Source organism: Stenotrophomonas sp. Ker107b (assembly GCF_053847245.1).
In genome coordinates this window covers 958,959-1,074,301 of record NZ_JBSPHX010000001.1, presented here as the reverse complement: position 1 = coordinate 1,074,301, position 115,343 = coordinate 958,959, and the positions used below count along the sequence as shown (strand labels likewise).

Here is a 115,343-nt window from a genome sequence, read left to right as displayed (position 1 = left end):
GACGGTGTGCCGCTGGATGGCAAGGGCCCGATCCGCGCTGAAGGCACCGTCGGCATGGCCGGCGTGTCGATCAATCCGCTGGCCCGTGAGCCGATCACCCAGCCGCTGGACGTGGGCGTGCGCGCGATCAACGCGCTGCTGCCGATCGGCCGTGGCCAGCGTGTCGGCCTGTTTGCCGGTTCCGGTGTCGGTAAATCGACCCTGCTGGGCATGATGACCCGCTACACCGCTGCCGACGTGATCGTGGTCGGCCTGATCGGCGAACGTGGCCGCGAAGTCCGCGACTTCGTGGAAAGCACGCTGGGCGAAGAAGGCCTGCGCCGCGCGGTGGTGGTTGCCAGCCCGGCCGACCGACCGCCGCTGGCGCGCCTGCACGGCGCCTACCGTGCGACCGCGATCGCCGAATGGTTCCGCGACCAGGGCTTGAATGTCCTGCTGCTGATGGACTCGCTGACCCGCTTCGCACAGGCCCAGCGCGAGATCGGCCTGTCCGTCGGTGAGCCGCCGACCACGCGCGGCTATCCGCCGTCCGTGTTCGCCAAGCTGCCGGCCCTGGTCGAGCGCGCCGGCAATGGGGCCAAGGGCCGCGGTTCGATCACCGCGTTCTACACCGTGCTGACCGAAGGCGATGATCCGCAGGATCCGATCGCCGATGCCGCCCGCGCGATTCTCGACGGCCACATCCTGCTCTCGCGGCGCGTCGCCGACAGCGGCCTGTACCCGGCGATCGACGTGGAATCGTCGGTCAGCCGCGTGGTCACGGAAATCGCCGACGAGCCGTGGCGCCTGCGCATCCGCAAGCTCAAGCGGCTGGTCTCGGCGTACTCGGCCAACCGCGATCTGATCGCGATCGGCGCCTATCAGCGCGGCAATGACCCGGCGACCGACGAGGCGCTGGAGCGCTGGTCGGACATCGTTGAATTCCTCGGCCAGGACGTCGGCAAAGCCGCCGACCTGCCGCACAGTCAGGCCGCCCTCAAGCGGCTGGTGGAACCAGAGAGTTAAGCCATGATGCAATCCAAGCGATTCGACCCATTGCTGAAGCGCGCCCAGGACCACGAGGACGAGGTCGCCCGCGACCTCGCCGAGCGCCAGCGCTCCCTCGACACGCATGTGTCGCGGCTGGATGAGCTGCGCCGCTATGCCGACGAATATGCTGGCGCGCAGATGGCCGCGACCAGTCCGGCGCAGCTGATGAACCGGCGCGCGTTCCTGGATCGCCTGGACAGCGCGGTGGCCCAGCAGCGCCAGACCGTGGACAACAACCGCGAGAAGGTCGAGGCCGAACGCGCGCGCCTGATCCTGGCCAGCCGTGACAAGCAGGTCCTTGAACAGTTGGCGGCCAGTTACCGCGCGCAGGAGAAGGTGGTCACCGATCGCCGCGACCAACGCGAGATGGACGATCTCGGCGCACGCCGGTCGCGCCAGGCGCAACGCGAAGACAGCGAAAACGGAGGCACGCCATGACGCCCTCGGCCCTGCTCGGCGGCACCGCGCCGGCACCGTCCAGCACTGCCGGCGCCTCCGGCAGCCGTCCCGATACCTCCAGCGGCAGCGACCGTCGGGAGTTTGACGCGATGCTCAAGCCCGGCCGCGATGCGGCTCGCCCGGAGGCATCAAGCAAACCCGCCGGCCGCCGCGAGGCGCCTGCGGGCAAGGACGCCGCCACGCCGGATACCGGCAAGGACACCGCACCACGCCCCGGCAGCGCCAGCAGCAAAGACACCGCCGAGACGCCTGCCACGACCGATACCAGCACCGCGCCGCCTGCCACCGCCGACAAGCCGGTGTCCGAGGCGGCGGACGACGATGCAGCGTGGCCGCCGTTCGGCCTGGCCGGCCTGGCGTTGAACGGGCTGCCGGTTGCGGTGCCCGTGCCGGTCGCGCCCGCGCCCGTGGGCACGGCCACCGGTGCTGCGCCCACGACGGCGGCCCTGCCGACGCTGGCCACCGCCACTGCGGACACCACCGCGCCGGCAGCGGGCCCGCTGGCGCCGGCCGCACCTGCGGCGAGCGGCATCGCCCTGCCCGCCCTGGCGGCCGACGCCGCCCCAGCCGACGCCGTGCCGCTGTTGAAGACCTTCACCGAGGCGCTGAGCGCTGCCGCCAGCGATGGCCCGGACGCACCGGCCACGCCGGTGCTGCACGCCCTGCAGAGCATCGTCGACGCCAAACCGGCAGCGGCCACGCCCTTCACCGGCTCGCCGACCGCCACGCCGCAGCTGGGCGCTGGCGATTTCGATGATGCCGTCGGCGCCCGCGTCAGTTGGTTGGCGGACCAGAAGATCGGCCACGCCCATATCAAGATCACCCCGAACGACCTGGGCCCGATCGACGTGCGACTGCATCTGGACGGTGACAAGGTCCATGCGACCTTCACCAGCGCCCATGCCGACGTGCGCCATGCACTGGAAAGCAGCCTGCCGCGCCTGCGCGACATGCTCGGCGAACAGGGCTTCCAGCTCGGCCAGGCCGATGTCGGCCAGCAGCACACCGCGCAGGATGGCGGCCGTGGCGAGGGTACCCGGACCGGCATGGGCGATGACGGCGAGCCGTTGATGGCCGAGACCACGCTGTCGCCCTCGCAGTTGATCCGTCAGCGCGGGTTGGTCGACGCCTACGCGTGATCCCCGGGTGCGACGCCGCTTCGGCGGCGCCGCCAGAAATCCGACGCCCGCCCTCTTCGGCATTCAGGCACAGCCTTTGCATGTAGTCAGGAAGCAATCCTCTGGAGCTTCCTCGTGGCCGCAGCCGCCGACAAAACCAAGAAATCCGCCGACAAGGACGCCACGGCCAAGCCGCGTCGTCCGATCCTGATCACCGCCCTGGTCGCGGTGCTCGCCGCCGGTGCCGCCGGTGGCGGCGTCTGGTATTTCACCCAGTCCCAGCACGACGACAAGGCTGCCAAGCCGGCCGCCAAGGCCGCGGTGCCTGCACCGGCCCAGTACTTCGGTCTGGAGCCGCCGTTCGTGGTCAACCTCAACAGCAGCTTCGACGGCCCGCGCTACCTGCAGGTCGAAGTGCAGCTGATGAGCCGCGATCCGGCCGCCATGGAAGCGATCAAGCTCCATGCCCCGGCGATCCGCGCCAAGCTGCTCATGCTGTTCTCGCAGGTCGAGCCGACCGACATCGCTGACCGCGCGGGCAAGGAACGCCTGCAGGCCACCTCGCTGGCCGAAGTGCAGAAGCTGCTCAAGGCCGAGACCGGCAAGCCGGGTGCCGACGAATTGCTGTTCACCAGTTTCGTCACCCAGTAAGGGCCGACCATGAATGACCTGCTTTCCCAGGATGAGATCGATGCGCTGTTACACGGCGTGGACTCCGGCGCGGTCGAGACCGACGTCGATGCTGCCACGCCCGGCGAGGCGCGCTCGTATGACTTTGCCAGTCAGGACCGCATCATCCGCGGCCGCATGCCGACCCTGGAAATGGTCAACGAGCGCTTCGCGCGCCTGTGGCGCATCGGTCTGTTCAACCTGATCCGGCGCTCGGCCGAACTGTCCGTGCGCGGCATCGAACTGATCAAGTTCAATGACTACATGCACTCGCTGTACGTGCCGACCAACCTCAACCTGATCCGCTTCAAGCCGCTGCGCGGGACCGGGCTGATCGTGTTCGAGCCGACGCTGGTGTTCGCGATCGTGGACAACTTCTTCGGCGGCGACGGCCGCTACCCGACCCGCATCGAAGGCCGCGAGTTCACCGCGACGGAAATGCGCGTCATCCACCTGCTGCTCAAGCAGACCTTCGCCGATCTGCAGGAAGCCTGGGCGCCGGTGATGGATGTGGAGCTGGAGTACATCAACTCCGAAATCAATCCGCACTTCGCCAACATCGTGACGCCGCGCGAGTACGTGGTTGTCTGCCGCCTGCATGTCGAACTCGACGGCGGTGGCGGCGACATCCACGTCACCCTGCCCTACTCGATGCTCGAGCCGATCCGCGAGCTGCTCGACGCCGGCATCCAGAGCGACCGCAACGACCGCGATGCCAGCTGGGGCGTGATGCTGCGCGAACAGCTCAACATCGCCGAAGTCACGCTGTCCAGCGTGTTGGCCAGCAAGCGCATGACCCTGCGTGAACTGACCGGCCTGAAGGTCGGCGACATCCTCCCGATCGACATGCCGGCGCAGGTGCCGTTGTGCGTGGAGAACATCCCGGTGTTCACCGGCGAGTTCGGCATCGCCAACGGTTGCAACGCCGTCAAGATCACCGCCACCCATCCCCCGGGCACCCGCCCACGCGTTCCCGTACTCCAGGAAGTCTCGAAATGAACGATATCGAATCCAACGAACCGCTGTCCCCGGCGGAACCGGCACCGGCGCAGTTCACCACGCTGCAGTCCGATGAGAACCTCGGTCCCGAGCTGAACCTGGATGTGATCCTGGATGTGCCGGTGACCCTGTCGCTGGAAGTGGGCCGTGCACGCCTGCCGATCCGCAACCTGCTGCAGCTCAACCAGGGCTCGGTGGTGGAACTGGAACGCGGCGCCGGCGAATCGCTGGACGTGTTCGTCAACGGCACCCTGATCGCCCATGGCGAGGTGGTGGTGATCAACGACCGCTTCGGCGTGCGCTTGACCGATGTGGTCAGCCCGAGCGAACGGATCCGGAGACTGCGTTGAGCACCGGGCTGCTGATCGCAGCCGGCGCGTCGACCGTCAAGGTCGGCCAGCATGCCGCCGCCGCACCGGGCATGTTCGGTGCGGTACTGGCATTGCTGGGCGTGCTGGCGTTGATCGTCGGCCTGGGCTGGCTGCTCAAGCGCATGCCCGGCAGCGGCTTCCGCCCGGCCGAAGGCCTGCGGGTGGTTGCCAGCCTGACCGTCGGCGCGAAAGAGCGCGTGGTGGTGGTCGAGGTCAATGGCACCCAGCTGCTGCTGGGGGTCACCGCCGGTGGCATCAACACCCTGCATCAGCTGCCCGAACCGCTGCCGACCCCGTCGCCGGCGCGCCTTCCCGATTTCAAACACCTGCCGAATTTCGCCCAGCTGCTGCAACAGCGGCTGCGCAAGGAATCCTGAACATGCGTGGCCCCCGTACCTCCTGGACCCGTTACCTGCCGCTGTTGTTGACTGCCCTGCTGTGTGCGCTGCCGGCCCTGGCCTGGGCCGCGCCCGGCGTGCCGGGTGTGCCTGCGCTGCCGGACGTGAATGTCGGCAAGATCGGCGGCCAGCCGGTCAGCCTGCCACTGCAGACGCTGCTGCTGATGACGGCGATCACCCTGATCCCCTCGATGCTGCTGGTGCTGACCGCCTTCACCCGCATCATCATCGTGCTGGGCCTGCTGCGCCAGGCGCTGGGTACCGGCCAGACGCCGTCCAACCAGGTACTGCTCGGTCTGGCCCTGTTCCTCACTGCGATGGTGATGCTGCCGGTGTGGCAGAAGGCGTGGGGCAGCGGCATGGCGCCGTACCTCAACGGCGAGATCGATTTCCAGACCGCCTGGACGCTGACCACCCAGCCGCTGCGTGCCTTCATGCTGGCGCAGATCCGCGAGACGGATCTGATGACCTTCGCCGGCATGGCCGGTCACGGTACCTACGACAGCCCGGATGCCATCCCGTTCCCGATCCTGGTCGCCTCGTTCGTCACCAGCGAGCTGAAGACCGCCTTCGAGATCGGCTTCCTGATCTTCATCCCGTTCGTGATCATCGATCTGGTCGTGGCCAGCGTACTGATGTCGATGGGCATGATGATGCTCTCGCCGATGCTGGTCTCCGCGCCCTTCAAGATTCTCTTGTTCGTGCTGGTGGATGGCTGGGTTCTGGTGGTGGGCACCTTGGCTGCCAGTTTCAATGCGGTCTGACCGCCCCGCCCTGTTGATCGATACGGACCCGAGACTGACATGACGCCCGAACTTGCCCTGACCGAACTGCGTGGTGGCCTGATCACCGTGTTGTGGGTCGCCGGCCCGCTGCTGCTCACCGTGCTGATCGTCGGCGTGGTGGTCGGCGTGGTCCAGGCCGCGACCCAGCTCAATGAGCCCACCATCGCCTTCGTCGCCAAGGCCGCGGCCTTGACGGTAGTGTTGTTCGCGCTCGGCAGCCTGCTGATCGGCCATCTGGTCGAATACACCACGCTGCTGTTCCAGCGCATTCCCCACCTGATCGGCTGAGGCAGCCGCCGTGGATTCCGCGACCCAGATGGCCGCCGATGGCCTGCAGGCCTTCGGCATGATCGGCACGATCCTGTGGACCATGCTGCGCATCGGCGCCATGATCATGGCGATGCCACTGATCGGCACCCGCGCGGTGCCTTCGCGCGTGCGCGTGATGCTTGCCGGTGCACTGGCGATCGCGCTCTCGCCGATGCTGCCGCCGGTACCGGAATGGACCGGCTTCGATGCAGCCACCGTGCTGACCATCGCCCGCGAGCTGGCCATCGGCATCTCGATCGGCTTCCTGCTGCGGCTGGTGTTCGAAGCCGGCGCCATGGCTGGCGAACTGGTCGCACAAGGCACCGGCCTGGCCTTCGCGCAGATGAGTGATCCGATGCGCGGAGGCAGCTCCGGCGTGATCGGGCAGTGGTTCTATCTGCTGTTCGGCCTGTTGTTCTTCGCCTCCAACGGACACCTGGCGCTGATTTCATTGTTGATGGACAGCTACAAGGCATTGCCGATCGGCACCGCCCTGCCCGATCCGCATGCGTTTTTCGCCATCGCCCCCACGTTCCTGCTACAGGTGTTCCGTGGCGCGCTCACGCTGGCGCTGCCGCTCACCGTCGCGATGCTGGCCATCAATCTGGCCTTCGGCGTGCTGGCCCGCGCGGCACCTGCGCTCAACCCGATCCAGCTGGGCCTGCCGGTGGCCCTGCTGCTGGGCCTGTTCCTGCTGACCGTGCTGGCCGGCGAGATGGGGCCACCGGTGCAACGCCTGTTCGATGCCGCCTTCGACGCGGCCGACAGCGTCAGCCGCTGACCCGGGACACACCCGGGACAGCGCGGAAGTTGGCCGACAGCGGGCCATTCGTCACTTGCGGCGCCCCCCGGTCGGGTTGTTAGTCTGGGCCCTGCGTTCCGCTGCGCCGTCGCACGGCGATGACGAAACCTTCACCCGCTGTCTGCGGTGATGGCGTGGCGTTCTGTCGTATCGCTCAGGTGTTGACCAGGGAGAGAGTCATCCATGCTGATCGGCAGCTACACCCCGTGGTTGGTCGTTGTGTCGTTTCTGGTGGCCGTGCTGGCCTCCTTCACTGCGCTGGACATGGCCAGCCGGGTCACCACCGCGGCCACACGCCGCTCCACCTGGTTGTGGCTGATCGGGGGCGGAGGGGCGATGGGGCTGGGCATCTGGTCGATGCACTTCATCGGCATGCTCGCGTTCCAGCTCCCGATCCCGCTCGGCTATGCGCTGGGCCTGACCACCGTCTCGCTGTTGGCCGCCGTGGCCTCCTCCATCTTCGCGCTGTGGCTGGTCTCACGCCCGACCCTGCCGCACGGCCGCCTCGTGCTCGGCGCGGTATTGATGGGCAGCGGCATCGCATCGATGCACTACCTGGGCATGGCCGCGCTGTACATGCAGCCCGGGATCGACTATCACGCCGGCGGGGTGGCGCTGTCGCTGCTCATCGCAGTGGCTGCCTCCTGGGCCGCGCTGTACATCGCCTTCCGTCTGCGCAGCAGCCACCGGCGTCTTCGTGATCGCATCGCCCCTGCACTGGTGCTCGGCGCGGCCATCGTGGGCATGCATTACACCGGCATGGCCGCGGCACGTTTCCCCGCCGGCAGCCTCTGCGGTGCCGCCGCGGGTGACGGCCTGCAGGCACAGTGGCTGGCGCTGGTGGTACTGGTGCTCACCATCGCGATCCTGGCCATCGTGCTGATCGTTTCCTGGCTGGACCAGCGCATGGAGTCGCAGCTGCTGCGTCTGCGCAATACGGACCTGACCAGCTCACTGGATGATGCGCAGGCCGAGTTGACCCAGGCAGCCCTGCACGACCCCCTGACCCGTCTGCCCAATCGCCGGCTGCTGCAGCAGCGCATCGAACAGGCGCTGGCGGAGGCCGAGCAGCGCGGCAGCCGGTTCGCGGTGATGTTCATGGATCTGGACGGCTTCAAACAGGTCAATGATGCCTACGGACACCAGACCGGCGATGCGTTGCTGGTCGCCGTCGCCGACCGCACCCGCAAACTGCTGCGGCCGGCAGACATGCTCGCGCGCCTGGGCGGCGACGAATTCGTGCTGGTGGTGCCGATCGAGAACGATGAGGATGTCGCCACGCTGGCCAGCCGCATCATCCAGACCGTGGGCCGCGAACCATTGCTGCCGCACCAGGACCTGCAGGTGACCGCCAGCATCGGCATCGCCATCTGCCCCGACCATGCCGCCAGCGAGCGTCAGCTCATGGCCTTCGCCGATGCAGCGATGTACCAGGCCAAGGAAGCCGGCCGCAACGCCTATGTGCGCTTCGCCGACTGGATGAACGACAGCGCCGAGCAGCAGTTCCAGCTTCTCGCCGACCTGCGCCGGGCGATCGGTACCGAGCAGCTGTTCCTGCACTACCAGCCCAAGACCCGCGTGGCCGGCCAATCGGTGAGCGGGGCCGAAGCGCTGATCCGCTGGCGTCACCCGCAGCAGGGCCTGATCCCGCCGGACCGCTTCATCCGCCTGGCCGAGCGCAGCGGCGTGATCAATGACATCGGCCGCTGGGCACTCAACGAAGCCTGCCGCCAGCTGCGTGTGTGGCACGACGCCGGTCATGACGGCTGGACGGTCTCGGTGAACCTCTCGCCGATCCAGTTCGCCTCGCCCACGCTGCTGCACGAAGTGCGCGAGGCGCTCAAGACCCACCATCTCCAGCCGCGCCGGCTGATCCTGGAAATCACGGAAAGCGCCGTGATGCGTGACACCGAGGCCAGCCTGACCCTGTTGCAGGCCATGGCCGCGCTGGGCGTGGGCATTTCCATCGATGATTTCGGCACCGGGTATTCCAGCCTGCTGTACCTCAAGCGGCTGCCGGCCACCGAGATCAAGATCGACCATGCGTTCGTGCGCGATCTGGAAAACAGCTCTGAGGACGTGGTGATCGTCTCGGCCATCGTGGCGTTGGGGCATGCGCTGGATATGGACATCGTCGCCGAAGGCGTCGAGACCGCCGGCCAACGCGCTTACCTGGAGCGGTTGGGCTGCGACTACCTGCAGGGGTATCTGCTCGGCCGGCCGATGGACCCGGAGCGCTTCATGCAGCTGCATGACCTGCCCCGCCCGCGGGTGGAGGTGGCGGCAGGATGGAAGGCCCACGCGCGGCCAGGGGCCTCGGCGGGGTGATGCAGGCCCGGTGAGGTAGTGCCGGCCGCCAGCGGCCGGCACTACCTTCTTGTAGCCCGCGGAACGGTTCTTGCACGGACACCGGTATCTCCTCCCGTGTCGTGCCCTGATGTCCGAGAACGAACAAGCCGGCGAAAAGACCGAATTACCCACCGAAAAGCGCCTGCGCGATGCCCGGGAACAGGGCAACATTCCGCGCTCGCGTGAGCTGGCCACGGCGGCCGTGTTCGGTGCCGGTGTTCTGGCGCTGATGGCGTTTTCCGGCACCATCGCCCGCAACACCAAGACCTGGATGCAGTTCGCGCTGAGCCCCGAGCCGGCCCTGTGGCTGCACCCCAAGGCGTTGTTCGGGCACTTCGGCGAGCTGCTGCTGCGCCTGATGCTGGCGATGTGGCCCCTGATCGTGATCTGCCTGCTGGCCAGTTTCCTGTCACCGGTGGTGATGGGCGGGCTGCGCTGGTCGAACAAATCGATGATGCCCGACTTCAAGCGCATGAGCCCGATGGCCGGCATGAAGCGCCTGTACGGCCCGGAAGCGATCGCCGAGTTCACCAAATCCCTGCTGCGCATCGCCTTCGTCGGCACCGCGGCCGGGCTGGTGGTCTGGCACGGCATCCGGCCCCTGCGCGATCTGCTCAACCAGCCGCTGGAAACCGCGATGGTCCACGGCCTGGGCTTCACCCTGAAGCTGATGCTGGCCACCGGCGGCGCGATGATGCTGCTGGCCTTCATCGATGCCCCGTACCAGCGCTGGAACTGGATGCGCAAGCTGAAGATGACCCGTGAAGAGCTGCGCCGGGAAATGAAGGAAAGCGAGGGCAGCCCGGAGGTCAAGGGCCGCATCCGCCAGCTCCAGCAGCAGCTGGCCAACCGCCGGATGATGGAAGCGGTGCCCACCGCCGACGTGGTGGTGGTCAACCCGACCCACTACGCGGTCGCCCTGAAATACGAGGGCGGAAAGATGGGCGCCCCCACCGTGGTGGCCCTGGGCGTGGATGAAACCGCCCTGCGTATCCGTGAAGTGGCCGACGGCAACAAGGTCGCCATCGTCTCCGCCCCGCCTTTGGCACGCGCCTTGTATCGGGAAGGTCAACTTGGAAAGGAAATTCCCGTGAGACTGTATTCGGCCGTGGCCCAGGTCCTCTCCTACGTCTACCAGCTGCGCAGCTGGCACACCGGCCCGATGCCGGCCAGCCCCAGCATCGACATCGATGAATTCGGCAAGGGAGCCCGCTCATGAGCGCACAGCCCGCTGCAGGCGGCATGAACGTCCGCCGCGCCTTGGACATGATCCGCAACGGCCTCGGCGCCCCGCTGATCGTGCTGGCGCTGCTGGCCATGGTGGTCGTCCCGCTGGCCCCGCCGGTGCTCGATGCCCTGTTCACCTTCAACATCGCCATCTCGCTGATGGTGCTGCTGGCGGTGGTGTACGTGAAGCGCCCGTTGGACTTCACCATCTTCCCGATCGTGCTGCTGATCACCACCATGCTGCGGCTGGCGTTGAACGTGGCCTCCACCCGCGTGATCCTGCTGCATGGCCAGAACGGCCACGAGGCCGCGGGCAAGGTGATCGCCGCGTTCGGTGAATTCGTCATCGGCGGCAACTACGCGGTCGGCATCGTGGTCTTCGCGATCCTGACCATCATCAACTTCGTGGTGATCACCAAGGGTGCCGGCCGCGTGTCCGAAGTGACCGCGCGCTTCATCCTGGACGCCATGCCCGGCAAGCAGATGGCCATCGATGCCGACCTCAACGCCGGTTTGCTGACGCGTGAAGAGGCCAAGGCCCGCCGCGAAGAAGTCCGCGAGGAAGCCGACTTCTACGGCGCGATGGATGGCGCGAGCAAGTTCATCCGCGGTGATGCGATCGCCGGCATCCTGATCCTGTTCATCAACTTGATCGGCGGCCTGGCCGTCGGCGTGCTCCAGCACGGCATGCCGTTCGGCGATGCCGCGGCCACCTACACCCTGCTCTCCATCGGTGACGGCCTGGTGGCGCAGCTGCCGGCGCTGCTGGTGTCCTCGGCGGTGGCCATGCTGGTCACCCGCGCCTCGCGCTCGCAGGACATGGCCCAGGCCATGATGGGCCAGGTGTTCGGCCAGTACCGCGCACTCACCATCGCCGCGGCGATCATGGGCGTGGTCGGCCTGGTGCCGGGCATGCCCAACGTCGCCTTCTTGACGCTGGCGGCAATCCTCGGCTTCGTTGCCTGGAAAGCCTGGAAGAAGAGCGTCGCCGCTGCGCGCGCCGCAGAATCTCCCGCTGCCAGCCGTCCCGAAGCGCTGGGCCTGCCCGGCGCCACCCCCTCGCCCACCGCCGAACTGACCTGGGACGAACTGCGCCCGGTCGATCCGCTCGGCCTGGAAGTCGGCTATCGGCTGATCCCGCTGGTCGACAAGAACCAGGGCGGCGAGTTGATGGCGCGGATCAAGGGCGTGCGCCGCAAGCTCACCCACGACATCGGCTTCCTGATTCCCTCGGTCCACATCCGCGACAACCTCGAACTGCCCGCCACCGCCTACCGCCTGCTGATCCACGGCGTCCCGGTAGCCACGGCCGAGATCCACCCGGACCGCGAACTCGCGCTGGACCCGGGCAGCGCGCTGGGCACGCTGGAGGGCATCGCCGGCAAGGATCCCGCCTTCGGCCTGGACGCCACCTGGATCCAACCGCACCAGCGCGCCAACGCCGAAACGATGGGCTACACCGTGGTCGATCCGGCCACGGTGGTCGCCACGCATCTGTCGCACCTGATCCGCGAGCACGCCCCGGAACTGCTCGGCCATGAAGAAGTGCAGCAGCTGCTGGCCAACCTGGCCAAGAGCGCACCGAAGCTGGTCGAGGATCTGACGCCCAAGTCGTTGCCGCTCTCGGCCGTGGTGCGCGTGCTGCAGAACCTGCTGATCGAACGCATTCCGATCCGCCAGCTGCGCAAGATCGTCGAGTCGCTGGTGGAAAGCGCCCCGACCAGCCAGGACCCGGCGGTGCTGACCGCTGCCGTGCGCAACGCGCTGGGCCGTTTCATCGTGCAGGAGATCGCCGGAATGTCGGCGGAGCTGCCGGTGTTCACCCTCAACCCGCAACTGGAACGCGTCTTGCAGGAGTCCACTCAGGGCAACGGCGCCGCGCTGGAACCCGGACTCGCTGAGCGACTGCATCAAAGCCTGGCCGAATGTGTCGGCAAGCAGGAAGCGAAGAACGAGCCGGCGGTCGTGCTGGTGCCTGGCCCGGTACGTGCCGCGCTGGCACGGCTGGTACGCCACAGCGTCCCCTCGCTGTCCGTACTCGCCTACAGCGAGGTGCCCGAGGACAAACGGTTGAAGCTGGTCGGCACGATCAGTTGAGCCAGGCGCCCGACGGCACCGCGACAGAAAACAGACACCCCACTCGAATTCACCGCAGCAGGAAATAAAGGGAATCCCTGACCGTGCAGACCACCGACAACCAGCGTTTCCCTTCCACCACTCCGCCGCCCCAGTCCCGGTACCACAGCATGAAAATCAAACGCTTCGTCGCCTCCGATATGCGCTCGGCCATGAACCTGGTGCGCAAGGAACACGGTCCTGACGCAGTGATCCTGTCCAACCGCCGGATCGCCGAAGGTGTCGAGATCGTGGCGGCGGCGAACTACGACGAGGGCGCAGTGCAGCGCGCCCTGGAAGCGGCCCGCAAGGATGTCGCTCCGCCGCCGGCCCCGCGCCCGCGCAGCGCCGCCGATGCCGTGATCGCCGCCGTGACCCGTCGCAAGACCCCGGTGGCCACGCCCGAGCCGGTGGCCGCCACCACCTCGGCCGTTGCCGCCCTGGCCCGCGCCGCTGTCGGCGCGACCGGTCGCACCCTCGATACCGCCAACGAAAGCGTGCCCCAGCGCGGCAGCGATGGCTTTGCCGCTACCCTGGCCCGCGCCAGCGTCGGCCCCGCCGTCAACGAACCGTCGCTGCCGGAGCAGATCTTCGCGCCGTTCAATGTCGAGCAGGCTGCCGCAGCCTCGCCCGCCGCACCGGTGGAGGCTGTCGCGGCCCCGGCCCCGATCAACCGCGCCCGCTTCGTGATCGATCCGCCGCTGGACGACGCCGACGAACCCGCACTGTCGGCCGCCGCGGTGCTCGCCCCGGCCGCCATCGTCGCCGCTGCGGTACCGCCGGCGCTGCCGCTGCCGGTGACCACCGCGGCCGCCGCCAACGAACCGGCACCGGTCGTGGCCAGCGCGCCGGAGCTGAGCCTGATCCCGCGCGACGACGAAGAAATCCGCCAGCTGCGTCACGAAGTGGCCGGCATGCGCCACGTCATCGAGCGCGAGATGCACCGCTTCACCGACGAACGCCTGCGCGGCTCGCCGGTCCGTGCGGCTGCCTTGGACCTGATGGACGAATACGGCTTCGATGCCGGGATCAGCCGCGACGTGGCCATGCAGATCCCGCTGGACACCGACGCCCACCGCGGCCGTGGCCTGATGCTCGGCCTGCTCTCCAGGAAGTTGCCGATCGCCCCGGTCGATCCGCTGGAAGCCGGCGGTGTGATCGCCCTGGTCGGCCCGACCGGCGCCGGCAAGACCACCACCATCGCCAAGCTGGCCTCGCGGTTCGCCGAAGCCCACGCCGCCCGCGATGTCGCCCTGGTCACCACCGATACCGGCCGCATCGGCGCCCGCGAGCAGTTGTACGGCTTCGGCCGCCAGCTTGGCATCGCAGTTCACGAAGCCAGCAGCGGCAGCGACCTCAACCAGCTGCTGGAGCGCCTGAAGGACTACAAGCTGGTCCTGATCGACACCGCCGGCCTGGGCCCGCGCGACCGTGCCCTGGCCGCCCAGCTGCAGTGGCTGCGGGCCGCCGAGCAGATCCGCACCCTGCTGGTGCTGCCGGCCAACACCAGTTTCGGCGACATGGACGAGGTGGTCCGCCGCTTCAGCGCCGCCAACCCGCAGGGCGTGGTGCTGAGCAAGCTGGATGAGACCGGCCGCTTCGGTACCGCCCTGTCGGTGGCCGTCGACCACCGCCTGCCGATCACCTGGATCACCGATGGCCAGGACGTTCCTGAAGACCTGCACCGTGCCAGCGCGGCCAATCTTGTACTTCGCCTTGAAGATTTGCGCCGCGCGGCCGATATGCCCTGCAACCCGGAGTTGAACCATGCCGTCGCGTGAGTACGCCAAGCTGACCCAGACCTTCCCGTTGTCGGCTACCCGAAGCCAGCCGCTGGGCCCGGTCCGCACCATCGCCGTCACCGGCGGCAAGGGCGGCGTGGGCAAAACGAACGTTTCGGCCAATCTGGCCGTGGCGCTTGCCAGCATGGGCAAACGTACCCTGCTGCTGGATGCCGACCTGGCCCTGGCCAACGTCGATGTGATCCTGGGCCTGAAGCCGACCGTGACCCTGGCCGACCTGGTCGCCGGGCGCTGCACGCTGGAGGAGGTCATCATCGAAGGCCCCGGCGGCGTGCTGGTGGTGCCGGCGGCCTCGGGCCGCCGCAACATGGCCGAGCTGCAGCAGGCCGAGCACATCGGCCTGGTCAACGTGTTCTCCGAGCTGGAGCGCGAACTGGACATCATGGTGGTGGACACGGCCGCGGGCATCACCGACGGCGTGCTGACCTTCTGCCAGGCCGCCCAGGACACCGTGGTGGTGGTCTGCGACGAGCCGGCCTCGATCACCGATGCCTACGCCCTGATCAAAGTCCTCTCGCGCGAACGCGGCGTGGACCGGATCCAGGTGGTCGCCAACATGGTGCGCGACCCGAATGAAGGCCGGGTGCTGTACGAAAAGCTGACCCGCGTCTGCGAGAAGTTCCTGGCCGATGTGTCGCTCAACTACCTCGGCTGTGTGCCGCAGGACGACTGGCTGCGCCTGTCGGTCCAGCGCCAGCAGCCGGTGGTGAAGGCCTACCCGTCCAGCCCGTCGGCGCTGGCCTTGACCGAGATCGCACGCCGTACCGCACGCTGGCAGGCCCCGACCGAGCCGCGTGGTGGCGTCGAGTTCTTCCTGGAACGCATCCTCAAGCAACGCGGGGTGACCGCATGAAAGGCGCCGCACAATACAAAGAGGTCCAGCGGGTCGCCGCGAACGAGTGCATTGCCCAGCACTCGGACCTGGTCCGCCGCATCGCCCACCATCTGGCGGCACGTCTGCCCGCCAGCGTGGAGGTCGACGACCTGATCCAGGCCGGCATGATGGGCCTGATCGAAGCGTCGCGCAGCTATGACGCCGACCAGGGCGCCTCGTTCGAGACCTATGCCTCGATCCGCATCCGCGGCTCGATGATCGATGAGATCCGCCGTGGTGACTGGGTACCGCGCTCGGTCCATCGCCGGGCCCGCGACGCCGCCGCCACCATCCGCCGGCTCGAACAGAGCACCGGACGCGCCGCCAGCGCCACCGAAGTGGCGGCCGCGATGGACATGCCGCTGCCGGACTACCTGCGCCTGATGGAAGATGCCTCGCGCGGCCAGGTGCTGAGCCTGGAATCACGGATCGAAGACCAGGGCGAGCTGGACACCGTCGCCCAGGGCGGCCCGACCCCGCAGCAGGTGTTGGAGCGTGGCGAGTTCGGGCGCGAGCTGGGCAACGCGATCGGGCTGCTGCCCGAGCGCGAACAGCTGGTCCTGTCGCTGTATTACGAGCAGGAACTGAACCTGAAAGAGATCGGCGCCGTGTTGGGCGTCAGCGAATCGCGCGTGTGCCAGATCCATGGCCAGGCCGTGCTGCGCCTGCGTGGCCGACTGAAAATCTTCGAGGCGGCCGACGCCGGCCTCGAGAACCATTAAGACCGAGGAAAGAGCTTTGGACAAGAACATGCGTATCCTGATCGTCGACGATTTTTCGACCATGCGTCGTATCGTCAAGAACCTGCTGGGCGATCTGGGCTTCACCAACACGGCCGAAGCCGAGGACGGGCATGCCGCGCTGATGCTGTTGCAGAGCCAGCCGTTCGATTTCGTGGTCACCGACTGGAACATGCCGGTGATGACGGGCATCGACCTGCTCAAGGCCATCCGCGCCGACGCCAAGCTCAAGACGCTGCCGGTGTTGATGGTGACTGCTGAAGCCAAGCGCGAGCAGATCATCGAAGCGGCCCAGAACGGCGTCAACGGCTACATCATCAAGCCGTTCACCGCCCAGACCCTGGAAGAAAAGCTCGGCAAGATCTTCGAGCGTCTGGCGGCGAGCGCCTGATGGAAACCCTGAGCGACAAATCAGCGCTGGTGCAGCGCCTGCAGGATGCACTGGCCGCGCTGGAATCGGGTGACGAAGCCGCGTGGCGTCAGGAAATCGACGCACTCGCCGCGCTGCGCACCCAGCCGATGATGGCCGGGTTGAACCGGCTCGCCCGCGAGCTGGGCCAGGCACTGGGCGAGCTGCCCAGCCTGCCCAGCGAAGCCGGCGAACTGGACGATGCCTGCGCGCGCCTGGATCACGTGGTGGCGATGACCGAACAGGCCACCCACCGCACCCTGGACCTGGCCGAAGAATGCCGCACGCTCACCGAGCAGCTGCGCGCCAATGGCTTGACGGCCGACCAGGACCAGCAGCTGGACCGCATCCGCCACAACCTGACCGAGATCGCGCTCACCCAGAGCTACCAGGATCTCACCGGGCAGATCATCCGCCGCGTGGTGGGCATCGTGCGTCGCGTGCATGAGGGCTTCGGTGCACTCGGGCTGCCGCCGCAGGACGACACCGCGCACAAGCGTGACAACGGCCTGGCCGGCCCGGCCGTAACCGGTCTGGACCGCCACCAGGTTTCACAGGTCGACGCTGACGACCTGCTCTCCGATTTGGGACTTTAACGATCATGAGTGCTGTTCCAGACGATATCGCTGCCGACTTCATCCTCGAGGCCCAGGAGATCCTGGATCGCCTCGGCGAACAGCTGGTGTCGCTGGAGCAGGCGCCCCAGGACAGTGACCAGCTCAACGCCGTGTTCCGCGGGTTCCACACGCTCAAGGGCGGCGCGGGCTTCCTCGGCATCCAGGCGATGGTGGAGCTGTGCCACGCCGCCGAGGAAACCCTGGGCATGGCACGCTCGGGCCAGGCCACGCTGCAGGCCCATCACTTCGACGCGGCCCAGCAGTCGCTGGACTACCTGCAGTCGATGCTGGATTCGGTCTCGGCCGGCACCGAGCCGGGCTATGCCCCGCCGGAGCTGATCGCACAGTTCGACGTGAACGGCCCGGCCACCCCGGCGGCTGCCCCCAGCGCCGCGGCCGGCCCCAGCAGCGGTGAGCTGATCACCGACGATGAATTCGAAGCGCTGCTCGACCAGTTGCATGGCGGTGCCGCACCGACCGCCGTCGCCGCCAGGAAAGACGACGGCATGATCAGCGAAGACGAGTTCGAATCGCTGCTCGACCAGCTGCACGGCGGCGCGGCACCCGGTGCCAAGTCCGTGACGGCCGCACCCGCCCCGGCGCCTCGCGCGGTGGCTGCGCCCGCCGCGCCTGCCGCCAACAAGCCCGCGCCCAACAAGCCGGTCGCCGAGGCTGAGCACACCGTGCGCGTGGACACCAAGCGCCTGGATGCGATCGTCAACCTGATCGGCGAGCTGGTGCTCTCGCGCAACCGGCTCAAGACGCTGCGTGCGCGCCTGCACGATGAAGAGCTCGACCGGGCCGTCTCCACCCTGGACATCGCCACCGCCCGCCTGCAGTCCGCCGTCATGCGCACCCGCATGCAGCCGGTCGGCAAGGTGTTCTCGCGCTTCCCCAAGGTGGCGCGCGATGTCGCACGCTCGCTGAAGAAGGAAGTGGAGCTGGAACTGATCGGCGCGGAAACCGAGCTGGACCGCAACCTGGTCGAAGCGCTGGCCGATCCGCTGGTCCATCTGGTCCGCAACGCGATCGACCACGGCGTGGAAATGCCGGAGCTGCGTGAAGCACAGGGCAAGCCCCGCAGCGGCCACGTGCGCCTGTCCGCGCAGCAGGAAGGCGACTACGTCAGCATCGAAGTGCAGGACGACGGCGCGGGTATCGACCCGGAACGCCTGCGCCAGAAGGCGCGCGAGAAGGGGCTGATCGATCCGGAAGCCGCCGCCCGCCTGAGCAGCGAGGAATGCCTGCACCTGGTGTTCCTGCCGGGTTTCTCGACCAAGCAGCAGGTGACCGACATCTCCGGCCGCGGCGTGGGCATGGACGTGGTCCAGTCGCGCATCCGCGAGCTGAGTGGTCAGATCCAGATCCAGTCCGAGCTGGGCCGTGGCAGCCGCTTCATGATCCGCGTGCCGCTCACCCTGGCGATCCTGCCGACCCTGCTGGTGCAGGCCGGCGAGGACGTCTACGCCCTGCCCCTGGCCCGCGTGATGGAGGTGCTGCATGCCCCCAACACCTCCCTGGGCTGGTTCGACGGCCGTGCCGTGCTGGACCGGAAATCGCACACGCTGGCCCTGGTGGATCTGCGTCACTGGCTGGATGTGGAGCCGATGCCGTCCTCGCTGCTGACCATCGTGGTGCTGCAGGCCGGTGAAGCCCGCTTCGGCCTGGTGGTCGACCAGGTCCGCGGCCGCGAGGAAGTGGTGATCAAGCCGCTGCCCAAGGCCCTGCGCGGACTGCGTGGCTATGCCGGCGCCACCCTCATCGGTGATGGCCGCATGGCGCTGATCCTGGACGTGGACGGGCTGCGCACCAACCACGATTGACCGCGTGAAAGTGTGACCGCCGCATCACTGGATTCCTTCGGCGTCTCAAGTCCCATTCACACAAGCCGATAACGGACCCATGGACAGACTCAGCCTCATTGGACTTTTCCTCGCGCTGGCCTCACTGGTCGGCGGCAGCATCCTCAAGGGGGCCGGTCTGGCGTCGCTGTGGTCGCCGGCCGCCTTCGTGATCGTCATCGTCGGCACCATCGCCTCGATCCTGCTGCACACCTCGCCGGCCGTGTTCAAGCACGCCTTCAAGATCGTCAAGTGGGTGATTTTGCCGCCGAGCAGCGACCGCCGCCACCTGATCCAGCAGATCGTGGAGTGGAGCAACATCGCCCGCCGCCAGGGCCTGCTCGGCCTGGAAGCCCAGGTCGATGCCCAGGACGATCCGTTCCTGCGCAAGGGCCTGCAGCTGCTGGTGGACGGCGTGGAGCCGGAGACCATCCGGCACATGATGGAAATCGAGCTGAGCAGCCAGGAGAGCCAGGATCTGGCCGCCTCCAAGGTGTTCGAGGGCATGGGCATCTATGCGCCGACGCTGGGCATCATCGGCGCCGTGCTCGGCCTGATCGCGGTGATGAAGAACCTCGCCGACCCGAGCAAGCTCGGCCACGGCATCGCGGCGGCGTTCACCGCCACCATCTACGGCATCGCCTCGGCCAACCTGCTGTTCCTGCCGGTGTCGGCCAAGCTCAAGAGTGTGATCCACCACAACAGCCGCGACCGCGAGATGATCATCGAAGGGCTGATCTCCATCGCCCAGGGTGAAAACCCGCGCAACATCGAAACCAACCTGTCCGGGTTCCTGCACTGACATGGCCCGCCGCAAGCACCACGAAGAACATGCCAACCATGAGGCCTGGGCGATTCCCTACGCCGACCTCATGACGCTGCTGCTCGCCTTCTTCGTGGTGATGTACGCCATCTCCTCGCTCAACGAGGGCAAGTACCGGATCATGGCCGATGCGTTGACCACCGCCTTCGGTGGCGCGCCGCGCACCATCAACCCGGTGCAGGTCGGCAACCAGCAGGTCCAGGGCGGCGGCTGGGACAGCCCCTCGGTGATCAAGGCCGGCACCAAGGTCGGCCCGTCCGCGCCGGCGCCGAGCAACGACCCCACCCTGCTGCCGGCGATGGCCTCACAGATGCGCATGCCCGTCTCCATGCGCAACCAGGAACAGCTGCAGCGCGCCGAGCGCCAGCTCAACGGCATCGCCGACAAGCTCACTGCCACCCTGGCCCCGCTGATCGAGCGCGGCATGATCACCGTGCGCCGTACCGAGCTGTGGATCGAGGTGGAGATCAACAGCGACATCCTGTTCCCGACCGCCTCGGCGACGCTGGACGTGCACGCACGCGACACCCTCTCCACCCTCGCCCAGGTGCTGCGCGATGCGCCCAACGGCGTACGCGTGGAAGGCCACACCGACAACATTCCGATCGCCACCTCGCTGTTCCCCTCCAACTGGGAACTCTCCGCCGCGCGTGCGGCCAGCGTGGTGCATCTGTTCGCCGACCAGGGCCTGCAGCCGGCGCGGCTGGCGATGGTCGGGTACGGCCAGTTCCGCCCGCGCGAAAGCAATGCCAGCGCCGAAGGCCGCAACCGCAATCGGCGGGTGATGGTGATCATCCTCGCCGACACCGCCCCCAGCGTCGATCCGATCACCGACCGGCTCAGTGCCGATGCCGAGGCGGTCGACACCGCCGCAGCACCCAGCGCCACCCGTACCCCCCCTGTTACCCCCATCGCACCGGTGCAGTTGCCACCGGTGCCGGCCGGCAGCCGTGTTGGCGCCGCCGTTCCGTCTGCAATGAAGGAGTGAACCGCATGCGTATCTGGGCTGTTGCCAATCAGAAAGGCGGCGTGGGCAAGACCACCACGACGCTCGCGCTCGGCCGTGGTCTGGCCACGCAGGGCCACCGCGTGCTGTTGATCGATCTGGATCCGCATTCGTCGCTCACCCGGGCCTTCGGCGTGCCGCTGGATCCACCACCGCAGGGCGTACTGGAGCTGTTCGGCGCGCCGCCGGCCGAGCTGATCACCCTGGCCTATCACAGCAGCATTCCCGGCCTGGACTACGTCTGCGCGCAGGCGGCACTGGCCACGCTGGAGCGGCGCAGTGCGAACCAGCCCGGCCTCGGCCTGGCGCTGCAGAACGCGCTCGCCCGCCACCAGGGCCAGCACGACTACATCCTGCTCGACTGCGCCCCCACCCTGGGCCTGCTGATGATCAACGCGCTGGCCGCGGCCGACCGCCTGATCATCCCGACCCAGGCCGAGCCGCTGGCGCTGCACGGGCTGGACGGCATGGTCCGCACCGGTGAGATGGTCGAGCGCTCGCGCCGCCGTCCGCTGCCGATGTCGATCCTGCCGACCCTGTTCGACCGCCGCACCCGCGCCGGCAACGAGACCGTCAAGCTGATGCAGGACAAGCACGGCCAGCGTGTCTGGGAAGATGCGATCCCGGTCGACACCCGCATCTGCAATGCCGCCAGCCTGACCGTGCCGCCGCAGTCCGAGGATTACCCGGGTCGCGGCCTGGCCGCCTATCGGCGTGCGCTGGAATGGATCCTGGCCGACGACGCGCAGCAGATGGAGCGCGCGGCATGAACACTGCCGGCGTATTGGATGATTACCTGGAGCAACTGCTCGGCGACGCCGTTCCGGCACCGGCAGATGCACCAGCCCCGGTGGCGACACGCGATGCAGGCACGACGCCGGGCGCCGACGCCGACGCCGTTGTCACCGACGCGATGCCCGCTGCCGTCCTCGACGGTCTGCTCGACGAGGTCCGCAACGACCCGTCGCTCAGTGGCGCGATGACCCTGCCCGACACCGCCACCCCGGCACCGGGCTTCGACGACCTGCTCGACGAGGTACGCAATGACCCCTCACTGAGCGGCGCGATGACGCTGGCAGCGGATGAGCAACGCCCCAGTTGGGACGACCTGCCAGCGGAAGTCGTGTACGAGACCGCCCCGGTGGTCGCACCCGCCGCAATGCCCGCCCCGGGCTTCGAGGACCTGCTGGACGAAGTCCGCAACGACCCGTCGTTGAGCGGCCTGATGACCGCCGGTGAGGACGTGGTGCCGTCCGCGCCCGTGCCGCCGCCGGCTCCCGCACCCGCGCCAGCGCCCGCCCCTGCCTCCCCACCGGCTCCGACCGCCCGCGCCACGCCCGCCATGCCCGCCATGCCACTCGCCCCCAGCATCCGCGCCAAGACACCTACGTTGGCCCAGAGCCGCCCTGGCAGCTGGGAGGAGCTGCAACGGCAGGCCCGCGATCCAGCCTCCAGCCCACGCGAGAACCGGCGTGCCAGCGAGCGCACCTCGCGCTGGCTGCGCCTGCGCTGTGGCGCCCAGGCCTATGCACTGGAACTGCTGAAGGTCCAGGAAGTGGTGCTGCCGGTGCCGCTGCTGCCCTTGCGCGGGACAGCCCCGGAGATGCTCGGCATCATGAATCTGCGTGGCCAGGTCGTCCCGGTGATGGACCTGGGCATCCACCTGGGCAGCAGCGCGATCATCAACGATGCCAACACCCGCATCGTGGTGCTCGAAGAGAACGGTGAAACCATGGGCCTGCGGGTCTCGGCCGTGGAAGACGTCGCCAACCTCACCGACTCCCAGATCGAGCCGCCCGATACCGCGCGCATCTGCCAGATTTCCAACGACCTGTTCCGCGGCGTGGCACGCGTCACCGCCCAGCCGATGATCCTGCTGGATGCGACGCAGCTGTTGAACTGAGCGGCAACCGGCACCGCCCCTAAAGCTTTGTTGGTTTAGGCCGTTATAGACCTCGGAACCGTTTGTCCGGAGCAAAGATGAGCACTGTCGCACTGGGTGATGATCTCGGTATCGAGACCAGCACCGAGCTCAAAACACGTTTGGCCCCCCTGGTGGATCAGGAAGGCGATCTGACGCTGGATGCCAGCCAGGTTGGCCGTATCCATACCGCCTCGGTGCAGGTGCTGTGCGCATTCGTCGAGGCCCGCCGCAAGGCCGGGCATCCCACCGGATTCCACGGTTGCACCGCAACCTTCCGTGATGCCGCGCGTCTGCTCGGCGTCACCCAGGCCCTCGGCCTGGACGCACCCCATGACAACCTGAAATCTGTGGAGAACGCTGCATGAGCGCACGTATCTTGGTGGTGGACGATTCGGCGTCGATGCGCCAGATGGTCTCTTTCGCCCTCACCTCGGCCGGCTATTCCGTCGAGGAAGCCGAAGACGGCGCGGTCGCCCTCGGGCGTGCCAAGGGCCAACGCTTCAACGCGGTGGTCACCGACGTCAACATGCCGAACATGGACGGTATCTCGCTGATCCGTGAGCTGCGCCAGCTGGCCGAATACAAGTTCACGCCGATGCTGATGCTGACCACCGAATCGGCTGCGGACAAGAAGTCCGAAGGCAAGGCCGCCGGCGCAACGGGTTGGCTGGTGAAGCCGTTCAACCCGGAACAGCTGGTCGCCACCGTCCAGAAAGTCCTGGGCTGAGCCTCGCTCCACCCTTCCCTCCCCTCGCAACCGGACACCCCGCATCATGAGCATGGATCTGCAACGTTTCCACGCCACTTTCTTCGAAGAGAGCCGCGAGGGGCTGGACGCGATGGAAGCTGGCCTGCTGGCGCTCGAATCGGGCCAGCAGGACCCGGAAATCATCAACTCGGTGTTCCGCGCCGCGCACTCGATCAAGGGCGGCGCGGGTACCTTCGGCTTCGACGCGATCGCCTCGCTGACGCATGTGCTGGAGACGCTGCTCGACGAGCTGCGCGCCGGCAAGCGCGCACTGGAGCCGGCCGCGATCGATGCGATGCTGGCCTCGGTGGACGTGCTGCGCGCGTTGCTGCGTGAAGCCGAACACGGCCAGCCGGCGGACCCGCAGTCCGTGGCCGATATCAAGGCGCGCCTGGAAGCGGTGCTGACCGGCCAGGCCGCCACGGCCGCACCGGTGGCCGCGGCCAAGGTCGATGACACGCCGGAAGCGTGGCAGATCGGTTTCGTGCCGGCGCCGTCGCTGTTCATGAGCGGCAACGATCCGCTGCGCATCATCCGCGAGCTGGAGCACCTGGGCTCGCTGCAGGTCGCCGCCCGCATGGAGCGCCTGCCCGGCTTCGACCAGCTCGATCCGCTCGAGGCCCACCTGGCGTGGGACCTGGGCCTGGTCGGCAAAGTGCCGCGCAGCAAGATTGAAGATACCTTCGCCTGGGTCGTGGACGACTGCGAACTGGACATCCGTCCGGCCGCACCGCCGAGCCTGGCCACCAGCGCACCGGTCGAGGCCAAGCCTGCTGCTCCCGCAGCCCAGGCGGCCGGCGCCGCCGCGCCGGCCACCGCCCATGAAGCGGAAACCTCGATCCGCGTCAGCGTGGACAAGGTCGATGCACTGATCAATCTGGTCGGCGAACTGGTCATCACCCAGGCGATGCTCAAGCAGGTCTCGCATGCACTGGATCCGGCCCAGGCCGAGCAGTTGCTGACCGGCCTGGACCTGCTGGAGCGCAACACGCGCGATCTGCAGGAAGCGGTCATCGGCGTGCGCATGCTGCCGGTGGATGCGGTGTTCCGCCGTTTCCCGCGCCTGGTCCGCGATCTGTCCTCGCGCCTGGGCAAGCATGTCCGCCTGCGCACCATCGGCGAAGGCACCGAGCTGGACAAGGGCCTGATCGAGAAGATCGCCGATCCGCTCGTGCATCTGGTCCGCAACTCGATCGATCACGGCCTGGAAATGCCGGACGTGCGTCGTGAAGCCGGCAAGGACGAAACCGGTACGATCACGCTGGCGGCCTCGCACCAGGGCGGCCACATCGTCATCGAAGTCAGCGACGACGGCCGCGGCCTGAACCGCGACAAGATCCTGTCCAAGGCACTCGAACGCGGCCTGAGCGTGCCGGACAACCCCACCGATTCGCAGGTGTGGGACCTGATCTTCCAGCCGGGCTTCTCCACCGCCGATGCCGTCACGGATCTGTCCGGGCGTGGCGTCGGCATGGACGTGGTCCGCCGCAACATCCAGGCCCTGGGTGGCGAAGTCCAGCTGGAAAGCCAGGCCGGCAACGGCACCCGCGTGCTGATCCGCCTGCCGCTGACCTTGGCCATCCTGGACGGCATGACGGTGTCGGTCGCCGGTGAAACCCTGATCCTGCCCCTGGCCTATGTGCTGGAGGCCCTGCAGCCGCAGGGCGACGACATCCGCACCATGGCCGGCGAAGGCCGCGTGCTGCGGGTCCGTGGCGAGTATCTGCCGATCCTCTCGCTCAGCGATTACTACGGCTACGGCGGTCATTCCCAGGAAGAACCCCTGGTGGTGGTGGTCGAAGGCGATGGCCAGAAGATCGCGCTGGAAGTGGACGAGCTGGTCGGCCAGCAGCAGGTGGTGGTCAAGAACATCGAGAACAACTACCGCCGCATCAGCGGGGTCTCGGGCGCCACCATCCTCGGCGATGGCCGCGTCGCATTGATCGTCGACATCGGCGGACTGGTGCGCTCGCTCAAGGTGCCACAGGCGGCCTGACCGCCCCTGCCCTGCACTGCATCCACACGCCGCCGCTCCCCCGGAGTGGCGGCGTTTTTGCGCGCGCGTGCGATCGCCCGCATAGCCCAGGGAAACTGTGATCGTGGTCAGGCAGCAACCACCTCACCACCCCTTGCGCGACCGCTTCAAGCAGCCACGACCGCCAAGGCGCGCGCTTTCGATAGCGTTCACCGAAAAAATGTGAACTCAGTGTGACGAGCACTATCAAGTTGTAGCCATGCACCGCCGTTATCGGCAATAGCGACACCGATAGTTGTCGCGCAGCAGTCGCCTCACCTCGTTCCCCCCACGCCATCTCGCCCAGTTCCCCACGGCTGCGCGCCTACGCCCTGCCCGGAGTTCCCATCATGAAGTGGTTCCACGATCTACCCATCGCCCGAAAGCTCACCGTGGGGTTCGCCCTCACCACGCTGATGACCTTGGCGCTGGGCATTTTTGCCCTGGTGCGCCTGGGCGAGGCCAATGAACAGCTGCGTGCGATGAGTACCAACGACATTCCGTCGGTGCAGCACCTGGGTGAAATCCGCGCCCAGCTCGGTGAATTCCGCACCTATGAAATGGCACAGTTGACCGTGCTCGACAAGCCGGAATCGGTTGCCGACTACAACAAGCGGATGGAAACCACGGGCAAAGTGGTCCAGGACGAGATGGCCGCCTATGCCGCCCTGCCGGCCGAGCCCAAGGAACGTGAACTCTACGAGGTCGTCGCCGCACGCAATGCGGACTACTTCAAGGCGAACGCCGCGATCAAGCAGGCCATCGCCGCCGGCGACTACGCAGGCGCGCAGCAGATCTCCGATGAGCAGTCCCGCCCCGGCCGCCGTGCACTGTTCGCCGCCATGAAGGAACTGGGCGAGTACAGCAACGGCGTCATCGCACGCCGCGTGGAAAGTGCCAACGTCATCCACAAGAACAGTGTCTACGCGATCATCGCCTGCATGGTGCTGCTGGCACTGCTGGCTGCCGCCATGGGCGTGGTCATCGCGCGCGCCATCACCCGCCCGCTGGCCCAGGCCGTGCATGCGATCCAGTCGGTCTCGCGTGGCGACCTGTCGGTCAACATCCAGTCCACCAGCAAGGACGAAGCCGGCCAGATGCTGGCTGCGACCCGCGACATGACCGTGATGCTGCGCCGCTTCTCGGTGGAAACCCAGCGCATGGCCGAGATGCATGCCGGCCCGGACATGAGCCACCGCATTCCGCAGGACTTCCCGGGGGTGTACGGTGAACTGGCCGTGGGCATCAACACGATGATCTTCGAGCATCTGGACGCGATCACCGATGCCATCGCGGTGCTCAACCAGTACGCCAGCGGTGATCTCTCGCAGAACGCCCGTCGTCTGCCGGGCAGCCGCGCGATCCTGCATGAATCGATGGATGCCGCCAAGGCCAGCCTGCTGGCGATCAACACGCAGATCCAGTCGCTGGCCCAGGCCGCCGCTGCCGGTGACTTCACCCAGCGCGGTGATTCGATGCGCTTCGACCACGACTTCCGGGTCATGATCGAGCACCTGAACACCATGATGGAAGTGGCCGACGGCAACCTGACCCAGCTCTCGCACCTGCTGCAGTCCATTGCCAATGGCGATCTCACAGCACGCATGCAGGGCCAGTTCCACGGTGTGTTCGCGACCATGCGCGATGATGCCAACACCACGGTCGCGCAGCTGACCGGCATCGTCGGCAGAATCCAGCAGGCCTCCTCCAGCATCAGCACCGCGGCCGGCGAGATCGCCTCGGGCAACAACGACCTGTCGCGCCGTACCGAGCAGCAGGCCGCCAACCTGGAAGAGACCGCCGCCTCGATGGAGGAACTGACCTCCACCGTGCGCCAGAACGCCGAGCATGCCCGTCAGGCCAACCAGCTGGCCATCGGTGCGCATTCGGTGGCCTCGCAGGGCGGTGATGTGGTTGGTCGCGTGGTCAGTACCATGCACGAGATCGACGCCTCCTCGCGCCGCATCGCCGACATCATCACCGTGATCGACGGCATCGCTTTCCAGACCAACATCCTGGCACTGAACGCGGCGGTCGAAGCCGCCCGCGCCGGTGAACAGGGCCGCGGTTTCGCGGTCGTCGCCTCGGAAGTGCGCACCCTGGCCCAGCGTTCGGCCGGTGCCGCCAAGGAGATCAAGGGCCTGATCGATGAGTCCGTCGGCAAGGTCGCCGAAGGCTCGCAGCTGGTCAACCAGGCCGGTGCCACCATGGGCGAGATCGTCGCCTCGGTGCAGCGCGTGACCGACATCATGGCCGAGATCTCCGCCGCCTCGCAGGAGCAGTCCGCCGGCATCGAGCAGGTCAACCAGACCGTGGTGCAGATGGACGAAACCACCCAGCAGAACGCGGCGCTGGTGGAAGAAGCCACCGCCGCTGCCCGCGCCATGGAAGAACAGGCCGGTCATCTGACCGATGCGGTCTCTTTGTTCAAGCTCGACAGTCGCACTCCCGCGGCACCGGTCGCTGCCCGCGCACCGGTCGCACCGGCAGCACCGCGCGGTGCCACGCCGACCAAGCCGAGCGCTGCCGCACCGCGTCGGCCGATGACCCGCGAACCGGCCATGGTCAACGACGCCGAGTGGCAGGAATTCTGATCCTGCCTCACGGTCGCCATCGTTGACACGACGACACCCCGCTCCGGCGGGGTGTCGTCGTTCGAGGGTCCGGCGATCCGTGCAAAGGGCCGCCCGCGTCACATTTCTTACCGAATTCAGCACAGTGATGAGGCACAGCCATCAAGTTATCGGCGGCTCGCGCCGCTATCGGGTCTATCGAGTTGCGCAGGGACGCCAGCAGCATGACCACGGCAATGGCATCGGTTCGGCAGCACCGGCAGATCACGACGCGCCGCGCCGTGGCAGGCCTGCTCATGCTGTCACTCTGGCTCGGCTGGATACTGCCTGCGCTGATGCGTACGCTGGCCGAGACGCCACCGGCGATGACCGCCGATCAGATCCTGGCCGGCCTGGGTGGACCGTTGCCCGCCGTCGGTGCTCCAGTGCTGCTACTGGCAGCCGGCCACTGCCCGTGCGCGGCCCCGGCAACCGCAGCCCGGCCCTCGCTGCACGTCATCGACCGCCGCGACGTCGCCGCCGCAGTGCCCTATGCCTGGGTCGTGCTGGATGCCTCACGTCGCCTGGTCTACGCAGGACCCGCGCTGCTCGAGCGCGGTTGCGGCGGACTCGCATCCTCGGCCGCGCCCCTGATCCAGCAGTTGCTTGCCCATCCGCAGCCCCCGCTCATTGTTCCCTCCCCCTGCTCATGCCCACAGGAGTGACCCGCATGTCCGCCCACGCAACCACCCCCCTTTCGCTGGTGGGTCACGAGAAGGTGCCGTACCTGCAGGTCATGGCGGCCGAGGCCGATCGCCTGTTCCTGATGATGACGGCCCTGCTGTCGGTCGCCTCGCTGGTCCTGGCCGTCCACAACGCCCAGTGGACCCCCTTCCTGGCGATCACCCTGCCCAGCCTGGTGCTGGTCGCGCTGCAGACCCGCTGGCTGCCGGGCACGCGCCTCTCGCGCTGCACGGTCGCCCTGGTCTGGATGGTGCTGGCCGCCACCTTGATCCACCAGACCCACGGCATGCTGGAAACGCACTTCACGGTGATCGTATTGATCGCCTTGCTGCTGTATTACCGCGACTGGCTGCCGATCGTGGTCGCTGCCGGCGCCATCGCCGTGCATCACCTGCTGTTCTTCTATCTGCAGTCACGGGGCACACCGACGCCCGTGTTCGCTGCCGGCAGCGGCTTCGGCGTGGTCGTGCTGCACGCCACCTACGTCATCGTGGAGACCGCCCTGCTCAGCGCCATGGCGGTGCAGATGCGGCGTCAGCTGCTGCTGATCGGCCACGACCCGCGCGCGCTGGCCGCCATGGCACGCGGTGTGGTCAATGACCAACCGCTGCCGACCGGGGTACACCCCGATGACTTCCCCGTCGACTCACTGGCGCACACCCTGGTCCAGACCAGCCAGCAACTGCTGGATCGCCGCCAACGCGAACAGGCCAGCCTTGCCGACACCCTGCGTATCCGCACCGCGCTGGATGACGTCACCACCCACGTCATGATCGCCGACCGCGACCGCAACATCGTCTTCGTCAATCGCCCACTGCAACACATGCTCAGCGGTGTCGAGCAGGATCTGCGCCGCGACCTGCCGCAGTTCAACGCCCGCGATCTGATCGGGCGCAACATCGATATCTTCCACCGCCACCCCGCCCACCAGGCCAAGCTGCTCGATACGTTGGAGGGCACCTACCGCGCCCAGATCCGGATCGGCGGCCGCGTGATGCGCCTGATCGTCAACCCGATCATCGGCAGCGACGGCCAACGCCAGGGCTTCGTGGTGGAATGGGCCGACCGCACCACCGAACTGCAGGTGGAAGAGGAGCTGGGCCGCATCGTGCACGCCGCCGCCAACGGTGACTTCGCCGGCCGCGTCGAGACCGCCGGCAAGGAGGGTTTCTTCCTGCAGCTGGCCGAGCACCTCAACGGCCTGCTGGATGCCAACGCGAGCAGCATCGAACAGATCTCACAGCTCCTCTCCGCGCTGTCGCGGGGCGATCTCACCACACGCATGGAAGGCGACTTCCACGGTGTGTTCGCGCGCATCCAGGACGATGCCAATGCCACGATCGACCAGCTGACCGGCATCGTGTCCAGCATCCAATCGGCATCCAGCAGCCTCAGCGCGGCGGCGAGCGGCATGTCCGAAGGCAACGGCCGTCTCTCCAGCCGGACCGAGCAGCAGGCCGCCAGCCTGGAAGAAACCGCCGCCACGATGGAAGAACTCACCGCCACCGTGCGCCAGAATGCCGAGCATGCCCGCCAGGCGAATCGACTGGCCAGTGGTGCATCGGAGGTCGCCTCGCAGGGCGGTGAGGTGGTCGGCGAAGTCATCCGTACCATGAGCGGCATCCAGGCCTCCTCCCGCCGCATCGCCGACATCATCTCGGTGATCGACGGCATCGCGTTCCAGACCAACATCCTGGCCCTCAACGCCGCAGTGGAGGCCGCCCGCGCCGGTGAGCAGGGCCGTGGCTTCGCTGTCGTGGCCACCGAAGTGCGCACCCTGGCCCAGCGCTCGGCCGCCGCCGCCAAGGAGATCAAGACGCTGATCGACGACTCGGTCGGCAAGGTGGCCCATGGCAGCCAGCTGGTCGATCGTGCCGGGGCCACCATGGGCGACATCGTCACTGCCGTGCGCCAGGTCAACGACATCATGGGCGAGATCTCCGCCGCCTCGCAGGAGCAGTCGGTGGGCATCGAACAGGTCAACCAGAGCATCGCGCAGATGGACGTCAACACCCGCCAGAACGCTGCACTGGTGGAAGAATCCATGACGGCCACGCATGGCATGGAGCATCAGGCCGGCCTGCTGGCCGAAGGAGTGGCGCGCTTCCACCTGGACGACGGCCAGACCTCGGTACTGCAACGTATCCGCCAGATTGCCAGCGCCAATTGAGGGCCCAGGACGCACCGGCCACATGCCGGTGCGTTGGTCTCCCTGCCATCTGACCCTACATAATTGTGACCGGCTGCCGATAAACGGACTGAGCCCTGGCATCTGCGGATGTCGTCACCCGCCCAACTCAGCAGATTCCATGTCCGAAGGCAGCCTCGACGCACACGACCCCTCCCATGCCGCGCACGACGACGGCACGGACGACCGGTATCTGGTCCGCAACCCTCGCCAGATCCGGCAGTTGCTGCAGGCGCTGATCGACCAGCGTTCGTTGATCAACGCCCATCTGGGGGGGCGCGACCAGTCCTTCCCGACGGCCGTCCTGGAACTGGACGAAGACGACGATTGGCTGCTGCTCGACGGCAGCCCGTCCGAGCCCTCCAATCGCGCGGCCGAAGAAGCCGGCCACCTGCTCTGCTTCGCCCAGCTGGACCGGGTGATGGTCCGCTTCCGGCTCGATGGGCTGGAGCGTACCCAGAACGACGGCCACGTGGCCTTCCGCGTGCCGTTCCCCGACGAGCTGGTCCACCTGCAGCGCCGCGAGCTGTACCGTCTCGAGACGCCGATCACCGATTCGCCGCACCTGAAATTCCCGATCAACGAAGACCGCAGCGAGGTCCTCCACCTGCGGGTGGTGGACATCAGCGGCGGGGGTCTGGCGGTCACGGTACCGGTGGACTGCAACGTCTTCTCGCTGCAGAAGCGGTATGCCGCCCAGCTGGACATGCCGGACAGCAGCCCACTGCACATCTCGCTGGTCGTGTGCAATCAACTGGCCGTGAAGCTGCCCAATGGCGTGGAGATGAAGCGCATCGGCATGCGTTTCGATGATCTCCCGCGCGGCGGCGACAGCGCGATCCAGCGCTATATCTTCCGCATCGACCGACAGCGTAGTGCCCGGAAAAACGGGGAGATCTGACGGCCACTGAGCTCCTGTTGCTGTTGCTTCTGCCGTCGCCCCAGCCGTTGAGCCACTCAACGTAGCCTGGAGACAGATGCGCCCCCCTAAAGTCGCCCCCAACGAGGCCGATATCCAGCGTGAAGCCGGTTTTTTCGACCGCCACGCCCGACCCAGGACCCCTCGATGAACGACAAGAACTCCACCGCTGCCAGCGACGGCGGCGAATACCTCAGCTTCACCCTCGGCGCCGAGCACTACGGCGTGGACATCCTCAAAGTCCAGGAAATCCGCGGCTACGACTCCGTCACCCGCGTCCCCGATGCGCCCGACTACATCAAGGGCGTCATCAACCTGCGCGGCACCATCGTTCCCGTCATCGACCTGCGCCTGAAACTGCGCCTGGAAAACGCGACCTACGACGCCTTCACCGTCATGATCGTGCTCAACGTCGAAGACCGCGTCGTCGGCATCGTGGTGGACAGCGTCTCCGACGTCATCCCGCTGGCCGCCGACCAGATCCGCCCGACCCCCGAATTCGGCGCCGCCGTCGACACCCGCTTCATCTCGGGCATCGGCACCCAGGACGACCGTATGCTCATCCTGCTCGACATCGAAACCCTGCTCGACAGCGCCGACATGGGCCAGACCCATCTGGTCGTTGACGACGTCGCCGCCTGAGACGTCTGTCACAGAAAAGAGCGTTCCTACCCGCGTTTGCAAACGCAACGCGGGTCACGGAAAAAAAGTGCTTCAGTTCCGCGATAGCCGGCCGATAGCTGGATTCAGGACCCGGCTGCACTGGATTGCCCACGGCCGGGCCACTTGCCCATATCCCCGGAGAATTTCCCGATGAAGTCCCTGCTTGCCCTGTTCTCGGTCGCCGTGATCGCCACCTCCGCGTCCTCCGCGTTTGCCCAGTCCAACGAGATGATCCCGCCGGAAATGGCCCCGCGCTCGGTCGGCAAGGACGGCATGGTCTGTGGCAAGGTCGAAAAGGCCCGCTACGCCGAAGGCTCCGAAGGCCAGCCGACCTTCCTGTACATGGGCGGTGCGTTCCCGCGCCACACCTTCTCGGCCCGCATCGCCGGCGCCAACCGCGACAAGTTCAGCTTCCCGCTGGAGTCGTTGGAAGGCAAGACCGTCTGCGTGATCGGCAAGATCGCCCGCGATGCCTCGCGCGCTGAAATCGAAGTCAGCTCGCCGTCCAGCCTGAAGCTGGCCAACATCAAGTAATCCCCCGTACGCCCTGCCACGCCGGCACCGGCCGGCGTGGTCGCTGCAACCGGCCACCTCGGCCGGACGCGTTTGCCACTGGAGACTGCACCTGCCATGCCGTGGATCAACAACCTCAAACTGATGCCCAAGTTGATGCTGACTTTCGGCGTCCTCCTGCTGGTGATGCTGCTGCAGGGCATCGTGGCCTATCGCGGCCTCCACTCACTCAACAACGTCACCACCGAGCTGGCCGGACATCGGATGGACAGCATCCGCATGGCCGGTGAAATGCGCGGCATGGTCGGTGAGTATCGCAACTCCGCCTACCAGGGCCTCATCCGCGCCAGCGATGACGTCAAAGCCGAAGCCAAGAGCCGTGCTGCGGACCTGCGCACCCAGATCGACGCCTCGATCAAAAAATACCCCGAGCTGATCGACAATCCCCAGCAGAAGAAGCTGTTCGACACCTTCGCCAAGGATTGGGCCGATTCGCTGGCGTCCTACGACGCCGTCACCGAAATGCTCGAGCTGGACCTGCCCGACGATGCCGTGGACACCTTTGTCGGTGAAACCCGCGCCAAGCACCGCAAGGCGTCCTCCGCGCTCGAAGCGCTGATCGCCGAAGACAACCGCCTCTCGCGCGCCTCGCGCGAAGAAGCCGAATCCACCTATGCCGCCTCGGCCATGCTGACCGTCATCACCCTGCTCGGCGGCGCCGCCCTGGGCCTGGTGCTGGTGTATCTGTTCGCCCGTTCACTGGTGGGCAGCATGCGCGGCGCCGTGTCGGTCGCCAACGATGTCGCCAGCGGCAAGCTGGATGGTCACATCGATGTCAGCCGCAAGGACGAAGTCGGTGACCTGCTGCAGGCCATGCAGCGCATGCAGCGCGATCTGCGCGAGCGCACCGAGACCGACCAGGCCATCGCCCGCGAGAACCTGCGCATCCGTACCGCGCTGGACTACAGCTCGACCGGCGTGTGCCTGACCGATACCGATCTGAAGATCGTCTACACCAACCGTGCCCTGCAGCAGACGCTCACCCAGCACGCCGAGGAGCTTCAGAAGGATCTGCCGGAGCTCGACACGTCCGCCACCTTGGTCGGCAAGTCCGTGATGATCCTGGAGAAGAACCACCGGATCGACGATCGCTTCATGGGCCAGCTGGGCCAGCACGGCGTCGCACATCGCCAGTTGCAGTTCGGTGAGGCGCAGTTCGCGCAGTCGGTCACCACCATCCTCAACGAACAGGGCGAGACCGTCGGCCACGTGGCCGAATGGCGCGACCGCACCCCCGAGGCGCTGGTGGAAGCCGAAGTGGCGCGCGTCATCGCCCAGGCTGCTGCCGGTGATCTCTCCGGTCGCATCGACAGCGAAGGAAAGGACGGCTTCTTCCTGCAGCTGGCCCAGCAGATCAACGGTCTGCTGGATGCCAACTCGGCCAGCATCGAACAGGTCTCCAACCTGCTGACCGCACTGTCCAAGGGTGACCTGAGCGTGCGCATGCACGGCGACTTCCAGGGCGTGTTCGCCCGGATGCGCGACGACGCCAACGCCACTGCCGAGCAGCTCAGCGGCATCGTCACCCGGATCAAGGATTCCAGCCAGGCCATCAGTTCGGCTGCCAGCGAGATCGCCACCGGCAACAGCGACCTGTCGCGCCGGACCGAGCAGCAGGCCGCCAACCTGGAGGAGACCGCCGCTTCGATGGAGGAACTGACCTCCACCGTGCGCCAGAACGCCGAACACGCCCGCCAGGCCAACCAGCTCGCCATCGGCGCGCATACGGTCGCCAGCCAGGGCGGTGACGTGGTCGGCCAGGTCGTGACGACCATGAGCGCGATCCAGATCTCGTCCAAGAAGATCGCCGAGATCATCTCGGTCATCGACGGCATCGCCTTCCAGACCAACATCCTGGCGCTCAACGCCGCGGTCGAAGCCGCCCGTGCCGGCGAGCAGGGCCGCGGTTTCGCGGTCGTCGCCTCCGAAGTGCGCACCCTGGCCCAGCGTTCGGCCGGTGCGGCCAAGGAGATCAAGGGCCTGATCGACGATTCCGTCAGCAAGGTCAACGACGGTTCGGCACTGGTGCAGAAAGCTGGCGCCACCATGGGCGAAATCGTCGCCTCGGTGCAGCGCGTGACCGACATCATGGCCGAGATCTCCGCCGCCTCGCAGGAGCAGTCGGCCGGTATCGAACAGGTCAACCAGACCGTGGTTCAGATGGACGAAACCACCCAGCAGAACGCGGCGCTGGTGGAAGAAGCCACCGCCGCTGCCCGCGCGATGGAAGAACAGGCCGGCCACCTCACCGATGCCGTGTCCATCTTCAAGCTGGACGAGCATGCGCTGGCGCCTGCACCGGTCGTGGCGGCCGCAGCACCGCGCACCGCCCGCGCACCGGTCGCCGCCGCCCCGGCCCGTCGCCCGGCAGCGCGCCCGGTCGCTACCGAACTGGCCGACGGCGACTGGCAGGAGTTCTGATTTCCTGACGCATTGCCGTGTCACATGAAGGCCCCGGTGCTTCGGCATCGGGGCCTTTTTCATGCACAACTGCCTGCCTGAATGGCGAACGGCTAAATACTCGCCGGAATCGGCCGATAACAGCATTGCCAGACACTTCGTCGCGGCCGGCCAGGTGGGTGAACGTCACCGCGATTTCCCTGGCATCGCCACGTGCTTCCCTGCCGATCAGATGCCCTGCCCATGACTCTATTCCGCCGCTGGAACCAGTACTTCGCCAACCTCTCCGTCCGGCGCAAGCTGAACCTGCTGACGCTGCTCATCGCCCTGGGCGTGATCGCGCTGTCGGTGGTCGCGGCGCGCATGCAGTACGTGGACCTGACCGAAACGCGCAAGACCAGCCTCAAGACCCAGGTCGAGCTGACCTACGGCATCCTCGATCACTACCACGGCCTGGCGCAGAGCGGCGAGCTCAGCGAGCAGGAGGCCAAGCAGAGTGCGCTGGAAGCCTTGGCCCGCATGCGTGCGGACAACAATGCCTTCTACTACAGCGTCTACGACACCCAGTACCGCGTGATCATGCATCCGTTCCGCAAGGATCTGATCGGCCAGGACATGAAGGACTTCCGCTCCGAGGACGGCGTCCGCCTGTTCTACGACCTGGTCGGCATGGCCCGGATCGGCGGCGGCGTGGTCACTTACAAGTGGGAAAAGGCCGGCGAAAAGGGCCTGTTCGTGAAATCGGCCTACGCGGGCATGTACCAGCCGTGGCAGTGGGTCGTCAGCAGCGGCGTCTATATGGAGGACGTGCAGCAGCAGGCGCTGGTGTTCACCGGCATCATGACCGCCACCGGTGGCGGCGTGGTGCTGATCGTGCTGGCGCTGAGCTGGTTGATCGGCAACCGCATCACCCTGCCCCTGCGCCAGGCCACCAACGTGGCTGAGAGCATCGCCCGCGGCAAGCTGGACAGCCGCATTGGCGAGCAGGCCCATGACGAGCCTGGCCGCCTGCTGGAAAGCATGGCGCGCATGCAGGAACAGCTGCACGCGGTGATCAGCGGCCAGCGCGAGATGGCAACCCATCACGACGCCGGCAACACCAGCTACCGCATGGATGAGGGCGCCTTCCCGGGCGAATACGGCCTGATGGTGCATGAGACCAACACCCTGGTCGGCGCGCACGTGCAGACCATGAGCGAAGTGCTGTCCGTCGTGCAGCGCTACGCCCAGGGTGATCTGAGTGCGGATCTCACCCGCTACCCCGGCGAGAAGGCGCAGATCACCGCCACCGTCGATGCGGTCAAGCAGAACCTGGGCAACATCAACGGCGAGATCCAGCGCCTGGCATCGGCCGCCGCGGCTGGCGACTTCAGCCAGCGCGGCGATACCGCCCGCTTCAATCACGATTTCCGCCTGATGATCGCCAACCTCAACGCGATGATGCAGGTCAGCGACGAGAACCTGGGCAAGCTCTCCCAGCTGCTGTCGGCCATCGCCGAAGGCGACCTGACCGCACGCATGGACGGCGATTTCAAGGGCGTGTTCGCCACCATGCGCGACGACGCCAATGCCACCGTCGCGCAGCTGACCCAGATCGTCGGCCAGATCCAGACCGCCGCAGGCAGCATCAACCTGTCCGCGGGCGAAATCGCCACCGGCAACAGTGACCTGTCGCGCCGCACCGAGCAGCAGGCCGCCAACCTGGAAGAAACCGCCGCCTCGATGGAGGAACTGACCTCCACCGTGCGCCAGAACGCCGAACATGCCCGCCAGGCCAATCAGCTGGCCATCGGTGCGCACTCCGTTGCGTCCCAGGGCGGCAGCGTGGTGGGTGAAGTGGTCACCACCATGGCCGCGATCCAGACCTCGTCCAAGAAGATCGCCGAGATCATCTCGGTCATCGACGGCATCGCCTTCCAGACCAACATCCTGGCACTGAACGCGGCGGTCGAAGCCGCCCGCGCCGGTGAACAGGGCCGTGGCTTTGCAGTCGTCGCCTCCGAGGTGCGCACCCTGGCCCAGCGTTCGGCAGGTGCCGCCAAGGAGATCAAGGGCCTGATCGATGATTCGGTCGGCAAGGTCGCCGAGGGCTCGCAGCTGGTCAACCAGGCCGGCGCCACCATGGGCGAAATCGTCGCCTCGGTGCAGCGCGTGACCGACATCATGGCCGAGATCTCCGCCGCATCGCAGGAGCAGTCCGCCGGCATCGACCAGGTCAACCAGACCGTGGTGCAGATGGATGAAACCACCCAGCAGAACGCCGCCCTGGTGGAAGAAGCCACGGCAGCCGCCCGCTCCATGGAGGAGCAGGCCACACAGCTGGCCGATGCCGTCGCCATCTTCCGCCTGGACAACCAGGTCGCCGCGGCCGTCAGCGCGGTCACCGCGCGAGCCGGTGCGGCGTTGCCGCCAGTGCGCAGCGCCCCGCGCCCGGCGCCCGCCGCCCCCCGCCCGGTCGCAGCCGCCAAGCCCTCGCGCGCCCTGCCCGCCGATGACGGCAACTGGCAAGAGTTCTGAGTTTGCGCGGCGGTCGCACGACCGCCGCACCCCCCTTTTACTGCGAGCCTGCCCGTGTCCACGCCTCCTGCCACCGCCGCATCCTCCAATGGCCGCGAATTCGAGTTCGCCGACCGTGATTTCCGCCGTGTCTGCGAGCTGATCTACCAGCGGGTCGGCATCTCGCTGGCGCCCGCAAAGCGCGACATGGTCTATGGCCGCCTGTCGCGCCGGCTGCGTGCGCTCGGCATGCGCAGTTTCAGCGACTACCTGGACCAGCTGGAAGCCCACGGCGGCGAGGAATGGCAGGCGTTCACCAACGCGCTGACCACCAACCTCACCGCGTTTTTCCGCGAGCCGCATCACTTCGAGAAGCTCACCGACGAACTGCGCCTGCGCGGCAACGGTGGCGGCACCCTGCAGCTGTGGTCGTGCGCGGCCTCCACTGGCGAAGAGCCCTACTCGATGGCGATCACCGCCTGCGAGACCTTCGGCACGCTCAAGCCGCCGGTGCGCATCCTGGCTACCGACGTGGACACTCAGGTCTTGGCCACCGCCAGCCGTGGCGTCTATGCGATCGACCGGGTCTCCGGTCTGGATCCGGCGATCCGCAAGCGCTACTTCCAGCGCGGCACCGGCCCCAACGAAGGCCACTGCCGCGTGCACCCGGCCCTGCGCGATCTGATCGACTATCGCCCGCTCAACCTGCTCGCCAACCGCTACGACGTCGGTGGCCCGTTCGATGCGCTGTTCTGCCGCAACGTGATGATCTATTTCGACAAGCCGACCCAGCGCGGCATCCTCTCGCGCCTGATCCAGCACATGGGCGACGACGGCCTGCTCTATACCGGCCACTCCGAGAACTACCTGCACGCCGCCGATCTGATCCAGCCGTGCGGGCGCACCCTGTACAAGCGCGCGCCCGGAGCGCCGGTATGAGTCTGCCGATCCGCAACGATGAGGTGATGCGCTACTACGACAGCCGCTTCCAGGTCACCGCTGCCAAGCTGTTGCCGACCCAGTATCTGGCGGTGGACGACAACACCGCGCTGACCACCACGCTGGGCTCCTGCGTGGCCGCCTGCCTGCGCGACCCGGTGCTGAAGATCGGCGGCATGAACCACTTCCTGCTGCCCGAGGGCAACGTCGGTGATGGTGCGCCCGCGCGCTACGGCAGCTACGCCATGGAGCTGCTGATCAACGACCTGCTCAAGCGCGGCGCGCACCGCAAGCGCCTTGAGGCCAAGGTGTTCGGTGGCGCCAACGTGCTCAAGGGCTTCACCAGCAACCCGGTCGGCACCCGCAACGCCGAGTTCGTGCGCCAGTACCTGCAGGCCGAGCACATCCCGATCATTGCCGAAGACCTGTGTGGCATCCACCCGCGCAAGGTGTGGTTCTTCGCCGACACCGGCCGCGTCGTCGTGCAGCGGCTGCCGCACGCGCATGAAGCCGAAGTCGCCGCGACCGAATCGGCCGTGCGCGCCCGTCTGTCCAAAGCCCCGGTCACCGGTGGCGTGGAGCTGTTCGAATGACCCATGGTGCACCCTGCAAAGTCCTGATTGTCGACGACTCGGCGGTCGTGCGTCAGATGCTGAGCGAAATCCTCGACAGCGATCCCGGTATCGAAGTGGTCGGCACCGCCGCCGACCCGCTGCTGGCGCGCGAGAAGATCAAGCGCCTGGCCCCGGACGTGATCACGCTGGACGTGGAAATGCCGCGCATGGACGGCCTGGCCTTCCTTGAAAACCTGATGCGCCTGCATCCGCTGCCGGTCGTGATGATCTCTTCGTTGACCGAGCGTGGCGCTGACACCACGCTGCAGGCATTGGCGCTGGGCGCGGTGGACTTCGTCTCCAAGCCCAAGCTGGATGTCGCGCGTGGCCTGCAGGGCTACGCCGACGAGATCATCGCCAAGGTCAAGATGGCCGCACGCTCGCGCGTGCGTCCGTTGGCCCGCCCGAATCCGCCGCGTATCACCCTCGGCGCCGTGGCTCCCGTCGCGCCGCGCTCCATCCAGTTCCGCACCACCGACCGTCTGATCGCCATCGGCGCCTCGGCCGGCGGCACCGAAGCCCTGCGCGTGGTACTGGAAGGCATGCCCGCCGATGCACCGGCCGTGGTGATGACCCAGCACCTGCCGGCCACCTTCAGCACGCCGTTCGCCGAACGCCTGGACCGCCACTCGGCGATGTCCGTGCGCGAAGCCACCGACGGCGAAGCCGTGCTGCCCGGCCATGCGTATCTCCCCCCGGGCGGCAAGCACCTGCGGATCATCCGTGACGGTGCGCGCTGGCGCTGCCGGATCGACGATGGCCCGCCGGTCAACCGGCACAAGCCGGCCGTGGACGTGCTGTTCCGCTCGGTCGCTGAAAGCGCCGGCGCCAATGCCATTGGCGCGATCCTCACCGGCATGGGCGACGATGGCGCCCGTGGCCTGCTGGATCTGAAGAACGCGGGCGCGCCCACCTTGGTGCAGGACGAAGCGACCAGTGTGGTCTGGGGCATGCCCGGTGCGGCGTTCAAGCTGGGCGCAGCGGAGGAGATGGTGCCGCTGGAGCGGATTGCGGAGCGGTTGATGGCGTTGGCGCGGGGTTGACGCGGCTGGCCCGCGAGACCCTGCTGCCGCAGATGCTGGCGCGCTTCACCCATGTGCAGCCGGCTGAGTCGGTTAACGACATCCAGGCGACTGTACGAAGTCGCTGGGCGACCTGCAACTTCTATCCTACGTCACCGTTCCTGTCGCAGCGGCTCCTTCGGCGCTTCGTTTGAAGAACAGGGGTCGGGAAAAGGTGTCGCCGCCGGCATGCTCTCCATGGTAATCGTACCCAACGTCGAGAAGTTTCCGGACGGCGCATCGTCGTAGGTGCCTAGAACGGTTACTGGACAAGGGGATTCGTACTGCCAATCCCCCCGCCCTTTCATCCGATCCATCCTTGATCGAGCGGCGGCGAAAGCGTGGCGATCAGTCTGCACGCCAATGCCGCCTGACGCATTCTGGTAAAGAAAATAGTCCTTGCCTGGATACAGCAACAACTGCCCGAAGCCACTGACAAGGTATCCACTGATCTGCACGGTGCGACCTGCGTACTGCTGGTGGGAACCCCAAAGATCACCGAAGGAGAGCAAACAAATTTCATCGCGACCTTCTCCCACGCATTGCCGCGGCGCCGCTTCCGCCGCACCGATGCTGAGCATCAAGGCAAGCCCGCTAAGAAGTTGAGTGCTTACCCCCATTGATATCTCCGCCGTTCTTCAAGTACGACCAACCTTACATCCTGCCATCGGTCAAACCAACAAACGCCTCAATGTCCAATGGCGTCGTTCTTGATCGATTCGGCCTCCGGTACATGTCCCGCCCGGCCTTGAGGTCTGCGCTGCTGAACAAATCAGTCCCAGGTGCGTATGCGCATACCCGATGGCAGCATCCCCAAGCACTGAGGCGGAGCTGCAGAGCGTCGACACGCTTATCTGGAACTAAAAACCGTCGCTTACCGAGTACCCCAGAACCGCGCCCTTGTTCATCCCCTGAAAGATCCTGACGCCTATTTCAGATTCATACCTGATGCCCACCGGCATTACAGTGTCGAACCATGCTCTGGCGGCAGCACCAGCGGCCTTGAATTCTCTATTGCGGAGCCCGGAAGTACGCGACGTCGCGCATATTCCGCCGGCATGGCCATGAACCGCCGCGTCTGCGCATGGAATACGGCTCGGTGCAGCAACGACGCCGACAACGCTAAGGAAATCAACACGGCAGACCGCGGCGCCTGCGCGTTACGGCGACTCAGATGGAGGGTAAACGAAAACAAGCGCGAACTCGGTTGCAGCTTCGTTCGAAGGAACTTCGAATCTGTACTTCTTCAAGGTTTCCCGGGCTGCAACATCCATCGACCTGTTTTCGGAGCTTCCATCAATTCTGACATCTATGGGACGCCCGTTCACATCGATCTGGAATCCAATCCTGACACAGGCGCCGGGGTACTTTGAGCCTAGAGGATCCCTTGGGACCTTGAACGGCTGCTTGTAGACAACAAGCTCCTCTGTGTTCTCTACAACCTTATCCCAGCCCCCAGACCGGCAATCGCATCCAGATACCGCGGCAGCCGTCATCATGAAGTACGCAGTGATGCCGATCATCTTAATTCCCTCCCACCAAGGGGCCTGGCACCGGAAGTTCAGAGTAATGGGTTCTCAGTGGCATTCCCAAGCATTGCTTGTCGGGGTTCTCCAGGAATCGAACTGCGTTGAACTCGTCAGCATCAGCATTTGAGGTTGCCGCCCTGTAACCAAACGTGGCACAAGCCATAGGCGTATGACCAATCTCGTGGGTGCTGATCACCCGCGTCCTGCTGCTGGAAGACGACTGGCTCACCCTGATGTCGCGTGACCAGTTCGTGATCGAACGCCGCGCCGGCCTGCTAATCGAGATCGGCAGCGCCGGCGATGACCTCTTCCTGCATGCGAAGGCACTGGAACAGTTCGCCATGCCTAGCTGGATGAAAGTCATTTGTCCAAGCCTTGCGGTAGCTTGGGCTGCAGGTCAGCGCAGGAGCCAACAAATGGAAGCATCCTTGGGCCGCTTGCAACCATCACAGTTCCCAACGTCGCAAAGTCTCCAAACGGCTTGTCGGTATAAATGCCCTGTACGGTGATTGGACAGAGGGCCTCGTCCTGCCAGTCTCCCCCCCCAGGGATAGGACGCATCTCGGCAAGTGCGGCCTCCAACATTGCCTGGTCCATTTGCACCGCGATGCCGCCGACTGCCTTCTGGTACAGAAAATAGTCTTTTCCTGAATACAGAACCAGTTGGCCAAAACCGCGGACAAGGTATCCACTGATTTCGATCCGGCGTCCCGCGTACTGCTCGCGCGAACCCCAAAGATCACCAAAAGAAAGTGCGCAGGTCTGGTCCTTGCCCTCCCCGTAGCATTGCCGCGGCGCTGCAGCTGCTGCACCGAATGCAGACGCAAGAATGAGCCCGCCAAGGAGTGGAATACCTAACATTCGCATCAGTTTTGCCACCATTCTGCAGGGATGCCCATTCACACATCTTACCGTTCGTCAGTCCAACAAACGCTTCGAAATCCAGAGGGACGGATCAACCAGAATTCACCGCCCTATACATTGACTGGGCCATCTGGATGTCTTCACCACTGAAGAAATCCGTGCCGGGATGTGTATGAGCGTAGTCGATGGGGGCGGACTCGGATTACTGTCCGCATAGCGATACCTGCTGAACAGCTCCACGGGATTAGACGCCGCGGCCACTGGATCGACCGACAGATGGGAACCAACGTCGGAGTCGTAATAGCGCTGCTGCATGCAGGTCAGCCCAGTCGAAGGACCTGCCTCGTCGCTTTCGGCTACCGGAGAGCCTGACGCATGGCCGTTCCGTTATCCGGCGCGTGGCTGATGGCGCACGTGGGCACCTGGCGACTGCGCAACGAATCTGACCTCGGCTCTTGGCTTCACTTTGGTCCAGGCCAACCAAACCAACCCATCAGTCGTTCTCCAGGACCTTGGAAATTCTGGAGATGTACACATCCGAGAACGAGCCTACGCAAGCGCCATTCACCGCGCCCTCCTTGTACTTACCTTGAATCATCACAAAGTAAACACCGGCAGACAGGCCCGCGGCCGAATCTTCATAGGTAGCACCACGACGGTCAACGTCGACACATGCTATGAAATCGAAACGACGCAGCCCATCCGCCGCGGGTCCGATGACATCTCTGCGCCCGCCTTCATGGAGAAGATATCCAAAGGTTGCCACCGCCTTGCCATCGTAGGACTCCGGGTTCGCCAGCAAGGCGTGGATGGGTACTTGACAGTACTGCACACCCTTGTAAGCACCACTCATCGCCTGGCATCTGCCACCTTGACGCTCCGCCGCGCTGGTCGAGATGAAGCACGTCAGCCCCACAGCGGAAAGGATCGCAAGACTAAATGTCCTTTTCATACCATCCCACATAGATCACCTCATCTGGCTTTGCGTTCGAAGCTGTTTTTTTCCATGCTCGCAGGTCCAGCCATCTTGATGGGCCACTTGGCGGCACGACGTATACATCCACACTCTTCTGTAAAGCCTCCCGTTCTTACCCGACGCGCCTGCCCCTCCCGAGACCTGGTACCCCTTGATAGTCCGAGCTGTGGCGCTCTTCCATGTTGGCGGAAATTTCCCTTACTTCCCAGCCGCCTATTCCATCAATGTTGGCGTTGAAGCTGGCCGGAGTTCCTACCAGGCCACGCTCTACCCTGAATCTGTACTTGCACCTACGACATCTCCCTTTGACCTCATGTGCTCGCGCTGCCCTCAGCAAAACGACGCGTCCATGCACTTTTCGATTGCGCGAGCCTATCAATAAAAAAACCCCCGGCTTTCACCGGGGGTTTGTGTTTTCAGCCCATCGACCAACGGTCGATGGCTACCAAGGCCGGGCAGCGCCCGGCACCCGGATCAGGCAGCAACCGTACCGGCCACTTCCTGGTAGTCCTCGATCTGGTCGAAGTTCATGTAGCGGTAGATGTCCTTGCTGCTGGCATCCAACACGCCGATGTCGGCCATGTACTCTTCCTTGGTCGGGATGCGACCCAGACGCGAACAGATCGCGGCCAGTTCGGCCGAACCCAGGTACACGTTGGAGTTGCGGCCCAGACGGTTCGGGAAGTTGCGGGTCGAGGTCGAGAACACCGTCGCGCCCTCACGCACCTGCGCCTGGTTGCCCATGCACAGCGAGCAGCCCGGCATTTCCATGCGTGCGCCGGCGGTGCCGAAGGTGCCGTAATGGCCTTCCTTGGTCAGCTCCGAGGCATCCATCTTGGTCGGCGGTGCCACCCACAGCTTGGTCGGGATGTCGCGCTTGCCTTCCAGCAGCTTGGCGGCCGCGCGGAAATGACCGATGTTGGTCATGCACGAACCGATGAACACTTCGTCGATCGCCGCACCGGCCACGTCGGACAGCGTCTTGACGTCGTCCGGATCGTTCGGGCAGGCCACGATCGGCTCGTGGATGTCGGCCAGATCGATCTCGATGACGGCGGCGTACTCGGCGTCGGCATCCGGGGCCAGCAGCTCCGGGTTGGCCAGCCAGGCTTCCATCTTCTCGATGCGGCGCGCCAGCGAGCGGGCGTCCTGGTAACCCTCGGCGATCATCCACTTCAGCAGCGTGATGTTGCTGGTGAGGTACTCGATGATCGGCTCCTTGTTCAGGTGCACCGAGCAACCGGCGGCCGAACGTTCGGCCGAGGCATCGGACAGTTCGAACGCCTGCTCGACCTTCAGCTCCGGCAGACCTTCGATTTCCAGGATGCGGCCGGAGAAGATGTTCTTCTTGCCGGCCTTGGCCACGGTCAGCAGACCGGACTTGATCGCGTACAGCGGGATCGCGTTGACCAGGTCACGCAGGGTCACGCCCGGCTGCATCTTGCCCTTGAAGCGGACCAGCACCGATTCGGGCATGTCCAGCGGCATCACACCGGTGGCCGCCGCGAAGGCGACCAGGCCCGAGCCGGCCGGGAACGAAATGCCCACCGGGAAACGGGTGTGCGAGTCGCCACCGGTGCCGACGGTGTCGGGCAGCAGCATGCGGTTGAGCCAGCTGTGGATCACGCCATCGCCCGGGCGCAGCGAGATGCCGCCACGGGTGGAGATGAACTCCGGCAACGTGTGGTGGGTCTTGACGTCCACCGGCTTCGGGTACGCCGCGGTGTGGCAGAACGACTGCATCACCAGGTCGGCCGAGAAGCCCAGGCAGGCCAGATCCTTCAGCTCGTCACGGGTCATCGGGCCGGTGGTGTCCTGCGAGCCCACCGAGGTCATCTTCGGTTCGCAGTAGGTGCCCGGGCGCATGCCCTGGCCTTCCGGCAGGCCACAGGCGCGGCCGACCATCTTCTGCGCCAGCGAGAAGCCCTTGCCGGTATCCGGCGGGTCCATCGGCAGGCGGAACAGATCGGTCGGGGCCAGGCCCAGCGCTTCACGCGCCTTGGCGGTCAGACCACGGCCGATGATCAGCGGAATGCGGCCACCGGCGCGCACTTCGTCGAACAGCACGTCGGACTTGACCTTGAACTCGGCGATGACGGCGCCGTCCTTCAGGGCCTTGCCGTCGTACGGGCGCAGCTCGATCACATCGCCCATGTTCATCTGCGACACGTCGAGTTCGATCGGCAGCGCGCCGGCGTCTTCCATCGTGTTGTAGAAGATCGGCGCGATCTTCGAGCCCAGGCACACGCCGCCGAAGCGCTTGTTCGGGATGAAGGGAATATCTTCGCCGGTGAACCACAGCACCGAGTTGGTGGCCGACTTGCGGCTGGAACCGGTACCGACCACATCACCCACATAGGCAACCAGGTGGCCCTTGTCCTTCAGCGATTCCAGGAACTTGACCGGACCGCGCTTGCCGTCTTCTTCCGGCTCGATGCCATCACGCTTGTTCTTCAGCATCGCCAGGGCGTGCAGCGGGATGTCCGGGCGGGTGGTGGCATCCGGGGCCGGCGACAGGTCGTCGGTGTTGGTTTCGCCGGTCACCTTGAGCACGGTGATGGTCAGGCTCTCCGGCACCTGCGGACGGCTGGTGAACCATTCGGCATCGGCCCAGCTCTGCAGCACGCCCTGGGCGTTGGCATTGCCGGCCTTGGCCTTTTCCTGCACGTCGTGGAAGGCATCGAACACCAGCAGGGTGTTCTTCAGCGCATTGGCGGCGATGGCACCCACGGCGCTGTCGTCCAGCAGCTGGACCAGCGGCGCGACGTTGTAACCGCCGAGCATGGTGCCCAGCAGTTCGGTGGCGCGCTCGCGCGTGATCAGCGGATTGACTTCGCTGCCCAGGGCGATCGCGGCCAGGTACGAGGCCTTGACCTTGGCAGCGTCATCGACGCCGGCCGGCACGCGGTGGGTCAGCAGTTCCAGCAGGAACTCGGCTTCGCCGGCGGGCGGGTTCTTCAGCAGTTCGATGACGTCGGCCGTCTGCTGGGCGCTCAGCGGCAGCGGCGGGATGCCAAGCGCGGCGCGCTCGGCTACGTGGTGGCGGTAGGCTTCCAACATGACAACTCCCGGGTGATTCTTTGAAAGAATGCGGTTTAAAAGTATGGGCTCAGGCGTGCGGCACGATCAGCTTCAGGCCCTTGAAGTAGTCGCGGTAAAATTTGTCGTTCCAGGTGATCAGGCCGTCGCACTGCAGCAGTGCGTGCGAACCCACCATGAAGTCGTCCAGGCTGCGGCGGCCTTCGCCGCGCTGCCGGTGACGGCGCTGCATCTCGCCTGCACGCAGGGCCGATTTGGCTTCCAGCGCGTTGAAATGGACGCCCATTTCCTCCAGCGCCTCGAGCACTTCGGCACCGCCGCGCAGCGAGGCGCACAGTTCGGCCAGGGTCGCCCCGCAGACCACGACGCGGCCGCCGACCAGGTTCTGGCGCAGACAGGCCTCCACGGCGTCAGCCTGCGGGCCGTTGCTGAGCAGTTCGATCAGCACCGGCGAATCGACGGCGATCATCGCAGGCTCAGTCTTCGTCACGGACGGCCTTCACCGCGGCCTCGGACGACTCGAAGCCGTCCAGCGCGAATTTGCCGCGGGCGCGTGAGATCGCATCGTCCACACTCTTGCGCAGGATGATGCGGCCGCCTTCCAGCTCGACGGTGAGCTGGGTGCCCTTGGTCAGCCCCAACGCATCACGCACGGCCTTGGGCAGGGTGATCTGTCCGCGCTCTGCAACGGTGGCTTCCATGGGGTACGCCTCAAAAAGTATGTATGAATTGTACGTACTTTATCGTTCAGGGGCAAATCCAGGCGCTGCCTGCCTTGCGGGCGCCGTGGGCCGCGCAAGAAGGCTAGACTGGTCGGGCAGCCACCGCTGCCGCCCGGACGCGGACACTTCCCGTCACCCTGGCGACCCGCACACCCATCGATAGACAAGGACATCCCACGATGCGCGCCACCACCCTCGCCTTTGCCCTGCTGATTGCTGCCCCGCTGGCCCTCGCGGCCCCGCCGGCGCATGCCAACCCGTTTGGCGCCTACACCACCGGCACCGAGATCACCCAGCAGCAGCTGGATGCCGCCGAAGTGGGCAAGACCACCCAGGAGGATGTCCGCGGCGCCTTCGGTGCCCCCAGCCGCCGCGAACAGCTTGGCGACACGCAGGTCTGGTACTACGACTTCGTCAAGATCAAGTCGTTCGGCAAGAACGTCCAGGAAGCCACGGTGTTCGAGTTCGGCAAGACCGGCGTGTTGTCGGCCAAGTCCAAGACCAATGCCGTGGGCAAGACCGGCAATCCGCTGATCGACGCCGCCAACGGCAAGTAAGCGGCCGCCCACAAGCTACTTCCCGACGGGGCGCTCATGGCGCCCCGTCTGCATTCGGGCGCCGGGCAATGACATCGGCACTACACATGCCTGTGTAACCTTCCGTCCTGAGCCCAAGGGCTGGCACGCCCCTGCCGCTGTCGCATACTGCGACGCATCGGCGGGCGCAGCGAGCCCGACGGCAGCCGCAAGCAGGCGCGTTCCGGCGCAGCCCTTGCAAGCCATCCGCAAGAGGAGTTTCTGCAATGAGCGATTCGTTCTCCACCCGCAGCCAGCTGGACGTCGGCGGCACCACCTACGACTACTTCAGCCTGCCCAAGCTCGGACAGACGTTCGACATTTCCCACCTGCCCTACTCGATGAAGATCCTGCTGGAGAATCTGCTCCGGCACGAGGATGGCGGCGTGACCGTCGGCAAGGACCACATCCAGGCCGTGGCCCAGTGGGATCCCAAGGCCGAGCCGGACATCGAGATTGCCTTCATGCCCGCCCGCGTGGTGCTGCAGGATTTCACCGGCGTGCCGTGCGTGGTCGATCTGGCCGCGATGCGCGATGCGGTGGTCAAGCTCGGCGGACGCCCGGAGCAGATCAATCCGCAGATCCCCTCCGAGCTGGTGATCGATCACTCGGTGCAGGTTGATGTGTTCGGTACGCCCGATGCGCTGGACCTCAACGGCAAGATCGAATTCCAGCGTAATCAGGAACGCTATGGCTTCCTGCGCTGGGGCCAGAAGGCCTTCGACAACTTCAAGGTAGTGCCGCCCAACACCGGCATCGTCCACCAGGTGAATCTGGAAAACCTGGCCCGCGTCGTCATGACTGCCGGCTCTGAACAAACGCGCCAGGATGGCAAGGCGTTGGCGTACCCGGACACCGTGTTCGGGACCGACAGCCACACCACCATGATCAATGGCATCGGCGTGCTCGGCTGGGGCGTCGGCGGTATCGAAGCTGAAGCGGCCATGCTCGGCCAGCCGTCGTCGATGCTGATCCCGCAGGTGGTCGGCTTCAAGCTGACCGGCCGCATGCCCGAAGGCGCCACCGCCACCGATCTGGTGCTGACCGTCACCCAGATGCTGCGCAAGCACGGCGTGGTCGGCAAGTTCGTGGAGTTCTTCGGCGAAGGCCTGCAGCATCTGCCGCTGGCCGACCGTGCCACGATCGGCAACATGGCGCCGGAGTACGGCGCGACCTGCGGCATCTTCCCGATCGATGAGGAATCGCTGACCTACCTGCGCCTGTCCGGCCGCAGCGAGGAACAGATCGCGCTGGTGGAAGCCTATGCCAAGGCCCAGGGCCTGTGGCACGACGCCAACACCGCGCACGCCAGCTACAGCGCCACGCTGGAACTGGACATGGGCGAGGTCAAGCCGTCGCTGGCCGGCCCCAAGCGCCCGCAGGACCGCGTGCTGCTGGAAGACGTCAAGCAGAACTACCGCGAGAACCTGGTCGGCCTGACCACCAATCGCGACAAGCGCAACGATGACGTCTCCACCTTCGTCAACGAAGGTGGCGGCGCGGCGGTCGGCAACGAACAGCTGGCCAAGGGCTACAGCGATGTCGAGCTGGATGGCCGGAAATTCCGTCTGAAGGATGGCGCGGTGGTGATCGCCGCGATCACCTCGTGCACCAACACCTCCAATCCGGCGGTGATGATCGGTGCCGGCCTGCTCGCCCGCAACGCTGCAGCCAAGGGCCTGGACCGCAAGCCCTGGGTCAAGACCTCGCTCGGCCCGGGCTCGCGCGTGGTCACCGATTACCTGGAAAAAGCCGGTGTACTCACCGAGCTGGAGAAGGTCGGGTTCTATGTGGTCGGCTATGGCTGCACCACCTGCATCGGGAACTCCGGCCCCCTGCCCACCGAAGTCAGTGCCGGCATCGCCGCCGGTGACCTGGTGGTGGCCTCGGTGTTGTCGGGCAACCGCAACTTCGAAGGCCGCGTGCACCCGGAAGTGAAGATGAATTACCTGGCCAGCCCGCCGCTGGTCGTCGCCTATGCCATCGCCGGCACCACCGACATCGACCTGACCACCGAGCCGCTGGGCACGGGCAGCGATGGCCAACCGGTATACCTGCGCGATATCTGGCCGAGCAACAAGGAGATCGGCGACGTGATCGCCGCGACCATCGGGCCGGAGATGTTCAAGAAGAACTATGCCGACGTGTTCAAGGGCGACACCCGCTGGAACACCATCAAGTCGCCCGATGGCGATCTGTACGAGTGGGACGGCAGCTCGACCTACATCAAGAACCCGCCCTACTTCGAGGGCATGACGATGGACGTCGGCCACATCGACGACGTGCACGGCGCACGGGTGATGGGCCTGTTCGGCGACTCGATCACCACCGATCACATCTCCCCGGCCGGCAACATCAAGAAGGATTCCCCGGCAGGCCGCTTCCTGCAGGAGCGTGGCGTGCAACCGGCCGACTTCAACAGCTACGGCAGCCGCCGCGGCAATGATGACGTCATGGTGCGCGGCACCTTCGCCAACATCCGGATCAAGAACCTGATGTTCGGCGGCGAAGAAGGCGGCAACACGCTGTACTTCCCGAAGGATGGCGGCGAGCCGCAGAAGCTGGCGATCTATGATGCGGCCGTCAAGTACAAGGCCGAGGGCGTCCCGCTGGTGGTGTTCGCCGGCAAGGAGTACGGCACTGGCTCCTCGCGCGACTGGGCGGCCAAGGGCACCAACCTGCTGGGCGTGAAGGCGGTGATCGCCGAGAGCTTCGAGCGTATCCATCGCTCCAACCTGGTCGGCATGGGCGTGCTGCCGCTGCAGTTCAAGAACGGCGAGAACGCGCAGAGCCTGGGCCTGGACGGCTCGGAAGTGGTGGACATCACCGGCCTGGAGGATGGCGCCAGCAAGTCGGCCACCCTCACCGCCACCAAGGCCGATGGCACGAAGAAGACCTTCGAGGCGCATGTGATGCTGCTGACCCCGAAGGAAGTGGAGTACTTCAAGCACGGCGGCCTGTTGCAGTACGTGCTGCGCCAGCTGGCGGGGAAGAAGTAAGCCAGCCGCCGCGTTGCTGTGGCGTCGGGTCACGCCCCACCGGTCGTGGTCCACACGGTAGCCCACGACCGTTGGTCGTGGGCACCGACCGGGCATGTCGCAAACAACGCGTCCTGGTGACCCTCTTTGGCCTTTCTTCACGGGCCCTTCGCGTTTGCCATTCGGGACGGTATGCTGCCGAGGCATGAAACGACGGATACTCTCCGTCATCGCGTTACATCATCCACGTTTCCTGGAGGGGGAATATGAGTCTGGAACGACCCTGGCTGCAGAGTTATCCCAAAGGCGTACCCGCCGAGATCGACGTCAACGAGTTCCATTCGGTGTCGGCCGTCTTCGACACTTCGGTGGCCAAGTTCCGCGACCGCCCCGCCTACTCCAGTTTCGGCAAGGTCCTGACCTACGGGGAAACGGACGCACTGGTCGAACAGTTCGCCGCCTACCTGCTCGGTGAGCTGCAGCTCAAGAAGGGCGACCGCGTCGCCCTGATGATGCCCAACTGCCTGCAGTACCCGATCGCGACCTTTGGCGTGCTGCGTGCCGGCCTGACCGTAGTCAACGTCAACCCGCTGTACACCGCCCGCGAGCTAAAGCACCAGCTGGTGGATTCGGGCGCGGCCGTGCTGGTGGTGGTCGACAACTTCTGCGACACCGTGCAGCAGGTCATCGCCGATACCCCGATCAAGCAGGTGGTGACCACCGGCCTGGGCGACATGCTCGGCGCCAAGGGCATCGTGGTGAACTTCGTGCTGAAGTACATCAAGAAGATGGTGCCCAACTACAGCCTGCGCGGCGCGATCCGCTTCAACCAGGCACTCAAGCTGGGCAGCCGCCACACCCTGCCCAAGGTCGAGATCGATCACGACGATGTCGCCTTCCTGCAGTACACCGGCGGCACCACCGGCGTGGCCAAGGGCGCGATGCTGACCAACCGCAACCTGGTGGCCAACATGCAGCAGGCCTCGGCGTGGATTTCCGCCTCGGGGATCGAGATGGGCAAGGAGGTGATCATCACCGCCCTGCCGCTGTACCACATCTTCGCGTTGACGGCGAACGGCCTGGTCTTCATGAAGTTCGGTGGCTGCAACTACCTGATCACCAATCCGCGCGACATGAAGGGCTTCGTCAAGGAGCTCAAGGCGACCCGCTTCACCGCGATCACCGGCGTCAACACGCTGTTCAACGGCCTGCTCAACACCCCCGGCTTCGACGAGATCGACTTCTCCTCGCTGAAGGTCACCCTGGGTGGCGGCATGGCGGTGCAGCGCGCCGTCGCCGAGCGCTGGAAGAAGGTCACCGGCGTGACCCTGGTCGAGGCTTATGGCCTGACCGAGACCTCGCCAGCGGCCTGCATCAATCCGCTCAGCCTGGCCGAGTACAACGGCGCGATCGGCCTGCCGATTCCGTCCACCGACGCCTGCGTCAAGGATGACAACGGTCAGACCCTACCCGCCGGCGACGTCGGCGAGCTGTGCATCAAGGGCCCGCAGGTGATGAAGGGCTACTGGCAGCGCCCGGAAGACACCGCCGCGGCGGTCGATGCCGAAGGCTGGCTGCACACCGGCGACATGGCGCGGATGGATGAGCAGGGCTTCTTCTACATCGTGGACCGCAAGAAGGACATGATCCTGGTGTCCGGCTTCAACGTGTATCCCAACGAGGTTGAAGACGTCATCGCGATGATGCCCGGCGTGCTCGAAGTCGCTGCGGTCGGCGTGCCCGACGAGAAGTCCGGCGAAGTGGTCAAGGTGGTCATCGTCAAGAAGGACCCCAACCTCACCGCCGAGATGGTCAAGGAACACGCGCGTGCCAACCTGACCGGCTACAAGCACCCGCGCATCGTGGAGTTCCGCAAGGAGCTGCCGAAGACCAACGTCGGCAAGATCCTGCGCCGCGAACTGCGCGATACGCCCGCGCCGTAACAGTTCCCCAACGGCTGCATCTTCACAGGGCCCCTGCCGGCAACGGCGGGGGCCTTTTGCATTGCATGAGATGCCGGGGGTGTAGGATCGCGGCGTGTGGACCCGTCAGGCCCGCCGCCCACCGTCCTCCCAGCGGGCCAGCCTCCGAGGAAATCGCCATGAGCACCATTGAAAAGCTGCCCGTCAATCATCGCTACGCCACCATCCGCACCGCGACCACCGGCAACGACGATGCCCATTGGCTGTACATGCACGCCGATGCCGCCAGCGGCATCCGCCCGTGCTGCCGGAAGGACATGCTCGATGAGATGTGGAATTTCATGAGCGCCATCACCCGCACCCCGGCCGAACGCAACAGCGGCAAGCTGCGCCATTTCGTGCTGGCCTCCGATGCGAACGCCTACAACCTGGGCGGCGATCTGGACCTGTTCACCCGCCTGATCCGCGAGGGCAACCGCGACCGCCTGCTGACCTACGCGCAGCGCTGCGTGGAAGGCGTACACCACCTGCACACCGGCTTCGGTGGTGACGTGCGCTCGATCGCACTGATCCAGGGTGACGCGCTCGGCGGTGGCCTGGAAATGGCGCTGGCCTGCCATACCATCGTGGCCGAGGAAGGCTGCGGCATGGGCCTGCCGGAAGTGCTGTTCGGCCTGTTCCCGGGCATGGGCGCCTACTCGTTCCTGTGCAAGCGCGTCGCCCCGCAGCTGGCCGAGAAGATCATCCTGGACGGCCGCGTGTATTCCTCCGAAGAGATGTATGCGATGGGCGTGGTCGACGTGCTGGTGCCCAAGGGCCACGGCGTCAAGGCGGTCGAGGATCTGATCCGCCAGCATCAGCGCATTCCGCACTCGTACCTGGCGATGAATGCCGCGCGCAACCTGGCCCAAGCCGTGCGCTATGACGAGCTGCTGGAGATCACCAAGGTGTGGGTCGATTCCGCACTCGCCCTGGGCGACAAGTCGCTGCGCACCATGGACCGCCTGATCAAGGCCCAGACCCGCCGCGCCACCCTCGACGTCGCCTGAGTCCTCCCCTCCCCTGTGTTGTTCAAGCCCGGCTGCCGCCGGGCTTTTTTTCAGCGCATGTCGCCGCCGTCATCGGCCTGGCCCTGTGCCTTGCGCTGGGCACGTGCATCCAGTGCCTGGCGACCTTCCTTGATGCCGGTCTGGAGCAGGGTCATGCGCTGGCGCCACTCGCTCTTGAGCTGCCAGTCAGCCATGCGCATCAGATCGCCCGCGCGGTTCGCCACGCGGACCAGGCCCAGGTTGCTGGCCACGCCCTTGATCGCATGCGCCTGCTCGCGGAAGTGCACCCAGTCGCCGCGCTCGCCATCGGCCAGCGCCGCACCGATGCACTGTTCGGCGTCGGCCAGGCATTGGCGGATGAACTCGCGCTCGAAGCCATCGCCCATGCCCAGCGAGGCGAGCTCGTCCAGCACGCCCGGATCGAGCACGCCATCCAAGGCGGTGGCGGTACGGACGATCGGTGCGCTGGCTTTGAGCTGGCCGTTGGAAGCAATGTCGGCCAGCACGTCCAGCAGCCGCACCGCGACCACCGGCTTGGCCAGGAAGGTGTGCGCACCGGCCTGGGTGCAGCGCTGGATCGCTTCGGGCGTCACGTCGGCGCTGAGGACCAGCACCGGCGTGCGTGGCCCACCGCCAGCCTGCATCACCCGCAGCTCCTTGAGCATGTCCAGGCCGCTCATGCCGGGCATGTGCAGGTCGACAATGGCCGCATCGAAATCGCTCTCGGCCATCGCATCAAGCACCGCTTCGCCGCCATTGACGCACAACACCTTGTGGCCTGCCTTCTGCAGCAGCCGCTGCAGCACCATGCGGTTGGCCTCATGATCGTCGGCCACCAGAATGTGCATGCTGCGCACGCGCGCGCGGTGGCGCAGGAACGGATCGGCAAACGCGATCACATTACCGCTGCTGTCCGGCAGCCCATCACCGACCAGGGCCGGGGTGACGGTGCCCAGCGGCACGCGTGGCGGCGCGAACGGCACCTCGAACCAGAAATGGCTGCCCTGCGGTGGATGGTCCTCGTAGCCGATCTCTCCGCCCATCGCCTCGACCAGGCCCTTGGCGATGGTCGTGCCCAGGCCGGTGCCTTCGTGGCGACGGGCCATGCTGACATCGGCCTGCTCGAACGCCTCGAACAGACGTGGGCGCATTTCAGCGGCGACGCCGATGCCGGTGTCCAGGATATCGAAGCGCAGCCGCACGCCGCCGTTGGATTCGGCGTTGAGCACGCTCACCCGGATTTCGACCCGACCATGGTCGGTGAACTTGACCGCGTTGCCGGCCAGGTTGAGCAGGACCTGGCGCAGGTGCCCGACGTCACCGCGCAGCAGCGGCGGTACGGTCTCGGCCACCTTGACCCGGTAATCCAGCCGCTTGCCCTTCGCCTGTGGCAGCAGGATCAGGCCGATGGCCTGGATCACATCGGCCAGCGCGAAATCCTCGGCGTTGACGCGCAGCTTGCCCGCTTCAATGGCCGAGATGTCCAGCACCTCCTCCACCAGCGCCAACAGGCTGCGTGAGGAGGCCTGGATGGTGTTGACGCACTCGCGCTGCTCTTCATCCAGCTGGGTGGTGGCCAACACTTCGGTCATGCCGGACAGGCCGTTGAGCGGCGTGCGGAACTCGTGGCTCATGTTGGCCAGGAAGCGGCTCTTGGCTTCGTTGGCGCGGCGTGCCTCGGCCATGGTCCGGGTCAGCTGGCGCAGCAGCGTGGAGAAATACAGTGGCACCGCGGCCAGGCCCAGCCACAGACCGAACGCCAGGCGTGCGTTCTGCCCCCAGTACGGGGTCAGCAGCGCGGTACTGCCGAAACTCACCATGGCCATCGCCACGGCCACGTAGAGATAGTTGTTGCCGAACCGCATGCCGTTGCCGACGGTCACCCACATCACCACGATGTAGACCCAGGCCAGCGGCTCGCCCATCTGCACCATGCCGGCCGCGATCAAACCGTAGTCGGCGAGCATGCCGGCCACGCGCCGCGGGTCCGAGCGCCCCGGCCGCCACAGCAGCCAACCAAACAGGCCCAGCGACAGGGTCAGCCCGGTCAATACGATCGCCAGCACACCGTGGTACTGCGCCGGCGGCAGGTCATGGCGCGGGCCGGGCATGAGGACGTACAGCAGGATCACCGTGATCAGCGCGATCCGGACGATCGCCTGGCCATGTTCGGAATCCGGACGTTGCGCCAGACGTTGCTTCAGGCGCGGGTAAAGACGGCGCATATCACATCCCCGGGCGGGATGACGCGGTGGAGTGCTGTGCGCAGATGTCCTCAAGCTGGAGACGGCCGCGCATCAGGGCATCGACGCAGCGCGGATCGAACAACCGTCCACGCTGGGCGTACAGATAGGCCAGCGTGGCTTCCATGGTCCATGCTTCCTTGTACGGACGCGGTGAGATAAGGGCATCGAACACATCGGCCACGGCCACGATGCGCGCCTCCAGCGGAATGGCGTCACCGACCAGCCCGTCCGGGTAGCCGCTGCCGTCGTAGCGCTCGTGGTGGCGCAGCGCGATCAGCGCGCCGACCTGGATGAAACGGTTCTGGCTGCCACTCAACAGTTCATAGCCGATGCGCGGGTGCCGGCGCATGATCGCCTGCTCCTCATCGTTCAACTTGCCCTGCTTGAGCAGCACGGCGTCGGGAATGGCGATCTTGCCCATGTCGTGCAGCGGCGCGGCCATCTCGATCAGCTTGACCTCTTCCTCAGGCAACCCGAGCTGCTCGGCGATCAGGCCAGCCACGTGCGCCATGCGCTCCAGGTAGGCGCTGGTGCCGGCATCACGGAACTCGATCGCCCGCGCCAGCCGCGAGAGCGTCTCGCGCTCGCGCTCTTCCACCTCGTGCATGCTGGCCAGCAGGCGCTGCTCCAGCGACAGCGCGCGTTGCTTGACGTTCTCCGACTGCTGGCGCAGCTGCAACAGGTTGTAGCAGCGCGCGCGCAGTTCGCGCGGGCGGATCGGCTTGACCAGGAAGTCGATCACGCCGGCTTCCAGCGCGGCCTGGCGGATCGGCTCGTCGCCGACCACGGTGATCAGGATCACCGGGATGTCGCGGTGCTTGGGCAGGCGACGGAAACGGCGGGCGAACTCCAGCCCATCCATCTCCGGCATGCGGTAATCGAGCAACAGCAGATCCACGGCATGCGACTCGCACCAGGCGAGCGCCGTCAGTGGATCGCCGAAGTCGTGCACGGACAATTCCGGCGCGATGTCCTCGATGACATGGCGCAGCATGGTACGCGCGGACGTCTGATCGTCAACGATGACAATATTCAAGGCTGCTTCTGCCTTCTTCCTTGACCACACTGGAACATGCTGCGGAGAGGATACTCCGCCGCTCTGGACACTGGCACCTTGCATGGGTCCGCCTCCCGTCATGAACACCCCAGTTCATGATCGTCGTCACAGTGTGATGCCGGTGTAGGCACCTCCTGCAACCCGTCATGGTCCGTGGCCATCACGCCATAGCACCTAGCTAAGGCCACGCAGAAACCATACTCGCGCGGCCACGGGAGCGGAACCCCCATCCGGACGTGCCCCAAGCACGCCCGGACGTACGTCTCAGTTTTCGGGACGCATATACGGGAACAGCAACACGTCACGGATCGAGCTGCTGCCGGTGAGCAGCATCACCAGCCGGTCGATACCGATGCCCAGGCCGCCGGTCGGCGCCATGCCGTACTCCAGCGCGCGGATGTAATCGGCGTCGTAATGCATGGCCTCGTCATCACCGCCCTCCTTCGCCGTGACCTGGGCCTGGAAACGGGCCGCCTGGTCTTCCGGATCATTCAGCTCGGAGAAGCCGTTGGCCAGCTCCTTGCCGTTGATGAACAGCTCGAAGCGGTCGGTATAGCCCGGCTGGTCATCGTTGGCACGGGCCAGCGGCGAGACTTCCACCGGGTGGTCGGTAATGAAGGTCGGCTGGATCAAGGTGTGCTCGACCGTGGCTTCAAAGATCTCCAGCAGCAGCTTGCCCCAGCCATAGGAAGGCTTGATGCGGATCTTCAGGCGCTCGCAGTGGGCCACCAGCGCATCGCGATCGGTGCAGTCGGCCGCACTGATCTCCGGGTTGTGGTGACGCACCGCCTCGTCCATGCGCCAACGGCGGAAGGCCGGGGCCAGATCGATCGTGGCGCCATCCCACTCCACCGTGGTGGTGCCCAGCACCTTGCTGGCCACGTCACGGATCACGCCTTCGGTCAGGTCCATCACTTCGGTGTACGTGGCATAGGCCTCGTACAGCTCCATCATGGTGAATTCCGGGTTGTGGCGGGTGCTGACGCCTTCATTGCGGAAGTTGCGGTTGATCTCGTACACGCGCTCCAGCCCACCCACGACCAGGCGCTTGAGGTACAGCTCCGGGGCCACGCGCAGGTACAGGTCCAGGTCCAGCGCGTTGTGGTGGGTGGTGAACGGCTTGGCCGTGGCGCCGCCGGGGATGTAATGCATCATCGGCGTTTCGACTTCCAGGAAGTCGCGGTTGTCCAGCCAGGCGCGCATGGCGCGGATGATCCGCGAGCGCTTGATGAACACCTCGCGCGACTCCGGGGTCACGATCAGGTCGACATAGCGCTGGCGGTAGCGCTGCTCCACGTCGGCCAGGCCGTGCCACTTGTCCGGCAACGGGCGCAGCGACTTGGTCAGCAGGCGGATGCTGGTGGCCTTGACCGACAGCTCACCGGTCTTGGTCCGGGTCAGCCCACCCTCCACGGCGATGATGTCACCCACGTCCCAGCCCTTGAAGGCGGTGTAGGCGTCACCCAGGGTGCTGCCCTGCAGGAACAGCTGGATGCGGCCGGACTCGTCCTGGATCTGGGCGAAGCTGGCCTTGCCCATCACGCGCTTGGCCATCAGGCGGCCGGCCATCTTGACCTGGCGGTCACTGGCTTCCAGTGCTTCGGCGGTCCACTGGTCGGCGTCGGCGAACTCGGCCTGCAGGGTACCGGCGAAGTGCTCGCGGCGGAAATCGTTCGGGTAGGCAATGCCCTGCCCGCGCAGGGCGGTCAGTTTCGCGCGGCGCTCGGCGATGAGGCTGTTCTCGTCGACGGGGGGCTGCGGCGCGGCGGTCTGATCGTTCATGGCGTGGGTCTATGTATGTCGGGGGGAGGTACGGTCCCCGCCATCATGCCGATGGTCGGGGCGGAATGCGAAACCGGGCGTGGCCCGGGCACAACGGATCGGGGCCGCGCGTGGCGGCCCCGACGGTCAAGCGTCGGTGCGTTTGGCACCCACGGCCAGGCCAGACTTCAGGCTGGCTTCGACGAACTCGTCGAGGTCGCCATCCAGCACCTTCTGCGTATCGGAGCGTTCGATGCCGGTGCGCAGGTCCTTGATACGGCTCTGGTCGAGCACGTAGTTGCGGATCTGGCTGCCCCAGCCGATGTCGGACTTGGTGGCTTCCACCGCGTCGCGCTCGGCGTTGCGCTTCTGGATTTCCAGCTCGTAGAGCTTGGCGGCCAGCATCTTCATCGCGTTGTCGCGGTTCTGGTGCTGGCTGCGGCCGGTCTGGCAGGCCACGACCGTGTTGGTCGGGATGTGCGTGATACGCACCGCCGATTCGGTCTTGTTGACGTGCTGACCACCCGCGCCGGAGGAGCGGTACACGTCGGTACGCAGGTCGGCCGGGTTGATGTCGATTTCGATGTTGTCATCGACTTCCGGCGACACGAACACCGAGGTGAAGCTGGTGTGGCGGCGGTTGTCCGAATCGAACGGCGACTTGCGCACCAGGCGGTGCACGCCGGTTTCGGTCTTCAGCCAGCCATAGGCGTAATCGCCTTCCACGCGCAGCGTGGCCGACTTGATGCCTGCGACGTCGCCGCCGGAGACTTCCATCAGCTCGGTCTTCCAGCCACGCGATTCGCACCAGCGCAGGTACATGCGCAGCAGGATTTCGGCCCAGTCCTGGGCTTCGGTACCGCCGGCACCGGCCTGGATGTCGACGAAGGCCGCCGCGGTATCCATCTGCCCGGAGAACATGCGCTGGAATTCCAGCTGTTCGACGTGCTTCTGGTACTTGTCCAGGTCGCTGACCACGGCCAGGGCGGTTTCTTCGTCCTGTTCGCTTTCGGCCAGTTCCAGCAGTTCGCCCGACTCGGCCAGGCCGTCGAGGATCGTGGCGATGCCGCCGACGGTCTTCTCCAGATTGGCGCGTTCGCGGCCAAGGTTCTGGGCGTACTCGGCGTTGTTCCAGATATCCGGGTTTTCCAGTTCCCGGGTTACTTCTTCCAGACGCTCTTTCTTGGCGTCGTAGTCAAAGATACCCCCTGAGCGAGAGCACGCGATCGGTGAGATCGGTGATGCGCTGGCGGACAGGATTGAGCTCGATCATGTCGGCGATTAATGCGTGCGAAAAGACTGTCCATCATAGCCTATCCGGGGCTTGCCCGGCCAAGCCTGCGGGGTGCCGCCCCCCCCCCCCCGTGCACATTGATCTCACGCCGCCCCCTGCACGGCCAGCGCCTGCCGGAACGAGGGCAGCTGGCGGCGGCTGCACGGCACCCGGCCGCCATCGTCCATGTGCAGCAGGGCCTCGCCCCCGTCCAGCGGCTCGATCGAGACCAGGTGCCGCACGTTCACCAGCCAGCTGCGGTGGGCACGCACGAAGATCCCCGGATCCAGTCGCTCTTCCAGCGCCGCCATGGTGCTGCGCAGCGGGTAATCGTGCCCGCGCACCCGCAGATTGACGTAGTTGCCCGCGGCCTGGGCGTACTCGATATCACCGGTGGCGACCAGGAAGTCGCGGCCCAGCTTGCGCACCAGGAACCGCTCCGGACGCTCCACGGCGTCCACCGGCGGGGCATCGTCCGGCGCGGCCAGCAGATGCGCTTCGCCCAGCCGACGCCGCCCGAACCAGCTGAAGAAGTGCTCGATCGCCACGAAGGTGAAGAAGGCACGGACATCCTTGAGGTACTCGTACATCAAGCGTACCGGCCAGGTGGCATCGTCCTGGTAGTGGTAGCCGAGCGCGGCATAGGCGAGATGGCGCAGCCCCATCATCCCGGTGACATGCACCAGCGACCACGCCACGCTGGCCAGCAGATACAGCGGCAGCCGACGCTTCCAGGTATCGGCGTGCAAAGGCCAACGCTGGCAACCCCACCACAGGACAGGCAGCGTCAGCAGGATCATCGTGACGCTGCTCAGCTCCCAGATCATCGGTTGCCACAGGCCGAGATCGTCACCACGGCGAGCCGCGTCCATGACTTCGACCAGCGCATTGGCCATCGCACTGGTCAACAGGATCACCGACCACACCAGCATCCGCGCACCCGGCCGCCACCGCGCGGCACGTCCGTTCGCCATTGAATCATCCATTTGCAAAGGGTCGTCAGGGTGTCTCATCCCCGCATGGTAGTGCGCCCCACCCGTCCCTTGGCGACCGCCATTCGTCACTTGGCGCGGCGTCGCCTGGTAGCGCCCTCTTTTCGGACTGCGCCGGCAGACGCTATCGTTTCCGGTGACGCGGGCGGTGGCCCGGCACTGAGGAATACGGATGTTCCAGACCCATTGGCATGTGTGGCTGCAGTCGTTCTTCGATGCAGCATGGATGTTGCCGCTCATGCGCTTTGTCAGCACGCTGGGCTACGAGTGGGCGTACGTCCTGCTGATCGTGGTGTGCAGCTTCGGTGTGCGCCTGCGTGCCGGGCTGGGCGTGATGCTCGCGGTGCTGCTGATGTCGATGGCCACGCACGCGATCAAGCAGGGTGCTGCCCTGCCCCGCCCCAGCGATGTCGACATCCTCGTGCTGGACAAGGGCCGCCCTGGCCATGCGCTGGTGGCCGATGGCGCTGCCGGATCGTTCTGGTCGCTGCCGACCGATGAAGCAATTGCAGCGTTGCGTGCGCAGCCGGATCCGGACTACGGATTCATCAGTGGTCATGTGGGCGTGGCCACGGCGGCGATGACGGCGCTGGTGCTGTGCTTCGGCATCCGCAGCCGCGGCTGGCGGCTCGCGCTGCTGATCGGCTGGCCGCTGTTGATGGCGCTGTCACGCATGTACCTGGGCCGGCACTTCCTGTCCGATGTACTGGGCGGCTGGCTGGTCGGGATGGCCTTGGGCTGGTTTGCCTGGCAGTGCCTGCCCACCCCCGCGCATCACAATCGAACGCGTTACCTGCTCCTTGCCACGCTGGGCGTTGGGGTGACGGCAGCGGCGTTGACCGGCGGCCTCGCCCCGGCAGACAGAGCGGGGCGTTACCTGGGCCTGCTGCTGGTCTTCGGCTTTCTGCACTGGCGCGGCTGGCCGGTGGATCCGCACACACCGTGGCAGCGGATCGGGCGGGTGCTCGTCGTGGTCGGGCTTTATCTTGTCATCAGCCCTGTTCTGGAGGCAGTCGCCACTGTACTGGCACTGCCTGACACGGCGGTGGTGGAGGTAGTGTTCAACGCCATCGGCAACGCGGCGATCTTCATCGGCGGCATCGCCTTGGCGGGGTATTGGCCGCTCACTTCACCTCGAACTCCCCGACCAGCACCGTCTCCGCCCGGTCCTTCAACCGCAGCGTGACCTGCTGGTCGCGCTGGTCGCGGCTGCCCCACTTGGTGCTCAGGCGCAGCATCAACGTGGTGGCGCCGGTGACCAGCTGCTCCCGGCTGCCGAAGTAGTTCGCTTCGATCTTGTAGGTGCCGGGCTTGGCATCACGCAACGAGAACTGCTCCGGTCCATAGCCGCCGGTGAAGTCCTGCGACATCTGCCCGCCCTGGTAGGTCAGCCGGTTGCCGTAGTAGGCGCGCTCACCGTTGGGATCGGTGACCCACAGGTCCATGTCGCTGTTGTCGCTATCCCAGCTCAGCACCACGCGCAGGTCCAGCGGCATCGCACGGCGCAGACGCGGGTCGATGGCCGAGGCGTCGACGCGCTCACGTGCAATCAACCGGGTCAGTTCATCCAGCGCGATCAGCGAAATGCCGTCGAAGCGGCCATCCCACGGGCGCACCACCACTTCATACAGCGATGCCACCGCCGCCTGGTACTGCCCGGCCGCTTCGAGCGCCAGGCCGAGGTCACGGAAACTCTGCGGCTCCTCCTCGCCCATCACCAACACCTGGCGGAACACCGGCACGGCCAGCGCCGGCGCCTTGGCCTGCATCAGGCGGTAGCCGAGCACGCGCAGCACGTGGCGGTTTTCCAGCTGCATCTCAGCCAGGTTGGAGAGCACGCGCAGGGCCAGGTCGCGCTGTCCGCTGGCCAGCAGCAGATCGGCCACGTCCAGATAGAAGGCGCTGCTGCCAGCGTGCTGTTCGCGCTCCTGCAGATACAGCGGATACAGCTGCGCCGGCTTGGCATCGCGCAGGCGGTGTGCATAGGCCGAATCCGGTGCCCACGGTGCCAGGGTCAGGGTGATCTGCCCGCTGTTGGCCTTCGGTGCCGACTTGGCGCGACGTTCACTGGTGGCCTCTGCCTCATCGGCAACCGCCGAGGCGGTCAGCTCGACACGGTCCAGCGCCATCGGCGCCGCAGGTGCCGGCGGTGGCGCGGCCATCGCCATGGCGACTGGCGCGGCGACGGATCGGGATTCCTGCTTGGGCCGCGGTGGCGCATCCTTGGGCCAGCGGGTATTCCACCACTGCTCGCGCTCGGCGAACTGGCGGGCGATGCCATCCAGGCGGCGCTTCCGCTCGGTCGCCGCATCGGCCACCGTCAACGCATGGCGCTGGTCGTAGGCGGCGCGCAGCGGTGCCGGCGGACGGATACCGTAACGCAGGTAGTCCTCCAGCGTTTCAAGAACCAGCAGCGAGGTATCGGCGGTCACCACGCCGAACTGCTGCGACAACGCTTTGGACGCCTGCGCCCCGGCCGGGTCCGCCGCCAGTGCTGCCAACCGGGCATTCGCCCATGCGTGGACGACCAGGCCGCCTTCCACCCCACGTGCGTTCGCTACGCTGAGGGTGATCGGCTGCGGATCGCTGCCGCCACCGCGAAGAGACAGCAGCACCGTCGCATCGGGACGCAGCACGCGGCCGGTGACACGGATCCACCCCTGCGTGGCGCTGGCGGCATCCACGTTCACGTCCTCCACGCCACGTGCCACAACATCGGCCACGTCGACCGGCTGCTGTAGCAGCAGCGACATCACGCCCGGCACCTCTGCCTCACTGCTCACCTGCAGCAGCTGCCCGTGATGGGCGCCGGTCCAGGCGCGCAGGCGCGGGGTGTCGGTCTTCGCACCGGCGCTGCTCAGCGCATACAGGCGTTGATCGGGCGACAGGGTGGGCAAGGTCTGGCTGCCGTAGTTGGCCAGGCCATCGCTGACCAGCAGGTACTCGCCGATGGCGGGGTTCGGCGTCCAGTCACCCAGCGCACTGGCGCCATCGTTGGGCAGTGCCCGCAGGTACTCGCGCAGTGCTGACCAGTCGCCCTGGGTCACCGGGAACTGCTGCGGCGTTTCGCTGCGGTCACGCAGCACGGTCAACTGGACCTGACCGGTGCCGAGGGCGTTGAAGTAGCGATCCAGCACCGCCAGTTCGGCCGCGCGGTCGCGTGAACCTGACGAGCCCGACGCGTCCCAGAGCAGGCCGATGCGCCGAGGCAGGACACGCGGCGCGGTGGACGCACGCACCGGCACGCTGGCCAGCAGATAGCGCTGCCCCTCATGCAGACCGGTGACCACGTCCGTGCTGCGCGCGAGCGGAAGGCTCCACTGCAGCTGTGCAGGCAGATCCGCGCCCCGCCCCTGCCACTGCGCCGCGTAAGCGCCGGTCTTCACTGTGAATCCCAGTGGATTGGCGCCCACGGCGACCGGCTTGCCCGTCCCGCTCGCCTCGAGCTTCACCGTCACCTGCTCGGCCTGGCGTGCGAAGAACACGGGCAGTGACCACTGCAGGCCCTGCGAAACGGTCGGCAGGCTGTCGCGCAGCACCAGACGGACGCGACGCTCACCACGCGGCGGGATGGGATAGAGCCGCAGCCGGAACTGATTGCCTGCGGTCTGTTCCAGCAGCCCCGGATCCACCTGGCGGCGCTCGATCGCCTCGAACACCTGGCGGCCCTGCGCCTTGGCGACCGGCACCGCGTCGCGCAGCTCACCGTCGATATCCAGTGCGAACCCGGCCACCTGTTGGCCCGCGACCAGCGGGAACGCCAGCTGCCCTTCCAGCACCCGCGCGTTGGGATTGTGGAAGGTCAACTCGATCGTGGTCTCACCCAGCCCCGCCATGACGCGGCTGTCGATACGGGCCTCGGTCAGCCGCACCGGCACCTCGGCGCCGGCGACCTGCAGGATCGGCGGGCGTGGCGGCGGGAAACGCCGCGCCTGGGCGTGGGCGCTGGGCAGCTGCCAGCACAGCAGCGCGAGCAGACCGATACTGCGCAGTGCGAGTCCCATGTGACGCTCCTGATCCGATGACACCTCATTGAACGCACGGCGCACGAGAACGGGGTTGAGCGGCGGCAATCGCCTGTTCCGGTCATGGACGCCTCATCCGTGCTGGGCCAAGATCGCCCTCCACGGATTGATGTACCAAGGATGCCGCATGCGCCTGTTGTTGACCGCCCCGCTGTTGATGGGGCTCACCCTGCCCGGTCACGCCGCCGCCCCCATCGAGGGCGTGACGTTCACCCACCACGACTGGACGCTGGCCTGCGACAACACCCGTACCTGCCGCGCCGCCGGTTATCAGGCCGACGACAATGGCGGCGACCCGGTCTCGATCCTGCTCACCCGCGCGGGCGGGCCGGACCAGCCGGTGCAGGCTGAACTGATGCTCGGCCAATACGACGACAACACCGCCACCCAGCGGCTCAGCCTGCAGATCAACGGCACCTCGCTGGGCCCGATGCAGTTCGACGCCGCCGATGGCACCGCCACCTTTTCCGCAAAGCAGCTCGCTGTCCTGCTCGCTTCGTTGGCACGCAACAGCCGGATCGAGCTGATCGGCGACGATGGCGCGCGCTGGACGGTCTCTGATCAGGGCGCCTCGGCCGTGCTGTTGAAGATGGATGCGTTCCAAGGTCGCCTCGGCACACCCGGCGCGTTGATGCGCAAAGGCACCCTCGCCGAATCCTCGGTGCCGGCCGCACTGCCGGTGCCGGTCGTGCAGCTGGGCAAGCCGGTGGCCACCCGCCCGGCGGACACCGCGCTGGCCGCATCGCCGGCGCTGCGTGCCGCCCTCGCAGCCGTGACTTCCGCCGACGATTGCGAAGCGCTGGGACCCAGCGGCAGCCTGTCACCCGGCGAAGAACCCGAAGCGCTGACGGTGCAGCGGCTCAGCGCCGACAAGCTGCTGGTCTCGCTGAGCTGCTGGCGCGGCGCGTACAACACCGGTGACGGCTACTGGGTGATCAACGACCGCGCGCCGTACCAGCCGCGGCTGGTCACCACGGCAGCGGTCGGTGATGAGGTTCGCACCATCCAGGTGGCCCACAAGGGCCGTGGCCTCGGCGATTGCTGGTACTCCACCACCTGGGGCTGGACCGGCACGCAGTTCGTCAGAACCGCCGACAGCAGCACCGGCTTGTGCCGCCTGGTGTCCGCCGGTGGCGCCTGGGAAATGCCGACGCTGGTGACCAAGGTGCAGGAATAAACCACTCGATCGACGCGATCACCGTTGGCCCGGCGATGCTCAGTCGTCGCCGTCTTCCCAGCCGTCGAACGGGAACAGCGCGGGCAGGATCGTCTCCATGACCGCCATGCTCTGCATCACAGCGTGGTCGGCCGAGTACGGGCGCGAGAATACGGCGTGATGTGCGTGCACAGGCCTGTCCGGTGCGCTGGACAGGTGTTGGACGTAAGCGGCCAGCAGACGTTGCGCGGCCTGATGCCGATCCGCACCGTCCTGGGCCGCGCGCAGCGCTGCATGCACGGGACGCAACGAGGCGGGATCGGGCAGCTGGCAGGTATACGCCAGCGCCCCGGTCTGATCGTCGGCATCCCGGTAGTCGTCCGGGTCGTCCGAGGGCTGGTAGGCCGTGGCCACGCAGCGGGTCCTTCTCAGCCGCGCCATCACCGCGGCAACCGCGTCGGCTACTGTGATCGGACCGGTGGACGCGCCGTCTCCACCCTCGATCCGTGCGGCCAGTTCCTGCCGCAACAACCATGCCACGCTCTGGCGCGAGCCTTCCAGGTCCGGAAATTCGAAGCCTTCGCGGGCGGAGAGTTCGGCGCGGGCGGTCTCGTCACCCTGCAGCACGATGCGGCTCTGCAGATCGAAACGTTCGGTCGGCGACAGGCGCAGATCAGGCATCCGCGCAGTGCTCAACGATCAGCTGGATCGCGCCGCCTCCCCGATAGTCATCGCTGACCAGCCGGTAGGCGATATGCACCTGGTTGGCCGGCGCATTGCCGGTCCAGCCGCTGAAATGAATGGCGCTGACCGGTTCGGCACGGCCGGGCACGCGCAGACTCAGCTTCAGGTGCTTCTCTTTCAGCACCTGCCAGCGCGCGACCTGGAAGTGACCATCGAACAGCGGCTCGGGGAAGCCCTGCCCCCACGGCCCGGCCAGGCGCAGCGCCTCGGCGTGGGCGAAATCCAGTTCCTGCGGCAACAGCTCGCCATCGGTCAGCAGCAGCTGCTGCAGCGACAGCGGATCCAGCGTGCGCTCCACCACGTCCACGAAGGCCTGCTCGAACGCGGCCAACTGCGCATGAGGCAGGCTCAGGCCGGCAGCCATGGCGTGGCCACCGAACTTGTCGATCAGGCCCGGGTGCGCCGCGTTGACCAAGGCCAGCGCGTCACGGATATGGAAGCCGGGAATCGAGCGCGCCGAGCCACGCAGCGAATCGCCGCCGGGCTCTGAGGGCGCGAAGGCGATCACCGGACGATGCAGGCGGTCCTTCATCTTGGAGGCGACCAGCCCGACCACGCCCGGATGCCATTCGGCATCGAACAGGCAGGCCGCAACCGGGCGCACGCCCTCGGCACTGAGCACCGCACGGGACACTGCCAGCTCCGCGTCGTCGGTCATCAACTGCTGGACCGCACGGCGCTCGGTATTGATCGACTCCAGCGTCGTGGCGATCTCACGCGCGTGGGCGCGGTCTTCGGTGAGCAGCAGCTCGATGCCCAGCGCCATGTCTTCCAGCCGGCCAGCGGCGTTCAACCGTGGGGCGAGCGCGAAACCAATGTCACTGCCGGTGAGCCGCGAGGCGTCACGCCCACTGGCCTCGATCAGCGCCTGCAGGCCGACGCAGCCCTTGCCGCTGCGCAGCCGGCGCAGGCCGGCCGAGACCAGGGCGCGGTTGTTGTCATCCAGCGCGACCAGATCGGCAACGGTGCCCACTGCGACCAGATCCAGCAGGGTCAGCAGGTCCGGCTCTGGTACCGTGGCGTAGGCGCCCTGCTCGCGCAGGTGGCGGCGCAGCGCCATCAATACATAGAAGATCACCCCGACGCCGGCCAGTGCCTTGCTGGGGAACGCATCACCGCTGATGTTGGGGTCGACGATGGCATCGGCCGGCGGCAGATGCTCGCCCGGCAGATGGTGATCGGTGACCAGTACTTTCCAGCCCAGTGCCTTGGCCGCGTTGACGCCGGCATGGCAGGCGATGCCATGGTCGACCGTGACCAGCAGGCCGGGATTGAGCGGGGCCAGTTCGGCCACCAGCGATGGCGACAACCCATAGCCGTGCAGCATGCGGTTGGGCACCGCGTGCACCACGTCGTGTGCGCCGAGCATGCGCAGGCCGCGTACCCCGACCGCACAGGCGGTGGCGCCATCACAGTCGAAATCACCGACGATCAGGATGCGTTCGTTGGTGGCGATCGCATTGGCCAGCAGCGTTACCGCGGCCTGCATGCTGCCCAGCAGATCCGGCGCATGCAGCTGGGCCAGCTTCGGCTGGGCCTGCGCGGCATCGGTCACCCCGCGCGCGGCGTACAAGCGCTGCAGCAGCGGCAACATGGAGGACGGCCACTCGCTGACGGCGGCGGCAGGACGGCGCTGGATACGGGGTGCTTCAGACTGGGTCAAAACGGGCTCGATCAATGACGTGCGCGACCATGATACTGCCCGGTGAACGCATCCACGCATGGCGTGGATGGCGCAGCCTGCCCGCTGGAGCCAGCCACTGGCCGGCGGTCATTGCGACGCACTCAGAGGTCGTGCAGTTGCACCGGCTTCTTCCAGAACCGCCAGCGCTGGGTCTTGTCGATCTCCACGCGGGCCCCGTCCTCGAAATCCAGCACCAGCCGCTTCAATTCCCCGCGGGCGATCGCCGCCAGCAACGGGCGGATCGCCTCATTGCCCAGCTGTTCCAGCGAACGCAGCTGACGCAGGTCCACCAGGGCATCCACGGTCTGCTCGCCATCGGCCTGCAGACCCGCGGCCTTGGCCAGCGCCTGCAGCAGCGCATCGCGGCTGCGGACCTGGGCATGCGCGGTGGTCACACGCTCCGGCAGCTCGCCACCGCCCCAGAACCACAGCGAGTTGATCGCACGTTTGCCGTCGGCCACGCGCTGCTGGTTCCACTCGTGCTGGTGCAACACCACCTGCGCTTCGGTCAGCAGGGCGCGCCAACGGCGGCCCGCATCGCCTTCGGGCAGATGGGCAAACAGATCATCGCCGAGCACTTCATCAGGCTCGGCGAAGACGGGCAGCGTGGTGCCTGGCGGCAGGCGCAGGTACCAGCGCGACGGCACCGGCGCATCCAGCACGAAGCCGTAGCCGACAAACAACGGCTGCAACGCGGGCAGCAGATGCATCACATCGGCCAGATCGGGGCGCAGGGTATCCCCGTGCCCCATCAGGCGTGCGCCATGCATGTCCGGCACCACATTGGCCGGATCCGCCCGCAGCCACACGGATTGGTCGGCATCGCCGACATCCAGCTCACGGGTCAGGGCGGCCGCGGACCACGCGTCCGGCTGCGTCTGGAAATGCCGACGCAGCTGGGCGCGTTCGCCCGCCTCGGCGCTGCGGCGCTGCGCACGCCCCAGCGCCTTGGCGACGTCATCGGGCAACGGCGCCGCCGGAAACCGGCTGCGCGCCGGCAGCAACAACGTCGCCGTGGCCATCGCCGTCAGTCCAGGTACTGGACGCTGACGATTTCGTACTCGCGCTGGCCGGCCGGTGCGTCGATGGTGACCGCATCGCCTTCCAGCTTGCCGATCAAGGCACGGGCCAGCGGCGAGGAGATCGCGATCAGGCCCAGCTTGATGTCCGCTTCCAGGTCGCCAACGATCTGGTAGCGCTTCTCTTCATCATTCTCCACGTCCGACAGCTCGACCGTGGCGCCGAACACCACCTTGCTGCCGGCGTTGAGCTTGGTGATGTCGATGATCTCGGCATGCGACAGCTCACCTTCCAGCTGCTTGATGCGGCCTTCGATGAAGCCCTGCTCTTCGCGCGCGGCGTGGTACTCGGCGTTCTCCTTCAGATCGCCGTGTTCGCGTGCCTCGGCGATCGCCGCGATGACCTTCGGGCGCTTGACCGACTTCAGGTGGTCAAGCTCTTCGCGCAGACGCTGCGCGCCCTTCAGGGTGATCGGTGCTCTCATGCGTTCAACTCCTTGTGCAGTTCCTGCAGCGACCAGACGGGGCCGGTGCCGCGGAATTCCAGTGATTGCACCAGCGCCATGGCGCCGGCGATGGTGGTCGAATAGGTCACGCGATGCTGCAGCGCTTCGCGACGGATCGAGAACGAGTCATTGATCGCCGCACGACCTTCGGTCGTGTTGACGATATAGACAATCTCGCCGTTCTTGATCGAATCGACGATGTGCGGACGGCCTTCGACCACCTTGTTGACGATTTCGCAGGTCATGCCGTGCTCCTGCAGCCACGCGCCGGTGCCACGGGTAGCCACCAGGGTGTAGCCGCGCTCGACCAGTGCCTTGGCGACCGGCAGCACGCGCTTCTTGTCCGGGTCCCGGACCGACACGAACGCCTTGCCCAGCGGCGGCGCCTTGATGCCACCGGCTTCCTGCGCACGTGCGAAGGCGGCGCTGAAGCTGCGGCCCACGCCCATCACCTCACCGGTGGAGCGCATCTCCGGCCCGAGGATCGGATCGACGCCCTGGAACTTGGCGAACGGGAAGATCGCTTCCTTGACCGAGTAGTAGCCCGGCACGATTTCCTTGGTCGCGCCCTGCTCGGCCAGCGTCTTGCCGGCCATGCAGCGCGCGGCGATCTTGGCCAGCGGCATGCCGGTGGCCTTGGAGACGAACGGCACGGTGCGCGAGGCACGCGGGTTCACTTCCAGCAGGTAGACGATGTCTTCGCCGTTCTCACCGGCCTGGATCGCGAACTGGGTATTCATCAGGCCGACCACGTTCAGGGCCTTGGCCAGCTCGACCACCTGGCGACGCAGCTCGGCCTGGGTTTCAGCCGACAGCGAGTAAGGCGGCAGCGAGCAGGACGAATCGCCCGAATGCACGCCGGCTTCTTCGATGTGCTCCATCACGCCGCCGATCAGCACGTTGCCGTCCTTGTCGGCAATGATGTCCACGTCCACTTCCACGGCGTTGTCCAGGAAGCGGTCCAGCAGCACCGGCGAATCGTTGGAGACCTTCACCGCGTCGCGGACGTAGCGGGCCAGATCGGATTCACCGTAGACGATTTCCATCGCACGGCCGCCCAGCACGTAGCTCGGGCGCACCACCAGCGGGTAGCCGATCTCGCGGGCCAGCAGCAGCGCTTCCTGGTCGTTGCGGGCGATGCGGTTCGGCGGCTGCTTCAGGCCGAGCTTGTCGACCAGCTGCTGGAAGCGCTCGCGGTCTTCGGCCAGATCGATGGAGTCCGGCGAGGTGCCGATCACCGGCACGCCGTTGGCTTCCAGCGCGCGCGCCAGCTTCAGCGGGGTCTGGCCACCGTACTGCACGATCACGCCCTTCGGCTGTTCCAGCTCGACGATTTCCAGCACGTCTTCCAGCGTCAGCGGCTCGAAGTACAGGCGGTCGGAGGTGTCGTAATCGGTGGAGACGGTTTCCGGGTTGCAGTTGACCATGATGGTTTCAAAGCCATCATCGCGCAGCGCCAGCGCGGCGTGCACGCAGCAGTAGTCGAACTCGATGCCCTGGCCGATGCGGTTCGGACCGCCGCCCAGGATCATGATCTTGTCGCGGTTGCTCGGCGCCGCTTCGCACTCGTCCTCGTAGGTCGAGTACAGGTACGCGGTGCTGGTGGCGAACTCGGCGGCGCAGGAATCCACGCGCTTGTACACCGGGCGCACCTTGTGGGCACGACGCAGCGCGCGCACGGCCGCTTCGTTGGTGCCGGTCAGTTCGGCCAGGCGGGCGTCGGAGAAACCGGCGCGCTTGAGCTTGCGCAGGCGCACGGCGTCCAGCGCATCGATGCCGTCGGCGGCCACTTCGGCTTCGGCCTGGATGATTTCTTCGATCTGGTCCAGGAACCACGGGTCGATGTGCGACAGCGCGAAGACGTCTTCCACGCTGAAACCGGCGCGGAACGCATCACCCACGAAGAACAGGCGCTCCGGACCCGGGGCCTTGAGCTCGCGCTTGATGGTGGTGATGTCGTCTTCGTTGGACAGGTCCAGACCGGTCGGGTCCAGGCCGATCTTGCCGGTTTCCAGACCACGCAGCGCCTTCTGCAGCGATTCCTGGAAGGTGCGGCCCATCGCCATCACCTCGCCCACCGACTTCATCTGGGTGGTCAGGCGCGCATCGGCCGCCGGGAACTTCTCGAAGGCGAAGCGCGGGATCTTGGTGACCACGTAATCGATCGACGGCTCGAACGAGGCCGGGGTCAGGCCGCCGGTGATTTCGTTCTTCAATTCGTCCAGGGTGTAACCCACGGCCAGCTTGGCCGCGACCTTGGCGATCGGGAAGCCGGTGGCCTTGGAGGCCAGCGCCGAGGAACGCGACACGCGCGGGTTCATTTCGATCACAACCACACGGCCGGTGGTCGGGCTGATGCCGAACTGCACGTTCGAACCGCCGGTATCCACGCCGATCTTGCGCAGCACGGCGATGGAGGCATCGCGCAGGCGCTGGTATTCCTTGTCGGTCAGGGTCTGGGCCGGGGCGACGGTGATCGAGTCACCGGTGTGCACGCCCATCGGGTCCAGGTTCTCGATCGAGCAGACGATGATGCAGTTGTCGGCGGTGTCGCGCACCACCTCCATCTCGAATTCCTTCCAGCCCAACACCGACTCTTCCACCAGCACTTCGGTGGTCGGCGACAGTTCCAGGCCGCGGGTCACGATGTCGACCAGCTCTTCGCGGTTGTAGGCAATGCCACCACCGCTGCCGCCCAGAGTAAAGCTGGGGCGGATGATGGTCGGGTAGCCGACGCGGGTCTGGATGTCGATCGCTTCTTCCAGCGTGTGCGCCACCGCAGCAGACGGGCACTCCAGGCCGATCTCACCCATGGCCACGCGGAACAGCTCGCGGTCTTCAGCCATGCGGATCGCATCGCGCTTGGCGCCGATCAGTTCGACGTTGTACTTCTCCAGCACGCCGTTGTCGGCCAGGTCCAGCGCGCAGTTCAGCGCGGTCTGGCCACCCATGGTCGGCAGCAGCGCATCGGGCTTTTCCTTGGCGATGATCTTCTCGACCGTCTGCCAGTTGATCGGCTCGATGTAGACGGCGTCGGCCATCTCCGGGTCGGTCATGATGGTGGCCGGATTGCTGTTGACCAGCACCACGCGGTAACCCTCGTCGCGCAGTGCCTTGCAGGCCTGCGCGCCAGAGTAGTCGAACTCACAGGCCTGGCCGATGACGATCGGGCCAGCACCGATGATGAGGATGGTTTTAAGGTCAGTGCGCTTGGGCATTGTCTTCTCTAAGTCTGGACAGCGAGGCAGATGGGGGTGATCGCACGCTGTCGATCAGGAAATATCGTCGGGGTTCAGCGCGATCCGGCACTGGTCCTGCAGTCCTTTCGCCAGCTGCACGCCGATGTCGTCAGGCAGCTCCGACTCGATGTCGAGCGTGGCGATGAAGCGGGTGTAGGCCGGGCTGCCCAGGAACGCAGCCACCTCGGCGCGCTCCTTTTCGCTCAGGTCCACGTTGGCCTTTTCGGCGATGGTCGATGGATTCGCACCGGCGAAGGCCGAGGACAGACCCTTGCCCGCCGGGGTGGCCAGGAAGCGGGACCACTCGGCCATCACCTGGTCGCCCTCATTGCCGAGACCGGCGATCACCGAACGGCGGAACTGCGCGTCGAGCAGCGTCTGGATCGGGGCATGCGCACACTGGCGATCGGCCTCGGGCAGCGCATTGAGCGCCGGCACGTTATCGACCATCAGTTTGGCCATATCCGTGCCCAGCGTGCCCAGGCTCAGCTTCTGTACGACCGCCTGCACCTGCGCATCGGTCGCCGGCGCGGCCTGGGCCACGCCGGCAAGGCACAACAGCGAGAGCAGCAGCGCGGGGCTGCGCATCACGCCTTGGCCTCGGCCATCAGGGTCACGAAACGGTCGAACAGCGGACCGACATCGTGCGGGCCCGGCGAGGCTTCCGGGTGACCCTGGAACGAGAACGCCGGCACGTCGGTGCGGGCGATGCCCTGGTTGGTGCCATCGAACAGCGAACGGTGGGTCACGCGCAGGTTGGCCGGCAGCGAGGCCTCATCGACCGCAAAACCATGGTTCTGCGAGGTGATCATCACGCGGCCACCGTCCAGGTCCTGGACCGGGTGGTTGGCGCCGTGGTGGCCATGGCCCATCTTGACCGTCTTCGCACCGGAGGCCAGCGCCAGCAGCTGGTGGCCCAGGCAGATGCCGAAGACCGGCACCTTCTTCTCAAGGAAGGTCTTGATCGCGGCGATGGCGTAGTCGCACGGTTCCGGATCGCCCGGGCCGTTGGACAGGAACACGCCATCCGGGTTCATCGCCAGCACTTCGGCGGCCGGGGTCTGCGCCGGTACCACGGTCAGCTCGCAGCCGCGCTCGGCCAGCATGCGCAGGATGTTCAGCTTCGCGCCGAAGTCATAGGCCACCACCTTGAAGCGCGGTGCGGCGTTGACGAAGGCGTTGCTGTCCAGATCCAGCTGGCCCTCGCTCCAGGTGTAACGCTTGTCGGTGCTGACCACCTTGGCCAGATCCATGCCCTTCAGGCCCGGGAATTTGCGCGCCGCCTCCAGCGCCGTCTCCACGTTCAGCCCTTCACCGGCCATCAGCGCACCGTTCTGGGCACCGCGCTCGCGCAGGATGCGGGTCAGCTTGCGGGTATCGATGCCGGAGATGGCCACCACCCCGCGCTGGATCAGCCAATCCTGCAGCGACACCTGGCTGCGCCAGTTGCTCGGGCGGCGCGGCACATCGCGCACGATCAGGCCGGCCGACCACACCTTGGCCGCTTCATCGTCCTGGTCGGTCATGCCGGTGTTGCCGATATGCGGGTAGGTCAGCGTGACCATCTGCCGGGCGTAGGAAGGATCGGTCAACACTTCCTGATAGCCGGTCATGGCGGTGTTGAACACCACCTCACCGACGGACAGGCCGGGCGCGCCTACGGATTCGCCCTCGAATACGGTGCCGTCTTCGAGGACGAGGATTGCGGCTTGGGTCACGGAAATCTCACTTTGGCTACCGAGGGGTCACCGAAGTCACGCCTGCGCTTCACGAAAAAGCGGCTGCAAAAAAGCGCGGACTGCGGTTCTGGACCGGTCCGGCTGTCGTGATTCGGCGAGCGGGAATTGTAAAGGGAAGCCGGGTGCGACGCCAGTATCCGCGTGCAATTGCCCTGTTCAGCCTGACAGAAGGCGCAGCGCCGGTTCAGGCGCGCGCCTTCCTGCCCATTCAGACGGCGGGCGGCGGCGTAGCCCCGTCCAGCAGATCACGGACCCGGTAGCTGCCCGGCGCGCGGCCCGGCAGCTGGCTGGCGGCGAACAGGGCGCCACGGGCGAAGATGTCGCGGTTGGTGGCCCGGTGGGTCAGCTCGATGCGCTCCCCCAGCCCGGTGAACTGGACCAGGTGCTCGCCGACGATATCTCCGGCACGAAGACTGGCGTACTGCGGCTGCGTGCCCCCCTTCTCCGCCGCCGCGCCCAGGGTCAGAGCCGTGCCAGAGGGCGCGTCCTTCTTCTGGGTGTGGTGGGATTCGACGATGTCGCAGTCCCAGCCGGCCAGCGCCGCTGCCGCCCGTTCGACCAGCTCATCCAGCACCGCCACGCCCAGGCTGAAGTTCGAGGCCCAGACCAATGGAATCCGGCCGGCCGCCTGGATCAGTGCCTGGCGCTGCGCCTCGCTGATGCCGGTGGTACCGGACACGAAGCCCGCGCCCCGCTCCACGCACAGCGCCAGCACCGGGTCAAAGCCCTCGGGCAGGCTGAAATCGATGGCGACATCGAACTGGGGGGCACCGGCCAGCTCGCTGCTGGCGAAATGCGGCACGCCCTCGACCACGCGCTGGGCCGGTGAGCGGCGGTTCACTGCGGCGACAACCTGCAGAGCGGGGTTGTCGGCAGCAAGGCGGAGCAGTGCCTGGCCCATGCGGCCGGAGGCACCGTGGATGAGCAAACGTAGGGGAGTGGTAGTCATGCCCGCAGGCTAGCGGGTGGCGGCGAGGATGTACAAGGGGTTTTTGGCGCGGCTCAGTGCTGCTTCGGCGGCGTCGGCCCGCAGCTGTCACAACCATCGCACGCGCCACCGCTACCGGTCGCCGGTGGCGCGATCTTACGGCCCAGCGCCTGCAGCCAGGCGGCGCGCTGCGGCTTGACCAGCCCAAGCGCGATCGCCCCGCGTGCCTTGCGCACGGTGCCCGGGAACTGCTTCTTCATCACCACCCACGCGCTGACCACCACGGCCAGCGCGATCACGACGTACTGCAGCAGCAGCCCGGCCTCCATCAACCGCCACCCAGTGCCACGGTCACCTGGTAGGTGATCAGCGAGGCGATGTAGGCGGCAGCGAACAGGTAGAACGTGGCAAAGCCCATCTGCCTCCACGAGTTGGTCTCACGCTTGATCGTGGCCAACGTGGAAATGCACATCGGGGCATAGATGTACCAGACCAGCAGCGACAGCGCGGTGGCCAGCGACCAGCCATCGCTGATCAGCGGGGTCAGCGCCTGGCTGGCAGCGTCATCATCGGCAGCCGACAGCGCGTACACCGTGGCCAGCGAGGCCACCGCCACTTCACGCGCGGCCAGGCCAGGGATCAGCGCGATGCAGATCTGCCAGTTGAAGCCCAGCGGCGCGAAGAACACCGCCATCGCATGGCCGATCTGCCCGGCGAAGCTGTAGTCGATCGCCGGCATGGTCGCGTTCTCCGGCGCGCCCGGGAACGACAGCAGTACCCACAGCAGGATGGTCAGCGCCAGGATGATGCCGCCCACGCGCTTGAGGAAGATCATGCCGCGCTCGTACAGACCGACCGCCAGATCACGCGGATGCGGAATGCGGTAGGACGGTAGTTCCAACATCAGCGGGTGCTCGCTCTTGTCGCGGCGCCACTTCTTCATGGTCCACGACATCAGCAGCGCGCTGAGGATGCCGGCGGCATACAGCCCGAACAACACCAGGCCCTGCTGGTTGAACACGCCCCAGATCTGCTTCTGCGGGATGAAGGCGCCGATCAGCAGCGCGTACACCGGCAGGCGCGCCGAACAGGTCATCAGTGGCGCGACCAGAATGGTGGCAAGCCGGTCGCGCGGATCCTGGATGCTGCGGGTGGACATGATGCCCGGCACCGCGCAGGCGAAGCTGGACAGCAACGGGATGAACGAACGCCCGGACAGACCGGCCGCGGCCATCATGCGGTCCAGCAGGAAGGCGGCACGCGGCAGGTAGCCGGATTCCTCCAGCGCCAGGATGAAGGCGAACAGGATCAGGATCTGCGGCAGGAAGATGATCACCCCGCCCACGCCGGCGATGATGCCGTCGGTCAGCAGGCTGTTGAGCGGACCTTCCGGCAACGCCCCACCCACCCAATCGCCGAGTGCACCGGTACCGGCCTCGATCAAATCCATCACCGGGGTCGCCCAGGCGTACACGGCCTGGAAGATCAGGAACATCACCACGGCCAGGGTCAGCAGCCCGAACACCGGGTGCAGCAGCCAGCGGTCCAGCGCGTCATCGATCTTGGCCGTGCGCGTGGGCATGCTCACCGCGCTGCCAAGAATGTCGCGCACCTGGGCGTGGTAGTCGGTCTCGGCGGCGGGCACGGCCACCGGGGCCTGCAGGTGCGGCACCATCGCATCCAGGCGCTCGACCAGCTTGGCCGCGCCGTTGCGGCGCACCGCCACGGTTTCCACCACGGGCACGCCCAGCGCCTGCTCCAGCGCGGGCACATCGATCTTGATGCCGCGGCGCTCGGCCGCATCCACCATGTTCAGCGCCACGATCATCGGCTTGCCCAGCTCGCGCAGTTCCAGCGCGAAGCGCAGGTGCAGGCGCAGGTTGGTCGCATCGATCACGCACAACAGCACGTCCGGCGCGGCCTCGCCCGGGTAGAAGCCCCGGCACAGGTCGCGGGTGATCGCCTCATCCAGGCTGGCCGGCTGCAGGCTGTAGGCGCCCGGCAGATCCAGCACGGCGAACTCGCGGCCCGACGGCGCACGCAGGCGACCCTCTTTACGCTCGACGGTCACGCCGGTGTAGTTGGCCACCTTCTGGCGGCTGCCGGTGAGCTGGTTGAACAGCGCGGTCTTGCCGCTGTTGGGATTGCCCACCAGGGCGATGCGCAGCGCGTTGGTCACAGCGCTCATGCGCGGGCCTCCTGGGCCTTCAGCGCGGTCACCACGATGCGGGCCGCCTCACTGCGGCGCAGCGCGAAGCGCGTGAACCCGACCTGCACCAGCAGCGGCTCGGCGCCCACTGGACCACGGGCTACCAGACGCACCTCTTCCCCTTTGACGAAGCCAAGCTCCTTCAGTCGGCGGGCGATCGCATCGTTTGCGTGTAGTTCCTGTACGGACTCCACCAGGGCGGAGTCATACAGCGCCAGATCGGACAACGTCACGGAGCGCCTTCTCGATGATAGGAATGGTTATCAATTCTACCATCGCCGCGTCGCGTCATTGCCCGTGACCGATGGCCCGCTATGATCTGTACATGTTATGGAGCAAGCCGACCCATGAGTGATGCACTACGGATTGAACGCAGCGCCTCGGTGCTGACCCTGTGGTTGAACCGCCCCGCCCTGCACAACGCGTTCGACGCCTCGTTGATCGCCCAGTTGACGGCCGCCCTGGAGGCCGCCGGCCGCGACGACCACGTCCGGGCGGTGGTGCTGGCCGGCGAAGGTGCCTCGTTCTCGGCGGGCGCGGACATGCAGTGGATGCGCGGCATGGCGGCCGCCAGCGAGGAGGACAACCGCCAGGACTCGCTCGCCCTGGCCCGCCTGATGCGGACCCTGGACGAGCTCCCCAAGCCGACCATCGCCCGCGTGCAGGGCGCCGCCTTCGGTGGCGGGGTCGGCCTGGTGGCGTGCTGCGATATCGCCATCGCCAGCACCAGCGCCCGCTTCGGCCTGACCGAAAGCCGTCTGGGCCTGCTGCCGGCGGTGATCTCGCCTTATGTCATTGACGCGATCGGCCCGCGCCAGGCCCGCCGCTGGTTTGCCACCGGCGAGCATTTCGACGCCGAGACCGCGCTGCGCATCGGCCTGGTCCACCAGCTGATCGAGCCCGAGCGCATCGACGAGGCCGTGCAGCGCCAGCTGGGCCTGCTCGACAAGGCCGGCCCGGTGGCCTCGTCCTCGGCCAAGGATCTGGTCCGGCGCGTGGCGCTGGGTCGCGACCGCGACGCCACCGACCGTGACAATGCCGCCCTGATCGCCCGCCTGCGGGTCTCGGCCGAAGGCCAGGAGGGCCTCGGCGCCTTCCTGGACAAGCGTTCCCCCCATTGGGTCACCCAAGACTGAGGAGAGACAGGTCATGCTCGACCATGTGGGCATCCGCTGCGCCGATTTTCCGCGCAGCCTGGCGTTCTTCCAGAAGGCCCTGGGCCCGCTGGGCATCTCGGTGGTGATGCAGGTATCGGCCGCCCAGACCGGCGACCATGACCATGCCGGCTTCGGCCGCACCGGCAAGCCGGACTTCTGGATCGGCAACGCCCCGGGCGCCCATGGCGGGGTGCACATCGCGTTCAGCGCCGCCAGCCGGGCCGACGTGGATGCCTTCCACCGCGCCGCACTGGCAGCCGGGGGCACGGACAACGGTGCCCCGGGCATCCGCGAGCATTACCACCCCGACTATTACGGGGCGTTCGTGCTCGACCCGGATGGCAACAACATCGAGGCGGTCTGCCACCACCCGGGCTGACCGCCCACCGCCGCAGGGATGGCCGCTTTGCCGCCCATCCCGCGTATCCCCTTTTCGTGGCCCGCCGGGGACCGTGGGCCGCCTTTCGTCTGTCAGGAACCTCCGTGATCTCTACCCCACCCCGCTCCCTGCTGGCCGTCCGTCACTCCGTTCGCGGAGGGCTGGCGCATGGATGATTTCGTCCGCATCGTCGAGGTCGGCCCGCGCGATGGGCTGCAGAACGAAGCACGCCCGGTCGACACCGCCGACAAGATCGAGCTGATCCGCCAGCTTTCGCTGACCGGCCTGCGCACCATCGAAGCGACCAGCTTCGTCAGCCCGCGCTGGGTGCCGCAGCTGGCCGACGCCGCCGAGGTCTATACCGGCATCACCCGTGTCGCGGGCATCGCCTACCCGGTACTGGTCCCCAACGAACAGGGCTACGACCGCGCCCTCGCCGTCGGGGTGCAGGAAGTGGCGGTGTTCACCGCTGCCTCGGAGACCTTCAACCGCACCAACACCAACGCCGGCATCGATGAGTCGCTGGCGCGCTTCGCGCCCATCCTGGAACGTGCCAAGGCCGATGGGGTCAAGGTGCGTGGCTATGTGTCCACCGTGCTCGGCTGCCCCTACCAGGGCGAGGTCGCGGTGAGCGAGGTGGTCCGCGTCGCCCGCGCGCTGCATGAGATGGGCTGTTACGAAATCTCGCTCGGCGACACCATCGGCGTCGGCACGCCGCGCAAGGCGCGCGCGATGCTCAAGGCCGTCGCCAGCGAACTGCCGATGGCCGCGCTGGCCGTGCACTTCCACGACACCTATGGCCAGGCCCTGGCCAACATCGATGCCTGCCTGGAAGAAGGCGTGCGGGTGGTCGATTCGGCCGTCTCCGGCGCGGGCGGTTGCCCGTATGCCAAGGGTGCCAGCGGCAACGTGGCCAGCGAGGACGTGGTCTACATGCTGCACGGCATCGGCATGCGCACCGGCATCGATCTGCCAGCGCTGGCCACCACCGGGCGCTGGCTGGCCGCACGCCTGGGCCGCGAGACCGGCAGCAAAACCGGCAAGGCCCTGGCAGCGACATGAAACAGAGCGGCCCGCGCAAGGACGCTGCGGTCGGTGATCACCTCACCGCCCACGTCCACGCGCTGGCCGCCCTGGATCGCGCACTGGCACAGTCACCCGGCGAACTGCATGGGCTGCTCGAAGCGGCCCAGCAGGCCCTGCAGGAAGCCATGGACGAACGTCAGCTGGCCCTGCGTCGCTACACCGCGCTGTTCGATGCGGTTCCCGATCCGGTCAGCATCCTCAGCGAGGACGGCGTGGTACTGGATCTCAACAAGGCGGGGGTGCGCGCGTATGGCCGCCCGCGCGAAGAGATCATCGGCCAACCGATCGAGCTGTTGAACCCGGACCTGCCCAGCGATCATCTGGATCCGGTCTGGGAGGCGTTGCGCCAGGGCGAAACCTACGTCATCGAAGTCACCAACATGCGCGGCGACGGCAGCCGCTTTCCGGTGGAGGTGCATTCGGCCGGGTTCGAGCATCAGGGCGACCACTGCATCGTGGCCGTGGCGCGCGACCTGAGCAGCCGCTGGCAGGCCGAGTCGCGCTATCGACTGCTGATGGAGTCCATCGACAAGGGCGTGATCCTGTTCGACCGCCAGCTGCGGGTGGTTTCCGCCAACCCGGCCGCCCACCGCATCCTCGGTATCGCCGGCAACGGCGGCAGCCTGCAGGCGATGCTGGCGCCGGAAGACTGGATCAGCGTGGACGAGCACGGCCACCCGCTCACCCGCGAGCAATGGCCGGCCAGCGTCTCGCTGCAGACCGGGCGCATCGTGCGCAGCACCATCGTCGGCCTGTACCACCGCCCGCGCGGCCGGATGATCTGGATCTCCACCACCAACGTGCCGGTGTACGGCAATGGGCGCGATGCGCCGGACCACGTGTTCGGCCTGTTCAGCGACATCACCGAACTCAAGCGCAACAACACGCTGTTCGACCGCGCGCAGTCGCTGGCGCACATCGGTGGCTGGGAATGGGACCGGGGCCTGCAGCGCCTGTACCTGACCGACGAGGCGACCCGCATCCTGGGCCAGGCGTTGCCGATGCGCGACATGGCCGAGCTGCTGGAATGCCTGCGCGTGGATGACCGCGCGCAGCTGCAGCAGGCACTGCTGGATGTGATCGACAAGCAGGTCTCCTTCGAGCTGGAGCTGCAGGGCCAGCGCAGCGACGGCCACTCGTTCTGGGTGCGGATGATCGGCGAGGCCGAGGCCGGCGATGTCGATGCCGCGCGCATCGCCGGCACCGTGCAGGACATCACCGCGCGCAAACAGGCCGAAGAGACGCTGCGGATCCAGGCGCGCACCGATCCGCTCACCGGGATCATGAACCGCGACGCGGTACTCAACGATCTGGCCACGCGCATGGCCAACCCGACGCACTGCCGGGTTGCGGTGCTGTACATCGATCTGGACCGGTTCAAGATCGTCAACGACCTGCTCGGCCACAATGCCGGCGACGAACTGCTGATCGATGCCACCCGCCGCATCGCCACCGCGATCGGCACCGAAGGATTGCTGGCCCGGTTCGGCGGTGACGAGTTCCTGGTGGTCTGCGATACCCGCGACCAGGCCGACCAGCCCGAACGGCTCGCCGAAGCGATCACCCGTGCGTTCAGCACCCCGTTCCGCTTCGGCGCCGACGAGTTCCCGGTGACCACCAGCATCGGCATCGCGCGGGCGCCCCAGGACGGGTTGCGCCCGCAGCAGCTGATCCAGAACGCCGACATCGCCATGTACGACTGCAAGCGACGCACCCGCAACGGCTGGCAGGTGTTCTCGCCCGAACTGGCCCAGCGCCAGCATGACCGCCTGCAGATCGAAAGCCGCCTGCACCGCGCCCTGGACGATGACGAGTTCCATCTGGTCTACCAGCCGCAGGTCAACCTGCACAGCGGCCAGCTGGTGGCGGCCGAGGCCCTGATCCGCTGGCGCAACACCCAGCTCGGCGAGCTGCGCCCGGATATCTTCATCGCCCATGCCGAAAGCACGGGCGACATCGTCCGGATCGGCCTGTGGGTCCTGCGCGAAGCCTGCCGGCAGGTACGCCAATGGCAGGACGACGGGCTGGGTATCGTGCGGGTGGCGGTCAATGTGTCTTACCGGCAATTCGTCGGCGAAGACCTGGCCCGGCATGTGCGCGCCGTGCTGGATGAATTCCACCTGCCCGGCAGCGCACTGGAACTGGAGTTCACCGAGCGGGTGTTGATCGAGGATGCCCCGGACACCCTGCAGACCTTCGCCCGCCTGCGCGAGATGGGCGTACTGCTCACCATAGACGACTTCGGCGAAGGCTACAGCGCCCTGAACTACCTGCGTCGGCTGCCGATCCATGGGCTCAAACTGAGCCAGCTGTTCGTGGAGGGGGTACCGGGCAACCGCTCGGACGTGGCGGTCTGCGAGGCCGTCTGCGGGATCGCCCGCAGCCTCGGGCTGGGGCTGGTCGCCGAGGGCGTGGAATCGGAAGCGCAGCGCCAGTTCCTGCAGACGTTGGGGGTCTCGGTCGGCCAGGGCTTTCTGTTCGCGCCGGGGCTGGCACCGGATGAGTTCGCCCGCCGCCTGGCCCTGCGCGCAAAGGTCGCGGTGGGCAGTGCACAACGGTGATCGCGGCCGCTTCCGTTAGAATCGGCGGTTCTTGAACCAGCAGGATCGTGCAATGCAGCTGTCTTCTGTCCGCGCCGTCATCACCGGCGGTGTCTCCGGCCTCGGCCTGTCCGTGGCCCAGCACCTGGTCGCCAACGGCGCCAAGGTGGCCCTGTTCGATCTCAATGACGACAAGGGCGCGGCCGCCGTGGCCGAGCTTGGGGAGGCCAACGCGCGCTACTACAGCACCAACGTCAGCGACGAAGCCGCCGTCGCCGCGCAGATCGATGCCGCCTGCGACTTCCTCGGCGGGCTGAACACCGCGATCAACTGCGCCGGCATTCTGGGTGCCGGCCGCGTGCTCGGCAAAGAAGCGCCGATGCCGCTGGCCAACTTCCAGGGCACGGTGATGGTCAACCTGGTCGGCAGCTTCAACGTCGCCAAGGCCGCCGCCAACCGCATGCAGCACAACACCCCGGGCGAGGACGGCGAGCGCGGCGTGATCATCAACACCGCCAGCGTGGCGGCCTACGAAGGCCAGATCGGCCAGGCTGCCTATGCCGCCTCCAAGGGCGGCGTGGTCAGCATGACCCTGCCGATGGCCCGCGAACTGTCGCGCTTCGGCATCCGCGTGATGACCATCGCCCCGGGCATCTTCTGGACCCCGATGGTCGATGGCATGCCGCCGGCCGTGCAGGAATCGCTGGCCGCCTCGATCCCGTTCCCGCCCCGCCTGGGCAAGCCGGAGGATTTCGCCGGCCTGGTCGCCTATATCCTGGGCAACACCTATCTCAACGGCGAGACCATCCGCCTTGACGGCGCCGTGCGTCTGGCGCCGAAGTAAGCGAGCACGCAACCCGCTGGGTGCCCGGTTCCGGCACCCGCCACCTCCACGAACCGACCTTCATTCCCATGAAAGCCAGCGACATCAAGAAAGGCAACGTCGTCGAATTCAACAACGGCGTCTACCAGATCCGCGACATCGAACGCAGCTCCCCGCAGGGCCGCGGCGGCAATGTCCGCTTCCGTTTCATCATGTACAGCGTGCCCGGCGGCAACAAGCTCGATTCCAGCTTCGATGCCGACGACAACCTGCCCGAAGTCGAGCTGCTGCGCCGTCAGGCCACTTACTCGTACATGGATGGCGACGCCTTCGTCTTCCTCGATGACGAGGACTACACCCCGTACATGGTCGATGCGGACGTGCTCGGCGATGACGCCGGCTACATCACCGACGGCCTGACCGGCATCTATGTGCAGGTGATCGACGAGACCCCGGTGGGCGTGCAGCTGCCGACCAGCGTGGTGCTGGAAGTGGTCGAAACCCCGCCGGAACTCAAGGGCGGCACCGCCACCAAGCGCCCGAAGCCGGCCAAGCTCAGCACCGGCATCGAGATCATGGTGCCGGAGTACATCGCCAACGGCGAACGCGTGCTGGTCAACACCACCACCGGTGAATTCGCCGGCCGTGCCGACTAAGCGGTCCGTACTGATCGTCCTGCTCCTGCTGCTCGCGGCGTGCTCGCCGCGGGCAGTGGAGAGTGAGACGCTGGATGCGCCGGCTCCGGACGCGATCTCCGACAGCAGCAACGGCAATGCCCGCTGCGAAGTGCCAGCGCAGGTGTTCGTGGCCGAGGACATCCGCATGTACTGCGCGATGCCCGGCGACGTGCGGGCCTTTTTGACGCGCGAAAGCGCCTGCCAGCACTTCGCTGGCGAAGAAGCGTACGACGAGGACCGCGCCCGCGAATTGGCCTACGCGATCCACGAGAGCTGCGACGACCGTGCCCGGCGCTTCAATCAACTCCTGCAGCGCCATACCGACAACTGCCTGGTGCACACTGAGCTGATGCTGCTGGGCACCCGCAATGAACTCGTGCTTGATGTCGACAGCCGGGCGCTGCCCAACCCCTGCCCGCGCGGCATGTAACGGTTCACCGGACGCGCACGCGCGCATCCGGTGTCTTCAACTGGATCAGGGCTTGGCGGCCAACGATGGCGCGCCGGCGAAATCACCACAGCCGTGGTACTGGCGCGCGCCGACCGTGAGCATGGCCGTGGCACCGAAGGCCTGCCCACTCATCTCGTCCTGGCACACCGTGCGCTGGAAGGTCAGTTTGACCGGCGTGCCGTCGGCAGCCGTACCGGACCAGCCGTCACGGCCCTGCGTGGGGCTGGCAATCTCGAGCTTGCGCTCGCCGTAGTCCATCTCGATGTGCAGCGCCGGCGTAGCGCCCGCCGCCACCTGGGCCAGCCAGCCCGGCTCATTGCCGGTCGCGCGGAACCCGCCCGCCGCATCGGCATCCGCTGCGTCAGCCGTGGCGTTGGCCGGCGGTGCTTGGCCGCCCTGCTCGCCGGTGCCGGTGCAGGTACGGTCCGGCTCGCCACTGAGGATCAGGCTGCCTTCGGTGGTGCCCTTGGTCCAGAATTCGTTGCCCTGCCCATCGCCATACTTGGCGCCGGACGCGGCAGGCTGCGAGGACATCGGGAAGGTGCGGTCACCCACCACCACCGTTGCCGAATCCTGACCACGATAGGTGGCATGCACTTCCAGCTCGCCACAGCGGAACGCATACGCGCGCTCTTCAGCAGTGGAAGCATTGATCGGCGGGGGGGCTTCACTGCCATCGGCGGCGGGGCTGCTCTGACTGGCCGGCTGGCAGGCGGCGAGTGCGCCGGTAATGGCCAGGCTCAACAACCAGGGAGATGCGCGCATGAGGGACTCCTTGCGATAACGTCAACAACACTTGATCGTACCTGCCGCGCCGTGAGAGCAGGTGAAGCAACGCTGACCTTCCGGGCATCGCTGAACACGCGGTTCAGTGCGGTGCGACCCGTCCTTCGTCCTCTCGCGCCAGCGCACGCATGCGCGCGCCCAGCCGTGCCAGGTTGCTGTCGATCAGGGCCAGTTCGCGTTGCTGTGCCTGTGGCAGGCGGTGTTTGAGCTGCTGCTGCAGCGCCTTCCAGGCCGGTACGCCCTGGGCACTGAGCCGCGCCGCCGCCGCGCGGGCCTGCACCCGCTCGTCCGCCGAAGGCAGCCCGTAGCCGTCCCCCTGCACAAGCGCGGCCGGACTGATCAGCTGGCCGGTGTCTTCCAGCAATGCGCGCAGCGCGTCGCGCGCCGTGCCATCGGCGTTGCCCGGATCGCCCAGCAGCCGTTTCAGCACGTCGCGCGCGCGCAGTTCCTCGCGACGCAGGGCAGCCTGTTCCAGCAACAGCAGGGCGGCCGTGGCGCGCAGATCCCCCTGCTCTACCCAGCGTGCACGCTCGCTGGCCGGCTGCCGCAACCAGTGGCCGACGTCTGCCGTGCCCAGCGGCAGCTGCTGGCGCGCCGCATCGAACAACTGCTGGTAGTGATCTTCGGCAGAGGCAAAGTAATAGCCCTGTCGCGTCGCCTGCCCGCGATCGGCCAGCACACTGGCATCCGCCACGCCCAGGCGCTCCAGGCGGGCCAGCAGCCCGCGCGGCGTGATCCGGTTCAACCCGGGCGATGCCAGACGTGGCACGCCTTCCTGCAGCAGCTTGCCGGTCTCTACCGCGCAGTTGTTGCTGACGAACAGATAGCGGCCGTCATAGCTCCAGTGCACCTGCGCGACACGCTCCAGCAGGCTGGCGATGTCCGGCGCATCCAACGCCAGCGGGACCGACGAGAGCCCCCGCAGTTCCACCTGGGTGTATTCGTTGATGACCTGGTTGAGCGGCAGCACGAACAGGCGCGCAGGATAGGCGCCGGTCAGCCCGCGCCAGCTGGAGATCTGTACATCGCCGACGAAGGCGCGGTAGGACAGCACGCGGTGATGGGAAAGATCCATCCGGCACGCCGGCCCACGCGGCCGGCGCGGCGCGCAGATCACCAGCCGCAGCATGCTGTGGCCCCAGCGGCTCATCAGCTGGTCATTGCCTTCGGCGAGCAGGTAGTCCACCGCGTAGATCCGGGCCGGATCCAGTTCGAGCAGGGTCGCGGCGCCCGCGTCTTCTTCGGCCTGCATCAACGGCAGACGGCTGTCGCATCTCACGGCCTGGTCGTTCGGCCCGAGGTGCGCGGCAAACCACGCGGCGACGGCCGGACGGCGGCAGGCGTAATCCGGATCGAGCAGCAGGTGCTCGGCGTTGACGGCCAGGAACTCGGCCGGACGCGTGCGTTCGTAATCGTCCGGACTGCGCCCGCTGAAGGCGTTCGCCGTGCGGCCGAGCTTCCACGGGCGTCGCTGCCAGCCGGCCAGATCGCGCAGACGCGCATCGCGCGACCAGCCACCCTGCGGCGAACGGTCCAGCACATGGGTCAGCTCATGGATCAGCGCGGCTTCGAGCGGGCGCGGCAGCGGCTCATCATCCTGCACGGTGTCCAGCAACGCGCGCTGCAGGGTGATCGTGCCGTTGCGGGCCCGGCCATGCACGTGCGCGGGCAACGTGTCCGACCAGCGCACCTGCACCGGCTGCTGGAAGCGTGCCTGCCACGTCGGCGGCAGGCGCGAACGGACCTGCTGAAGCGCACGCTCGGCGGCCACGATCTGCGTGGCGCTCAATCCCTGCGGCTGCAACTCCAGCTGCAGCTCCGCCTGTGCCAACGGCGCGGCGAGCCACGCGATCAGGACCGCCCAACGCCAGCGGCGGACCTGACCACGCGTTCGCATCAGCGGGCCAGCAGGGTCCTGGCCAGCACCATGTCGCTGGCCTGCTGCTGCGCAACGCTCTGCTCGCGCAGGTGCAGCAGCGCTGCCTCCAGGCGTGCACCGCGGATCGCACCGTCGCTGGCCACGAAGGCCGCGGCATCATCGCGCGCATCGAGCACGATCTTGTCATCGCCCGAGCTGGACGAACCGGCCGAGGACGCGCCGGACGCGGAGCCGGCAGAGCTGCCGGCGAAACTGGAGGCCATCGCCGACAACGGCAGGGCGAGCACGGCAAGAAGCAGGATCGGACGCATCATCGGGGTGTCGTTCGCGGTGGAAAGCACAGAGCGTATAGGCTGCGTGAAATCCTGTCTTGCCTCAGACGTCAAAGACCTTGCCGGGATTCAGCAGCGCTTGGGGATCAAACGCACGTTTGACCGCTTTCATCAGCGCGATTTCCGGGGCGCTGCGCGTGCTGTCCAGGTAGCCCTTTTTGACCAGGCCGATCCCGTGTTCGGCCGAGATGCTGCCGTCAAAGCGCGCCAGCACACCAGCGAGCAGCTTGGTGACATGCTCGCATTGGGTCAGGAACTCCGCATCGGCGGTCTCGTCCGGCTTGAGCACATTGATGTGCAGGTTGCCGTCGCCGATGTGCCCGAACCAGACCACATCGAACTGCGGGTACGCCTGCCCGATCAGCGTCTGGGTTTCGGCGAGGAAGGCCGGCATCGCCGAGATCCGCACCGAGACATCGTTCTTGTAGGGTTTGTAGCGCGCCACCGCTTCGGTGATGCCCTCGCGCAGGCGCCACAGCTGCGCGGCCTGCGCATCGCTCTGGCTGACCACGCCATCGCTGACCCAGCCGTGCTCCATGCAGTCTTCAAACGCGGCCATCGCGGCGGCTTCCTGCACCTCGTCGCCGGCCGCGAATTCGGTGACCACGTAATACGGATGGACCTCGTCGAACGGTGCCTGCGCGCCATGCGCCAGGACGTGCTCGAGCGCGCGGTCGGTGAAGAATTCGAAGGCCTGCAGTTGCAACCGCTCGCGGAACGCGGCGAACACCTGCATCAGCACCTCGAACGAGGGCAGCGCCAGCAGCATCACATTGCTGGCCGGCGGCGGATCGGTGAGCTTCAAGGTGGCTTCGACGATCACGCCGAGCGTGCCTTCCGAGCCGATCAGCAGCTGGCGGAAGTCATAGCCGCTGGAATTCTTGATCAGGCCCTTGTTGAGCTCGACCAGCTCACCGGCCATGGTCACCACCTTCAGGCCGGCGATCCACTCGCGGGTGTTGCCGTATCGGATCACGCGGATGCCACCGGCATTGGTGGCGATGTTGCCGCCGATCGAGCACGAACCGCGCGCGGCGAAATCCACCGGATAGATCAGGCCGTGTTCGAGTGCAGTGTTGTGCACCGCTTCCAGCGCCATACCGGCCTGTACGGTCAGCGTGCGGTCGACCGCATCGAAGGCCAGCGGCCTGTTCATCCGCTCCAGGCTGAGCACCAGCTCGCCGTGGGCTGCCACCGCGCCACCAGAGAGGCCGGTGCGGCCACCGGAGGGCACCACGGCCACGCCCTGGGCGGTCGCCCAGCGCAGGATCGCCTGCACCTCCTCCACCGTGCTCGGCAGGGCGATCGCCAGCGGCGCCGGGGTCCAGCGCCGGGTCCAGTCGCGGCCGTAATGCTCCAGATCGGCTGGATCGGTCTTCAGGCGCAGCCCGGGGCAAGCGAGCAACAGCGAATCGAGGCGCGGATCGGTCATGGGGCGTCTGGCGGTGCCGGGGGAGCCCGCAAGCCTGCCAGCCGCTACCGGCCGCGTCCAGTAGCAGGCGCGCCTGTGACGGCCACACGCACTCACGAAAATAGGTGCATCTGAAACCGTTCGGACGTTGATTGGCGCACCGCACCATCGCCGCCCGCTTCTGGCATAGTTGGGGGCTCAACCGCCATACGTCGCACGCCGCCCATGTCGCCGAAAAAGACCTCGTTCCCGAAGCAGGATATCCGCGTACTGTTGCTCGAGGGGGTCAGCCAGACCGCGATCGACGTGTTCACGGCAGCCGGCTATTCGCAGATCGAACTGCACAGCAAGGCGCTGCCGGAAGACGAGCTGAAAGCCCGCATCGCCGAGGCCCACATCGTCGGCATCCGCTCGCGCACGCAGCTCAGCGCGGACGTGCTGGCCAACGCCAAGCGCCTGATGGCGGTCGGCTGCTTCTGCATCGGCACCAACCAGGTCGACCTGGAGGCAGCAGAACTGGCCGGCATCCCGGTGTTCAACGCGCCCTACTCCAACACCCGCAGCGTGGCCGAGCTGGTGATCGCCGAAGCGATCATGCTGACCCGCGGCATCCCGCAGAAGAACGCCGAGTGCCATCGCGGCGGCTGGTCCAAGTCGGCCGCCGGCAGCCATGAGGTGCGCGGCAAGACGCTGGGCATCATCGGTTATGGCCACATCGGCACCCAGGTCGGCGTGATGGCCGAAGCGATGGGCATGCAGGTGATCTTCCACGACGTGGAAACCAAGCTGTCGCTGGGCAATGCCCGCGCGGCGATCAGCCTGGATGACCTGCTGTCGCGCGCCGACATCGTGACCGTGCATGTGCCGGAAACCCCTGCCACGCAGTGGATGATCGGTGCCGACGAACTGGCGCGGATGCGTCCCGGGGCCCACCTGATCAACGCTGCACGCGGCACCGTGGTCGACATCGACGCCCTGGATGCGGCGCTGCGCTCAGGCCACCTCGGTGGTGCGGCGCTGGATGTGTTCCCGGTCGAGCCCAAGGGCAACGGCGATGCGTTCGTGTCACCGCTGACCGCGCACGACAACGTGATCCTGACCCCGCACGTGGGCGGCAGCACACTGGAAGCACAGGACAACATCGGTGTGGAAGTGGCGGCCAAACTGGTGCGCTACAGCGACAACGGCAGCACCCTGTCGGCGGTCAACTTCCCGGAAGTGACGTTGCCCGAGCACGCCGAGAGCCTGCGCCTGCTGCACATCCACCAGAACGTGCCGGGCGTACTGTCCAAGGTCAACGAGATCTTCTCGCGCCACAACGTCAACATCGACGGCCAGTTCCTGCGTACCGACGCCAAGGTCGGCTACGTGGTGATCGACATCACCGCCAGCGAAGCCCAGGCCGGCGCCGTGCGCGACGAACTGGCCGCCATCCCGGGCACGCTGCGCACCCGCGTTCTTTATTAACGGGGACGGGGGTAATTAATAATCACCCCCGTCCCTGTTAAATCACCGTGCCAGCCAGCGTTTGGCCATGCGCGGCAGCGAATCATCCCCATCCGGGGTCTCGATCGCCGCGTTGGCCACGTCACGGATCTCGCGCCACGCCAGCGCCAGTGACTCTTCACTGATCGCGAACTGCTCGCTGCCCAGCGCCCGCACCACGTAGCGGGCGTCGTAGTGCCAATGCCCCGGGACGTCCGTGCGTTCGGGGATCCAGTGCTTGTCGATGTCGAACAACTCGCCATCCTCCAGCACCAGCGCGGTCAGCCCGGATTCCTCCTCGGCTTCCTTCAGCGCCACCTGGGCCAGATCGCGCTCGCCATCAGCGTGCCCGCCCAGCTGCAGCCAGCGGTCCAGCTTGCGGTGGTGGGTCAGCAGCACGCGCTGCCCATCGGCACTGACCAGCCACGCGCTGCCGGTGAAGTGCCCGGCCAGGCGCTCGCGCAGGAACGGGTTCTCGGGATCGTCCAGCACTGTGCTGAATTCGTCAGCCAATGCCGCGTGCTCCGGATGTCGGCGGGCGTAATTGTCAAGCTGACTGCGCAGGGCGGCGTCAGGAATGGCAACGGATTCGGGGTTCAGCGACATGGCAGGTGCAGGCATCGTGCGGATTTGGCCGATTATCGCTCGGCCATGCTGCATTTGTGCTTGTACAGCGGCTTCAGCTTTGGCTAAGGTACAGCGGGCCCCGCACCGCTGGGGCGCCCAGTCGCCATCAGGGCGTGCGGCAATGTACCGCGCGCCTCACCTTTGTTCATTTTAGGGAAGCACTGCATGCTGAAGTCTCTGTTGAGGGTCAAGCCGGTCGAACCGGCCGGCCACGTCGATGCCGGCGAACCCATCGAAGGCAGCCTGGACGGCGAAGTCACGCTGAAACGGACCCTCACCGCCAAACATCTCATCCTGCTCGGCATTGGTGCGGTGATTGGTGCAGGCATCTTCGTGCTGACCGGCCAGGCTGCGGCCAACCATGCCGGTCCGGCCGTCATGCTCTCGTTCGTGTTCGCCGGCTTCGCCTGCGCACTGGCGGGCCTGTGCTACGCAGAATTCGCGGCGATGATGCCGGTCTCCGGCAGCGCCTACTCCTACTCCTACGCCACCCTCGGCGAAGGCATGGCCTGGTTCATCGGCTGGTGCCTGGTGCTGGAGTACCTGTTCGCCTCGGCCTCGGTCGCGGTCGGTTGGTCGGCGTACCTGATCAGCTTCATCACCACGACGCTGAACATGCCGTTCCCAGATGCGCTCAGCGCGGCGCCCATCGCCTGGACCGGCCATGAGTTCATCTCCTCCGGCAAGCTGTTCAATCTGCCGGCGGTACTGATCGTGGCGGCCGTCTCCGGCCTGCTGTACGTCGGCGTGACCCAGTCGGCCTTCGTCAACGCGATCATCGTCGCGATCAAGGTCACCGTGATCTGCCTGTTCATCGGTTTCGGCGCGGCGCACCTGGATACGGCCAACTGGACCCCCTTCATTCCGGAGAACACCGGCGTGCCGGGTGAGTTCGGCTGGAGCGGCGTGTTCCGTGCGGCAACCATCGTGTTCTTCGCCTACATCGGCTTCGATGCGGTCTCCACCGCCGCCGGCGAAACCAAGGACCCGCAGCGCAACATGCCGATCGGCCTGCTCGGCTCGCTGGCCGTGTGCACCATCGTCTACATCATCGTCTGCGCCGTGCTGACCGGCATGATGCCGTATCACCTGCTGGGCACGGACAAGCCCGTCGCGACCGCGCTGGAGCCCTACCCGACCCTGTCCTGGCTGAAGACCGCCGTGGAAATCGGTGCGATCGCCGGCCTCTCCTCGGTGGTCCTGGTGATGATGATGGGCCAGACCCGCATCGCCTACACGATCTCCCGTGACGGCCTGCTGCCGAAGATCTTCGGCAAGGTGCACAAGCGCTTCCGTACCCCGTACTGGAGCACCATCGTTGTCGGCGCCATTGCCGCCACCCTGGCCGGTACCGTGCCGCTGAACGTGCTCGGCGAGCTGGTCTCGATGGGCACCCTGCTGGCCTTCGCCACCGTCTGCATCGGCGTGCTGATCCTGCGCTACACACGGCCGGAGCTGGAACGCCCGTTCCGCGTACCGATGGTATGGGTCATCTGCCCGCTGGGCGCCCTGGCCTGCCTGTTCCTGTTCTACCAGGCGTTCGTGGTGCATTGGCACCTGTTCGTGGCCTGGACCCTGCTGGGCCTGTGCATCTACTTCGGCTACGGCATCCGCCACAGCAAGCTGAACAAGAAGAACGCCTGAGTGCTGCCGGGCCGGCCCAGTGCCGGCCCGGTCGTTTGATACGTCGCGCCTGAGAAGACATCCAAACCATGTTCAAGCAACTGTGGGCCACCAAGCATCCGCACGCCGCCCATGAAGACGCCAACGGCCTGAGCCTGCGCCGCACCCTCGGCCCGTGGGGACTGACCGCACTGGGCATCGGCGCGGTGATCGGCGGCGGCATCTTCGTGATCACCGGCCAGGCCGCGGCCAACCACGCCGGCCCGGCGATCATGCTGTCGTTCGTGCTGGCCGCGATCTGCTGCGCGTTCTGCGCGATGGCCTACGCCGAATTCGCGGCGATGGTGCCGGTCTCCGGCAGCGCCTACACCTATACCTATGCCACCTTCGGCGAGCTCTCGGCCTGGTTCATCGGCTGGATGCTGGTGCTGGAATACGGCGTCTCCGCCTCGGCCGTGGCGGTCAGCTGGACCGGCTATTTCCTGAGCCTGCTCAGTCATTTCGACATCCATCTCCCGGCCGCGCTGGTCAGTGCGCCACTGGATGGCCAGCTGCGCCCGACCGGCGCCATCGCCAACATCCCGGCCGCGGTGCTGGTGCTGCTGCTGACCTGGCTGTGCTACGTGGGCATCAGCAAATCCTCGGCCATGAACATGGCGATGGTGGTGCTCAAGACCGCGTTGATCGTGCTGGTGATCGTGGTGGGCTGGAAGTACGTGGATCCGGCCAACTGGACCCCGTTCATTCCGGAGAACGAAGGCCCGGGCAAGTACGGCTTCGATGGCGTGCTGCGCGGTGCGGCGATGGTGTTCTTCGCCTACATCGGTTTCGAAGCGGTGTCGGTGGCCGCACAGGAATCGCACAAACCGCAGCGCGACATGCCCATCGGCATGCTGCTCTCGCTGGTGATCTGCACCGTGCTGTACATCGCCATGGCGGCGGTGATGACCGGGCTGGTGCCGTACCAGCTGCTGGGCACGGATGAGCCGGTGGTGACCGCCGTGGCGGCGCATCCGCAGCTGGGCTGGTTGCGCGTGGTCGTGGAGATCGGCGCGCTGATCGGGCTGTCCTCGGTGGTGCTGGTGATGGTGATCGCGCAGCCGCGCATCTTCATGATCATGGGCCGCGACGGGCTGCTGCCGCCGCTGTTCACCAAGATCCATCCCAAGTACCGCACCCCGCACATCAACACCGTGATCACCGGCATCGGCATCGCGATGCTGGCGGCGGTGTTCCCGCTGGACGTGCTCGGTGAGCTGACCTCGATGGGGACGCTGATCGCGTTCGCGGCAGTCTGCGCGGGCGTGCTGATACTGCGCCGTACCCAGCCGGACCTGCCGCGTCCGTTCCGGATGCCGATGGCGTGGCTGATCTGCAGCCTGGGTGTGCTCAGCTGCATCGCGCTGCTGACGGCGATGACGGCCCACAACTGGATGCTGATGGGCTTCTGGACGCTGGGCGGTTTCGCGATCTACTTCTGTTATGGGTATCGCCATAGCCGCTTGCGCGGGAAGTAAGGTCTGCGCCCCAGATCAAGAGCAGAGGCCTCGGCTGTGCTGTTGCGGTCGGTTTGGCGGGGCGGTGAGGGTTCGCGGGGGACGCCGTGAATCCATCCCTGGAGGCTTATGTCGCCGCATCCCTGCGGCTCATACCCCCGCCAACCCACACCACGCCGCCTCTGACAGCGTGCGGGTGACGGTGCCCACGTCAAATGCAACGCCGAATACTCGGCCTTCGACTTCCGGTTCGGCTCCGGCTCCGGCTTCGTGCCAGCGGGCTGCTCACTGTGTGGAAGGACGGACGGGGTGGGGTTTGACGTACTTGCGGCGTCCCCCGCAAACCCCAGCCCGTCCGGCCCAGTCGACAAACCTGCTTTTAGCGTTTGACCTAGCTAAAATGACCGGCATGAACACCCCCACCTTCCCGTACGACACCGCGCGCCTGAGCGAACTGGCCCAGCTGCTGATCGACAACGTCCGTGAGCTGGCCCACGCCGGCTGGACCCCGGCCACCAGCAGCAACTTCTCACATCGCCTGGATGACCGCCACGCGGCGATCACCGTGTCCGGCAAGGACAAGGGCCGGCTGGTGGAGGACGACATCATGGTGGTGGATTTCGACGGCCAGGCCGTCGGCCGCCCGCTGCGCCCGTCCGCCGAGACGCTGCTGCACACCCAGCTGTACCGCCGGTTCCCGGAGATCGGCTGCGTGCTGCACACCCATTCACCGGTGCAGACCATCGCCTCGCGCCTGTATGCGCCGCAGGGCCATATCCGCCTGGAGGGTTACGAGCTGCTGAAGGCCTTCCACGGCAACAGCACGCACGAAATGGCGGTCGACGTGCCGGTGTTCGCCAATACCCAGGACATGGACGTGCTCTCGGCACAGGTCGATGCCCTGCTCGACACCCAGCCGCTGTGGGGCTATCTGATCGACGGCCACGGCCTGTACGCCTGGGGCCGCACCATGGCCGAGGCGCGCCGCCACATGGAAGCCTTCGAGTTCCTGCTCCACTGTGAGCTGGAACTGCGCAAGCTGCGCGGCTGATCGCGCTCAGATTCCTGAAGAGAATCTGTATTTCGCGCATCGGCATCAGTGCGTCGCCCCCACCCCGGCGCCGCACTGGTACCCTTTCCTTCCCCTCTTCGCCTCGATGCCGCCGCCATGAGCCGACTCCGTATCTTTGATGACACCGCCCCGGATGTCCCGCTGTTCGACAGCCGGGATGGCGAGGCAATCGCCGCCGAGCTGAAGCCGATCGGCGTCACGTTCGAGCGCTGGCAGGCGGCCCACGAGGTCGCGCCGGGCGCCAGCCAGGACGAGGTCTTCGCCGCCTACAAGGTCGATATCGACCGTCTGGTCGCCACGCACGGCTTCAAAAGCGTGGACGTCGCCTCGATCGCGCCGGACAACCCGAACCGCGCCGAGCTGCGCAGGAAGTTCCTGGACGAGCACTTCCACAAGGAAGACGAGGTCCGCTTCTTCGTCGCCGGGTCGGGCCTGTTCACCCTGCACGTGGACGGCAAGGTCTACGAGATCGAGTGCGTCAAGAACGACCTGATCGCCGTGCCCGATGGCATCACCCATTGGTTCGACATGGGCGAGGAACCGAGTTTCGTGGCGATCCGCTTCTTCACCGAGCCGGACGGCTGGGTCGGCCATTTCACCGGCAGCGACATCGCCCAGACCTTCCCGCGTTACCACCCCGCACAGCACCAGGCCGACTGATCCATGCCGCAACCGACCGTCATCCTCACCGATATCGAGGGCACCACCAGCAGCATTTCGTTCGTCAAGAACGTGCTGTTCCCGTATGCGCGCAAGGCGCTGCCGGCGTTCGTCGCCGCGCATGGCCAGGAGCCGCAGGTGCGCCGCTGGCTGGACGCGGTGGCGGTGGAGATCGGTGGCGCCTGCCAGGACAGCCTGATCGTGGAGACGCTGCAGGGCTGGATCGACCAGGACCGCAAGCACACCGCGCTCAAGGCGCTGCAGGGCATGATCTGGGAAGCCGGCTACCGCAACGGCGATTACAAGGCGCACTTCTATCCGGAAGTGGCCGCCGTACTGAAGGGCTGGCATGCCGAGGGCAAGCCGCTGTACGTGTATTCCTCCGGCTCGGTGCCGTCGCAGAAGCTGTTCTTCGGCTTCAGCGAAGCCGGTGACCTGACCGGGCTGATCTCGGGCTGGTTCGACACCGAAGTCGGCGGCAAGCGTGAGGCGGACAGCTACCGCCATATCGTCGAGGCGATCGATGTGCCGGCCGCGCAGATTCTGTTCCTGTCCGATGTGGTCGAAGAGCTGGACGCGGCCCGCGAGGCCGGCCTGCAGACCCGTCTGCTGGATCGTCTTGAAGATTACCCGCTGCCGCGCAGCGGTGAGGCCACCCATGGCCACGACCGCGTCGAGAACTTCCAGCAGATCACGCTGTAACCGGTGGATCCACGCCACGCGTGGATCCTTTGCGCTCGTGATTCAAGGTGGATCCACGCCATGCGTGGATGCCTTTCGCGCGATTCGGGTGCCACGCCAGCCACGCAGGGCGTGGCCCTACCTCCGGATATCTGCCAAGGAGTGCAGGCGCAACGCGCTGCGCAGTGTCGCCAGATCCGCGGCCGACGTTAGCCGGATCGTCACCGTTTCACCCGGCACCAGGTCCAGCGCATTGTCTTCCAACGCGGCGTCCAGCCCATCGAAGTCGATCCACAGCGCCCGCACCAAAGTGGGCGAGCGCAGCGTCAGCAGATAGCCGTCGCCATCGGTGCGCAGCGCACTGTCGATCTTCGCCGGTGACAGCGCCAACGCTTTGGCCGGTACGAAGTACACCACCTGCTGCGACAACAGCGTCGCACCATCGAACAACTCCACCACCGCCACGGTCCGCGCAGGATCAGCGCCTTTCAACAGGTCGGCATCGGCGAACTGCCCTACCTCCAACGCTGACAGCGGTGGCACTGCCACGGTGTGCCGTTGCTCGCTGCGCTGGGTGCCATCGAGGTCGATCACCCGCAGCCGCCACGTGGCCTGCAGGCCCTGCTGACGATCATTGAGCAGGCTCACCCGGGTCACCCCTTCATCGCGCAGTGCCGCCACCGCGTGGTCGGCGAAGAAGCGCTTGGCGTGGAAATGCAGCGCTTTCCAGCGCCCGGCGTAATCAATGCTCGACCACGACGCCCCCGGCCACACATCGTTGAGCTGCCAGTACAACGAGCCCATCGTGTACGGCCGCGAGGCCCGGTGATGGAGCGCGGCAAGCTGGATGCCATCGGCCTGCATCACCTGGCTCAGGTAAACGAACGTGGGGAAGTCACGCGGCGTACCGTACTCCTCTTCGATGTACTTGAGCAGGCGCTGGTTGCCCTCGCCGGCCATGAACTTCTGGTGCGCGCGCACCGTCGGGCTGTCCATGTGCTGCTCGGCGACGGGAATGATGCCGTCCAGCGTGCGCAGCACCGGCCAGGCCTGCAGCCCGTATTCGGACATGAAGCGCGGCGTCTCGCGCAGGTAGGCGGTCACCGGCAGCGCCGGATTACCCCACACCTGCCAGTAGTGCTTGTCGCCGCGGGTGGAATCGTTGGCCTTCTCATCCAGGTCGTTGCTCGGCGAACTCGACCAGTACGGCACGCCCAGCCCTTCCTCGGCCACCACCTGGCGCAGATCGTTGCCGAACAGGTCCACATAGCCCTGCCAGACCTTGGCAGCGAAGGCAGGATCGGCAGCGGTCAGGTCACGGCCATGGCCCCAGTCCTTCCATGCGGTCTCTTCTTCGTTGTTGCCACACCACAGCACCACGCTGGGGTGATGGCGCAGACGGCGCACATTGTCGCGCGCCTCATGCACGACGTTCGCGCGGAACGCGGGATCGTAGCCGGGCTGCATGCCGCCACCGAACATGAAGTCCTGCCAGACCAGCAGCCCCAGCTCGTCGGCGATATCGAAGAACACATCGTCTTCGTAATAGCCACCGCCCCAGTTGCGCAGCATGTTCATGTTGGCATCGCGCGCTGCGGTCAGCTCGCGCCGGATCCGCGCCGCGTCCACACGCGCCGGGAACATGTCGAACGGAATCACATTGGCACCCTTGGCGAAGATCGGCACGCCGTTGATCACGAACGCGAAGCCCTGCCCGCCGTTGCGGTCCGCTTCGCGGCGCAGCTCGACGGTGCGCAGGCCGGTGCGTTGCTCGATGTGGGTTGCGGCAACCGTGCCGGGGGCCAAGGTGGCACGCACGGTATAGCGCGCCTGCTCGCCCTGCCCGGCCGGCCACCAACGCCGCGGCTGGTGCAGCACCACCGGCACCGCGATGCGGTTGTCACCGGCCTGGAGCATCGCCTTGCGGTCGATGCGCGCCACGCGCCTGCCGTCCGGGTCCAGCACCTCGATCCGCACCGTAGCGCTGCCGACCGCCGCACTCTCGATCTCAACGGCAATCTCCAGATCCGCCCGGGTCGCATCCAGCGCACGGGTCTGCACCGCCATCGCGGTCAAGCGCTGCGCGTCCCAGCTCTCGAGCTTCACCGGCCGCCAGATGCCGGCCGTCACGTACCGCGGGCCCCAATCCCAGCCGAAGTGATAGCCCGGCTTGCGCACGAAATTGCCGACCATCGCGTCGTTGGGCTCATCGCCATAGGGCGAGGGGTAGTTGCCGGCGATCTTGTGCGGCATCGCCTGCACGTCCGGCAGCAGGGTGCGGATCGGCGAACGCAGCACGATCCGGAGTTCATTGCCGCGGGGCCGCAACCGGCCATCCACCCGCGCACGCCAGGTGCGGTGACTGTTGTTGGCCTGCAGGAGGGGCTGGCCGTTGAGCGTGACGGTGGCGAACGTGTCCAGCCCTTCGAAGGCCAGCTCGGCATGCGCGCGCGCCAGCGTGGCCGCGTCCACATCGAACCGTGCGCGATATTCCCAGTCGGCCAGACCGATCCACTGCAGGCCCGCTTCCGGCGCGCCCACATACGGATCGGCAATCAGCCCCTGCGCCAGCAGATCGGTATGCACCGCGCCGGGCACCTGCGCGGCACGCCACTGCGCCAGCTGCGGGTGGGCACGAAGCTGGGCATCGCCGGGCAACAGGCGCAATGACCACTCGGCCGCCAGCGGGGCGGCTGCCACGGGCAGTGCCCATGCTGCCAGCAGGACCAGCAACAGCCAGCAGGCCGGTGCAACGACATGGAGACGGCTGTGCGCGCGCATGGGGACCTGCCTGGCTGTGGGAGCAGCCGACCAACGGTCGGCTCTACCGGGGTTTCAGGGCAGCCGACCAGCGGTCGACTCTGCCGGATTCAACGCACGACGTTGAGCACTTCGTAGCAGGCGCCCATGGTGTGGTAATCGGTCTTGCCGGCCGGGCTCTTTTCATCGCTGTACTTGCGGTTGTCCGCATCCAGGATGCGGAACCACGCGCCGTACTGGTGATCGACCATATGCGCCCACGCATACGCCCACAGGCGGTCGTACCAGTCCCAGTACACGGCATCGCCGGTGCGCTTGGCCAGCAGTGCGGCGGTCGCCAGTGACTCGGCCTGCACCCAGAAATACTTGTCGTCATCGCAGACGCTGCCATCCGGCGCGAAGCCGTAGTACAGCCCGCCACGCTCGGCGTCCCAGCTGCGCGCCACTGCCACATCGAACAGATGCCGCGCGGTCGGCACCAGCCAGTCGGCCTGTACATGGCGATCCAGGATCAGCAGCAGCTTGGCCCACTCGGTCTGATGCCCTGGCTGGAAGCCCCAGGGGCGGAACAGGTGCTTGGGGTTGTCGCGGTTGTAGTCCCAGTCGATCTGCCAGCGGGTGTCGTAGTGCTCCCACACCAGGCCATCGCCCTGCGCGGCCTGGCGGCGGGTCATGTGGTCGGCCAGCAGCAGCGCACGATCAAGATAGCGCTGCTCGCCACTGGCCTCGAACGCGGCCAGCATCGCCTCGCACATGTGCATGTTGGCGTTCTGGCCGCGGTAGTCGCTGAAGGTCCAGTCGGCATCGGCTTCGTCCTTGTACAGGCCGAACGCCGGTTCCCAGAAGCGCGTTTCCAGCAGCTGCCAGGTCTCGTCCATCCACGAACGCGCCTCGGCAATGCCAGCCTTCAGCGCGCAGCTGTAGGCCAGCAGCACGAACGCGACGCCATAGCAGTGGTTGGTTGCATCTTCGACCACACCGTCACGCAGGGTCCAGGCGTAGCCGCCGGTGGCCGGGTTGCGATGCACGTCGCGCAGGTAACGCACGCCGTGTTCGACCGCCGCCAGATCCTCGGGCTTGCCGAACTCGCGGTAGGCCATCGCGTGGTTGAACACGAAACGCGTGCTGCTGACCAGATGACGGTGGCTGGCGTCGTACACGCTGCCATCGTCACGGTAGTAATGGAAGAAGCCGCCCTTGGGGTCGATTTCATGCGGCTGATAGAACGCCATCGTCCGCGCGATATGGGCGCGCAGGAAATCCGGCGAACGGAAATCGGGCTGGGATGCGGTGGTGGTGCTCATGCGGCGGTTTCCTGTTGTTGCTGCAGCAGTTGCTGGACTTCCCCAAGACTGGGCATCGCGGCGAACGCCCCCTTGCGGGTGACCGCCAGGGCACCGACAGCCGCGCCGAAGTGGATCGCCTCGAGCAGACCGGTCTGTTCGGCGCAGAACGCGGGGAACGCCGTGCCGTCACCGTCGCGTTCGCCGATGCCGAACAGCAGGCCGCCCACGAACGCATCGCCGGCCGCGGTGGAATCCACCGTCGTCACCTGGAAGCCCGTGAGTACGCCGTTGCCGTGGCGGGTGTGCCAGCGGATCGGCGCGGCGCCATCGGTGATCACCACCGCCTGCGCCTGCGCGCCGAGCAGGCGCTCGACCACCGCAGCGTCGCCACCGGGCACCGAGGCCGCCAGATACTCCAGTTCCTCGCGCGACAGCTTGACCAGGTCGGCCAGCGACAGCGCTTCCCACAGGCGCGGCAGCGGGTCGACACCGGTCGGCCACAGCGCCGGGCGCAGGTTGAGGTCGAGGCTGACCATCGCGCCGGCCTGCCGGGCGCGGCGCATGCCCTCCAGCGTGGCCTGCGCGATCTCGGCCTCGGTCAGGCTGTTGGAGCACACATGGAAGCTGCGCGTGCCCTCGAAGCAGTTCGGGTGGAAATGCGCGCTACGGAACAGCAGATCGGCCGCCGGCGGGCGGTAGAAGCTGAAGCTGCGCTCGCCACTGGCATCGAGTGCGACGAACGCCAGCGCGGTCTTGGCTTCATCCGTGCGCACGATGCAATCGGTCGCCACGCCGGCATTGGCCAGGCTCTCGGCGAGGAAGTCGCCGAACATGTCCTTGCCCAGCATGCCAGCGAAATGCGTGTCCGCGCCCAGGCGTGCGGCCGCCACGGCCACGTTGGCAGGCGCGCCGCCGGCGTACTGCAGGAAGGCGCGCGGGGTATCGGGAGACGCCGGAGGTTGGGCAAGTAGATCGATCAAAATCTCGCCGAAACAGACAATCTTGGACATCTTGGCCTCAATTTCCCTGGCGGATTCCAGCGGCCGGGCGCGAACCCCACAGGCCGTAGAAGATGATGTAGCCGTAGCACAGCAGCGGCAGGATGAAGGACGGCTGCAGGCCGATATGGTCGGCCAGCTTGCCCTGCAGGACCGGGATCAGCGCCCCGCCGACAATCGCCATGATCAGCAGGCTCGAGGCCTTGGTGGTCAGCGTGCCCAGACGTTCGATGCTCAGCGCGAAGATCGTCGGGAACATGATCGAGTTGAACAGGCCGATCGCCACCACCGAGTACAGCGCCACCTGGCCCTGGGTCAGCATGGTCAGGGCCAGCAGCGCCACGTTCATGCTCGCGAACAGGGTCAGCAGCAGGCGCGGCGAGAAGCGGGTCATGATGGCCGAACCGGCAAAGCGGCCGATCATCGCCATCGTCCAGTACGCCGAGACGTAATGCGTGGCCTGCTGTTCGCTGAAGCCGCCGATGTTCGGCAGCGACAAGTAGTTCACCAGCACGCTGCCTACCGCCACTTCCGCACCCACGTAGAAGAAGATGCCGAGCACGCCGAAGCGGACGTGGCGGTGACGCAGCGCCTCCATCAAGGTGTGCTTGTCGCCACCGTTCTGCTCGGTCGTCTCATTCAGTGCCGGCAGGCGGAACAGATAGACGAACACGGCAAGCAGGACCAGCGCGATCGCCAGGCCGACATACGGGCCCTGCACCGACTGGGCTTCCTGGGTGCGATAGGCCAGCTGTTCGGCCATCGGCAGCACATTGATCTCGTCCGCACTCTTGACGGTGTTGCCCAGGATGAGCAGCCCGCCGAAGATCGGCGCAATCGCGGTGCCCAGCGAGTTCAAGGCCTGCGCCAGCGTCAGGCGGCTGGAAGCCGTCTGCTCCGGGCCCAGCAGGGCGACATACGGATTGGCCGCCACCTGCAGCACGGTGATGCCCGTGGCCAGCACGAACAGCGCGCCCAGGAAGGCTTCATACACCCGCAGTTCGGCCGCCGGCCAGAAGCCGAGCGCGCCCACTGCGGCGATGGCAAGACCGGCCACGATGCCGTTCTTGTACCCCAGCCGTGCAACCAGCCGACTGGCCGGCACCGACATCAGGAAGTACGCGCCGAAGAAGGTGAACTGCACCAGCATCGCGCGGGCGTAGGTCAGGTCGAACACCGCCTTCAGATGCGGGATCAGGATGTCATTGAGGCAGGTGAGGAAGCCCCACATGAAGAAGATCGTGGTCGCCACGGCCAGCGCGACACGCGTGTTCACCACGGGCGCAGCGGAGGATGAGGACGGGAGACGGGGCGTTGGGGAAATGGGCATTCAAGTACGCGCCTCATTGCGCGAGCAGGTGAAAAGGGGCGGAATCAGGCGACAGTGCTGCCGCTGCTTTCGCGGATACGGAGTTGGACCGGTGCAACAGTACGCTGTGCCGCCGCCTCCGGGTGATCGAGTCGCTGCAGAAGCAGCTCCGCGGCCTGCCGCCCGCGCTCGCGCGGATTGACGGTCAGCGTGGTCAGCGGCGGCGATGCCACGGAGGCCTCGGAAATATCATCGAAACCGGTCACCGCGAAGTCGCGGCCCGGCTGCACCCCGCGCGAGGCCAGGCCCAGCATCAGGCCCAGCGCGACGCTGTCGTTGTAGCAGACCGCTGCGGTCGGCACCGCACCCAGCGCGAACAGCTCACCGGTGCGTGCGGCCGCATCCAGGCGGCTGGGCGAGGTCTCGATCAGCCACTCCGGCTGCACCGGCATGCCCGCCTCCACCAGCGCCTGCGCATAACCGGTACGGCGCTGATGGCACGAGCTGGACACGGCATGACCCCCATAGAATGCGATACGGCGGTGGCCCTGCTCGATCAGATGGCGCGTCGCCAGGTAGGCACCCTGCTGGTTGTCCAGCGTCAGGAAATCCCATTCGGCGCCGGGCAGTTCGCGATTGAACAGCAGCACGTTGGCATGCCCAAGCACCTGGCGCAGCTGCCCCGCATCGCTGCCTTCGGCCGGCGACAGGATCAGCCCGGCCGGCATGTGCTCCATCAGCGTGGCCAGCACGGCCTGCTGCCGCTCCGGCGATTCGCCGGTGCTGCCGAGCAGGGTCACGAAGCCCTTGCCGCCCAGCGCTTCATCCACCCCGGAGGCGAATTCGGCGAAGAACGGGTTGGACAGATCATTGATCACCAGCGCCACGCTGGAGGACGTCCGCCGGCGCAGGTTGGCCGCGCCGCGGTTGTACACATACCGCTGGCGCCGCAGTTCGGCTTCCACCTTGGCCCGGGTGTCGACGTTGACCAAGGGGCTGCCGCGCAGCACCAGCGACACGGTCGCGCGCGACACGCCGATCGCTTCGGCGATGTCGGTCACGGTGACCGCGCGCGTACCTTTGCCGGCAGGGGTGGCCTTGTCGTTCATCGGGTCGTCGGGTTCCTCAAGCAAGGTGCAAGCCTAAACGATCGCGCTGACCTGCTGCTCATTCCAGTACCGCGCCCGGGGTGGCGCAGAACGAGGCCGGCAGCGCCTCGGCCTGGGTACCCCAGCCGTTCTCCGGCGCGGTGCCGCCCAAGGCGAAGGCGATGGTGCCACCGCGCTGCAGCTGGGCCCAGTCCAGCCACACCGGCGCATGCGCGCGGCCATCGACCTGGACATTCTGCACATACTGCAGCTGGCGGCCATCCGCGCCCGGCGCCTTCAAGGTCAACGTTTTACCCTGGCCCAGATCGATCTCGGCACGGGCGAAGCGCGGCGTGTGCAGCAGGAACTCGCCGCTGCCCGGCACCGCCGGGTACAGGCCCAGTGCACTGAACAGGTACCAGGCCGACATCGTGCCCAGGTCATCGTTGCCGGTGACGCCATTGGGTGCGTTGGTGAACAGCTGCTGCGCGGCGCGCACCACGGTGGCGGTCTTCCACGGCTGGCCGATCAGCGTATACATCCACGGTGCGTGCAGGTCCGGCTCGTTGTTGGGGTTGTAGCGGAACTGGTTGTAATAGCTGTACGGCCCGACCACCCATTCCTTGCGGGCGGCGGTCAGCGGCGATGTCACGAGGGCGTCGTAAGCGAAGAAGGTATCCAGGCGGCGCGCGGTCTGTTCGCGGCCATGCATGGCCTGGACCAGGCCCGGCACGTCCTGCTGCGCCAGCCACTGGTACTGCCATGCGGTGCCTTCATGGAACCCGTGGTGTGAGCGCGGGCTGTACTTGCCATCGGCCGGCAGGTACCACGCACCATCCTCCATGCGCGGCCGCGGGAAACCGTTGAAGTCGCCCTCCTCGTCACGCACCGACGGATCCCACACCTTGTGCCAGTTGCGGCCACGCTCACGCAGCACGCCGGCATCGGTGGCATGGCCGAGGCCATCGGCCATCTGCGCCAGCGCGCAGTCGGCCAAGGCGTATTCGAGCGTTGCCGAGCCCCCGTGGTGCGGATCCACATCCATGCCCTTGGAGGGGAAGGCGCGGTCGTACTGCACGTAGCCGTTGGCCAGGTAGTTCGGGTTGCCCGAACGGCCGGCATGACGCGAGTTCATCGGCGGCACTTCGAATGCGTTCTTGCGCAGCGCGGTGTAGGCCTCACCCTCACGGCCGGCCAGTGCGCCGAAACGCCACAGGTCCACCAGGAACGGCGTGACCGGATCACCCGTCATGATGTTGGTTTCGAAGTTGGCATAGCCCCAGCGCGGCAGCCAGCCGCCCTGGGCTTCAATGGCCAGCAGCGTGCGGCCGATGTCACGCGCGACCTCCGGCTTGGTCAGCGCCAGCCACTGGTTCTGCGCACGGTAGGTATCCCACAGCGAGAAGTACTCGTAATAGGTCCAGCCATCGGCGCGATGGATGTTGTCGTCATAGCCACGGTAACGACCGTCGGCATCGCTGCCGGTCAGCGGCTGCAGCAGCGCGTGGTACAGCGCGGTGTACAGCACGGTGCGGTCGTCATTGCTGCCGCCCTGCACGCGCACGGCCGCCAGTTCCTTGCGCCACTGCTGCTGCGCCATCTGGCGCATCTGATCGAAGCCGAGCAGGCGATCACCCTGCATGCCATCGCTGCGCAGGTTGGCGCGCGCGCCTTCGGCATCCACGTGCGAAATCGCGCTGACGGCGGTCACCGCGCGGCCCTTGGCCAGATCGAAGCTGAGCCAGGCACCGCTGGGCTTGAGCTCGCCTTCCATGCCGTGGCGTGCACCGGGCAGGCCACCGCCCTCGCCCCAGGTCCCGAACGCCTTGAACGGGCGGTCGAACTCGATGCGGAACCAGGTGGTGTACTGATGCCCACCGCAGAAACTCCTGGTGACCAGCTTGCCCTCGACGGCACGGTCGCCGACCACGTCGACCACGCTGCCGATCACCGAATGGCGCTCGTTGGCCTGGCCAAGGTTGACCAGCACGTGGCCGGTGCCGGCATCGGCGGCAAAGGTGTAGCGCTCGGCGGCCGCGCGGGTCCGCGCGGTGGCCTCGGCATCGATGCCGCCGTAGTTGGTCAGGCGCACCTTGTAGTACCCGGCCTGCCCCACTTCGCCGTCGTGGGTGTAACTGGAGGCGTAGCGTTTATGGTCGAAGCTCTTGGCATCGTCGGTATTGAAATCGCCACCCGGGCCGATGCTGCCGGTCACCGGCAGGACCGAGACCTGGCCGCCCTGCTCCCAGCAGCCGGCACCGGACAGGAACGAATGCCCGAAACCGCGGATCTTGGGGTCGTCGTAGCGCCAGCCGGCGTAGTGCTCGCCGATCGGGCTGACCTGGATCAGACCAAACGGGGCCGAGGCGCCCGGGAACGTATTGCCATCATCCTTGCTGCCGATGAAGGTGTTGACCTCGCGCTCCAGCGCGGCGGGCGCAGCCTGCAGCACCAGCGGTGCACAGCTCAGCGCCAGCAGGCAGGCCAGACCAGCGAGCGGGCGGCGGCGGACCGGACGAGCGCCGGCAGTAGCAACAACAGCAACATGGTGGGAAAAGCGGGTCACGGACACGGGCTCCTTGTCGGACGTGGCGGCAGCGAGAACCAACGGCGACGGGGACCGGCGGCTCCTTGCACTGGGCGACCCAATCCACACCCCGGTGAATTTAGATCGATTTAAGTAAAGCACGGAGATTTCGCGGGATGCATTCTGCGCTGCAACATGCACGCGGCTTCCGCCCCCGCGCGCCGCGCGCCGCGCAGCGCAGAACCCCTATCGCCCGCCAAGCTGCGCAGGAAACGGCCGCAGCAGGTGCTTGCCTGCGTGGCTTAGAGGGAATCCCCCGATTCGCTGGGTCGGCGCGCACGCCCTGCGGACGGTCGCTCCTGGTCCATATTGCGGAGCAGCATGCTTCCCGGCCCCGGTCGTGTTAAAAATTCGCCGCCAATCGTTTAGATCGATCCAACTTAAAACGGTCACGATTGCCGGAAGTGGGGAGCCGGGGGACTGCCCCACGCGATGCATGCGGGACGCGCCAGGCAACTCGACGCCCGAGATGATTCGCCTTCAACATTAGATCGATTCAAAGAATTCGTATCGCCACCGTGTCAATCCAGGAGAGGGAGAGAGTGGAATGAAGATGTCACGCATGCACCGCCGCGTCAGGTTGTCCGCGGCCATTGCCAGTGCCTTGGCCACCGCTGTTGTGCCGGCCAGCGCCTTCGCGCAGCAGGCCAGCCCGGCGACCGGCACCCCTGATGCAACCACGCTCGACAGCGTGACCGTCACCGGCTACCGCTACGCCATCGAAAAGAGCCTTCAGCAGAAGCGCGATGCGAACGCCGTGGTCGAAGTGATCACCGCCGAGGACGTGGGCAAGTTCCCCGACAAGAACGTCGCCGATGCGCTGCAGCGCGTGCCCGGCGTGGTGATCACGCGCAGCGGCGGCGAAGGCAAGAGCGTCAGCGTGCGTGGTCTTGCGCCCGACCTCACCCTCACCCAGTTGAACGGCAATTACGTTGCCACCTCGGAAACCAACAACGAGGCGTCGCGTTCGTTCAATTACACCCTGCTGCCGTCGAACATGCTGTCCAGTGCGGAGCTGTTCAAATCTCCCGAAGCGCGCATCGACGAAGGCGGCATCGGCGGCACGGTGATTCTGCATACCCGTCGTCCGCTCGATATGGAAGCCAACTCGGGTTACGTGAACCTGGAAGGCACCTCGTCGGATACCAGCCACGACATCGACCCGCAGGCCTCGGCGCTGTACTCCTGGCACAGCAAGGATGAGCGCTTTGGCGTCCTGGTGGGCGTGACGCAGCAGAAGCGCACCAGCCGCACCATGGAAGCCAGTACCGAGGATTATCAGTGGTATGGCGCCGGCGACGCGCGCGATGCCAACGGCAACGTCCTGGCGCAGGATGGCATCCACTACTGGTGGGGGCAGTCCGGTTTCAACAACCAGACCGGCGGCAACTACAGCGACTTCTTCATGCCGACCTCGGTCAACTTCGCGGTGAAGGAAGAAAAGCGCGAACGCAAGGGTGGGCAGCTGACCTTCCAGTTCAAGCCGCTGGACAACCTGACCCTGACCGCCAACTACTTCCGCTTCGAGCTGCAGGGTGATTACACCCAGAACATGCTCAAGGTGCCGGAGTGGAGCATGGCGCGCTTCAACGGCGACGGTAACTGGGCCGGCGGCCGACTCCTCAACGGGCTCGATTTCGATCCCAGCGGCACCATCGTGACCGGCGCGCAGTTCGAGAAGCTGCCGGGCAAGGCCTACATCTGCAGCGAAGAACAGGCCGCAGCAGCCGGCCTTGCGCCGGGCGGCTGGGGTCCGGACGACTGCACCCTGCCCACCCCGCAGCTGACCGGCGGCTACAGCAAGGAAAAAGCGCTTTCCCAGACCGCCGATCTGGCCGTCGAGTGGGACATCAGCCCGCTGTGGAAGGCCTCGTTCACCGGTGGACGTACGTGGTCCGAAGGTGGCCCGTCGATGAACTTCCGGATGTCGGCCAAGCCGCGCCGCAAGGTCGGCCCGGACTATCTGTCGGGTAACCAGTACACCGCGTGGGACCTGACCGGCACGCCGTCGGTGCAGTTCTCGCCGGACCTGCAGGACCAGTTGATGGCCGGCATTGCCGAAGTCGACACCGGCTCGACCGACTCGTCGTGGATGCAGACCGAAGTTGAACAGAACTACTTCCAGGCCGACTTCACCAAGCTGTTCGAAGCCGGCTGGCTGGACTCGATCCAGTTCGGCACCAAGTACCGTGACGGCAAGGTCCACCGCAACACCGGCAACACCTACTGGGTCTGTCAGGGCCTGGATCCGGCCGACTACGATAACAACCGTTACCAGGCCGGCTGCGATTCCACCGCCGGTGATGCCCAGCCGGGCTTCTTCCTGTCCAGCCCGATCAGCAACATCGCCGGCGGCTTCAATGCCAACGTGTTCCCGGGCGTCAACTACCCGGCCTACATCAACTACCTCAACCAGACCTACGGCGGCTCGCACAACCGGACCGAGGAAGACTTCGTCTACGACGTCAACGAGAAGATCTACTCCGGGTACTTCCAGGCCAACTTCCGGACCGAGCGCGTCCGCGGCAACGTCGGGGTGCGCGTGGTGCGCACGCAGCAGTTCGCCCAGTCCAGCGATTCGGTGGAGCGCTTCAACGACTACTTCGTGGACAACGCCAACGGCTCGCCGATGAGCTGCGATGATCCGGCGGCCGATCCGACCCTGCGCTGCCAAGGCGGCTTCGTGCGCCTGCCGGACAACCAGGTCCGCGACAAGGTGTACACCCTCAGCTCGCTGGACAAGACCTATACGGACGTCCTGCCCAGCTTCAACATCGCCTGGGACATCACCGACAGCCTGGTGCTGCGCGGCGCGGCGTCGAAGGTGATCGCACGTCCGGGCTACACCAGCATCGCCTACCCGGGTGGCCTGAGCTACATCAGCGAGGAATACAGCAACGACCGCCGTGTCGCCGGCGGTACCGACACCCCCGGCTGGTACGGCTCGGGCAGCAACAAAAACCTGGAACCGTTCGAAGCCGTCCAGTTCGACCTGGGCCTGGAGTGGTACTTCAAGCCGGGCTCCGCCGCGGGCGTGGCCCTGTTCCGCAAGAACGTGGACAACTTCACGGTGCCGGTGGTGCGCGATCAGCAGATGACGGTCGGCGGCCAGACGGTCACCGTGCAGAAGTACGCCACGGAAGCCAACGGTCGCGATGGCGTTTCGCAGGGCGTGGAGGTGTACGGTCAGTACACGTTCGACATGGGCTTTGGTGTCCAGGCCAACTACACCTACAACGACACCAACCTCGCCTCGATCGTGCTGGATGGCGAAGAGATCGGTGCCTCGCCGCTGGTCGGCAGCGCCAAGAACCAGGCCAACGTCACGGTCTTCTACGAGAACGACAAGATCCTGGCCCGTGCCTCGTACAACCGCCGTGGCGAAGTGGTCGGTGGCCTGAACAACGGCCTGACCACCTACACCAAGCCGTACGACCAGCTCGACCTCAACGTGGCCTACAACATCACCCCGGACTGGACGGTGACCGCCTCGGTGCTCAACGCCACCAAGTCCGAGCTGCAGAGCTACATCGGCAATGACAGCCAGGCCCGCCTGCTGTCCAACATCTATGCCGGCCGCCAGCTGTACTTCGGCGTGAACTGGAAGTTCTAAGCCTCACCCGTCCCCGCCTCCGGGCGGGGCAATGCTCCTCCACGGCAGCTGCGCTTCTACAGGCGGCTGCCGTTTCTTTTAACGGGGACGGGGGTAGTTAATCGTGGTTGTGCGTCACGGATTAACTACCCCCGTCCCCGTTATCCCAGCGCCGCGCGCAGTGCGTTGACCTGCGCCACGTCGGTGGCGGTCCAGTCCGGTGACAGTCCCATCAGGGCGCGTTTAACGGGGACGGGGGTAGTTAATCGTGGTTGTGCGTCACGGATTAACTACCCCCGTCCCCGTTATCCCAGCGCCGCGCGCAGTGCGTTGACCTGCGCCACGTCGGTGGCGGTCCAGTCCGGCGACAGTCCCATCAGGGCGGGATTGTGGTGGCGCATTGCCGACCGCTGCGTCGCCTTTGCCGAGGCGTGCAGTTCGACGCACCCACTGCGTTCGGCGATCTCCACGACGTTCGCCGGGGTGATTCCCGCACCGGCCATCATCGAGATCCGATCGCCTGCCTGGGCCACCAGGGCGGCCAGAACATCGGCACCGGCCAGCGCACTGGCCTGCCCGCCCGAACTCAGGATGCGCTGGCACCCCAGCGTCACGATCTGCTCCAGCGCCACCGGCAGATCACGTGCGGCATCGAACGCGCGATGGAAGGTGATGCCCAGCGGGCCTGCGGCGGACACCAGTTCACGGCACAACGTAACGTCGATGCCACCGTCGGCATCCAGAGCGCCGATCACCACGCCGTCGCAGCCGAGCGCACGGCAGTGCGCGATGTCGCGCAGCATGATCTCGGCCTCGAGTCCGGTGTAAAGGAAATCGCCCGGTCGCGGCCGGATCAGCACGAACAACGGAATCTGCACGCGGTCCCGAGCGACCGCGATGCTGCCCTGCGACGGGGTGGTGCCGCCCTCGGCCAGGTTGTCGAACAGTTCGATCCGGTCCGCGCCCCCCTGCTGGGCGGCCAACGCGGAGGCCACCGAATTCGACGCGATCTCCAGCACCCGGCGCGGCGCGCTCACGTCTGCTCGCTCGTATAGACCGAGGCGGAATCACGCAGATCATCCTGCCGGTCGGTGTCGCAGACCGCGTAGACGAAGCCGCGATGCAGCGCGTAGGCGCCGACCTCACCGTGCTTGTTCAACGCGAGGAAACACACCTGCAGGGTCTTGCTTGCTTCCGGACGCTTGCGCACCACCCGGGCGATCGCCTCGCGGCAGGCGTCGGCAGGTGAGCGGCCCTGCCGCATCAGTTCGACCACCAGGAAGGAAGCCGCGTTGCGGATCATTTCCTCGCCGACACCCGAGGCGGTGGCCGCCCCGACCTCGTTGTCAACGTACAGGCCGGCCCCGATGATCGGGCTGTCGCCAACGCGGCCGTGCATCTTCCAGGCCATGCCACTGGTAGTGCAGGCACCCGCCAGGCGCCCCTGCGCATCGATGGCGAGCATGCCCAGTGTGTCGTGGTTACTGCTGTCGCCGGGGCGGCTGCGCCGTTCGGCATTGATCTCGGGCGTGTACTGCGCGGTCTTGAGCCACTCGCGCCAGGCTTTTTCAGCTTCCGGGGTAAGCAGCTTCCTGCGTTCGAAGCCCTGCTGCACCGCGAACTGCTGCGCGCCCTCCCCGACCAGCATCACGTGCGGGGTCTTTTCCATCACCCGTCGCGCCACCGAGACCGGATGCGCGATATCGCTCAGTGCGGCCACCGACCCACAGCGGCCATCGCCGTCCATGATGCTGGCATCCAGGCTCAGCACGCCATCACGGTCCGGATTGCCGCAGCGCCCGACCGTGGGATTGCATAGATCACTCTCGGCCCAGCGCGCACCGGCCTCGACCGCGTCAAGCGCGGAGCCACCGGCCGACAGGGTCTTCCACGCGACCTGGTTGGCACCCACGCCGAAATCCCAGGTGGACACGACCCGTGCACCGGATGCGCTCCGTGCCTGCAGCGTTGGCAATGCCAGCGCACCGGCGGCCAACGCGCTCGCCTGAAGGAATCGTCTGCGATCATTCATCGGTGCACCTCCAGAGAATCAACAACGAAGGAACTACGCAGCGGACCGGCGCTGCTCCACATGCCAGACCGCTGCCCCAAGCACGCCGAGCTCACCATGGTCCACGCGCCAGATCGGCACCTGGCGCAGCACGTCGCGCATCACCCCCTTGGCCAGGAAGCGCTCGCGGAAGCGGCCGTCGCGCAGGAAGCGGTCCACGCGCGTGGAGATGCCGCCGGCCAGATAGACCGAGCGCGCGCCGAAGGTCGTGGCCAGATCGCCGGCCAGACTGCCAAGCCAGGCACAGAACACGTCCAGCGTCTCCACCGCCACCGGATCGCCGCCCTCATGCGCGGCCGCGATCAAGGCTTCGGTGCTGGTCCAGCGCGGCGTGACGCCACGGATGTCGCACAGGCAGGGATAGAGGTTCATCAGGCCGCCGCCGGACAGCACGCGCTCATTGTCCACGTGCTCCCAGCGCTGCAGCAGGCGTGACAGCACGTCCAGCTCCAAGGGGTTGCAGGCGGTCAACGCCGCATGGCCGGCTTCGCTGGCCAGCACCGGCCGCTCGCCACCTTCAAAGCGCAGGGCCGCTCCCAGGCCGGTGCCCGGGCCCAGCACCAGCGCCGGCCAGCGCGGGGTAGCATCGGCGTCCCCGTTGAGGGCCACCAGCGTGTCCGGCGCAACATGCGGAATCGCATAGGCGACCGCTTCGAAATCGTTGATCAGCGCCAGCGACGCCAGACCCGAATCATGACGGGTCCGCGCCACCGACACCGGCCACGGCAGATTGGTGTTGACCAGATGGTCGCCGTCCAGCAGGCCGGCGATCGCGACCACCGCCGCGGTCGGCGGCGCAGGCAGCGTGCTCACGAAATCGGCCAGAATCGCGGCAAGGCTGACATGGTCGGCGCAGGCGTAGCGGCGCAGGCCATGCAACGTCGGCGCGGTGCCGGTGCGCACGGTGGCCAGGGCAACGCGGGCGAAGGTACCGCCCACATCCGCCACGATCAGCGTTTCTTTCTCAGTATCCCGGTGGGCCGCAATGGGCGACATCTCAGGTTGGGCCGGAACCGGTACCGCTGCGCTCACTCGCTTGCCTTGATTGAATCAATTGAATCCCGGCGATTCTCAGGCATCACCGGGGGATTGCAAAGCCGCGCCCGCCATACAGTGGCGTACTGAAGGGCGCGCAGGCAGATCAGGGCTTGGCGGTCTGCAGGCGGTAGCTGGTGCTGGCCGTGGCGGTCGGACCATCGCCCTGCACGGCACGCACCTCCACCTTGTGCTCGCCTACCGGCAGGTTGGTCGGCAGCGCGCCGCGCCACAGGTGCGGCGACGGCGTGGCTTCCGGCGAGCGGTCGAAACCGCGCAGGCGCTCGGCGGTGTCATCGGCGACGTTCTCCTGCAGCAGGCGCGGGTCCGGCTGCTCGACACGCTTCATCGGCTGCCAGGCACCGTCGTCCACGCGGTACTCCACCAGCGAATCGGCCTGGCCCATGAACACGTTGGCGTACACGCCCCATGCCGGGTAGGCCCCCTGGCGCAGCACCTTCGGCGCATGCAGGGCGATCTGGTAGTCGTCCGGCGCGCGCGCCACATAGTAGCGCAGGCCGTAGTCACCACCGGGCTTGACCGACAGCACCGCATAGCCGTTCGGGGTGCCATCGCTCATGGTCGCATCGGGAATGCCGTTGCTGTCCTTCACCCCCGACCAGAACGCCCCGCACGCCGCGCC

The 115,343-nt window shown here is 66.6% G+C and carries 97 protein-coding genes and 2 pseudogenes (2 of these 99 cut by a window edge); 58 read left to right on the top strand and 41 right to left on the bottom strand.

The features are described from left to right. The 37 genes from ACWV8V_RS05055 to ACWV8V_RS04875 all read left to right on the top strand — a co-directional run. Nucleotides 1–1,005, top strand: the 3' portion of a protein-coding gene (locus tag ACWV8V_RS05055) for a FliI/YscN family ATPase (RefSeq protein WP_123729200.1). 375 nt of this gene lie to the left of the window's left edge; 1,005 of the gene's 1,380 nt are visible here — the last part of the coding sequence; the start codon falls outside the window, past its left edge; its stop codon occupies nucleotides 1,003–1,005. Between the two features lie 3 nt (nucleotides 1,006–1,008). After that, nucleotides 1,009–1,467, top strand: coding sequence for a flagellar export protein FliJ (gene fliJ / locus ACWV8V_RS05050; protein WP_123729199.1), 459 nt, complete (start codon nucleotides 1,009–1,011; stop codon nucleotides 1,465–1,467). Further along, nucleotides 1,464–2,627 (top strand): flagellar hook-length control protein FliK, encoded by a 1,164-nt coding sequence (locus tag ACWV8V_RS05045; protein WP_455899089.1) that lies wholly within the window; start codon nucleotides 1,464–1,466, stop codon nucleotides 2,625–2,627. The genes fliJ and ACWV8V_RS05045 overlap by 4 nt, the downstream gene beginning before the upstream one ends. A 114-nt stretch (nucleotides 2,628–2,741) precedes the next feature. Continuing rightward, complete coding sequence (locus ACWV8V_RS05040) at nucleotides 2,742–3,257, top strand: flagellar basal body-associated FliL family protein (protein ID WP_123729197.1); 516 nt, start codon at nucleotides 2,742–2,744, stop codon at nucleotides 3,255–3,257. 9 nt (nucleotides 3,258–3,266) lie between these two features. After that, nucleotides 3,267–4,274 (top strand): flagellar motor switch protein FliM, encoded by a 1,008-nt coding sequence (gene fliM / locus ACWV8V_RS05035; protein ID WP_455899088.1) that lies wholly within the window; start codon nucleotides 3,267–3,269, stop codon nucleotides 4,272–4,274. Beyond that, a complete protein-coding gene (gene fliN / locus ACWV8V_RS05030; protein WP_123729195.1) occupies nucleotides 4,271–4,624 on the top strand; it encodes a flagellar motor switch protein FliN in 354 nt (117 codons plus the stop codon). Before fliM ends, fliN begins: the two co-directional genes overlap by 4 nt. Next, nucleotides 4,621–5,022 (top strand): flagellar biosynthetic protein FliO, encoded by a 402-nt coding sequence (gene fliO / locus ACWV8V_RS05025; RefSeq protein WP_259260930.1) that lies wholly within the window; start codon nucleotides 4,621–4,623, stop codon nucleotides 5,020–5,022. The genes fliN and fliO overlap by 4 nt, the downstream gene beginning before the upstream one ends. A 2-nt stretch (nucleotides 5,023–5,024) precedes the next feature. Continuing rightward, on the top strand, nucleotides 5,025–5,807 hold the full coding sequence (gene fliP, locus ACWV8V_RS05020) for a flagellar type III secretion system pore protein FliP (protein WP_121036736.1): 783 nt from the start codon (nucleotides 5,025–5,027) through the stop codon (nucleotides 5,805–5,807). Between the two features lie 39 nt (nucleotides 5,808–5,846). Beyond that, entirely contained in the window at nucleotides 5,847–6,116 is a 270-nt protein-coding gene (locus ACWV8V_RS05015; protein WP_019184809.1) for a flagellar biosynthetic protein FliQ, read from the top strand. 10 nt (nucleotides 6,117–6,126) lie between these two features. Next, nucleotides 6,127–6,918: a flagellar biosynthetic protein FliR gene (fliR, locus tag ACWV8V_RS05010; RefSeq protein ID WP_123729193.1), complete on the top strand. Its 792-nt coding sequence runs from the start codon at nucleotides 6,127–6,129 to the stop codon at nucleotides 6,916–6,918. 204 nt (nucleotides 6,919–7,122) lie between these two features. Beyond that, nucleotides 7,123–9,267, top strand: a complete 2,145-nt coding sequence (locus ACWV8V_RS05005; protein WP_455899087.1) for a putative bifunctional diguanylate cyclase/phosphodiesterase — start codon at nucleotides 7,123–7,125, stop codon at nucleotides 9,265–9,267. A 109-nt stretch (nucleotides 9,268–9,376) separates the two neighbouring features. After that, nucleotides 9,377–10,507, top strand: coding sequence for a flagellar biosynthesis protein FlhB (gene flhB / locus ACWV8V_RS05000; protein WP_123729191.1), 1,131 nt, complete (start codon nucleotides 9,377–9,379; stop codon nucleotides 10,505–10,507). Continuing rightward, on the top strand, nucleotides 10,504–12,612 hold the full coding sequence (gene flhA, locus ACWV8V_RS04995; RefSeq protein WP_429000545.1) for a flagellar biosynthesis protein FlhA: 2,109 nt from the start codon (nucleotides 10,504–10,506) through the stop codon (nucleotides 12,610–12,612). The genes flhB and flhA overlap by 4 nt, the downstream gene beginning before the upstream one ends. A 149-nt stretch (nucleotides 12,613–12,761) precedes the next feature. Further along, on the top strand, nucleotides 12,762–14,411 hold the full coding sequence (locus ACWV8V_RS04990; RefSeq protein WP_455899086.1) for an AAA family ATPase: 1,650 nt from the start codon (nucleotides 12,762–12,764) through the stop codon (nucleotides 14,409–14,411). Then, the gene (locus ACWV8V_RS04985; protein ID WP_123729189.1) at nucleotides 14,398–15,285 is read left to right on the top strand and encodes a MinD/ParA family ATP-binding protein; all 888 of its coding nucleotides are present in this window, start codon (nucleotides 14,398–14,400) and stop codon (nucleotides 15,283–15,285) included. The genes ACWV8V_RS04990 and ACWV8V_RS04985 overlap by 14 nt, the downstream gene beginning before the upstream one ends. Further along, a complete protein-coding gene (locus tag ACWV8V_RS04980; protein ID WP_123729188.1) occupies nucleotides 15,282–16,028 on the top strand; it encodes an RNA polymerase sigma factor FliA in 747 nt (248 codons plus the stop codon). Before ACWV8V_RS04985 ends, ACWV8V_RS04980 begins: the two co-directional genes overlap by 4 nt. Nucleotides 16,029–16,044: 16 nt before the next feature. Continuing rightward, nucleotides 16,045–16,437: a chemotaxis response regulator CheY gene (cheY, locus tag ACWV8V_RS04975; RefSeq protein WP_184997074.1), complete on the top strand. Its 393-nt coding sequence runs from the start codon at nucleotides 16,045–16,047 to the stop codon at nucleotides 16,435–16,437. Further along, a complete protein-coding gene (locus ACWV8V_RS04970; protein WP_353087029.1) occupies nucleotides 16,437–17,051 on the top strand; it encodes a protein phosphatase CheZ in 615 nt (204 codons plus the stop codon). The genes cheY and ACWV8V_RS04970 overlap by 1 nt, the downstream gene beginning before the upstream one ends. Before the next feature lie 5 nt (nucleotides 17,052–17,056). After that, on the top strand, nucleotides 17,057–18,895 hold the full coding sequence (locus ACWV8V_RS04965; protein WP_455899085.1) for a chemotaxis protein CheA: 1,839 nt from the start codon (nucleotides 17,057–17,059) through the stop codon (nucleotides 18,893–18,895). Nucleotides 18,896–18,974: 79 nt separating this feature from the next. After that, complete coding sequence (locus tag ACWV8V_RS04960; RefSeq protein WP_121036725.1) at nucleotides 18,975–19,715, top strand: flagellar motor protein; 741 nt, start codon at nucleotides 18,975–18,977, stop codon at nucleotides 19,713–19,715. 1 nt (nucleotide 19,716) lies between these two features. Further along, nucleotides 19,717–20,724 (top strand): flagellar motor protein MotD, encoded by a 1,008-nt coding sequence (gene motD / locus ACWV8V_RS04955; protein WP_259260935.1) that lies wholly within the window; start codon nucleotides 19,717–19,719, stop codon nucleotides 20,722–20,724. 5 nt (nucleotides 20,725–20,729) lie between these two features. Then, entirely contained in the window at nucleotides 20,730–21,512 is a 783-nt protein-coding gene (locus tag ACWV8V_RS04950; protein WP_455899084.1) for a ParA family protein, read from the top strand. Continuing rightward, nucleotides 21,509–22,645, top strand: a complete 1,137-nt coding sequence (locus tag ACWV8V_RS04945; RefSeq protein WP_455899083.1) for a chemotaxis protein CheW — start codon at nucleotides 21,509–21,511, stop codon at nucleotides 22,643–22,645. The genes ACWV8V_RS04950 and ACWV8V_RS04945 overlap by 4 nt, the downstream gene beginning before the upstream one ends. Before the next feature lie 77 nt (nucleotides 22,646–22,722). Next, nucleotides 22,723–23,031 carry an STAS domain-containing protein gene (locus tag ACWV8V_RS04940; protein ID WP_259260938.1) on the top strand — a complete coding sequence of 103 codons (309 nt, stop codon included), beginning with the start codon at nucleotides 22,723–22,725 and terminating at the stop codon, nucleotides 23,029–23,031. Then, entirely contained in the window at nucleotides 23,028–23,393 is a 366-nt protein-coding gene (locus tag ACWV8V_RS04935) for a response regulator (protein ID WP_259260940.1), read from the top strand. Before ACWV8V_RS04940 ends, ACWV8V_RS04935 begins: the two co-directional genes overlap by 4 nt. A gap of 46 nt (nucleotides 23,394–23,439) precedes the next feature. After that, the gene (locus ACWV8V_RS04930) at nucleotides 23,440–25,410 is read left to right on the top strand and encodes a chemotaxis protein CheA (RefSeq protein WP_259260942.1); all 1,971 of its coding nucleotides are present in this window, start codon (nucleotides 23,440–23,442) and stop codon (nucleotides 25,408–25,410) included. A 368-nt stretch (nucleotides 25,411–25,778) separates the two neighbouring features. Then, on the top strand, nucleotides 25,779–28,022 hold the full coding sequence (locus tag ACWV8V_RS04925) for a methyl-accepting chemotaxis protein (protein WP_259260943.1): 2,244 nt from the start codon (nucleotides 25,779–25,781) through the stop codon (nucleotides 28,020–28,022). 203 nt (nucleotides 28,023–28,225) lie between these two features. After that, complete coding sequence (locus tag ACWV8V_RS04920) at nucleotides 28,226–28,705, top strand: hypothetical protein (RefSeq protein ID WP_259260945.1); 480 nt, start codon at nucleotides 28,226–28,228, stop codon at nucleotides 28,703–28,705. Between the two features lie 5 nt (nucleotides 28,706–28,710). Then, a complete protein-coding gene (locus tag ACWV8V_RS04915) occupies nucleotides 28,711–30,894 on the top strand; it encodes a methyl-accepting chemotaxis protein (RefSeq protein ID WP_455899082.1) in 2,184 nt (727 codons plus the stop codon). Between the two features lie 139 nt (nucleotides 30,895–31,033). After that, on the top strand, nucleotides 31,034–31,813 hold the full coding sequence (locus ACWV8V_RS04910) for a flagellar brake protein (RefSeq protein ID WP_259260947.1): 780 nt from the start codon (nucleotides 31,034–31,036) through the stop codon (nucleotides 31,811–31,813). A gap of 165 nt (nucleotides 31,814–31,978) precedes the next feature. Further along, complete coding sequence (locus ACWV8V_RS04905) at nucleotides 31,979–32,473, top strand: chemotaxis protein CheW (protein WP_259260948.1); 495 nt, start codon at nucleotides 31,979–31,981, stop codon at nucleotides 32,471–32,473. A gap of 171 nt (nucleotides 32,474–32,644) precedes the next feature. Further along, nucleotides 32,645–33,028: a hypothetical protein gene (locus ACWV8V_RS04900; protein WP_123729177.1), complete on the top strand. Its 384-nt coding sequence runs from the start codon at nucleotides 32,645–32,647 to the stop codon at nucleotides 33,026–33,028. Between the two features lie 96 nt (nucleotides 33,029–33,124). Continuing rightward, nucleotides 33,125–35,488, top strand: a complete 2,364-nt coding sequence (locus tag ACWV8V_RS04895) for a methyl-accepting chemotaxis protein (RefSeq protein WP_455899081.1) — start codon at nucleotides 33,125–33,127, stop codon at nucleotides 35,486–35,488. 222 nt (nucleotides 35,489–35,710) lie between these two features. Beyond that, on the top strand, nucleotides 35,711–37,984 hold the full coding sequence (locus tag ACWV8V_RS04890) for a methyl-accepting chemotaxis protein (RefSeq protein WP_455899080.1): 2,274 nt from the start codon (nucleotides 35,711–35,713) through the stop codon (nucleotides 37,982–37,984). A gap of 54 nt (nucleotides 37,985–38,038) precedes the next feature. Next, a complete protein-coding gene (locus tag ACWV8V_RS04885) occupies nucleotides 38,039–38,902 on the top strand; it encodes a CheR family methyltransferase (protein ID WP_455899079.1) in 864 nt (287 codons plus the stop codon). Continuing rightward, nucleotides 38,899–39,495 carry a chemoreceptor glutamine deamidase CheD gene (gene cheD / locus ACWV8V_RS04880; RefSeq protein WP_123729173.1) on the top strand — a complete coding sequence of 199 codons (597 nt, stop codon included), beginning with the start codon at nucleotides 38,899–38,901 and terminating at the stop codon, nucleotides 39,493–39,495. The genes ACWV8V_RS04885 and cheD overlap by 4 nt, the downstream gene beginning before the upstream one ends. After that, complete coding sequence (locus ACWV8V_RS04875; protein WP_123729172.1) at nucleotides 39,492–40,559, top strand: protein-glutamate methylesterase/protein-glutamine glutaminase; 1,068 nt, start codon at nucleotides 39,492–39,494, stop codon at nucleotides 40,557–40,559. The genes cheD and ACWV8V_RS04875 overlap by 4 nt, the downstream gene beginning before the upstream one ends. A 131-nt stretch (nucleotides 40,560–40,690) precedes the next feature. On the opposite strand, the gene ACWV8V_RS04870 is transcribed toward ACWV8V_RS04875, so the two are convergent. Together ACWV8V_RS04870 and ACWV8V_RS04865 are read right to left on the bottom strand one after the other, a co-directional pair. Then, nucleotides 40,691–41,158 carry a hypothetical protein gene (locus tag ACWV8V_RS04870; RefSeq protein ID WP_259260951.1) on the bottom strand — a complete coding sequence of 156 codons (468 nt, stop codon included), beginning with the start codon at nucleotides 41,156–41,158 and terminating at the stop codon, nucleotides 40,691–40,693. Between the two features lie 579 nt (nucleotides 41,159–41,737). Further along, nucleotides 41,738–42,100 carry an energy transducer TonB family protein gene (locus tag ACWV8V_RS04865; protein ID WP_455899078.1) on the bottom strand — a complete coding sequence of 121 codons (363 nt, stop codon included), beginning with the start codon at nucleotides 42,098–42,100 and terminating at the stop codon, nucleotides 41,738–41,740. 194 nt (nucleotides 42,101–42,294) lie between these two features. Between ACWV8V_RS04865 and ACWV8V_RS04860 the strand changes: the two are divergent. After that, nucleotides 42,295–42,405 (top strand): annotated as a pseudogene (locus ACWV8V_RS04860) (LysR substrate-binding domain-containing protein); the annotation flags it as partial. Nucleotides 42,406–42,466: 61 nt separating this feature from the next. Here ACWV8V_RS04860 and ACWV8V_RS04855 read toward each other — a convergent pair. From ACWV8V_RS04855 to ACWV8V_RS04825, 7 genes and pseudogenes are all read right to left on the bottom strand, one after another. After that, the gene (locus ACWV8V_RS04855) at nucleotides 42,467–42,985 is read right to left on the bottom strand and encodes a hypothetical protein (protein ID WP_455899637.1); all 519 of its coding nucleotides are present in this window, start codon (nucleotides 42,983–42,985) and stop codon (nucleotides 42,467–42,469) included. 87 nt (nucleotides 42,986–43,072) lie between these two features. Beyond that, nucleotides 43,073–43,297, bottom strand: a pseudogene (locus ACWV8V_RS04850) (hypothetical protein); the annotation flags it as partial. Nucleotides 43,298–43,463: 166 nt separating this feature from the next. Next, a complete protein-coding gene (locus tag ACWV8V_RS04845; protein ID WP_259260955.1) occupies nucleotides 43,464–43,922 on the bottom strand; it encodes a hypothetical protein in 459 nt (152 codons plus the stop codon). Further along, a complete protein-coding gene (locus tag ACWV8V_RS04840; RefSeq protein WP_455899606.1) occupies nucleotides 43,906–44,019 on the bottom strand; it encodes a hypothetical protein in 114 nt (37 codons plus the stop codon). Before ACWV8V_RS04840 ends, ACWV8V_RS04845 begins: the two co-directional genes overlap by 17 nt. Nucleotides 44,020–44,420: 401 nt before the next feature. Next, nucleotides 44,421–47,006: a bifunctional aconitate hydratase 2/2-methylisocitrate dehydratase gene (acnB, locus tag ACWV8V_RS04835; protein WP_455899077.1), complete on the bottom strand. Its 2,586-nt coding sequence runs from the start codon at nucleotides 47,004–47,006 to the stop codon at nucleotides 44,421–44,423. A 49-nt stretch (nucleotides 47,007–47,055) separates the two neighbouring features. Next, nucleotides 47,056–47,454 (bottom strand): type II toxin-antitoxin system VapC family toxin, encoded by a 399-nt coding sequence (locus ACWV8V_RS04830; RefSeq protein WP_123729168.1) that lies wholly within the window; start codon nucleotides 47,452–47,454, stop codon nucleotides 47,056–47,058. 7 nt (nucleotides 47,455–47,461) lie between these two features. Then, on the bottom strand, nucleotides 47,462–47,686 hold the full coding sequence (locus ACWV8V_RS04825; protein WP_123729167.1) for an AbrB/MazE/SpoVT family DNA-binding domain-containing protein: 225 nt from the start codon (nucleotides 47,684–47,686) through the stop codon (nucleotides 47,462–47,464). Nucleotides 47,687–47,886: 200 nt separating this feature from the next. Between ACWV8V_RS04825 and bamE the strand changes: the two genes are divergently transcribed. From bamE to ACWV8V_RS04805, 4 genes are all read left to right on the top strand, one after another. Continuing rightward, nucleotides 47,887–48,264: an outer membrane protein assembly factor BamE domain-containing protein gene (gene bamE / locus ACWV8V_RS04820; RefSeq protein WP_123729166.1), complete on the top strand. Its 378-nt coding sequence runs from the start codon at nucleotides 47,887–47,889 to the stop codon at nucleotides 48,262–48,264. A 245-nt stretch (nucleotides 48,265–48,509) separates the two neighbouring features. Then, on the top strand, nucleotides 48,510–51,281 hold the full coding sequence (gene acnA, locus ACWV8V_RS04815; protein ID WP_455899076.1) for an aconitate hydratase AcnA: 2,772 nt from the start codon (nucleotides 48,510–48,512) through the stop codon (nucleotides 51,279–51,281). 245 nt (nucleotides 51,282–51,526) lie between these two features. Then, complete coding sequence (locus ACWV8V_RS04810) at nucleotides 51,527–53,203, top strand: long-chain fatty acid--CoA ligase (protein ID WP_259260961.1); 1,677 nt, start codon at nucleotides 51,527–51,529, stop codon at nucleotides 53,201–53,203. Between the two features lie 158 nt (nucleotides 53,204–53,361). Continuing rightward, nucleotides 53,362–54,231: a crotonase/enoyl-CoA hydratase family protein gene (locus ACWV8V_RS04805; RefSeq protein WP_455899075.1), complete on the top strand. Its 870-nt coding sequence runs from the start codon at nucleotides 53,362–53,364 to the stop codon at nucleotides 54,229–54,231. 50 nt (nucleotides 54,232–54,281) lie between these two features. Here ACWV8V_RS04805 and ACWV8V_RS04800 read toward each other — a convergent pair whose 3' ends face one another. From ACWV8V_RS04800 to ACWV8V_RS04780, 5 genes are all read right to left on the bottom strand, one after another. After that, nucleotides 54,282–56,456, bottom strand: a complete 2,175-nt coding sequence (locus ACWV8V_RS04800; RefSeq protein WP_259260963.1) for an ATP-binding protein — start codon at nucleotides 56,454–56,456, stop codon at nucleotides 54,282–54,284. A 1-nt stretch (nucleotide 56,457) separates the two neighbouring features. Then, nucleotides 56,458–57,597 carry a response regulator gene (locus ACWV8V_RS04795; RefSeq protein ID WP_123729161.1) on the bottom strand — a complete coding sequence of 380 codons (1,140 nt, stop codon included), beginning with the start codon at nucleotides 57,595–57,597 and terminating at the stop codon, nucleotides 56,458–56,460. A gap of 201 nt (nucleotides 57,598–57,798) precedes the next feature. Further along, nucleotides 57,799–59,316, bottom strand: coding sequence for a lysine--tRNA ligase (gene lysS / locus ACWV8V_RS04790; protein WP_259260964.1), 1,518 nt, complete (start codon nucleotides 59,314–59,316; stop codon nucleotides 57,799–57,801). Between the two features lie 126 nt (nucleotides 59,317–59,442). Beyond that, nucleotides 59,443–60,568, bottom strand: a protein-coding gene (prfB, locus tag ACWV8V_RS04785; protein ID WP_121036696.1) for a peptide chain release factor 2 whose coding sequence is annotated in 2 segments (ribosomal slippage) — nucleotides 59,443–60,492 and nucleotides 60,494–60,568 — 1,125 coding nt in all. Because the reading frame shifts where the segments join, the coding sequence is not laid out codon by codon here. Between the two features lie 104 nt (nucleotides 60,569–60,672). Then, a complete protein-coding gene (locus ACWV8V_RS04780) occupies nucleotides 60,673–61,542 on the bottom strand; it encodes a LytTR family DNA-binding domain-containing protein (RefSeq protein ID WP_455899074.1) in 870 nt (289 codons plus the stop codon). Nucleotides 61,543–61,732: 190 nt separating this feature from the next. Between ACWV8V_RS04780 and ACWV8V_RS04775 the strand changes: the two genes are divergently transcribed. Next, nucleotides 61,733–62,746, top strand: coding sequence for a phosphatase PAP2 family protein (locus tag ACWV8V_RS04775; protein ID WP_455899073.1), 1,014 nt, complete (start codon nucleotides 61,733–61,735; stop codon nucleotides 62,744–62,746). On the opposite strand, the gene ACWV8V_RS04770 is transcribed toward ACWV8V_RS04775, so the two are convergent. Then, entirely contained in the window at nucleotides 62,685–65,564 is a 2,880-nt protein-coding gene (locus ACWV8V_RS04770) for a VIT domain-containing protein (protein ID WP_455899072.1), read from the bottom strand. The genes ACWV8V_RS04775 and ACWV8V_RS04770 overlap by 62 nt on opposite strands. A 148-nt stretch (nucleotides 65,565–65,712) precedes the next feature. On the opposite strand from ACWV8V_RS04770, the gene ACWV8V_RS04765 reads away from it, so the two are divergent. Continuing rightward, complete coding sequence (locus ACWV8V_RS04765; protein WP_455899071.1) at nucleotides 65,713–66,762, top strand: DUF1176 domain-containing protein; 1,050 nt, start codon at nucleotides 65,713–65,715, stop codon at nucleotides 66,760–66,762. Between the two features lie 39 nt (nucleotides 66,763–66,801). On the opposite strand, the gene ACWV8V_RS04760 is transcribed toward ACWV8V_RS04765, so the two are convergent. From ACWV8V_RS04760 to ACWV8V_RS04710, 11 genes are all read right to left on the bottom strand, one after another. Next, nucleotides 66,802–67,422 carry a hypothetical protein gene (locus tag ACWV8V_RS04760; protein WP_455899070.1) on the bottom strand — a complete coding sequence of 207 codons (621 nt, stop codon included), beginning with the start codon at nucleotides 67,420–67,422 and terminating at the stop codon, nucleotides 66,802–66,804. Then, a complete protein-coding gene (gene recJ, locus ACWV8V_RS04755; RefSeq protein WP_455899605.1) occupies nucleotides 67,415–69,079 on the bottom strand; it encodes a single-stranded-DNA-specific exonuclease RecJ in 1,665 nt (554 codons plus the stop codon). Before recJ ends, ACWV8V_RS04760 begins: the two co-directional genes overlap by 8 nt. A 191-nt stretch (nucleotides 69,080–69,270) precedes the next feature. Then, complete coding sequence (locus ACWV8V_RS04750; RefSeq protein ID WP_455899069.1) at nucleotides 69,271–70,191, bottom strand: phosphoglycerate mutase; 921 nt, start codon at nucleotides 70,189–70,191, stop codon at nucleotides 69,271–69,273. 5 nt (nucleotides 70,192–70,196) lie between these two features. Continuing rightward, a complete protein-coding gene (greA, locus tag ACWV8V_RS04745; RefSeq protein ID WP_183073734.1) occupies nucleotides 70,197–70,661 on the bottom strand; it encodes a transcription elongation factor GreA in 465 nt (154 codons plus the stop codon). An 8-nt stretch (nucleotides 70,662–70,669) separates the two neighbouring features. After that, complete coding sequence (gene carB, locus ACWV8V_RS04740; protein WP_259260974.1) at nucleotides 70,670–73,912, bottom strand: carbamoyl-phosphate synthase large subunit; 3,243 nt, start codon at nucleotides 73,910–73,912, stop codon at nucleotides 70,670–70,672. Nucleotides 73,913–73,966: 54 nt separating this feature from the next. Continuing rightward, nucleotides 73,967–74,524, bottom strand: coding sequence for a hypothetical protein (locus ACWV8V_RS04735; RefSeq protein WP_429000546.1), 558 nt, complete (start codon nucleotides 74,522–74,524; stop codon nucleotides 73,967–73,969). Further along, nucleotides 74,521–75,651, bottom strand: a complete 1,131-nt coding sequence (gene carA, locus ACWV8V_RS04730) for a glutamine-hydrolyzing carbamoyl-phosphate synthase small subunit (protein WP_123729149.1) — start codon at nucleotides 75,649–75,651, stop codon at nucleotides 74,521–74,523. Before carA ends, ACWV8V_RS04735 begins: the two co-directional genes overlap by 4 nt. 229 nt (nucleotides 75,652–75,880) lie before the next feature. Further along, a complete protein-coding gene (gene dapB / locus ACWV8V_RS04725) occupies nucleotides 75,881–76,621 on the bottom strand; it encodes a 4-hydroxy-tetrahydrodipicolinate reductase (RefSeq protein ID WP_455899068.1) in 741 nt (246 codons plus the stop codon). A gap of 53 nt (nucleotides 76,622–76,674) precedes the next feature. Then, nucleotides 76,675–76,929: a DUF6587 family protein gene (locus ACWV8V_RS04720; RefSeq protein WP_455899067.1), complete on the bottom strand. Its 255-nt coding sequence runs from the start codon at nucleotides 76,927–76,929 to the stop codon at nucleotides 76,675–76,677. Next, the gene (gene feoB / locus ACWV8V_RS04715; RefSeq protein ID WP_455899066.1) at nucleotides 76,929–78,788 is read right to left on the bottom strand and encodes a ferrous iron transporter B; all 1,860 of its coding nucleotides are present in this window, start codon (nucleotides 78,786–78,788) and stop codon (nucleotides 76,929–76,931) included. Before feoB ends, ACWV8V_RS04720 begins: the two co-directional genes overlap by 1 nt. Beyond that, the gene (locus ACWV8V_RS04710; protein WP_259260978.1) at nucleotides 78,785–79,042 is read right to left on the bottom strand and encodes a FeoA family protein; all 258 of its coding nucleotides are present in this window, start codon (nucleotides 79,040–79,042) and stop codon (nucleotides 78,785–78,787) included. The genes feoB and ACWV8V_RS04710 overlap by 4 nt, the downstream gene beginning before the upstream one ends. Nucleotides 79,043–79,156: 114 nt before the next feature. Between ACWV8V_RS04710 and ACWV8V_RS04705 the strand changes: the two genes are divergently transcribed. The 7 genes from ACWV8V_RS04705 (at nucleotide 79,157) to ACWV8V_RS04675 (ending at nucleotide 85,901) form a co-directional block, all read left to right on the top strand. Beyond that, complete coding sequence (locus tag ACWV8V_RS04705; protein WP_259260981.1) at nucleotides 79,157–79,945, top strand: enoyl-CoA hydratase-related protein; 789 nt, start codon at nucleotides 79,157–79,159, stop codon at nucleotides 79,943–79,945. A gap of 13 nt (nucleotides 79,946–79,958) precedes the next feature. Continuing rightward, nucleotides 79,959–80,345, top strand: a complete 387-nt coding sequence (locus tag ACWV8V_RS04700; protein ID WP_259260982.1) for a VOC family protein — start codon at nucleotides 79,959–79,961, stop codon at nucleotides 80,343–80,345. 168 nt (nucleotides 80,346–80,513) lie between these two features. Next, nucleotides 80,514–81,407: a hydroxymethylglutaryl-CoA lyase gene (locus ACWV8V_RS04695; protein ID WP_455899065.1), complete on the top strand. Its 894-nt coding sequence runs from the start codon at nucleotides 80,514–80,516 to the stop codon at nucleotides 81,405–81,407. Continuing rightward, nucleotides 81,404–83,992, top strand: coding sequence for a sensor domain-containing protein (locus ACWV8V_RS04690; protein WP_455899064.1), 2,589 nt, complete (start codon nucleotides 81,404–81,406; stop codon nucleotides 83,990–83,992). Before ACWV8V_RS04695 ends, ACWV8V_RS04690 begins: the two co-directional genes overlap by 4 nt. Before the next feature lie 52 nt (nucleotides 83,993–84,044). Then, nucleotides 84,045–84,815, top strand: coding sequence for an SDR family NAD(P)-dependent oxidoreductase (locus ACWV8V_RS04685; RefSeq protein WP_259260985.1), 771 nt, complete (start codon nucleotides 84,045–84,047; stop codon nucleotides 84,813–84,815). Between the two features lie 68 nt (nucleotides 84,816–84,883). Continuing rightward, nucleotides 84,884–85,450, top strand: coding sequence for an elongation factor P-like protein YeiP (gene yeiP / locus ACWV8V_RS04680; protein ID WP_121036675.1), 567 nt, complete (start codon nucleotides 84,884–84,886; stop codon nucleotides 85,448–85,450). Further along, complete coding sequence (locus ACWV8V_RS04675) at nucleotides 85,425–85,901, top strand: hypothetical protein (protein ID WP_455899063.1); 477 nt, start codon at nucleotides 85,425–85,427, stop codon at nucleotides 85,899–85,901. The genes yeiP and ACWV8V_RS04675 overlap by 26 nt, the downstream gene beginning before the upstream one ends. A 45-nt stretch (nucleotides 85,902–85,946) precedes the next feature. Here the strand turns inward: ACWV8V_RS04675 and ACWV8V_RS04670 are convergent, their stop codons facing one another. The 4 genes from ACWV8V_RS04670 to ACWV8V_RS04655 form a co-directional block, all read right to left on the bottom strand. Continuing rightward, nucleotides 85,947–86,687, bottom strand: coding sequence for an MliC family protein (locus tag ACWV8V_RS04670; RefSeq protein WP_455899062.1), 741 nt, complete (start codon nucleotides 86,685–86,687; stop codon nucleotides 85,947–85,949). A gap of 103 nt (nucleotides 86,688–86,790) precedes the next feature. Then, entirely contained in the window at nucleotides 86,791–88,605 is a 1,815-nt protein-coding gene (locus ACWV8V_RS04665; RefSeq protein WP_455899061.1) for a DUF7844 domain-containing protein, read from the bottom strand. Further along, nucleotides 88,605–88,901 carry a DUF2388 domain-containing protein gene (locus tag ACWV8V_RS04660; RefSeq protein WP_123729721.1) on the bottom strand — a complete coding sequence of 99 codons (297 nt, stop codon included), beginning with the start codon at nucleotides 88,899–88,901 and terminating at the stop codon, nucleotides 88,605–88,607. The genes ACWV8V_RS04665 and ACWV8V_RS04660 overlap by 1 nt, the downstream gene beginning before the upstream one ends. Nucleotides 88,902–88,962: 61 nt before the next feature. Beyond that, nucleotides 88,963–90,351: an FAD-binding oxidoreductase gene (locus ACWV8V_RS04655; protein WP_455899060.1), complete on the bottom strand. Its 1,389-nt coding sequence runs from the start codon at nucleotides 90,349–90,351 to the stop codon at nucleotides 88,963–88,965. 204 nt (nucleotides 90,352–90,555) lie between these two features. Here ACWV8V_RS04655 and serA point away from each other — a divergent pair, with 204 nt between their 5' ends. Beyond that, nucleotides 90,556–91,797, top strand: coding sequence for a phosphoglycerate dehydrogenase (gene serA / locus ACWV8V_RS04650; RefSeq protein ID WP_455899059.1), 1,242 nt, complete (start codon nucleotides 90,556–90,558; stop codon nucleotides 91,795–91,797). 42 nt (nucleotides 91,798–91,839) lie between these two features. On the opposite strand, the gene ACWV8V_RS04645 is transcribed toward serA, so the two are convergent. Further along, a complete protein-coding gene (locus tag ACWV8V_RS04645; RefSeq protein WP_455899604.1) occupies nucleotides 91,840–92,445 on the bottom strand; it encodes an NUDIX hydrolase in 606 nt (201 codons plus the stop codon). 162 nt (nucleotides 92,446–92,607) lie between these two features. Between ACWV8V_RS04645 and ACWV8V_RS04640 the strand changes: the two genes are divergently transcribed. From ACWV8V_RS04640 to mtnC, 5 genes are all read left to right on the top strand, one after another. Further along, nucleotides 92,608–94,086, top strand: a complete 1,479-nt coding sequence (locus tag ACWV8V_RS04640; RefSeq protein ID WP_123729134.1) for an amino acid permease — start codon at nucleotides 92,608–92,610, stop codon at nucleotides 94,084–94,086. Nucleotides 94,087–94,154: 68 nt separating this feature from the next. Next, nucleotides 94,155–95,582 carry an amino acid permease gene (locus tag ACWV8V_RS04635; protein ID WP_455899058.1) on the top strand — a complete coding sequence of 476 codons (1,428 nt, stop codon included), beginning with the start codon at nucleotides 94,155–94,157 and terminating at the stop codon, nucleotides 95,580–95,582. Between the two features lie 388 nt (nucleotides 95,583–95,970). Beyond that, nucleotides 95,971–96,612 carry a methylthioribulose 1-phosphate dehydratase gene (locus ACWV8V_RS04630; protein WP_123729133.1) on the top strand — a complete coding sequence of 214 codons (642 nt, stop codon included), beginning with the start codon at nucleotides 95,971–95,973 and terminating at the stop codon, nucleotides 96,610–96,612. A gap of 117 nt (nucleotides 96,613–96,729) precedes the next feature. After that, nucleotides 96,730–97,293 (top strand): 1,2-dihydroxy-3-keto-5-methylthiopentene dioxygenase, encoded by a 564-nt coding sequence (locus tag ACWV8V_RS04625; protein ID WP_259260997.1) that lies wholly within the window; start codon nucleotides 96,730–96,732, stop codon nucleotides 97,291–97,293. Between the two features lie 3 nt (nucleotides 97,294–97,296). Continuing rightward, nucleotides 97,297–97,995, top strand: a complete 699-nt coding sequence (gene mtnC, locus ACWV8V_RS04620; RefSeq protein WP_455899057.1) for an acireductone synthase — start codon at nucleotides 97,297–97,299, stop codon at nucleotides 97,993–97,995. Between the two features lie 117 nt (nucleotides 97,996–98,112). Here the strand turns inward: mtnC and ACWV8V_RS04615 are convergent, their stop codons facing one another. The 6 genes from ACWV8V_RS04615 to ACWV8V_RS04590 form a co-directional block, all read right to left on the bottom strand. Next, on the bottom strand, nucleotides 98,113–100,755 hold the full coding sequence (locus ACWV8V_RS04615) for a beta-mannosidase (protein ID WP_455899056.1): 2,643 nt from the start codon (nucleotides 100,753–100,755) through the stop codon (nucleotides 98,113–98,115). An 89-nt stretch (nucleotides 100,756–100,844) separates the two neighbouring features. Further along, nucleotides 100,845–102,038 carry an AGE family epimerase/isomerase gene (locus tag ACWV8V_RS04610; protein ID WP_455899055.1) on the bottom strand — a complete coding sequence of 398 codons (1,194 nt, stop codon included), beginning with the start codon at nucleotides 102,036–102,038 and terminating at the stop codon, nucleotides 100,845–100,847. Next, nucleotides 102,035–103,030 (bottom strand): carbohydrate kinase family protein, encoded by a 996-nt coding sequence (locus tag ACWV8V_RS04605; RefSeq protein WP_455899054.1) that lies wholly within the window; start codon nucleotides 103,028–103,030, stop codon nucleotides 102,035–102,037. The genes ACWV8V_RS04610 and ACWV8V_RS04605 overlap by 4 nt, the downstream gene beginning before the upstream one ends. 7 nt (nucleotides 103,031–103,037) lie before the next feature. After that, nucleotides 103,038–104,348 carry an L-fucose:H+ symporter permease gene (gene fucP, locus ACWV8V_RS04600; protein WP_259261006.1) on the bottom strand — a complete coding sequence of 437 codons (1,311 nt, stop codon included), beginning with the start codon at nucleotides 104,346–104,348 and terminating at the stop codon, nucleotides 103,038–103,040. Between the two features lie 44 nt (nucleotides 104,349–104,392). After that, complete coding sequence (locus tag ACWV8V_RS04595) at nucleotides 104,393–105,436, bottom strand: LacI family DNA-binding transcriptional regulator (RefSeq protein WP_123729126.1); 1,044 nt, start codon at nucleotides 105,434–105,436, stop codon at nucleotides 104,393–104,395. A gap of 58 nt (nucleotides 105,437–105,494) precedes the next feature. Continuing rightward, nucleotides 105,495–107,981 carry a GH92 family glycosyl hydrolase gene (locus ACWV8V_RS04590; RefSeq protein WP_455899053.1) on the bottom strand — a complete coding sequence of 829 codons (2,487 nt, stop codon included), beginning with the start codon at nucleotides 107,979–107,981 and terminating at the stop codon, nucleotides 105,495–105,497. 568 nt (nucleotides 107,982–108,549) lie between these two features. Between ACWV8V_RS04590 and ACWV8V_RS04585 the strand changes: the two genes are divergently transcribed. Beyond that, the gene (locus ACWV8V_RS04585; RefSeq protein WP_455899052.1) at nucleotides 108,550–111,615 is read left to right on the top strand and encodes a TonB-dependent receptor; all 3,066 of its coding nucleotides are present in this window, start codon (nucleotides 108,550–108,552) and stop codon (nucleotides 111,613–111,615) included. Nucleotides 111,616–111,899: 284 nt separating this feature from the next. Here ACWV8V_RS04585 and ACWV8V_RS04580 read toward each other — a convergent pair whose 3' ends face one another. From ACWV8V_RS04580 to ACWV8V_RS04565, 4 genes are all read right to left on the bottom strand, one after another. After that, nucleotides 111,900–112,631, bottom strand: coding sequence for a copper homeostasis protein CutC (locus tag ACWV8V_RS04580; RefSeq protein ID WP_455899051.1), 732 nt, complete (start codon nucleotides 112,629–112,631; stop codon nucleotides 111,900–111,902). After that, the gene (locus tag ACWV8V_RS04575) at nucleotides 112,628–113,626 is read right to left on the bottom strand and encodes a N(4)-(beta-N-acetylglucosaminyl)-L-asparaginase (RefSeq protein ID WP_455899050.1); all 999 of its coding nucleotides are present in this window, start codon (nucleotides 113,624–113,626) and stop codon (nucleotides 112,628–112,630) included. The genes ACWV8V_RS04580 and ACWV8V_RS04575 overlap by 4 nt, the downstream gene beginning before the upstream one ends. 33 nt (nucleotides 113,627–113,659) lie before the next feature. After that, on the bottom strand, nucleotides 113,660–114,661 hold the full coding sequence (locus tag ACWV8V_RS04570) for a glucokinase (RefSeq protein ID WP_455899049.1): 1,002 nt from the start codon (nucleotides 114,659–114,661) through the stop codon (nucleotides 113,660–113,662). A 145-nt stretch (nucleotides 114,662–114,806) separates the two neighbouring features. Next, nucleotides 114,807–115,343, bottom strand: partial view of a calcineurin-like phosphoesterase C-terminal domain-containing protein gene (locus tag ACWV8V_RS04565; protein WP_259261011.1) — the 3' portion only. Its footprint extends 1,062 nt past the window's final position; only the last 537 of its 1,599 coding nucleotides appear in the window; the start codon falls outside the window, past its right edge; it ends in the stop codon at nucleotides 114,807–114,809.

Bases quoted from the DNA above. Each gene is read 5' to 3' on its own strand.
- fliJ (WP_123729199.1), top strand. From the start codon at position 1,009: ATGATGCAATCCAAGCGATTCGACCCATTGCTGAAGCGCGCCCAGGAC.
- ACWV8V_RS05045 (WP_455899089.1), top strand. From the start codon at position 1,464: ATGACGCCCTCGGCCCTGCTCGGCGGCACCGCGCCGGCACCGTCCAGC.
- fliM (WP_455899088.1), top strand. From the start codon at position 3,267: ATGAATGACCTGCTTTCCCAGGATGAGATCGATGCGCTGTTACACGGC.
- fliN (WP_123729195.1), top strand. From the start codon at position 4,271: ATGAACGATATCGAATCCAACGAACCGCTGTCCCCGGCGGAACCGGCA.
- fliP (WP_121036736.1), top strand. From the start codon at position 5,025: ATGCGTGGCCCCCGTACCTCCTGGACCCGTTACCTGCCGCTGTTGTTG.
- ACWV8V_RS05015 (WP_019184809.1), top strand. From the start codon at position 5,847: ATGACGCCCGAACTTGCCCTGACCGAACTGCGTGGTGGCCTGATCACC.
- ACWV8V_RS05005 (WP_455899087.1), top strand. From the start codon at position 7,123: ATGCTGATCGGCAGCTACACCCCGTGGTTGGTCGTTGTGTCGTTTCTG.
- flhB (WP_123729191.1), top strand. From the start codon at position 9,377: ATGTCCGAGAACGAACAAGCCGGCGAAAAGACCGAATTACCCACCGAA.
- flhA (WP_429000545.1), top strand. From the start codon at position 10,504: ATGAGCGCACAGCCCGCTGCAGGCGGCATGAACGTCCGCCGCGCCTTG.
- ACWV8V_RS04990 (WP_455899086.1), top strand. From the start codon at position 12,762: ATGAAAATCAAACGCTTCGTCGCCTCCGATATGCGCTCGGCCATGAAC.
- ACWV8V_RS04985 (WP_123729189.1), top strand. From the start codon at position 14,398: ATGCCGTCGCGTGAGTACGCCAAGCTGACCCAGACCTTCCCGTTGTCG.
- ACWV8V_RS04980 (WP_123729188.1), top strand. From the start codon at position 15,282: ATGAAAGGCGCCGCACAATACAAAGAGGTCCAGCGGGTCGCCGCGAAC.
- ACWV8V_RS04970 (WP_353087029.1), top strand. From the start codon at position 16,437: ATGGAAACCCTGAGCGACAAATCAGCGCTGGTGCAGCGCCTGCAGGAT.
- ACWV8V_RS04965 (WP_455899085.1), top strand. From the start codon at position 17,057: ATGAGTGCTGTTCCAGACGATATCGCTGCCGACTTCATCCTCGAGGCC.
- ACWV8V_RS04960 (WP_121036725.1), top strand. From the start codon at position 18,975: ATGGACAGACTCAGCCTCATTGGACTTTTCCTCGCGCTGGCCTCACTG.
- motD (WP_259260935.1), top strand. From the start codon at position 19,717: ATGGCCCGCCGCAAGCACCACGAAGAACATGCCAACCATGAGGCCTGG.
- ACWV8V_RS04950 (WP_455899084.1), top strand. From the start codon at position 20,730: ATGCGTATCTGGGCTGTTGCCAATCAGAAAGGCGGCGTGGGCAAGACC.
- ACWV8V_RS04945 (WP_455899083.1), top strand. From the start codon at position 21,509: ATGAACACTGCCGGCGTATTGGATGATTACCTGGAGCAACTGCTCGGC.
- ACWV8V_RS04940 (WP_259260938.1), top strand. From the start codon at position 22,723: ATGAGCACTGTCGCACTGGGTGATGATCTCGGTATCGAGACCAGCACC.
- ACWV8V_RS04935 (WP_259260940.1), top strand. From the start codon at position 23,028: ATGAGCGCACGTATCTTGGTGGTGGACGATTCGGCGTCGATGCGCCAG.
- ACWV8V_RS04930 (WP_259260942.1), top strand. From the start codon at position 23,440: ATGAGCATGGATCTGCAACGTTTCCACGCCACTTTCTTCGAAGAGAGC.
- ACWV8V_RS04925 (WP_259260943.1), top strand. From the start codon at position 25,779: ATGAAGTGGTTCCACGATCTACCCATCGCCCGAAAGCTCACCGTGGGG.
- ACWV8V_RS04920 (WP_259260945.1), top strand. From the start codon at position 28,226: ATGACCACGGCAATGGCATCGGTTCGGCAGCACCGGCAGATCACGACG.
- ACWV8V_RS04915 (WP_455899082.1), top strand. From the start codon at position 28,711: ATGTCCGCCCACGCAACCACCCCCCTTTCGCTGGTGGGTCACGAGAAG.
- ACWV8V_RS04910 (WP_259260947.1), top strand. From the start codon at position 31,034: ATGTCCGAAGGCAGCCTCGACGCACACGACCCCTCCCATGCCGCGCAC.
- ACWV8V_RS04905 (WP_259260948.1), top strand. From the start codon at position 31,979: ATGAACGACAAGAACTCCACCGCTGCCAGCGACGGCGGCGAATACCTC.
- ACWV8V_RS04900 (WP_123729177.1), top strand. From the start codon at position 32,645: ATGAAGTCCCTGCTTGCCCTGTTCTCGGTCGCCGTGATCGCCACCTCC.
- ACWV8V_RS04895 (WP_455899081.1), top strand. From the start codon at position 33,125: ATGCCGTGGATCAACAACCTCAAACTGATGCCCAAGTTGATGCTGACT.
- ACWV8V_RS04890 (WP_455899080.1), top strand. From the start codon at position 35,711: ATGACTCTATTCCGCCGCTGGAACCAGTACTTCGCCAACCTCTCCGTC.
- cheD (WP_123729173.1), top strand. From the start codon at position 38,899: ATGAGTCTGCCGATCCGCAACGATGAGGTGATGCGCTACTACGACAGC.
- ACWV8V_RS04875 (WP_123729172.1), top strand. From the start codon at position 39,492: ATGACCCATGGTGCACCCTGCAAAGTCCTGATTGTCGACGACTCGGCG.
- ACWV8V_RS04870 (WP_259260951.1), bottom strand. From the start codon at position 41,158: ATGCTCAGCATCGGTGCGGCGGAAGCGGCGCCGCGGCAATGCGTGGGA.
- ACWV8V_RS04865 (WP_455899078.1), bottom strand. From the start codon at position 42,100: ATGATCGGCATCACTGCGTACTTCATGATGACGGCTGCCGCGGTATCT.
- ACWV8V_RS04845 (WP_259260955.1), bottom strand. From the start codon at position 43,922: ATGAAAAGGACATTTAGTCTTGCGATCCTTTCCGCTGTGGGGCTGACG.
- acnB (WP_455899077.1), bottom strand. From the start codon at position 47,006: ATGTTGGAAGCCTACCGCCACCACGTAGCCGAGCGCGCCGCGCTTGGC.
- ACWV8V_RS04830 (WP_123729168.1), bottom strand. From the start codon at position 47,454: ATGATCGCCGTCGATTCGCCGGTGCTGATCGAACTGCTCAGCAACGGC.
- ACWV8V_RS04825 (WP_123729167.1), bottom strand. From the start codon at position 47,686: ATGGAAGCCACCGTTGCAGAGCGCGGACAGATCACCCTGCCCAAGGCC.
- bamE (WP_123729166.1), top strand. From the start codon at position 47,887: ATGCGCGCCACCACCCTCGCCTTTGCCCTGCTGATTGCTGCCCCGCTG.
- acnA (WP_455899076.1), top strand. From the start codon at position 48,510: ATGAGCGATTCGTTCTCCACCCGCAGCCAGCTGGACGTCGGCGGCACC.
- ACWV8V_RS04810 (WP_259260961.1), top strand. From the start codon at position 51,527: ATGAGTCTGGAACGACCCTGGCTGCAGAGTTATCCCAAAGGCGTACCC.
- ACWV8V_RS04805 (WP_455899075.1), top strand. From the start codon at position 53,362: ATGAGCACCATTGAAAAGCTGCCCGTCAATCATCGCTACGCCACCATC.
- ACWV8V_RS04800 (WP_259260963.1), bottom strand. From the start codon at position 56,456: ATGCGCCGTCTTTACCCGCGCCTGAAGCAACGTCTGGCGCAACGTCCG.
- ACWV8V_RS04795 (WP_123729161.1), bottom strand. From the start codon at position 57,597: ATGCAAGGTGCCAGTGTCCAGAGCGGCGGAGTATCCTCTCCGCAGCAT.
- lysS (WP_259260964.1), bottom strand. From the start codon at position 59,316: ATGAACGATCAGACCGCCGCGCCGCAGCCCCCCGTCGACGAGAACAGC.
- ACWV8V_RS04780 (WP_455899074.1), bottom strand. From the start codon at position 61,542: ATGGCGAACGGACGTGCCGCGCGGTGGCGGCCGGGTGCGCGGATGCTG.
- ACWV8V_RS04775 (WP_455899073.1), top strand. From the start codon at position 61,733: ATGTTCCAGACCCATTGGCATGTGTGGCTGCAGTCGTTCTTCGATGCA.
- ACWV8V_RS04770 (WP_455899072.1), bottom strand. From the start codon at position 65,564: ATGGGACTCGCACTGCGCAGTATCGGTCTGCTCGCGCTGCTGTGCTGG.
- ACWV8V_RS04765 (WP_455899071.1), top strand. From the start codon at position 65,713: ATGCGCCTGTTGTTGACCGCCCCGCTGTTGATGGGGCTCACCCTGCCC.
- ACWV8V_RS04760 (WP_455899070.1), bottom strand. From the start codon at position 67,422: ATGCCTGATCTGCGCCTGTCGCCGACCGAACGTTTCGATCTGCAGAGC.
- recJ (WP_455899605.1), bottom strand. From the start codon at position 69,079: ATGTTGCCGCTGCTGCAGCGCTTGTACGCCGCGCGCGGGGTGACCGAT.
- ACWV8V_RS04750 (WP_455899069.1), bottom strand. From the start codon at position 70,191: ATGGCCACGGCGACGTTGTTGCTGCCGGCGCGCAGCCGGTTTCCGGCG.
- carB (WP_259260974.1), bottom strand. From the start codon at position 73,912: ATGCCCAAGCGCACTGACCTTAAAACCATCCTCATCATCGGTGCTGGC.
- dapB (WP_455899068.1), bottom strand. From the start codon at position 76,621: ATGACTACCACTCCCCTACGTTTGCTCATCCACGGTGCCTCCGGCCGC.
- ACWV8V_RS04720 (WP_455899067.1), bottom strand. From the start codon at position 76,929: ATGGAGGCCGGGCTGCTGCTGCAGTACGTCGTGATCGCGCTGGCCGTG.
- feoB (WP_455899066.1), bottom strand. From the start codon at position 78,788: ATGAGCGCTGTGACCAACGCGCTGCGCATCGCCCTGGTGGGCAATCCC.
- ACWV8V_RS04705 (WP_259260981.1), top strand. From the start codon at position 79,157: ATGAGTGATGCACTACGGATTGAACGCAGCGCCTCGGTGCTGACCCTG.
- ACWV8V_RS04700 (WP_259260982.1), top strand. From the start codon at position 79,959: ATGCTCGACCATGTGGGCATCCGCTGCGCCGATTTTCCGCGCAGCCTG.
- ACWV8V_RS04695 (WP_455899065.1), top strand. From the start codon at position 80,514: ATGGATGATTTCGTCCGCATCGTCGAGGTCGGCCCGCGCGATGGGCTG.
- ACWV8V_RS04690 (WP_455899064.1), top strand. From the start codon at position 81,404: ATGAAACAGAGCGGCCCGCGCAAGGACGCTGCGGTCGGTGATCACCTC.
- ACWV8V_RS04685 (WP_259260985.1), top strand. From the start codon at position 84,045: ATGCAGCTGTCTTCTGTCCGCGCCGTCATCACCGGCGGTGTCTCCGGC.
- yeiP (WP_121036675.1), top strand. From the start codon at position 84,884: ATGAAAGCCAGCGACATCAAGAAAGGCAACGTCGTCGAATTCAACAAC.
- ACWV8V_RS04670 (WP_455899062.1), bottom strand. From the start codon at position 86,687: ATGCGCGCATCTCCCTGGTTGTTGAGCCTGGCCATTACCGGCGCACTC.
- ACWV8V_RS04665 (WP_455899061.1), bottom strand. From the start codon at position 88,605: ATGCGAACGCGTGGTCAGGTCCGCCGCTGGCGTTGGGCGGTCCTGATC.
- ACWV8V_RS04660 (WP_123729721.1), bottom strand. From the start codon at position 88,901: ATGATGCGTCCGATCCTGCTTCTTGCCGTGCTCGCCCTGCCGTTGTCG.
- ACWV8V_RS04655 (WP_455899060.1), bottom strand. From the start codon at position 90,351: ATGACCGATCCGCGCCTCGATTCGCTGTTGCTCGCTTGCCCCGGGCTG.
- serA (WP_455899059.1), top strand. From the start codon at position 90,556: ATGTCGCCGAAAAAGACCTCGTTCCCGAAGCAGGATATCCGCGTACTG.
- ACWV8V_RS04640 (WP_123729134.1), top strand. From the start codon at position 92,608: ATGCTGAAGTCTCTGTTGAGGGTCAAGCCGGTCGAACCGGCCGGCCAC.
- ACWV8V_RS04635 (WP_455899058.1), top strand. From the start codon at position 94,155: ATGTTCAAGCAACTGTGGGCCACCAAGCATCCGCACGCCGCCCATGAA.
- ACWV8V_RS04630 (WP_123729133.1), top strand. From the start codon at position 95,971: ATGAACACCCCCACCTTCCCGTACGACACCGCGCGCCTGAGCGAACTG.
- ACWV8V_RS04625 (WP_259260997.1), top strand. From the start codon at position 96,730: ATGAGCCGACTCCGTATCTTTGATGACACCGCCCCGGATGTCCCGCTG.
- mtnC (WP_455899057.1), top strand. From the start codon at position 97,297: ATGCCGCAACCGACCGTCATCCTCACCGATATCGAGGGCACCACCAGC.
- ACWV8V_RS04615 (WP_455899056.1), bottom strand. From the start codon at position 100,755: ATGCGCGCGCACAGCCGTCTCCATGTCGTTGCACCGGCCTGCTGGCTG.
- ACWV8V_RS04610 (WP_455899055.1), bottom strand. From the start codon at position 102,038: ATGAGCACCACCACCGCATCCCAGCCCGATTTCCGTTCGCCGGATTTC.
- ACWV8V_RS04605 (WP_455899054.1), bottom strand. From the start codon at position 103,030: ATGTCCAAGATTGTCTGTTTCGGCGAGATTTTGATCGATCTACTTGCC.
- fucP (WP_259261006.1), bottom strand. From the start codon at position 104,348: ATGCCCATTTCCCCAACGCCCCGTCTCCCGTCCTCATCCTCCGCTGCG.
- ACWV8V_RS04595 (WP_123729126.1), bottom strand. From the start codon at position 105,436: ATGAACGACAAGGCCACCCCTGCCGGCAAAGGTACGCGCGCGGTCACC.
- ACWV8V_RS04585 (WP_455899052.1), top strand. From the start codon at position 108,550: ATGAAGATGTCACGCATGCACCGCCGCGTCAGGTTGTCCGCGGCCATT.
- ACWV8V_RS04575 (WP_455899050.1), bottom strand. From the start codon at position 113,626: ATGAATGATCGCAGACGATTCCTTCAGGCGAGCGCGTTGGCCGCCGGT.
- ACWV8V_RS04570 (WP_455899049.1), bottom strand. From the start codon at position 114,661: ATGTCGCCCATTGCGGCCCACCGGGATACTGAGAAAGAAACGCTGATC.